This window comes from Leifsonia sp. RCC_180 (assembly GCF_058138205.1).
This window is the reverse complement of the sequence record NZ_CP200340.1, coordinates 2,192,293-2,303,173: the sequence shown is the minus strand read 5'-3', so window position 1 is coordinate 2,303,173 and position 110,881 is coordinate 2,192,293. Positions and strand designations below refer to the sequence as shown.

113 protein-coding genes, 1 tRNA gene and 1 pseudogene (2 of these 115 running past the window's edge) are annotated in these 110,881 nt (G+C 69.5%); 47 read left to right on the top strand and 68 right to left on the bottom strand.

Annotated elements, in window-relative coordinates; all coding sequences use genetic code 11:
- Positions 1 to 638 carry the 3' portion of an FAD-dependent oxidoreductase gene (locus AB7E03_RS11380; RefSeq protein ID WP_489941514.1) on the top strand. 514 nt of this gene lie to the left of the window's left edge, so 638 of the gene's 1,152 nt are visible here — the last part of the coding sequence; the start codon falls outside the window, past its left edge; it ends in the stop codon at positions 636 to 638.
- A gap of 9 nt (positions 639 to 647) precedes the next feature.
- Here the strand turns inward: AB7E03_RS11380 and AB7E03_RS11375 are convergent, their stop codons facing one another.
- Both AB7E03_RS11375 and AB7E03_RS11370 read right to left on the bottom strand, forming a co-directional pair.
- Positions 648 to 1,052 carry a DUF6855 family protein gene (locus AB7E03_RS11375; protein ID WP_489941513.1) on the bottom strand — a complete coding sequence of 135 codons (405 nt, stop codon included), beginning with the start codon at positions 1,050 to 1,052 and terminating at the stop codon, positions 648 to 650.
- Between the two features lie 73 nt (positions 1,053 to 1,125).
- On the bottom strand, positions 1,126 to 1,944 hold the full coding sequence (locus tag AB7E03_RS11370; RefSeq protein ID WP_489941512.1) for an SDR family NAD(P)-dependent oxidoreductase: 819 nt from the start codon (positions 1,942 to 1,944) through the stop codon (positions 1,126 to 1,128).
- 55 nt (positions 1,945 to 1,999) lie between these two features.
- On the opposite strand from AB7E03_RS11370, the gene AB7E03_RS11365 reads away from it, so the two are divergent.
- On the top strand, positions 2,000 to 2,485 hold the full coding sequence (locus AB7E03_RS11365) for a MarR family winged helix-turn-helix transcriptional regulator (protein ID WP_489941511.1): 486 nt from the start codon (positions 2,000 to 2,002) through the stop codon (positions 2,483 to 2,485).
- A gap of 74 nt (positions 2,486 to 2,559) precedes the next feature.
- On the top strand, positions 2,560 to 2,892 hold the full coding sequence (locus tag AB7E03_RS11360; RefSeq protein WP_489941510.1) for a hypothetical protein: 333 nt from the start codon (positions 2,560 to 2,562) through the stop codon (positions 2,890 to 2,892).
- Between the two features lie 62 nt (positions 2,893 to 2,954).
- On the opposite strand, the gene AB7E03_RS11355 is transcribed toward AB7E03_RS11360, so the two are convergent.
- Together AB7E03_RS11355 and AB7E03_RS11350 are read right to left on the bottom strand one after the other, a co-directional pair.
- Positions 2,955 to 3,028 (bottom strand) — tRNA-Gly (locus tag AB7E03_RS11355).
- A gap of 209 nt (positions 3,029 to 3,237) precedes the next feature.
- Positions 3,238 to 4,533 (bottom strand): DUF1254 domain-containing protein, encoded by a 1,296-nt coding sequence (locus AB7E03_RS11350; protein WP_489941509.1) that lies wholly within the window; start codon positions 4,531 to 4,533, stop codon positions 3,238 to 3,240.
- A gap of 97 nt (positions 4,534 to 4,630) precedes the next feature.
- Here AB7E03_RS11350 and dcd point away from each other — a divergent pair, with 97 nt between their 5' ends.
- Genes dcd through AB7E03_RS11335 form a run of 3 tightly spaced genes read left to right on the top strand, consistent with a single transcriptional unit; the run spans position 4,631 to position 6,552 of the window.
- Complete coding sequence (gene dcd, locus AB7E03_RS11345; RefSeq protein WP_441780743.1) at positions 4,631 to 5,233, top strand: dCTP deaminase; 603 nt, start codon at positions 4,631 to 4,633, stop codon at positions 5,231 to 5,233.
- A gap of 34 nt (positions 5,234 to 5,267) precedes the next feature.
- Positions 5,268 to 5,795, top strand: coding sequence for a hypothetical protein (locus AB7E03_RS11340; protein ID WP_489941508.1), 528 nt, complete (start codon positions 5,268 to 5,270; stop codon positions 5,793 to 5,795).
- A gap of 10 nt (positions 5,796 to 5,805) precedes the next feature.
- Positions 5,806 to 6,552, top strand: a complete 747-nt coding sequence (locus AB7E03_RS11335) for a glycoside hydrolase family 16 protein (RefSeq protein WP_489941507.1) — start codon at positions 5,806 to 5,808, stop codon at positions 6,550 to 6,552.
- Positions 6,553 to 6,638: 86 nt separating this feature from the next.
- On the opposite strand, the gene idi is transcribed toward AB7E03_RS11335, so the two are convergent.
- Positions 6,639 to 7,190, bottom strand: coding sequence for an isopentenyl-diphosphate Delta-isomerase (idi, locus tag AB7E03_RS11330; RefSeq protein WP_489941506.1), 552 nt, complete (start codon positions 7,188 to 7,190; stop codon positions 6,639 to 6,641).
- Positions 7,187 to 8,146 (bottom strand): hypothetical protein, encoded by a 960-nt coding sequence (locus AB7E03_RS11325; protein ID WP_489941505.1) that lies wholly within the window; start codon positions 8,144 to 8,146, stop codon positions 7,187 to 7,189. Before AB7E03_RS11325 ends, idi begins: the two co-directional genes overlap by 4 nt.
- A 55-nt stretch (positions 8,147 to 8,201) precedes the next feature.
- Between AB7E03_RS11325 and AB7E03_RS11320 the strand changes: the two genes are divergently transcribed.
- Entirely contained in the window at positions 8,202 to 8,870 is a 669-nt protein-coding gene (locus AB7E03_RS11320; protein WP_489941504.1) for a MarR family winged helix-turn-helix transcriptional regulator, read from the top strand.
- Between the two features lie 21 nt (positions 8,871 to 8,891).
- Here the strand turns inward: AB7E03_RS11320 and AB7E03_RS11315 are convergent, their stop codons facing one another.
- Positions 8,892 to 10,328, bottom strand: a complete 1,437-nt coding sequence (locus AB7E03_RS11315) for an MFS transporter (RefSeq protein WP_489941503.1) — start codon at positions 10,326 to 10,328, stop codon at positions 8,892 to 8,894.
- A gap of 149 nt (positions 10,329 to 10,477) precedes the next feature.
- Here AB7E03_RS11315 and AB7E03_RS11310 point away from each other — a divergent pair, with 149 nt between their 5' ends.
- Positions 10,478 to 11,365, top strand: coding sequence for a hypothetical protein (locus tag AB7E03_RS11310; protein WP_489941502.1), 888 nt, complete (start codon positions 10,478 to 10,480; stop codon positions 11,363 to 11,365).
- Positions 11,366 to 11,383: 18 nt separating this feature from the next.
- Here the strand turns inward: AB7E03_RS11310 and AB7E03_RS11305 are convergent, their stop codons facing one another.
- Positions 11,384 to 12,115, bottom strand: a complete 732-nt coding sequence (locus AB7E03_RS11305; RefSeq protein ID WP_441780751.1) for a GTP pyrophosphokinase — start codon at positions 12,113 to 12,115, stop codon at positions 11,384 to 11,386.
- A 120-nt stretch (positions 12,116 to 12,235) separates the two neighbouring features.
- Between AB7E03_RS11305 and AB7E03_RS11300 the strand changes: the two genes are divergently transcribed.
- The 5 genes from AB7E03_RS11300 (at position 12,236) to AB7E03_RS11280 (ending at position 18,115) form a co-directional block, all read left to right on the top strand.
- Positions 12,236 to 13,855: an MFS transporter gene (locus AB7E03_RS11300; RefSeq protein ID WP_489941501.1), complete on the top strand. Its 1,620-nt coding sequence runs from the start codon at positions 12,236 to 12,238 to the stop codon at positions 13,853 to 13,855.
- 168 nt (positions 13,856 to 14,023) lie between these two features.
- Positions 14,024 to 15,889, top strand: coding sequence for a molecular chaperone DnaK (dnaK, locus tag AB7E03_RS11295; protein WP_441780753.1), 1,866 nt, complete (start codon positions 14,024 to 14,026; stop codon positions 15,887 to 15,889).
- A gap of 2 nt (positions 15,890 to 15,891) precedes the next feature.
- Positions 15,892 to 16,584: a nucleotide exchange factor GrpE gene (locus AB7E03_RS11290; protein ID WP_489941500.1), complete on the top strand. Its 693-nt coding sequence runs from the start codon at positions 15,892 to 15,894 to the stop codon at positions 16,582 to 16,584.
- 126 nt (positions 16,585 to 16,710) lie between these two features.
- Entirely contained in the window at positions 16,711 to 17,700 is a 990-nt protein-coding gene (locus AB7E03_RS11285; protein WP_489941499.1) for a DnaJ C-terminal domain-containing protein, read from the top strand.
- Position 17,701: 1 nt separating this feature from the next.
- Positions 17,702 to 18,115 (top strand): heat shock protein transcriptional repressor HspR, encoded by a 414-nt coding sequence (locus AB7E03_RS11280; RefSeq protein WP_441780756.1) that lies wholly within the window; start codon positions 17,702 to 17,704, stop codon positions 18,113 to 18,115.
- Here AB7E03_RS11280 and AB7E03_RS11275 read toward each other — a convergent pair.
- Genes AB7E03_RS11275 through AB7E03_RS11265 form a run of 3 tightly spaced genes read right to left on the bottom strand, consistent with a single transcriptional unit; the run spans position 18,112 to position 19,818 of the window.
- On the bottom strand, positions 18,112 to 18,849 hold the full coding sequence (locus AB7E03_RS11275; protein WP_489941498.1) for a cysteine hydrolase family protein: 738 nt from the start codon (positions 18,847 to 18,849) through the stop codon (positions 18,112 to 18,114). The genes AB7E03_RS11280 and AB7E03_RS11275 overlap by 4 nt on opposite strands.
- Before the next feature lie 37 nt (positions 18,850 to 18,886).
- Positions 18,887 to 19,384 carry a DoxX family membrane protein gene (locus tag AB7E03_RS11270; protein WP_489941497.1) on the bottom strand — a complete coding sequence of 166 codons (498 nt, stop codon included), beginning with the start codon at positions 19,382 to 19,384 and terminating at the stop codon, positions 18,887 to 18,889.
- Positions 19,381 to 19,818, bottom strand: a complete 438-nt coding sequence (locus tag AB7E03_RS11265; protein WP_489941496.1) for a DM13 domain-containing protein — start codon at positions 19,816 to 19,818, stop codon at positions 19,381 to 19,383. The genes AB7E03_RS11270 and AB7E03_RS11265 overlap by 4 nt, the downstream gene beginning before the upstream one ends.
- Before the next feature lie 154 nt (positions 19,819 to 19,972).
- Here AB7E03_RS11265 and AB7E03_RS11260 point away from each other — a divergent pair, with 154 nt between their 5' ends.
- From AB7E03_RS11260 to AB7E03_RS11245, 4 genes are all read left to right on the top strand, one after another.
- Complete coding sequence (locus AB7E03_RS11260; protein ID WP_489941495.1) at positions 19,973 to 20,683, top strand: response regulator transcription factor; 711 nt, start codon at positions 19,973 to 19,975, stop codon at positions 20,681 to 20,683.
- On the top strand, positions 20,677 to 21,846 hold the full coding sequence (locus tag AB7E03_RS11255) for a sensor histidine kinase (protein ID WP_489941494.1): 1,170 nt from the start codon (positions 20,677 to 20,679) through the stop codon (positions 21,844 to 21,846). The genes AB7E03_RS11260 and AB7E03_RS11255 overlap by 7 nt, the downstream gene beginning before the upstream one ends.
- A gap of 80 nt (positions 21,847 to 21,926) precedes the next feature.
- Positions 21,927 to 22,970, top strand: a complete 1,044-nt coding sequence (gene tdh, locus AB7E03_RS11250) for an L-threonine 3-dehydrogenase (RefSeq protein ID WP_489941493.1) — start codon at positions 21,927 to 21,929, stop codon at positions 22,968 to 22,970.
- Positions 22,971 to 22,972: 2 nt separating this feature from the next.
- Positions 22,973 to 24,160 carry a glycine C-acetyltransferase gene (locus AB7E03_RS11245; protein ID WP_489941492.1) on the top strand — a complete coding sequence of 396 codons (1,188 nt, stop codon included), beginning with the start codon at positions 22,973 to 22,975 and terminating at the stop codon, positions 24,158 to 24,160.
- Positions 24,161 to 24,171: 11 nt separating this feature from the next.
- Here the strand turns inward: AB7E03_RS11245 and AB7E03_RS11240 are convergent, their stop codons facing one another.
- Positions 24,172 to 25,551 (bottom strand): alpha/beta hydrolase, encoded by a 1,380-nt coding sequence (locus tag AB7E03_RS11240; protein ID WP_489941491.1) that lies wholly within the window; start codon positions 25,549 to 25,551, stop codon positions 24,172 to 24,174.
- A 76-nt stretch (positions 25,552 to 25,627) separates the two neighbouring features.
- On the opposite strand from AB7E03_RS11240, the gene corA reads away from it, so the two are divergent.
- Together corA and AB7E03_RS11230 are read left to right on the top strand one after the other, a co-directional pair.
- Complete coding sequence (gene corA / locus AB7E03_RS11235; protein WP_489941490.1) at positions 25,628 to 26,596, top strand: magnesium/cobalt transporter CorA; 969 nt, start codon at positions 25,628 to 25,630, stop codon at positions 26,594 to 26,596.
- A gap of 35 nt (positions 26,597 to 26,631) precedes the next feature.
- A complete protein-coding gene (locus AB7E03_RS11230; RefSeq protein ID WP_489941489.1) occupies positions 26,632 to 27,777 on the top strand; it encodes a class I SAM-dependent methyltransferase in 1,146 nt (381 codons plus the stop codon).
- Positions 27,778 to 27,802: 25 nt separating this feature from the next.
- Here AB7E03_RS11230 and AB7E03_RS11225 read toward each other — a convergent pair whose 3' ends face one another.
- A complete protein-coding gene (locus AB7E03_RS11225; RefSeq protein ID WP_489941488.1) occupies positions 27,803 to 28,705 on the bottom strand; it encodes a glycerophosphodiester phosphodiesterase in 903 nt (300 codons plus the stop codon).
- A gap of 261 nt (positions 28,706 to 28,966) precedes the next feature.
- Between AB7E03_RS11225 and AB7E03_RS11220 the strand changes: the two genes are divergently transcribed.
- Positions 28,967 to 30,493 (top strand): APC family permease, encoded by a 1,527-nt coding sequence (locus tag AB7E03_RS11220; RefSeq protein ID WP_489941487.1) that lies wholly within the window; start codon positions 28,967 to 28,969, stop codon positions 30,491 to 30,493.
- 9 nt (positions 30,494 to 30,502) lie between these two features.
- On the opposite strand, the gene AB7E03_RS11215 is transcribed toward AB7E03_RS11220, so the two are convergent.
- From AB7E03_RS11215 to AB7E03_RS11205, 3 genes are read right to left on the bottom strand one after another with little or no spacing between them, the layout of a single operon-like run.
- Positions 30,503 to 31,438: a hypothetical protein gene (locus AB7E03_RS11215; RefSeq protein WP_489941486.1), complete on the bottom strand. Its 936-nt coding sequence runs from the start codon at positions 31,436 to 31,438 to the stop codon at positions 30,503 to 30,505.
- Entirely contained in the window at positions 31,435 to 32,058 is a 624-nt protein-coding gene (locus tag AB7E03_RS11210) for a MerR family transcriptional regulator (RefSeq protein WP_489941485.1), read from the bottom strand. Before AB7E03_RS11210 ends, AB7E03_RS11215 begins: the two co-directional genes overlap by 4 nt.
- A 40-nt stretch (positions 32,059 to 32,098) precedes the next feature.
- On the bottom strand, positions 32,099 to 32,443 hold the full coding sequence (locus AB7E03_RS11205; RefSeq protein WP_489941484.1) for a hypothetical protein: 345 nt from the start codon (positions 32,441 to 32,443) through the stop codon (positions 32,099 to 32,101).
- A gap of 116 nt (positions 32,444 to 32,559) precedes the next feature.
- Here AB7E03_RS11205 and AB7E03_RS11200 point away from each other — a divergent pair, with 116 nt between their 5' ends.
- Both AB7E03_RS11200 and AB7E03_RS11195 read left to right on the top strand, forming a co-directional pair.
- Positions 32,560 to 34,713, top strand: a complete 2,154-nt coding sequence (locus AB7E03_RS11200; RefSeq protein WP_489941483.1) for an ATP-dependent Clp protease ATP-binding subunit — start codon at positions 32,560 to 32,562, stop codon at positions 34,711 to 34,713.
- Between the two features lie 75 nt (positions 34,714 to 34,788).
- The gene (locus AB7E03_RS11195; RefSeq protein ID WP_489941482.1) at positions 34,789 to 35,853 is read left to right on the top strand and encodes a zinc-dependent alcohol dehydrogenase family protein; all 1,065 of its coding nucleotides are present in this window, start codon (positions 34,789 to 34,791) and stop codon (positions 35,851 to 35,853) included.
- 114 nt (positions 35,854 to 35,967) lie between these two features.
- Here AB7E03_RS11195 and AB7E03_RS11190 read toward each other — a convergent pair whose 3' ends face one another.
- The 4 genes from AB7E03_RS11190 to AB7E03_RS11175 form a co-directional block, all read right to left on the bottom strand.
- Positions 35,968 to 36,558, bottom strand: a complete 591-nt coding sequence (locus AB7E03_RS11190) for a nitroreductase family protein (protein ID WP_489941481.1) — start codon at positions 36,556 to 36,558, stop codon at positions 35,968 to 35,970.
- A 160-nt stretch (positions 36,559 to 36,718) separates the two neighbouring features.
- Positions 36,719 to 36,958, bottom strand: coding sequence for a DUF4190 domain-containing protein (locus tag AB7E03_RS11185; protein ID WP_489941480.1), 240 nt, complete (start codon positions 36,956 to 36,958; stop codon positions 36,719 to 36,721).
- A gap of 33 nt (positions 36,959 to 36,991) precedes the next feature.
- Positions 36,992 to 37,612 carry a hypothetical protein gene (locus AB7E03_RS11180; protein WP_489941479.1) on the bottom strand — a complete coding sequence of 207 codons (621 nt, stop codon included), beginning with the start codon at positions 37,610 to 37,612 and terminating at the stop codon, positions 36,992 to 36,994.
- A 49-nt stretch (positions 37,613 to 37,661) separates the two neighbouring features.
- Positions 37,662 to 38,123, bottom strand: coding sequence for a DUF3060 domain-containing protein (locus AB7E03_RS11175; protein WP_489941478.1), 462 nt, complete (start codon positions 38,121 to 38,123; stop codon positions 37,662 to 37,664).
- A gap of 487 nt (positions 38,124 to 38,610) precedes the next feature.
- On the opposite strand from AB7E03_RS11175, the gene AB7E03_RS11170 reads away from it, so the two are divergent.
- The 4 genes from AB7E03_RS11170 to galU all read left to right on the top strand — a co-directional run bounded on the left by AB7E03_RS11170 (position 38,611) and on the right by galU (position 44,238).
- Positions 38,611 to 40,167, top strand: a complete 1,557-nt coding sequence (locus tag AB7E03_RS11170; RefSeq protein ID WP_489941477.1) for a glycosyltransferase family 2 protein — start codon at positions 38,611 to 38,613, stop codon at positions 40,165 to 40,167.
- Positions 40,160 to 41,644 carry a glycoside hydrolase family 26 protein gene (locus AB7E03_RS11165; RefSeq protein ID WP_489941476.1) on the top strand — a complete coding sequence of 495 codons (1,485 nt, stop codon included), beginning with the start codon at positions 40,160 to 40,162 and terminating at the stop codon, positions 41,642 to 41,644. Before AB7E03_RS11170 ends, AB7E03_RS11165 begins: the two co-directional genes overlap by 8 nt.
- Before the next feature lie 21 nt (positions 41,645 to 41,665).
- Positions 41,666 to 43,066, top strand: a complete 1,401-nt coding sequence (locus tag AB7E03_RS11160; RefSeq protein WP_489941475.1) for a UDP-glucose dehydrogenase family protein — start codon at positions 41,666 to 41,668, stop codon at positions 43,064 to 43,066.
- Positions 43,067 to 43,164: 98 nt separating this feature from the next.
- A complete protein-coding gene (gene galU, locus AB7E03_RS11155; protein ID WP_489941474.1) occupies positions 43,165 to 44,238 on the top strand; it encodes a UTP--glucose-1-phosphate uridylyltransferase GalU in 1,074 nt (357 codons plus the stop codon).
- A gap of 81 nt (positions 44,239 to 44,319) precedes the next feature.
- Here the strand turns inward: galU and AB7E03_RS11150 are convergent, their stop codons facing one another.
- A complete protein-coding gene (locus AB7E03_RS11150; RefSeq protein ID WP_441780780.1) occupies positions 44,320 to 44,643 on the bottom strand; it encodes a hypothetical protein in 324 nt (107 codons plus the stop codon).
- Positions 44,644 to 44,680: 37 nt separating this feature from the next.
- Here AB7E03_RS11150 and AB7E03_RS11145 point away from each other — a divergent pair.
- A pseudogene (locus AB7E03_RS11145) lies at positions 44,681 to 45,340 on the top strand (GNAT family N-acetyltransferase); the annotation flags it as partial.
- 81 nt (positions 45,341 to 45,421) lie between these two features.
- Here the strand turns inward: AB7E03_RS11145 and AB7E03_RS11140 are convergent.
- The 3 genes from AB7E03_RS11140 to AB7E03_RS11130 all read right to left on the bottom strand — a co-directional run bounded on the left by AB7E03_RS11140 (position 45,422) and on the right by AB7E03_RS11130 (position 48,771).
- Entirely contained in the window at positions 45,422 to 45,847 is a 426-nt protein-coding gene (locus AB7E03_RS11140; RefSeq protein ID WP_489941473.1) for a hypothetical protein, read from the bottom strand.
- A gap of 75 nt (positions 45,848 to 45,922) precedes the next feature.
- A complete protein-coding gene (locus AB7E03_RS11135; protein ID WP_489941472.1) occupies positions 45,923 to 47,710 on the bottom strand; it encodes a glycoside hydrolase family 2 protein in 1,788 nt (595 codons plus the stop codon).
- A 50-nt stretch (positions 47,711 to 47,760) separates the two neighbouring features.
- Positions 47,761 to 48,771, bottom strand: a complete 1,011-nt coding sequence (locus tag AB7E03_RS11130) for a LacI family DNA-binding transcriptional regulator (protein WP_489941471.1) — start codon at positions 48,769 to 48,771, stop codon at positions 47,761 to 47,763.
- A gap of 204 nt (positions 48,772 to 48,975) precedes the next feature.
- On the opposite strand from AB7E03_RS11130, the gene AB7E03_RS11125 reads away from it, so the two are divergent.
- From AB7E03_RS11125 to AB7E03_RS11095, 7 genes are all read left to right on the top strand, one after another.
- Complete coding sequence (locus AB7E03_RS11125; protein ID WP_441780785.1) at positions 48,976 to 50,289, top strand: ABC transporter substrate-binding protein; 1,314 nt, start codon at positions 48,976 to 48,978, stop codon at positions 50,287 to 50,289.
- Positions 50,282 to 51,262, top strand: coding sequence for a carbohydrate ABC transporter permease (locus AB7E03_RS11120; protein ID WP_489941470.1), 981 nt, complete (start codon positions 50,282 to 50,284; stop codon positions 51,260 to 51,262). Before AB7E03_RS11125 ends, AB7E03_RS11120 begins: the two co-directional genes overlap by 8 nt.
- A complete protein-coding gene (locus AB7E03_RS11115; RefSeq protein WP_489941469.1) occupies positions 51,259 to 52,155 on the top strand; it encodes a carbohydrate ABC transporter permease in 897 nt (298 codons plus the stop codon). Before AB7E03_RS11120 ends, AB7E03_RS11115 begins: the two co-directional genes overlap by 4 nt.
- A 2-nt stretch (positions 52,156 to 52,157) precedes the next feature.
- A complete protein-coding gene (locus AB7E03_RS11110; protein WP_489941468.1) occupies positions 52,158 to 53,123 on the top strand; it encodes a glycoside hydrolase family 43 protein in 966 nt (321 codons plus the stop codon).
- Between the two features lie 11 nt (positions 53,124 to 53,134).
- Entirely contained in the window at positions 53,135 to 54,046 is a 912-nt protein-coding gene (locus AB7E03_RS11105) for a glycoside hydrolase family 43 protein (RefSeq protein WP_489941467.1), read from the top strand.
- A gap of 24 nt (positions 54,047 to 54,070) precedes the next feature.
- On the top strand, positions 54,071 to 54,934 hold the full coding sequence (locus tag AB7E03_RS11100; protein WP_489941466.1) for a phytanoyl-CoA dioxygenase family protein: 864 nt from the start codon (positions 54,071 to 54,073) through the stop codon (positions 54,932 to 54,934).
- Between the two features lie 162 nt (positions 54,935 to 55,096).
- Positions 55,097 to 56,086, top strand: coding sequence for a hypothetical protein (locus tag AB7E03_RS11095; protein ID WP_489941465.1), 990 nt, complete (start codon positions 55,097 to 55,099; stop codon positions 56,084 to 56,086).
- A gap of 809 nt (positions 56,087 to 56,895) precedes the next feature.
- Here the strand turns inward: AB7E03_RS11095 and AB7E03_RS11090 are convergent.
- The 4 genes from AB7E03_RS11090 to AB7E03_RS11075 form a co-directional block, all read right to left on the bottom strand.
- Complete coding sequence (locus AB7E03_RS11090) at positions 56,896 to 57,966, bottom strand: threonine aldolase family protein (protein WP_489941464.1); 1,071 nt, start codon at positions 57,964 to 57,966, stop codon at positions 56,896 to 56,898.
- A complete protein-coding gene (locus AB7E03_RS11085; protein WP_489941463.1) occupies positions 57,963 to 58,703 on the bottom strand; it encodes an SDR family oxidoreductase in 741 nt (246 codons plus the stop codon). Before AB7E03_RS11085 ends, AB7E03_RS11090 begins: the two co-directional genes overlap by 4 nt.
- Positions 58,700 to 60,160, bottom strand: a complete 1,461-nt coding sequence (locus tag AB7E03_RS11080; RefSeq protein ID WP_489941462.1) for a DUF6421 family protein — start codon at positions 60,158 to 60,160, stop codon at positions 58,700 to 58,702. Before AB7E03_RS11080 ends, AB7E03_RS11085 begins: the two co-directional genes overlap by 4 nt.
- Before the next feature lie 138 nt (positions 60,161 to 60,298).
- The gene (locus AB7E03_RS11075) at positions 60,299 to 60,823 is read right to left on the bottom strand and encodes a DUF488 domain-containing protein (protein ID WP_489941461.1); all 525 of its coding nucleotides are present in this window, start codon (positions 60,821 to 60,823) and stop codon (positions 60,299 to 60,301) included.
- A 61-nt stretch (positions 60,824 to 60,884) separates the two neighbouring features.
- On the opposite strand from AB7E03_RS11075, the gene AB7E03_RS11070 reads away from it, so the two are divergent.
- The 3 genes from AB7E03_RS11070 (at position 60,885) to AB7E03_RS11060 (ending at position 64,076) form a co-directional block, all read left to right on the top strand.
- On the top strand, positions 60,885 to 61,637 hold the full coding sequence (locus tag AB7E03_RS11070) for a class I SAM-dependent methyltransferase (RefSeq protein WP_489942903.1): 753 nt from the start codon (positions 60,885 to 60,887) through the stop codon (positions 61,635 to 61,637).
- Positions 61,638 to 61,673: 36 nt separating this feature from the next.
- Entirely contained in the window at positions 61,674 to 62,570 is an 897-nt protein-coding gene (locus tag AB7E03_RS11065; RefSeq protein ID WP_489941460.1) for an SDR family NAD(P)-dependent oxidoreductase, read from the top strand.
- A gap of 75 nt (positions 62,571 to 62,645) precedes the next feature.
- Positions 62,646 to 64,076, top strand: coding sequence for an APC family permease (locus tag AB7E03_RS11060; RefSeq protein ID WP_489941459.1), 1,431 nt, complete (start codon positions 62,646 to 62,648; stop codon positions 64,074 to 64,076).
- Between the two features lie 6 nt (positions 64,077 to 64,082).
- Here AB7E03_RS11060 and AB7E03_RS11055 read toward each other — a convergent pair whose 3' ends face one another.
- Positions 64,083 to 64,334, bottom strand: a complete 252-nt coding sequence (locus tag AB7E03_RS11055) for a hypothetical protein (protein WP_489941458.1) — start codon at positions 64,332 to 64,334, stop codon at positions 64,083 to 64,085.
- Between the two features lie 143 nt (positions 64,335 to 64,477).
- Between AB7E03_RS11055 and AB7E03_RS11050 the strand changes: the two genes are divergently transcribed.
- The gene (locus AB7E03_RS11050) at positions 64,478 to 65,269 is read left to right on the top strand and encodes an SDR family oxidoreductase (protein WP_489941457.1); all 792 of its coding nucleotides are present in this window, start codon (positions 64,478 to 64,480) and stop codon (positions 65,267 to 65,269) included.
- Between the two features lie 72 nt (positions 65,270 to 65,341).
- Here the strand turns inward: AB7E03_RS11050 and AB7E03_RS11045 are convergent, their stop codons facing one another.
- From AB7E03_RS11045 to AB7E03_RS11035, 3 genes are all read right to left on the bottom strand, one after another.
- On the bottom strand, positions 65,342 to 65,809 hold the full coding sequence (locus tag AB7E03_RS11045) for an SRPBCC family protein (RefSeq protein ID WP_310131811.1): 468 nt from the start codon (positions 65,807 to 65,809) through the stop codon (positions 65,342 to 65,344).
- 108 nt (positions 65,810 to 65,917) lie between these two features.
- Positions 65,918 to 67,105 carry a baeRF2 domain-containing protein gene (locus tag AB7E03_RS11040; RefSeq protein WP_489941456.1) on the bottom strand — a complete coding sequence of 396 codons (1,188 nt, stop codon included), beginning with the start codon at positions 67,103 to 67,105 and terminating at the stop codon, positions 65,918 to 65,920.
- A complete protein-coding gene (locus AB7E03_RS11035; RefSeq protein WP_489941455.1) occupies positions 67,102 to 67,437 on the bottom strand; it encodes a hypothetical protein in 336 nt (111 codons plus the stop codon). The genes AB7E03_RS11040 and AB7E03_RS11035 overlap by 4 nt, the downstream gene beginning before the upstream one ends.
- Positions 67,438 to 67,579: 142 nt before the next feature.
- On the opposite strand from AB7E03_RS11035, the gene AB7E03_RS11030 reads away from it, so the two are divergent.
- Positions 67,580 to 67,774, top strand: coding sequence for a DUF2795 domain-containing protein (locus tag AB7E03_RS11030; protein WP_489941454.1), 195 nt, complete (start codon positions 67,580 to 67,582; stop codon positions 67,772 to 67,774).
- An 18-nt stretch (positions 67,775 to 67,792) separates the two neighbouring features.
- Here the strand turns inward: AB7E03_RS11030 and AB7E03_RS11025 are convergent, their stop codons facing one another.
- The 5 genes from AB7E03_RS11025 to AB7E03_RS11005 all read right to left on the bottom strand — a co-directional run bounded on the left by AB7E03_RS11025 (position 67,793) and on the right by AB7E03_RS11005 (position 71,916).
- Positions 67,793 to 68,605, bottom strand: a complete 813-nt coding sequence (locus AB7E03_RS11025) for an ABC transporter permease (RefSeq protein ID WP_489941453.1) — start codon at positions 68,603 to 68,605, stop codon at positions 67,793 to 67,795.
- A gap of 7 nt (positions 68,606 to 68,612) precedes the next feature.
- Positions 68,613 to 69,650, bottom strand: coding sequence for an aliphatic sulfonate ABC transporter substrate-binding protein (locus AB7E03_RS11020; RefSeq protein WP_489941452.1), 1,038 nt, complete (start codon positions 69,648 to 69,650; stop codon positions 68,613 to 68,615).
- Positions 69,651 to 69,706: 56 nt separating this feature from the next.
- Complete coding sequence (locus tag AB7E03_RS11015) at positions 69,707 to 70,567, bottom strand: ABC transporter ATP-binding protein (protein WP_489941451.1); 861 nt, start codon at positions 70,565 to 70,567, stop codon at positions 69,707 to 69,709.
- 91 nt (positions 70,568 to 70,658) lie between these two features.
- Positions 70,659 to 70,976: a hypothetical protein gene (locus tag AB7E03_RS11010; RefSeq protein WP_489941450.1), complete on the bottom strand. Its 318-nt coding sequence runs from the start codon at positions 70,974 to 70,976 to the stop codon at positions 70,659 to 70,661.
- 88 nt (positions 70,977 to 71,064) lie between these two features.
- Positions 71,065 to 71,916, bottom strand: coding sequence for an exodeoxyribonuclease III (locus tag AB7E03_RS11005; RefSeq protein WP_489941449.1), 852 nt, complete (start codon positions 71,914 to 71,916; stop codon positions 71,065 to 71,067).
- Positions 71,917 to 72,041: 125 nt separating this feature from the next.
- Between AB7E03_RS11005 and pyrE the strand changes: the two genes are divergently transcribed.
- Both pyrE and AB7E03_RS10995 read left to right on the top strand, forming a co-directional pair.
- Positions 72,042 to 72,590 (top strand): orotate phosphoribosyltransferase, encoded by a 549-nt coding sequence (gene pyrE, locus AB7E03_RS11000; RefSeq protein WP_489941448.1) that lies wholly within the window; start codon positions 72,042 to 72,044, stop codon positions 72,588 to 72,590.
- Entirely contained in the window at positions 72,590 to 74,554 is a 1,965-nt protein-coding gene (locus AB7E03_RS10995) for a hypothetical protein (RefSeq protein WP_489941447.1), read from the top strand. Before pyrE ends, AB7E03_RS10995 begins: the two co-directional genes overlap by 1 nt.
- Before the next feature lie 21 nt (positions 74,555 to 74,575).
- Here AB7E03_RS10995 and AB7E03_RS10990 read toward each other — a convergent pair whose 3' ends face one another.
- The gene (locus AB7E03_RS10990) at positions 74,576 to 75,127 is read right to left on the bottom strand and encodes a DUF4303 domain-containing protein (protein ID WP_489941446.1); all 552 of its coding nucleotides are present in this window, start codon (positions 75,125 to 75,127) and stop codon (positions 74,576 to 74,578) included.
- A gap of 23 nt (positions 75,128 to 75,150) precedes the next feature.
- Complete coding sequence (locus AB7E03_RS10985; RefSeq protein WP_489941445.1) at positions 75,151 to 75,948, bottom strand: HAD-IIA family hydrolase; 798 nt, start codon at positions 75,946 to 75,948, stop codon at positions 75,151 to 75,153.
- A 94-nt stretch (positions 75,949 to 76,042) separates the two neighbouring features.
- On the opposite strand from AB7E03_RS10985, the gene AB7E03_RS10980 reads away from it, so the two are divergent.
- Complete coding sequence (locus AB7E03_RS10980) at positions 76,043 to 76,678, top strand: TrmH family RNA methyltransferase (protein WP_489941444.1); 636 nt, start codon at positions 76,043 to 76,045, stop codon at positions 76,676 to 76,678.
- A gap of 17 nt (positions 76,679 to 76,695) precedes the next feature.
- Here the strand turns inward: AB7E03_RS10980 and AB7E03_RS10975 are convergent, their stop codons facing one another.
- From AB7E03_RS10975 to AB7E03_RS10940, 8 genes are all read right to left on the bottom strand, one after another.
- Positions 76,696 to 77,121 carry a DUF3052 family protein gene (locus tag AB7E03_RS10975; protein ID WP_489941443.1) on the bottom strand — a complete coding sequence of 142 codons (426 nt, stop codon included), beginning with the start codon at positions 77,119 to 77,121 and terminating at the stop codon, positions 76,696 to 76,698.
- Positions 77,118 to 77,963: a metallophosphoesterase family protein gene (locus tag AB7E03_RS10970; RefSeq protein WP_489941442.1), complete on the bottom strand. Its 846-nt coding sequence runs from the start codon at positions 77,961 to 77,963 to the stop codon at positions 77,118 to 77,120. The genes AB7E03_RS10975 and AB7E03_RS10970 overlap by 4 nt, the downstream gene beginning before the upstream one ends.
- 29 nt (positions 77,964 to 77,992) lie before the next feature.
- A complete protein-coding gene (locus AB7E03_RS10965) occupies positions 77,993 to 78,157 on the bottom strand; it encodes a hypothetical protein (RefSeq protein WP_489941441.1) in 165 nt (54 codons plus the stop codon).
- Positions 78,158 to 78,236: 79 nt separating this feature from the next.
- A complete protein-coding gene (locus AB7E03_RS10960) occupies positions 78,237 to 80,090 on the bottom strand; it encodes a YhgE/Pip family protein (RefSeq protein WP_489941440.1) in 1,854 nt (617 codons plus the stop codon).
- Positions 80,087 to 80,794, bottom strand: a complete 708-nt coding sequence (locus AB7E03_RS10955) for a hypothetical protein (RefSeq protein ID WP_489941439.1) — start codon at positions 80,792 to 80,794, stop codon at positions 80,087 to 80,089. The genes AB7E03_RS10960 and AB7E03_RS10955 overlap by 4 nt, the downstream gene beginning before the upstream one ends.
- Positions 80,791 to 81,456: a TetR/AcrR family transcriptional regulator gene (locus AB7E03_RS10950; RefSeq protein WP_489941438.1), complete on the bottom strand. Its 666-nt coding sequence runs from the start codon at positions 81,454 to 81,456 to the stop codon at positions 80,791 to 80,793. The genes AB7E03_RS10955 and AB7E03_RS10950 overlap by 4 nt, the downstream gene beginning before the upstream one ends.
- A gap of 61 nt (positions 81,457 to 81,517) precedes the next feature.
- Positions 81,518 to 83,428, bottom strand: coding sequence for a YhgE/Pip domain-containing protein (locus AB7E03_RS10945; RefSeq protein WP_489941437.1), 1,911 nt, complete (start codon positions 83,426 to 83,428; stop codon positions 81,518 to 81,520).
- Complete coding sequence (locus AB7E03_RS10940; protein ID WP_489941436.1) at positions 83,425 to 86,196, bottom strand: MMPL family transporter; 2,772 nt, start codon at positions 86,194 to 86,196, stop codon at positions 83,425 to 83,427. The genes AB7E03_RS10945 and AB7E03_RS10940 overlap by 4 nt, the downstream gene beginning before the upstream one ends.
- A gap of 135 nt (positions 86,197 to 86,331) precedes the next feature.
- Between AB7E03_RS10940 and AB7E03_RS10935 the strand changes: the two genes are divergently transcribed.
- Positions 86,332 to 87,618: an adenylosuccinate synthase gene (locus tag AB7E03_RS10935; protein WP_489941435.1), complete on the top strand. Its 1,287-nt coding sequence runs from the start codon at positions 86,332 to 86,334 to the stop codon at positions 87,616 to 87,618.
- Between the two features lie 72 nt (positions 87,619 to 87,690).
- On the opposite strand, the gene AB7E03_RS10930 is transcribed toward AB7E03_RS10935, so the two are convergent.
- A complete protein-coding gene (locus AB7E03_RS10930; RefSeq protein WP_489941434.1) occupies positions 87,691 to 88,971 on the bottom strand; it encodes a GNAT family N-acetyltransferase in 1,281 nt (426 codons plus the stop codon).
- 63 nt (positions 88,972 to 89,034) lie between these two features.
- On the opposite strand from AB7E03_RS10930, the gene AB7E03_RS10925 reads away from it, so the two are divergent.
- Positions 89,035 to 89,328: a hypothetical protein gene (locus AB7E03_RS10925; RefSeq protein WP_489941433.1), complete on the top strand. Its 294-nt coding sequence runs from the start codon at positions 89,035 to 89,037 to the stop codon at positions 89,326 to 89,328.
- Positions 89,329 to 89,389: 61 nt separating this feature from the next.
- On the opposite strand, the gene AB7E03_RS10920 is transcribed toward AB7E03_RS10925, so the two are convergent.
- The 10 genes from AB7E03_RS10920 to AB7E03_RS10875 form a co-directional block, all read right to left on the bottom strand.
- Positions 89,390 to 90,223 (bottom strand): ABC transporter permease subunit, encoded by an 834-nt coding sequence (locus AB7E03_RS10920; RefSeq protein ID WP_489941432.1) that lies wholly within the window; start codon positions 90,221 to 90,223, stop codon positions 89,390 to 89,392.
- Positions 90,220 to 91,131, bottom strand: coding sequence for an ATP-binding cassette domain-containing protein (locus tag AB7E03_RS10915; protein WP_489941431.1), 912 nt, complete (start codon positions 91,129 to 91,131; stop codon positions 90,220 to 90,222). The genes AB7E03_RS10920 and AB7E03_RS10915 overlap by 4 nt, the downstream gene beginning before the upstream one ends.
- 114 nt (positions 91,132 to 91,245) lie before the next feature.
- Complete coding sequence (locus AB7E03_RS10910) at positions 91,246 to 92,169, bottom strand: SDR family NAD(P)-dependent oxidoreductase (RefSeq protein WP_489941430.1); 924 nt, start codon at positions 92,167 to 92,169, stop codon at positions 91,246 to 91,248.
- A gap of 1 nt (position 92,170) precedes the next feature.
- Complete coding sequence (locus tag AB7E03_RS10905) at positions 92,171 to 92,485, bottom strand: chorismate mutase (RefSeq protein WP_489941429.1); 315 nt, start codon at positions 92,483 to 92,485, stop codon at positions 92,171 to 92,173.
- A 35-nt stretch (positions 92,486 to 92,520) separates the two neighbouring features.
- Positions 92,521 to 93,852, bottom strand: a complete 1,332-nt coding sequence (locus AB7E03_RS10900) for an FtsX-like permease family protein (RefSeq protein ID WP_489941428.1) — start codon at positions 93,850 to 93,852, stop codon at positions 92,521 to 92,523.
- Positions 93,849 to 94,556, bottom strand: a complete 708-nt coding sequence (locus AB7E03_RS10895; RefSeq protein ID WP_489941427.1) for an ABC transporter ATP-binding protein — start codon at positions 94,554 to 94,556, stop codon at positions 93,849 to 93,851. Before AB7E03_RS10895 ends, AB7E03_RS10900 begins: the two co-directional genes overlap by 4 nt.
- Before the next feature lie 100 nt (positions 94,557 to 94,656).
- Positions 94,657 to 96,135 (bottom strand): glycosyltransferase, encoded by a 1,479-nt coding sequence (locus AB7E03_RS10890; protein WP_489942902.1) that lies wholly within the window; start codon positions 96,133 to 96,135, stop codon positions 94,657 to 94,659.
- Positions 96,136 to 96,263: 128 nt separating this feature from the next.
- Positions 96,264 to 96,956: a CE1759 family FMN reductase gene (locus AB7E03_RS10885; protein ID WP_489941426.1), complete on the bottom strand. Its 693-nt coding sequence runs from the start codon at positions 96,954 to 96,956 to the stop codon at positions 96,264 to 96,266.
- Between the two features lie 56 nt (positions 96,957 to 97,012).
- Complete coding sequence (locus tag AB7E03_RS10880) at positions 97,013 to 98,200, bottom strand: LLM class flavin-dependent oxidoreductase (RefSeq protein WP_441780835.1); 1,188 nt, start codon at positions 98,198 to 98,200, stop codon at positions 97,013 to 97,015.
- Positions 98,201 to 98,308: 108 nt separating this feature from the next.
- The gene (locus AB7E03_RS10875) at positions 98,309 to 99,196 is read right to left on the bottom strand and encodes a LysM domain-containing protein (protein WP_489941425.1); all 888 of its coding nucleotides are present in this window, start codon (positions 99,194 to 99,196) and stop codon (positions 98,309 to 98,311) included.
- Positions 99,197 to 99,339: 143 nt separating this feature from the next.
- On the opposite strand from AB7E03_RS10875, the gene AB7E03_RS10870 reads away from it, so the two are divergent.
- On the top strand, positions 99,340 to 100,260 hold the full coding sequence (locus AB7E03_RS10870; protein WP_441780837.1) for a DMT family transporter: 921 nt from the start codon (positions 99,340 to 99,342) through the stop codon (positions 100,258 to 100,260).
- Here the strand turns inward: AB7E03_RS10870 and AB7E03_RS10865 are convergent.
- From AB7E03_RS10865 to AB7E03_RS10850, 4 genes are all read right to left on the bottom strand, one after another.
- Positions 100,257 to 101,303 carry an alpha/beta hydrolase gene (locus tag AB7E03_RS10865; RefSeq protein ID WP_489941424.1) on the bottom strand — a complete coding sequence of 349 codons (1,047 nt, stop codon included), beginning with the start codon at positions 101,301 to 101,303 and terminating at the stop codon, positions 100,257 to 100,259. The two genes, AB7E03_RS10870 and AB7E03_RS10865, sit on opposite strands and share 4 nt — an antisense overlap.
- 109 nt (positions 101,304 to 101,412) lie before the next feature.
- Complete coding sequence (gene purL, locus AB7E03_RS10860) at positions 101,413 to 103,731, bottom strand: phosphoribosylformylglycinamidine synthase subunit PurL (protein WP_489941423.1); 2,319 nt, start codon at positions 103,729 to 103,731, stop codon at positions 101,413 to 101,415.
- 132 nt (positions 103,732 to 103,863) lie between these two features.
- On the bottom strand, positions 103,864 to 104,463 hold the full coding sequence (locus tag AB7E03_RS10855; protein ID WP_489941422.1) for a hypothetical protein: 600 nt from the start codon (positions 104,461 to 104,463) through the stop codon (positions 103,864 to 103,866).
- Positions 104,460 to 105,044, bottom strand: coding sequence for an RNA polymerase sigma factor (locus AB7E03_RS10850; RefSeq protein ID WP_489941421.1), 585 nt, complete (start codon positions 105,042 to 105,044; stop codon positions 104,460 to 104,462). Before AB7E03_RS10850 ends, AB7E03_RS10855 begins: the two co-directional genes overlap by 4 nt.
- 91 nt (positions 105,045 to 105,135) lie before the next feature.
- On the opposite strand from AB7E03_RS10850, the gene AB7E03_RS10845 reads away from it, so the two are divergent.
- Positions 105,136 to 105,507: a TfoX/Sxy family protein gene (locus tag AB7E03_RS10845; protein WP_489941420.1), complete on the top strand. Its 372-nt coding sequence runs from the start codon at positions 105,136 to 105,138 to the stop codon at positions 105,505 to 105,507.
- 7 nt (positions 105,508 to 105,514) lie between these two features.
- On the opposite strand, the gene purQ is transcribed toward AB7E03_RS10845, so the two are convergent.
- The 6 genes from purQ to kynA are packed head-to-tail and all read right to left on the bottom strand — an operon-like array spanning position 105,515 to position 110,655.
- Complete coding sequence (purQ, locus tag AB7E03_RS10840; RefSeq protein WP_489941419.1) at positions 105,515 to 106,213, bottom strand: phosphoribosylformylglycinamidine synthase subunit PurQ; 699 nt, start codon at positions 106,211 to 106,213, stop codon at positions 105,515 to 105,517.
- Positions 106,213 to 106,473 (bottom strand): phosphoribosylformylglycinamidine synthase subunit PurS, encoded by a 261-nt coding sequence (purS, locus tag AB7E03_RS10835; protein ID WP_431219132.1) that lies wholly within the window; start codon positions 106,471 to 106,473, stop codon positions 106,213 to 106,215. The genes purQ and purS overlap by 1 nt, the downstream gene beginning before the upstream one ends.
- Before the next feature lie 49 nt (positions 106,474 to 106,522).
- The gene (locus AB7E03_RS10830; protein ID WP_489941418.1) at positions 106,523 to 107,368 is read right to left on the bottom strand and encodes a PaaX family transcriptional regulator; all 846 of its coding nucleotides are present in this window, start codon (positions 107,366 to 107,368) and stop codon (positions 106,523 to 106,525) included.
- Positions 107,361 to 108,635 carry a kynureninase gene (locus AB7E03_RS10825; protein WP_489941417.1) on the bottom strand — a complete coding sequence of 425 codons (1,275 nt, stop codon included), beginning with the start codon at positions 108,633 to 108,635 and terminating at the stop codon, positions 107,361 to 107,363. Before AB7E03_RS10825 ends, AB7E03_RS10830 begins: the two co-directional genes overlap by 8 nt.
- Positions 108,632 to 109,798, bottom strand: coding sequence for an amidohydrolase family protein (locus AB7E03_RS10820; RefSeq protein WP_489941416.1), 1,167 nt, complete (start codon positions 109,796 to 109,798; stop codon positions 108,632 to 108,634). The genes AB7E03_RS10825 and AB7E03_RS10820 overlap by 4 nt, the downstream gene beginning before the upstream one ends.
- Positions 109,795 to 110,655, bottom strand: a complete 861-nt coding sequence (kynA, locus tag AB7E03_RS10815; protein ID WP_489941415.1) for a tryptophan 2,3-dioxygenase — start codon at positions 110,653 to 110,655, stop codon at positions 109,795 to 109,797. Before kynA ends, AB7E03_RS10820 begins: the two co-directional genes overlap by 4 nt.
- Positions 110,656 to 110,804: 149 nt before the next feature.
- On the opposite strand from kynA, the gene AB7E03_RS10810 reads away from it, so the two are divergent.
- Positions 110,805 to 110,881, top strand: the 5' portion of a protein-coding gene (locus AB7E03_RS10810; protein ID WP_489941414.1) for a zinc-binding dehydrogenase. 1,087 nt of this gene lie beyond the right edge of the window; 77 of the gene's 1,164 nt are visible here — the first part of the coding sequence; it begins with the start codon at positions 110,805 to 110,807; its stop codon lies beyond the right edge, outside the window.

The window sequence follows — 110,881 nt, the reverse complement described above, 5'->3', positions numbered from 1 at the left end:
CCGGGGACGGTGCCGGCGTGACCGTCACCGCCTCCGACGGCACACACACCGCGGACCGGCTGATCGTCGCAGCCGGATCCTGGACGCCCGCCCTGGCCGGCCCCTACCTCCAGGCCCACGGCGCCACCCTCCCGTCGGTCACCGTGACCGAGGAGCAGCCGGCGCACTTCCCTCTCCTCCCGGGCCGCGCGGATGACTCGAGCCTGTGGCCCAGCTTCGTTCACCATCCGACCGACCAGGAGCAGCCGAGTGCTTACGGCCTGCTGACTCCGGGCGAGGGAGTCAAGGTCGGTTTCCACGGCTCCGGACCGGTCGTCGACCCCGACGACCGCGACCGTTCGATCGACCCCGGGCGTCTGACTCGGCTCCAGGAGTACGTGGCCCATTGGGTTCCCGGCGTCGACGCCTCGCGGCCGACAGGGATCAGCTGCCTCTACGACAGCACGGAGCAGGAGGATTTCGTCCTCGACCGCGTCGGCCCGGTCGTGGTCGCCACGGGGTTCTCCGGCCACGGCTTCAAGTTCGGCCCGGCCGTCGGCGACATCCTGGCCCGGCTCGCGCTGCACGGCGAACAGGCCGTGCCGCGCTTCCAGCTCACTGTGGCATCGCCGGATACGGCGAGCCCGGCTCGGCCATAAGGTCTCCCGCTAGGCCTTCGCGCGCGCCTTGTTGTTCCGCGGATCGTGGGTGAGCTCGATGAGGCCGAGCTGCTCGAGAAGCGGCGGGAGGTACATCCCGAAGCGCCCCCGGTAGCCTTTCCGCTGCCCGTACCAGCCGCCCACCGGGTTGCCGGGGTCGCGGCCCCACGCCTCGATGCTCCCTTCGGGCGCCGTCTTGTTCTCGTCGGCGGCGCCGAGCGGCACCCAGTCGGGCTGTGTCGCCAGCCATGCCGCAAGGTCGTCGATCGCGCGCGCGTCATAACTGAGCCGCGTCGAGCCGACCTGGCAGACCAGGACCGGCGGCTCGGCGCTGTCATCGCGCCACATCTGATACTCGGACGTCCCCGGTGCCGTGGTCAGGACCCACGGGTCGTCCTTCGTCCCACTGCTCATCTCGCTCCTCCTCGTCCCCGTCCACCGCCATCTTCCGGCAGTGGGACGCGCAGGAAAATGGCGGGTTCGCTCCTCACGCCGTCGTCGTCAAGACGCCGCCGTCCGCACGCACCGCGGCGCCGTTCGTCGCCGAAGCGCCCGGGCTCGCCAGGTAGACGACGAGGCGCGCGATCTCTTCAGGCCGGATGAAGCGCTGCAGCAACGAGGTCTGGTTGGCGCCGATGATGGCGTCCTTCAGATCGCTGGCCGGAATCCCCTGCGACTGGGCGAGCTGCTCGACGGTGCGAGCGACGCCATCCGAATACGTCGGTCCTCCGAGAACCGTGTTCACCGTGACGGCCGTGCCGCGGGTGAGCTTGGCCAGCCCGTTGCCGACGGCGATCATGGCGGCCTTCGTCATGCCGTAGTGCATCATGTCTGCCGGAACGTTCACGCCGGATTCGCTGCCGATGAACAGGATGCGTCCCCAATTCCGCGAGAGCATCCCGTCGAGCACCTGGCGGGACAAGCGAACCCCGCTCATCACGTTGACCTCGAAGTAGCGCTGCCATTCGGAATCAGGGATGTCGCCGAAAGCGGTGACATCGAACAGGCCGACGTTGTTCACGAGGATGTCGAGCTCGCCGAGGGATTCCAGGAGCCGTGCGACTTCTTCCGGGCGCTCGAAGTCGGCTGCGATCCCCGAAACCGCCGAACTGGGGAACGCGCTCGTGAGGCTCGCGACGGCTGCCTCCACCGACTCTGCGCGCCGGCCGTTGATGACGACCGACACTCCCTCGGCTAGAAGGCCCTCGGCGATCGCATAACCGATGCCCTGGGTCGAACCGCTGATGAACGCCCGCTTGCCTGTCAGTTCCAACTCCATGACCACTCCGATCGCTTGCTTAGTCAAGTCATGCAAGGCTAGCGAATTGAGTTGCTCAGTCAAGTCAGCGATACTGAACGGCATGACTGACGGAGACCGCGCTGACGGCTTGACCGGCGAGACGTTGGCGACCTGGGCCTCCCTGGCGACCCTTCTGGAGTGGCTCCCGCCCGCGCTCGACGCGCCACTCCTGCGCGACGCCGGGCTGACCCACTTCGAGTACGGCATCCTCTACGCGCTGGCGGACGCCCCCGATTCCACCCTGCGGATGAGTGAACTGGCCGCCTACGCGAACAGTTCCTTGACCAGACTGTCGCGTGCCATCGCGAGACTGGAAAAGCGGGGATGGGTGCTGCGCCGACCCGATCCCACCGACGGGCGGTACACCCTCGCGGTCCTGCTCGACGCGGGACAGGACGTCTTCCGCGCGGCCACACCCGGTCACGAACGCAATGTGCGGCGGCTGGTCTTCGACCGTCTAACCCGCGATCAGCAACGCCAACTGGGCGAGATCTCCCGACAGATACTCGGGGCGATCCGGGAAGAAGAAGGATGGCAGAAACGCTGAGCCCGTGTGCGCCGGACTGCCTCTGATTGATTGGGCGCTGGACGGGGACGGCTGGCGGACCCTATCGTCGGCTCATGGACACTGCGAGCTCGGATGACGGAGCTGCCGTGGCGACTGCAGTTGCCTCTCGCCGGACGCTACTTCTCGGTCTTCTGCTCACCATCGGCTCGCTGACCGTCATCGCGGGCACCATCTGGGCTGCCTCCGCGAACGCGGCAGCCAACGTCGTGATCGCCGGTTCTTCCGCCATGCCGACTCTGCCGGTCCACACCTACGCCCAGTACACGCAACGCCTCGTGGTCCCCGACCAGTCGGGGCTGTGGATGGGTTCCGCGCTGGCCGCGCTCGGAGCGGCCGTTCTGATGGTGTGGGCCGCGGTCCTGGTCACCCGACCGCGCACCCCCTGAGGCGAGCCGATCGCGAGGAAAAGCGCGGCGGCCGGGGCCCAGACATCGAGCGGCATCCAACGTGGAGCGAGTGACGGGAATCGAACCCGCGCTATCAGCTTGGGAAGCTGAAGTTCTACCATTGAACTACACTCGCGCGGCCCCGTTTCCCAGTAAAACACTGGGATGTGAGGCTGCAGCCCAGAGTACCCGGTCGATGGTCATTGGCCAAACCGGCCCGCCATCGAAGGAGAATCGGCCCGGAATCTCCTTCACAAGGCAGTGGTGAAGGAGATACGCGCGGGGACGGTTCGAATCTCCTTCGATAGCGGGTGGAAAGCCGACGCAACGCCGCCCCGAGTCGCCTCAGTTCCGCGGCGTGATCGCGGGGAGGCGATACGTGCCGGACGCGATGGACTCGTCGCCGCCGTAGGCGCGGATGATGACGGTGAACGGTCCTTCGGGGGAGGGGAGCCAGTTCGCCCGCTCGTCCGGGTCCGTCGGCGGCCGGTGCTGCACGTACAGCGTCAGCGAGCCGTCGGCGGCGTAGTGGATGCCGGGCGTGCGGTCGCCGATCGAGTACCGGTCGATCTCGTTGGCGCTCAAGAGGCGCGCGGGGAGGGTGTAGAGCGTGGCCGACCAGAAGAAGCGCGCCTTCGGGAGCTGCTCCGCGGTGAACGTGATCGTGTAGTCGGTGGCTCCCGTGATGTGCTGGCCCGCGGTGTCCACGAGCCAGCCGCCGTACCAGGCGATTGCCGGCGGCAACCCGTACAGGCCTTTCTTGGCGCCGATGTTCCTGCTGTCGTAGCGCCCGGACATCTCCTCCCGGGTGCCGAACAGTCCTGTCGAGCTGGCGGTCTGCGACGCGACCTCGTCGAGGTGCGCGATCCCGTCGGCGAGCCCGGCTTCGAAGGCGGAGCGGTCGTCGTCACTCAGCGCTGTGGTGCTGAAAGAGCCGCTTCCGTCGAGGCCGACGGACGCCATCCGCTCCCGCACGTCCCGGTCTTCGTCGAGCACCGGGGCGAACCGGAGGAGCGCGTCGAGGGTGTCGAAGAAGCGGACGTCGGTGGCGGCCGCTTCGTCCCAAGCCGGCCAATCCACGGGCGCGATGGAGGGCGCGGCCGTACCTGCATAGGTGTGGAAAGGGACCGCCTCGTACGACTCCTGGATGCGCCGTAGCTCCGCGACATCCCCGTCGGTGAACGCGGTTCGCCCGAGGCACCCGACGAAATCGGTGGATGCCGTGATCACACCGTCGAAGCCGTCCGGCGTGCCGCCCGTCCACGACGGGCCCGCGAGCAGGTAACGGCCTGGGCCGGTGCCCGTCGTGGCCGCGCTGATGTAGCCGGCGTAGACCGTGTAGAGGTCGTGGAACGGGAGGATGTAGAACCGGTCGATTTCGGGGACGGTGATCACCCACGGCTCCGCGCGCAGGTCGAACCATCCCCACGAGTACGGAGTGTCGTTGTTGGGCGTGACGATGTCGGTGTTGGCGGGCGAGAACGGTTCGGAATAGTGCCGGTAGCGCCCGAATCCTCCCGTGTAGCGCGGATCGGCCGTGTCGACCGCCTGCTCGTAGAGCGTGCGGTAGTTCTCGATCATCGCGTACCCGAAGGTGTACGCGTCACGGGCGATGGTGCGGACATCGGTCGGCTGGCTCATGGTCAGACGCTAGCGGGGACCATTCCCCATTGATAGGGCTGGCGCATCCCTGTGGAGAAACCCTCCTGACGCTCCGAACCCCCGATAGGCTGGCCTCGTGCTTCTCTCCGATCGCGACATCAAGGCCGAGCTGGGTGCCGGGCGGATCGCCCTGGAGCCGTACCAGCCGGAAATGGTCCAACCCTCGAGCATCGATGTGCGGCTCGACCGCTTCTTCCGGCTGTTCGACAACCACAAGTACCCGTTCATCGATCCGGCCGAAGACCAGCCGGAGCTGACGAGGTTCGTCGAGGTGGACGCGAGTCAGCCGTTCATCCTGCACCCGGGCGAGTTCGTGCTCGGGTCCACGTTCGAGCTGGTCAGCCTTCCCGATGATGTGGCGGCACGGCTCGAGGGCAAGAGCTCGCTGGGGCGGCTGGGGCTGCTCACGCACTCCACCGCCGGCTTCATCGATCCCGGCTTCTCGGGGCACGTGACCCTCGAGTTGAGCAACGTCGCGACCCTTCCGATCAAGCTGTGGCCGGGCATGAAGATCGGCCAGATGTGCTTCTTCCGCCTGTCGTCCCCGGCGGAGCGGCCGTACGGGTCGGCGGAGTACTCGTCGCGGTACCAGGGGCAGCGCGGCCCGACGGCATCCCGCTCGTACCTGAACTTCCACCGCACCGACGTCTCCACCACCGAGGCGGGCAGGCCCTCCTGATCGCATCCCGTCGACCCTGACCGAGAGGGGCACCATGAGCGAGACCACCGACGCGGCCTTCGCGCGGGCCCTGATCAGTTCGGGTCCGATGCCGGAGAACCCGCAACGGATGCACCTGTTCGGCCGGCTGGTCGGCAGCTGGACCGCGGACGTCCGCCTGCTCGACGAAGCCACGGGGGTGTGGAGCGAGTCCGTCAACGAATGGATCTTCGCCTACACGCTCGGCGGCCGCGCAGTCCAGGATGTGCTGATCATCCGCGATGACAGCGACCCGGAGGGGGTCCGCGGCCGCGGTTCGACGGTGCGGGTCTATGACAGCACCCTCGGCGCCTGGCGGGTCAGCTGGTTCGGGGCCGCGAAGGGCGACTTCTGCACGCTGGTCGCGACACCGCACCGGCGCGACGGAATCCGGCAGGACGGCACGCAGACCGACGGTCGGCCCATCCGCTGGAACTTCTCCAACATCACCGATGACTCCTTCGAGTGGGACGGCTGGGTCTCCGACGACGAAGGCCGCACCTGGTGGCTCGAGCAGCACATCGACGCCACCCGCACGGGATGAGGGCACTGCGGTGTTCGACGACTTCGATGCGCCGCAGCTCGACCGCACGGTCTGGCTTCCGCACTACCTGCCCGCGTGGAGTTCGCTGGCCGAGACGCGCGCGAGCTACCTCATCCACGATTCCCGCCTGGAACTGAGCATCCCGCCCGACCAGGGCCTCTGGTGTCCGGATGAGCATCAGCCACCGCTGCGCGTCTCAGGGTTGCAGACCGGCAACTTCTCCGGGCCGGCCGGGTCGAGAATCGGGCAGCAGCCCTTCCGCGACGGGCTGGTCGTGCGTGAGGCGCAGGAGGAGTTCCGCGGCTGCCTCGTTGACCACGGCACGGTCGGGATGCGCGCCTCCCTCTACCTGAGTCCGCGCTCGATGGCCTCCCTTTGGCTGGTCGGATTCGAGGACCAGCCGGAGCGGTCCGGCGAGTTGTGCGTGATGGAGGTGTTCGGCCGGGACGTCGCCGAGGACGAGGCTTTGGTCGGGATGGGCTTTCATGCCTTCCGGGACCCCCGGTTGGCGGAGGATTTCGAGCGCGTCCCGCTGCCTATCGACGTCACCGAGCCGCACGCCTACGAGGCGCACTGGGATGGCGACGAGGCGACGTTCCGTGTCGATGGTCGCGTGGTTCGGATCCTGGATGCGCCGCCGCAGTATCCGCTTCAGCTCATGCTCGCGGTGTTCGACTTCCCGGAATGGCCGGATGACCAGGCACGGAGCACTCCATTCGTTCCCACTCTCTCGGTCGACCGGGTGTGGGCGACCTGATTCGGCCACTGACAGATACTCACTTCGGCATACGGGGAGGGAGTTATCCACAGTTCATTTCACAGGTGGAAAATAATGAGTTCGACTCACAGCTGACCTGAAGCTTCCACGCTGTGGTCGGCGTACAGCGCCGGAAGCTGCAGTGTGAGCCAGGGGCTGAAGGCCCACGGAGTCGCTTCGACGGCGCCCAGTAGCGAGCGGGGGTCCGCCCACGCCCACTCGGCCACCTCGCTCGGCGCAGGGTCCAGCTCGCCGACGATCGTGGCCGTGAAAACCGGGCACACCTCGTACTCGACGATGCCGGAGGCATCCACGGCGCGGTACCGGAAGTCCGGCAGCGCGGGCGTGAGGTTGTCCACCTCGACGCCGAGTTCGTGCGCGGCGCGGCGGCGCACCGCATCTTCCATCGCCTCGCCCGGAGCGGGGTGCCCGCAGAACGAGTTGGTCCAGACGCCCGGCCAGGTCGCCTTGCCGAGAGCGCGGCGGGTGACCAGGATGCGCCCCTCGCCGTCGAAGAGGTGGCAGGAGAAGGCGAGGTGCAGCGGGGTGGATGCCGTGTGCACCGTCGCCTTGTCCGCCGTGCCGATGGGTGTGCCGTCCTCGGCGAGCAGCACGACCTCTTCGCGGGGTGGCGTCATGCGTCCATAGTAGGCGCGTCGTCTGGGGTGTCCGTGGGAGCGGACGGGCGCCAGCCGAGATTGCGCGCCATGGTTTCGAGGGTCGCCATAGTGGTGGCGTAGTCGCCCTCCGAGATGCCGTTCGCGAGCTCGTCGCGCAGGGCCTCGACGCGACCGAACGCGGCGTCGTGTGCGGCGCGTCCCTCGTCCGTCAGCGTGGCGCGGTCGCCGTCGAACCAGACCCAGCCGCGCTCGACGAAGTCGCCCAGGATGCGGTGGATGCGGTGCCCACGACGGCCCTCGCGTCCGAACGGGTGCCGGCCACGACCGCGTTCGCCGAAGGGCGAGCCGCCGGGGAACGGTGCGCCGAAGGGTGCACCACCCGGGTACGGGCCGTAGTGCGGGTGGCCGCTGTGGCCGCCGTACGGATGACCGCCGTACGGGTGCCCGCCGAAAGGATGGCCGCCGAATCCGAACGGGAGGCCGCCGCGTACGGCGCCGAGTCCGAAGCCGCGGTCGAAACCGCGCTCGTAGCCGCGCTCGAACGCGTGCTCGAAGCCGTGGTGGGGACGGTCGTGGTCGTGGCCGTGGTGCGGTCCGCCCTCGGCGTGGTGCTGCTCCTGGCGGGCGTCGGCCGGTCGTTCGTCGCGCGGTTCCTGTCCGCGCCAACCCGGGCGGAAGCCGGGTCGGAACGCGTGCCCGTCGCCGCGGACCTTCTCGTCGGGTCGGCCGAAATGGTCGTGACCACCGTGGCGGTCATGCTCCGGACGGCCGCCGTGCGGGAGGCGGTCGGCGAGTTCGGCGGCGGTCGCCGGCCCGTCGGCGAGGGTGTGGAGGATGCGCCAGCTTCCGCGGCGCAGGCCGAGGTCGGACAGCGCTTCGCGCATCCGCTCGTGGAGTCGTGCTTCGATCACGCCGAACCAATAGCCGGGCGGCGTCTGTGCTGGGGTGTGTGCGGAGTCGTCGATGTTCGTCATCGTGGACTCTCCTTTCGATGTATGTACTGTTACAAGTGAATGTATAGTTACATGCATGAACGACGGACGTCAAGAAGATCGGCCGATTCCGCCAGAAGCGGACATCGTTGCGATGATCGAGCACGCGCTCCTGGCGGTTCGCCGCGACCAGTCCCGCCGGCGCCCGCCGTGGGCGGAGGGGACGCACGGGCACGAGGGCGGTCACTCGCACGGCCACCACGGCGGTCACTGGGGTGGCGGCCAGTTCGGCCCGGGACAATTCGCCGCCGGCCCGTTCGGGGCTGGACCCTTCGCGGGGGCGCCGTTCGGCGACTCCGCCCGGCCGGGTCCCGGCCGCCGTGGGCGGGACGGCTCGCTCGGGCGCATCGCGCGGGTGAGGATGCTGGAGGCGCTGGAGGCCGCCGACCGTGAGGGTCGCAGCCTGTCGGTGAGCGGAGTCGCGGAGGCGATCGGAGTCGATCAGCCGCGGGCGAGCCGCCTCGTGCAGGAAGGCGTGGAGCGCGGCCAGGTGCGCCGGGTGCCCGACCCATCCGACGCGCGGAGGGCGCTCATCCAGCTCACGTCGGCCGGACGCTCACAGCTGGAGGAGCTGCGCACGCACCGCCGCTCGGCGGTGGAGACCGCGCTGGCGGGCTTCACGCCCGAGGAGGCCCGCACCTTCGCCGAACTCTTCGACCGTTTCGTCCGCTCCTGGCCGCGCCCCACCCCCGACCCCGAACCCTGACCCTCGCGCACGTACGGCAGCTCAGGATGCGGGGGCGCGGCGCGGGGCACGCACCGGCAGCAGCAGGCCCAGCCCGATCGCCAGCACCAGCACGATCGCCAGGATGCCCCAGTACTGCGCCCCGCCGACCGCCACGAAGACCGCGAAGAGGGTGGGCGCCAGGAACGAGACCGCGCGACCCGTCGTCGCGTAGAGCCCGAACACCTCGCCCTCGCGGCCGGCCGGGGTCACGCGGGCCAGGAAGGTGCGGCTGGCCGACTGCGCCGGACCGACGAAGAGGCAGAGAACGAGTCCGCCGACCCAGAACGCCGCGGCGCCCAGGTCGTGGGTGAAGAAGACCGCGAGCCCCGCGATGATCAGCCCGATCAGTGAGGTCACGATGACCGCCTTCGGACCGAAGCGGTCATCCAGCCGGCCAGAGAGTAGCGTGCTCACGCCGGCGACCACGTTCGCCGCGATGGCGAAGATGATGACCTGGCCGCCGGTGAAGCCGAAGGTGCCCTGCGCGAGGATGCCGCCGAAGGTGAACACGCCCACCAGCCCGTCGCGGAACAGCGCCGACGCGATCAGGAACAGTACCGTGTTCCTGCTCTCCTTCCAGAGCCGGCCGACGTCGCGCACCAGCACGGCGTAGGAGGCGAAGAACCCGACGCGCGGCGTCCGTTCGTTCGGCGGGATCTCCGGCACCACGAAGAGGACCGGCAGCGAGAAGATCAGTGTCCACGCGGCGGCGATGAGCACGATGATCCGGATGTTGAGGCCGTCCTCTGTCGGTACGTGGAGGAGCCCGCCGTCGCCGACCACCATGCCGAAGTAGACGATCAGCAGGAGGACGATCCCGCCGAGGTATCCGGCGCCCCAGCCGAAGCCGCTCACGCGGCCGACGGTCTTCGGCGTCGACACCTGCACCAGCATCGCGTTGTAGTTGACGGTCGCGATCTCGTAGAACACGGTCCCGATGGCGACCAGCGCGACGCCGAGCAGGAAGTACGACGGCTCGCCGACGACGAAGAACATCAGCGCCGTCACGATCACGACGACACCGGTGTTGACGCCCAGCCACAGCTTGCGCCGGCCCGAGCCGTCGGTCCGCTGGCCCAGCACGGGGGCGAGGAGGGCGACGATCACGCCGGCGATGCCCACGCCCCAGGCGAGCCCGCTCGACAGCACGGCCACGGCCGCATCGTAGGCGGTGTGCGCCGGCCCGGTCGTGCCGCTCTCCGCATCCCGAGCCGCCACGACAGAGGGGGAGATGAACAGGCTGCTGGTCAGATACACCGTGAACACGAACGTGGTGATGACGGCGTTGAAAGCGGCGCCACCCCAGTCCCACGACGCCCAGGAGACAACCCAGCGGCGGGGGATGCGGCGGTCGGTCGCGCTGTCGGCGAAAAGCGGACTCGCGGTGGTCACCAGGGCGTCGCCGTCGACGCCGCCGGTGGGCTCGGCACCTGTCATACGCTCAGCGTAGGGGCTGGCGGAGAACGGCCGGTGAACGGCGCGACTGCTCCGCGCGGTCACGGTCCAGGATTCGGTGTCCGCACGGATTCAGGCCCATCCCGGGTGGCCGGTATCGTGACGAGCACCCGACTCCGTGGAGGCCCATCGTGAGCACCATCTCGTCCAGTTCGAACCCGTACGGCTGGGTGCGCCACCTGTTGCCGCGCGTCGTGATCGGCGCGCTGATTGCCGCCGCGCTGGTGGGTGTGTACGCCGTCGTGCTGGGCCGCTTCGACGAGACCTGCTGGCGACTGATGGGCACCATCGCTCTCTTCGTCTTCTTCGCCCTGATCTCCTGGTACGACGCGGATGTGTCTGCGCGCCGGGCCGCGTGGTTCGGCGCGGTCAGCGTCATCACCTCCGTGTACCTCTTCGGCATCGGGCTATGGAAAGTGTGGATGCCGGACGTGCGTCCAGCCGACGGCATCGCCGGCTACGACGTCTACAACCCGTGGTGGACGCCGTTCTCCTGGTTCCTTCTCGTGCTGGTCACACGGGTCGGACTGCTGCACATCCACCTCGTCCTGAACACGCAGCGGCGGTTCACCGGACCGGTCATGAGCAAGGTCACCGTCGCGACCCTGGTGATGGTCGGGCTGTTGATCGCGGGGCTGTCGCTGCCGCTGATCTTCACGCGCACGGACTTCGGCGACACCTACTGGCGGCTGGTGGCGGTGGTGGCGATTCTGGATGCGCTCGGCACCGTGCTCATCCCGCTCACGTACTCGCTGTTCGGGCCGAAGGCTGCGCACCAGGCGTCGGCGCCCGCCCCCGCCGTCGGCCCCACGCCCGGGACGCCCTTCGCACCTGCCACCGGCCCTTCATACGCGCCCGCGCCCGCGACCGCAGCCTCGGCTGCCGCTCCAGCAACGGCCTACCCGCGCCTCGACCCGGCCGGCGGCCTTCTCCTGGAGTGGCCGCGCTACATCAACGGTCAGCCGCTCCCCGCGCGCGCCGACGGCACCCCCGATTTCACGGGCGTCGCGGGCTACTGACGCCTCGGCCGCCGATGCCTAGATCGAGGCGGGGAGGCTGTACACCGTCCCGCGGTCGTCGCCGCGGACCTGCCGGTGCAGGTTCTCCATGGTGACGTCGAGCTGGTTGGCGGTGCCGGCCGCGGCGGTCAGGTCGCGGAGCAGCCCCTCCGGCACCTCGCCGTCGTACTTGTAGTAGATCTTGTGCTCGAGGCTCGCCCAGAAGTCCATCGCGACCGTTCGCAGCTGCACCTCCACGGGCACCATCACCGGCCCTTCGCTGAGGAACACCGGCACCTCCACGATCACGTGAAGGCTCTTGTAGCCGTTGGGCTTCGGGTGCGCGATGTAGTCCTTCACCCGCAGCACCCGCACATCCTGCTGTGCCGTGAGCAGGTCGAACACGCGGTACACGTCGGAGACGAAGCTGCACACGATCCGGATGCCCGCGATGTCGGTGATCGCTTCGCGGATCGCGTCGAAGCTGGGTTCGCAGTTCTTGCGGATGACCTTCTGCTCGATGCTCTCCGGCGACTTGAGCCGGCTGGAGATGTGCTCGATGGGGTTGTAGTCGTGGAGCTCGGAGAACTCCTCGCGGAGGATGCCGACCTTGGTCGCGATCTCGTCGATACCGAACTTGTACGGCATGATGAACCGCGCGAAGTCGTCCCGGAAAGCCTGGACCTCGCTGAGCGTCGCGGGGTCGATGCTCTGCAGCGCCTCGATCGCGCGGGACGAGAGGAGCGGGGCGGCGGCGGGGTCCGTTTCCATGCTTCCGACGCTATCGACGGCTGTTGTGCGGTCGGTGTGAGAATCCGCGGTGGTGGATAAGTCGTCCGCACGAAGAACTGGGGAGGCCCCGGAACGAGCCGGATGTGCTTATCTGACGCCATGTCGGGTGCAGGTGCAGGCGCGGGCGCGGGTGCAGACGCGGGTACAGGGGCGGTGCCGGTCAAGTTCAATGTGCGCCTGGCGCTGCTGCTGGCGATGGCGATGTTCGTCCTCGTCGTCGACACCTCTCTCATGAACGTGTCCATCTCCGCCGTGGTGCACGACCTGCACACGACGGTGAGCGGGGTGCAGAGCGCGATCGCTCTGGAGGCGCTGGTCTCGGCGGCGTTCATCCTCATCGGAGGCAAGACCGGCGACCTGATCGGCCGGAAGCTCGCGTACATCCTGGGCCTCCTCGGCTACGCGGTCGGCGCGATCGCGATGACGCTGGCCCAGAGCCTCACTGCGATCATCATCTTCTGGGCGGTGATCGGCGGAATCGGAGCCTCGCTGCTGCTGCCCGCGATGCAATCGCTCATCCACGGCAACTTCGAGGGTGCCCAGCAGAAGCGCGTCTACGCGCTGGTCGGGGCGTCGGCTGCGATCGCCGCCGCCGTCGGGCCGCTGCTCGGCGGCGTCATCACGACGTTCCTGTCGTGGCGGGTCGGCTTCCTGCTGGAGGCGGTGATCATCGCGGTCGTGCTGGCCGGGATCGGCCTGGTGAAGGACGTCCCGTACACAGGAGAACGGTCCATCGACCTGGTCGGCGCCCTGCTCTCCGTGATCGGGATGGGCGGCATCGTCACCGGCATCCTCGTGTGGCAGGAGGGCGGGGAGCGGGTGCTGCTGATCATCCTCGTCGGCGTCGCCGGGCTGCTCTCCCTGGTCATCTGGCTGCGCTCCCGCGCGCGGCGGTCGAAGCCCACGTTGCTCGACCCTGGGCTGTTCCGCTCGAAGCTGTTCCAGTCTGGGGTGTCGGGCCAGCTGCTGCAGCAGATCGCGCTGGGCGGCACGATGATCGCGCTGCCGATCTACCTGCAGATGGTGCTCGAGTACAACGCGCTCTGGTCCGGCTTGTCGATCGCGCCCCTGTCGCTGAGCATGTTCGCCGTGGCGTTGCTCGCCGGGCGCGGGGCCAAGCGCAGACCGGCGTCGCTCATCCTGTGGGGGTTCGTGCTGGTGGTCGTCGGGATCGGGGCGCTCATTCCGATCGTGCCGATCGCCACATCCGGCTGGTACCTGACGCTGCCGCTCATCGTGGCCGGTTGCGGGCTCGGACTGCTGGTCTCGCAACTGAACAACTACACGCTCTCGCCGGTGTCCGACGAGCGCGTGAGCGAGGCGGCGGGTGTCAACTCCGCGGCCGGGTCGTTCGGGCTCTCCTTCGGCCTGGCGTTCGCGGGCGCGATCATGCTGGCGACCCTGGCGTCGACGTTCGCGGCGAAGACCGACGCGAGCGTCGTGCTGCCGCCGGACGACAAGGCGCAGATCTCTCAGGTGCTGGAGACGGATGCGGAGGTCATGTCGAACACGAAACTCGCCGAACTGCTCGCCACCGAACCGCCCGAGGTGCAGGCGGAGGTCATCCGCATCAACACCGAGTCGCGGCCGATCTCCCTGCAGGTCGCACTACTGGTGCCCCTGCTGGCCGGGCTTCTCGGCGTCGGCAACGCGTTCCGGATGCGCCGGCTTCCCGACCCGGCGCCGAGCACAGCGGCGGAAGGCACCCTCTCGGGCTGATCCCGGGAATAGCAGACTTCTCCCCAAAGTTGAGTCTTGTGTACTCAAGTTTTGGGTTCGACGTCTTGACAGCATCCACTCGCGGATGACAGTCTTGAGTCGTCGAGGCTCAAGTCTTGACCACAGACTTTTACGGCCACAAGCCAGCAACAAAGGAGAGAAGCACACATGTCACGTGCAGTAGGAATCGACCTCGGAACCACCAACTCCGTCGTCTCGGTGCTCGAGGGTGGAGAGCCCACGGTCATCGCGAACGCGGAGGGCTTCCGCACCACCCCGTCGGTGGTCGCCTTCACCAAGGATGGCGAGGTTCTCGTCGGCGAGACCGCCAAGCGCCAGGCGGTGACCAACGTCGACCGCACCATCTCGTCGGTGAAGCGCCACATGGGCACCACGTGGACCACCGACATCGACGGCAAGAAGTACACGGCCCAGGAGATCTCGGCCCGCATCCTGCAGAAGCTCAAGCGCGACGCGGAGCAGTACCTCGGCGACACCGTCACCGACGCCGTCATCACCGTCCCGGCGTACTTCAACGACGCCGAGCGTCAGGCCACCAAGGAGGCCGGCGAGATCGCGGGCCTCAACGTGCTCCGCATCATCAACGAGCCCACCGCCGCGGCCCTCGCGTACGGCCTCGACAAGGGCAAGGAGGACGAGCTCATCCTCGTCTTCGACCTCGGTGGCGGAACGTTCGACGTCTCCCTGCTCGAGGTGGGCAAGGACGACGACTTCTCGACCATCCAGGTGCGTTCGACCGCCGGCGACAACCGCCTCGGCGGCGACGACTGGGACCAGCGCATCGTCGACTGGCTGATCAAGCGCTTCAAGGACAGCACGGGCGTCGACGTCTCGAAGGACAAGATCGCCCTGCAGCGCCTCAAGGAGGCTGCGGAGCAGGCCAAGAAGGAGCTGTCGTCGAGCATGTCGACCAGCATCCAGCTGCCCTACCTCTCGCTGACCGAGAACGGCCCGGCCAACCTCGACGAGTCGCTCACCCGCGCCCAGTTCGAGCAGATGACCAGCGACCTCCTCGATCGCACCAAGAAGCCCTTCCAGGACGTCATCCGCGAGGCCGGCATCAAGGTGTCCGACATCGCGCACGTCGTGCTGGTCGGCGGATCGACCCGCATGCCGGCCGTCTCCGAGCTCGTGAAGCAGGAGACCGGCGGCAAGGAGCCCAACAAGGGCGTGAACCCGGACGAGGTCGTCGCCGTCGGCGCAGCCCTCCAGGCCGGTGTCCTCAAGGGCGAGCGCAAGGACGTCCTCCTCATCGACGTCACCCCGCTGTCCCTCGGCATCGAGACCAAGGGCGGGATCATGACCAAGCTCATCGAGCGCAACACGGCCATCCCCACCAAGCGCAGCGAGACCTTCACCACGGCCGACGACAACCAGCCGTCCGTCGCGATCCAGGTCTTCCAGGGCGAGCGCGAGTTCACCCGCGACAACAAGCCGCTCGGCACCTTCGAGCTGACCGGTATCGCCCCTGCCCCCCGCGGCATCCCGCAGATCGAGGTCACCTTCGACATCGACGCCAACGGCATCGTGCACGTGTCCGCGAAGGACAAGGGCACCGGCAAGGAGCAGTCGATGACGATCACCGGCGGGTCGAGCCTGCCGAAGGACGACATCGACCGCATGGTGCGCGAGGCCGAGGAGCACGCGGCCGAGGACAAGAAGCGTCGCGAGTCCGCCGAGACCCGCAACCAGGCCGAGCAGCTCGTCTACTCGATCGAGAAGCTGATCAAGGACAACGAGGACAAGCTCCCGGAGGACGTCAAGAACGAGGTCCAGGGCGACGTGGACGGTCTGAAGGCGGCGCTCGCGGGCGACGACGACGAGGCCGTGAAGTCGGCCTTCGAGAAGCTGAACGCCAGCCAGGGCAAGCTCGGCGAGGCGATCTACTCTTCGGCTCAGGCGTCGGAGGCTCCGGCCGCTGACGCGAGTGAGGGTCAGCCCTCGGGCGAGTCGTCCTCCGACGACGAGGACGTCATCGACGCCGAGGTCGTCGAGGACGAGGAGAAGAAGTAACCATGTCGGACCAGAACGGCGGCTCCCAGGAGCCAGAACGCGAGGAGCCGATCATCCGCCCTGTACCCGATCAAGGAACGGAGCGGAGGATCGACCCCGAGACCGGGAAGGTCCGGCAGCCCGACCCCGAGCCGGCAGCCGACGACGATGAGCACGGCGACGAGCACGACCTCGCCCACGAGGAGCTCGTCGACGTCGGCCCCGCCGAGGGCGATGACGACGGGACCGTCCTCAGCGATGACGACCTCGACATCCTCTCAGGGCAGACGACCGGTGAGGCACTCGCCGCCGAACGGCTCGCCGACCTCCAGCGGGTGACCGCCGAGTACGCGAACTACCGCAAGCGCACGGAGGCGAACCGCGAGATCGAACGCGAACGCGCCGTGGGCGATGCGGTGAAGGGCCTGATCCCCGTGCTCGACGACCTCGAGCGCGCCGAGAAGCACGGCGACCTGGGCGAGGGCAGCGCGTTCACGACCATCGCGGCGAAGCTCCGCGCGGCCGTCGAGCGTCTGGGCCTCATCCCGTACGGCGAGAAGGGCGAGCCCTTCGACCCGCAGATCCACGAGGCGATCTTCCAGCAGCCGACCCCCGGCGTGACGGCGGACACCGTCGCCGAAGTGGTCGAGACCGGCTACCGGCTGGGCTCCACCACCGTGCGGGTGGCGAAGGTCGTCGTCGCGGTGCCGGCCTGATCCGGCGAAACGGCGCAGGACACGGAACGGAGCGGCGGGGAGCATTCTCGCCGCTCCGTTCGGCCCGCACCCGCAGATTTCATGCAGACTTCAGTCACGATCTACACACAGTGAGAGGAGGCGCCCGTGGCTAGCCAGGACTGGTTCGACAAGGACTTCTACAAGGTGCTTGGCGTCTCCAAGGATGTCAGCGACGCGGACCTCAAGAAGACGTACCGCAAGCTGGCACGCAAGTATCACCCGGACTCCAACCCCGGCGACGCTGCCGCGGAGGCGAAGTTCAAGGAGATCAGCGAGGCCTACTCGGTGCTCAGCGACGCCGAGGAGCGCAAGGAGTACGACCAGATCCGCGCCATGGGAACCGGCGCACGCTTCACGGCGCCCGGCTCGGGTGCGCAGGGCGGTTTCGACGACGTCTTCGGCGGGATGTTCGGCCAGGGCGCCGCGGGCGGCCAGCGGTACACCTTCCAGCAGGGCGGCGAGTTCGACGACGTCTTCGGCGGCCTGTTCGGCAACGGCCGGTTCGGTACCACTACCGGCGGCTACCGCGGGTACGGCGGCCCGACACGCGGACGCGACGTGACCGCCCACACCACCATCGACTTCGTCACGGCGACCCGCGGCGAGACCATCACGCTGCAGGCGTCCGACGGCAAGCCGATCAAGGTGAAGATCCCCGCGGGGGTCTCGGACGGCCAGAAGATCAAGCTTCGCGGCAAAGGCCAGCCGAGCCCTGACGGCGGTGAGCCCGGCGACATCGTCCTGACCGTCACCGTGCGCAAGCACCCCGTCTTCGAGCGCGACGGCCTCAACCTCCGGGTCAACGTCCCCGTCACGTTCGCAGAGGCAGCGCTCGGCGCGACCATCGAGGTCCCCACCCTCGGCGGAGACCCCGTCAAGCTCCGGGTCGCCCCCGGAACCCCGAGCGGCCGGGTCCTGCGCGTCAAGGGCCGCGGCGTCGAGACCAGCAAAGGCACCGGCGACCTCCTCGCCGTGGTGCAGGTCGCCGTGCCGTCGCACCTGTCCGGCGAGGCCAAGGAGGCGCTCGAGGCGTTCGCCGCGAGGCTGCCCGACGAGAACCCGCGCGACGACATCCTGGCCAAGGCCCGGAGCTGACATGGACGAGCACAGCCAGGTCTTCGTGATCTCGATCGCGGCAGAGCTCGCGGGCATGCACCCGCAGACGCTCCGCCAGTACGACCGGCTCGGACTCGTCAGCCCCAGCCGGACCGCCGGCAAGTCGCGCCGCTACTCGATGCGCGACATCGAGAAGCTGCAGGAGATCGCCCGCCTCGGCTCCGAGGGCGTCAGCCTGGAGGGGATCCGCCGCATCCTGGAGCTCGAAGACCAGGTCGGCGAACTGCGCGGCCGCGTCCGCGAGCTGGAGTCGGCGCTCGCCGACGAGCTCCTCAACCGCCCGGGCCGTCGCGTCTTCGCGGCCGGCTCCGAGGGCGAGGTCGTGTCGATGCGGGCCGGAACCCGCATCCGCCGGAGTAACCAGCTCGTGGTCTGGCGCCCGCTGGAGCGCTAGAGCGAGGAGACCCCCTGGCCGACGTAGAGGGTGTTCTGGATGTTGTGCGCCTCCTCCGCGGCGATGTCGCTGTCGATCCCTGAGCGCACCTCCCGCATCAGCTTGTGCAGTTCGGCGTGCTTCTCGGGCAGCCGGGCGTGGCCGGTGCTGTCCCACAGATTCGAGACGGGGAGGGTGTCGCCGGCCTCGACCGCGAGCGTCCACTCCTCGGTGGTGGCGACCGCGGCGAACTCCGACTGCATCGTCACCAGCACGCTGCGGTGCAGCGCGTCGGCGGAGATGGCACCCGCCTCGTTGACCAGGTCGAGCGTCCCGGTCGCGTCGGACAGGAACTCGACGGTGAACCCCAGCTCGGCCGCATCGCGTGCCGTGCCCGCGCAGCAGTGCTGCGTCATGTAGCCGGCGATGGTCACCGTGTCGACGCCTGCCGAGCGCAGCCACTGCTCCAGGTCGGTGCCGGGGAACGCCGACACGCTGGTCTTGCTGATCACGTGCGCGGGCGTCCGGTCGGCGATCGAGGAGTGCAGCGCCGCGCCGTCGGACCCGCGGGCGAAGACCGGAGCGCCCTCGTCCTCGATGTGCTGCACGACGACGACGGGCACGCCGTGGTCGTCGGCCGCATCCCACGCCACCTCGATGTTGGGGATGGAGGTCATCAGGTCCGGGAAGCAGATCTTCAGGTTCCCGGTCACGTACTCGTTCTGCAGGTCGACGACGATCAGCGCGCGCTTCATGGGTGAACTCTAGCCATCACTGCAAGGACCGCCCGGTTCAGAGCCAGACGACCAGCGATCGCGGCAGGGACGGCCGCCTTGGACGTCGTCGGGCGAACATCCACTCGAGGAGCGCGGAGAGGGAGAACCGACGCGCGGCGACGGGGAACGCGACCACGACGACGGAGAGGGCGACCATCACCGGGTACTCCCAGATGAGCTGGTCCGACGACCAGTAGAGCAGCAGGGTGAGGATGGACATCACGGCTGCCGCCCGGGTGAGGATGCCGAGAACGAGTGCCACGCCGAGTCCCGCCTCCAGGAGGGGGATCGCGAAACCGAAGAATCCGGAGGCCGGTTGCATCACGTTCGATGCGAACCAGTGGAAGTAGCCGGGGACACGCGTGTTGGTGGCCGCGCCGTTCGCGACGAGCAGGATGTCCGCCCCGCCGAATCCGGAGCGCACCTTGATCGCCGCTTCGTTCAGCCACAGGCCGCCGAGCGCGACCCTCGCCGCACCGACCAGGATCGGCGCGGCGAGTTCGCGAGCGGTCATGACAGGGGCGCGGCGCCGAAGACCGCCTTCGCCTTGTCGCAGTGGACGACCACGTAGGCGAAGCCGGCGGTGTCGACGCCGCCGAGCGAGATCTTCTGCGACGCGGTGTCGAACGACACGCCCTTGATCTCCTTGCCGGCCGTGACGGTCGCCTCGTCCGTGCCGTTCGCGAGGTAGACGTGCAGGTCGGGGCCTTCGTCCGACGAGAATCCGCTCAGCACCAGGTTGCCGTCCTGGAAACTGACGGTGCCGGCGACCTTCTTGCCGTTGAGCCCGGCGAAGGTGCCCGTCCGGTCGTCGGTCTTCGTGGTCGGCGCACTCGACGAGGTGGCCGCAGACGGCGAACTCGTGTCGGCCGTGGAGGGTGCGCTGCAGGCGGTCAGCGAGAGGGACAGGGCGACGATGGCCGCGCCGGCGAAGAAGGTTTTGCGCATGGGGTTCACTCCTTGGTGTTTCGATGGATGCCGAGGGGACTCACGGTCACGTCGGCGACACTGAAGTTATCGAGGGCCCGGCGCAGGGCGAGGCGGTTCTTTCCAGCCCGTAAGAAACGCCCGACCGGCGGGCCTCGCAGGAGAGGGTCATGGAGTGATCGAAGAGCGTGCGCCAGTGGCGATGATCGTCGAGGACGACCCGAACGTCCTCGGCGTGGTCGGTGACTACCTGCGGTCGGATGGCTTCGCGGTCGTCGCGCATGCCGACGGCGCGAACGCGATCCGGGCGCTCCGAGCATCCCTTCCCGATGTCCTGGTGCTCGATCGCATGCTGCCCGGCTACAGCGGCGACGAGGTCTGCCGGGAAGCGCGTGCGGTCGCGCCGGCGCTTCCGATCATCATGCTGACCGCGCTCGGCGGCACCGACGACCGCATCGACGGATTGGAGCGGGGCGCCGACGACTACCTCTCGAAACCGTTCGCACTCCGGGAACTCGTGCTGCGGGTGAACGCGCTGATCCGGCGCAGTCGCGGCGGTACCGCAGCCGCAGCCTCGGTGGTGCGCGGGCCGTTCCGGCTCGATCCCGCTCGCCGCCGGGCGTGGTCGGGAGGGCAAGAGCTGGTTCTCGCCCCGAGGGAGTACGACCTGCTGCTCTATTTCGTCCGGAACCCCGACCGGATCATCAGCCGTGAGGAGGTTCTCCGCGAAGTGTGGGACTGGAACGCCGGCGAGGCGTCGACGGTCACCGTCCACGTGCGCCGGCTCCGCGAGAAGATCGAGGAGGACCCGAACTCTCCCTGCTTCCTCCTGACCGAGTGGGGCGCCGGCTACCGTTTCGCCGCCGGGGCGGTGGAGCTGTGCTGACCTTCGCCGACCTGCAGCTCATCGCGCTCACGACCCTGTCGTGCACGGCCATCGCGAACCTGGTGGCGATCGTCGTCCTGCGGAAGTGGCGTGGCGCATCCATCGCCTCACGGTTCGCGGTGGTCGTGGTTGCCGCCGTCGCCGCGATTGCGGGATCGACGATCGCGATCGCCGCGGAGATGTACTTCTCGCACCACGACCTGACGGTGCTGCTGTGGGTCGTGAGCGTCTCGTCGGTCCTCAGCCTGCTGGCCGCCTGGATCGTCGGACGGCAGCTCCGGCACTCGGCACGTCTTCTCGGCGACTCGGCCCGCCGGGTCGGCGACGGCGAGGTGATCGAGGCCGGCGTCCACGCAGGGCGCGAACTGACGGAGGTCTCCCTGCGTCTCGCGGAGGCGTCCGAGCGGCTGGCGGCAACGCGCTCGGAGCTCGAACGGCTGGATGCGAGCCGCCGCTCCTTCTTCGCGTGGATCTCCCACGACCTGCGGACGCCGCTCACCGGCGTGCAGGCGCTGGCGGAGGCGCTGGACGATGGTCTGGCACCGGACCCGGCCGACTACATCCGGCGGATCCGCCAGGAGGCGCACTCCATGTCCCGCCTGGTGAACGACCTGTTCGAGCTCTCCAGTCTGCAGGGCGGCGGCTTGCGGCCGCGGCGCGAGGCCGTCGCGGTGATGGACCTCGTGTCCGACGCCGTGTCCGAGGTGCGTCAGACGGCGCCGGCCGGCGTCAGCGTCATCCACGGCGAGGTCGCCGGCGGTGAAGCCTGGGTCGACCCGCATCTCCTCAGCCGCGTGGTCGTGAACCTGGTGGCCAACGCCGTGCGTCATGCGCCGCAGGGGTCTGCGGTGGTCGTCTCGGCGACGAGGGACGATTCGCTGCTTCGGCTGAGCGTCCTCGACGAGGGATGCGGTGTCCCGCCGGAGGATCTCGAGCGGATGTTCGAGGTGGGCTGGCGAGGCGACGTCGCGCGGTCGCCGCGGGCACAGGCCGACGCGTGGACCGGAGCGGGCCTGGGGCTCGCCATCGTCCGCGCGATCGCCGAAGCCCACGGCGGAACGGCGCGGGCCGAGCACTCCACGTCCGGGTTCGAGGTGTCGGTGACCCTGCCTGTGGCGACCCCTCGTGAGCTGATCGGCGTCACCCCTGCGAGGACGGTCTAGGCTCTATCTCGGCCGAACCGCCCACAAGGCGAGCTGTCGGCCGCGCGATGAAGCACACCGAGTCCCACGAGGAAGCGACGATGAGAGCCCTGTTCAAGAGCGAGGCCGCACCCGGCCTCGAACTGGTCGACGTACCCGAGCCCGAGATGGGCCCCGAGGATGTCCGGATCCGCGTCTTGCGAACCGGCATCTGCGGCACCGACCTGCACATCCAGCGCTGGGACGACTGGGCGGCGTCGGCCGTGAAGGCCCCGCTCATCCCCGGCCACGAGTTCTTCGGCGAAGTCGTCGAGGTCGGCCCGCTCGTGCACGACGTGGAGGTCGGCGACCTGGTCTCCGGCGAGGGACACATCGTCTGCGGCACCTGCCGCAACTGCCGCGCCGGCCGCCGCCAGATGTGCATCCGCACGAAGGGCGTTGGCGTGCAGCGCGACGGCGCCTTCGCCGAGCAGCTCGTCCTCCCCGCCACCAACGTCTGGGTGCACCACAGCGCGATCGAGCCCGAGGTCGGCGCGCTGTTCGACCCACTCGGCAACGCCGTGCACACCGCTCTCGCGTTCCCGGTCGTCGGCGAGGATGTGCTCGTCACCGGCTGCGGACCCATCGGCCTGATGGCGATCGCCGTCGCCCGCCACGTCGGCGCGCGGTTCATCGTCGGCACCGACATCAGCGCGCAGCGACTGGAGCTCGCCCGGGGGATGGGCGCCGACTTCACCGTGGACGTCTCGACGCACGACATCCACGAAGCGCAGAGGGCGCTCGGGATGCGCGAGGGCTTCGACGTCGGCTTCGAGATGAGCGGCGCGCCGACCGCCCTGCCGTCGATGATCGAGAACATGAACCACGGCGGCCGGATCGCCATGCTGGGGCTGCCGTCGTCGCAGATCGCGGTGGACTGGGGCATCGTCGTCACCCACATGCTGACGCTGAAGGGCATCTACGGACGCGAGATGTTCGAGACGTGGAACGCGATGGGCGCCATGCTCCAGACCTCCGCCGCGCTTCACGACGCGATCGCGTCGATCGTCTCCGACCGCTTCCCCGCGCGGGAGTGGGAGAAGGGCTTCGCCGCGGCAGCGGCCGCAGGCGGCGGCAAGGTCATCCTCGACTGGACGGAGGTCTAGACATGTACGGGCAATTCCGCGACGCGCTCGCGACGCAGCTGGACGAGATCGATGCGGCCGGGCTCACGAAGCGTGAGCGCAGCATCCACGGTCCGCAGTCGGCGCTGATCACCGCCGACGGGCGCGAGGTGCTCAACTTCTGCGCCAACAACTATCTCGGCCTGGCCGACCACCCGGCCCTGCGGGACGCGGCGAAGACCGCGCTCGACGACTGGGGCTACGGGATGGCGTCGGTGCGGTTCATCTGTGGCACGCAGGAGCAGCACCTGGAGCTCGAGCGGCGGGTGTCGCGCTTCCTCGGCACGGAGGCGACCATCCTGTTCTCCTCGTGCTTCGACGCCAACGGCGGCGTCTTCGAGACGCTGTTCACGGCAGAGGACGCGATCGTCTCCGACGCCCTGAACCACGCCTCCATCATCGACGGGATCCGGCTGTCGAAGGCGCAGCGCTATCGCTACAAGAACCGCGACATGGCCGATCTGCGCGCACAGCTGGAGGCCGCCCGGGATGCGGGCGCGCGCTTCACGGTCATCGTCACCGACGGCGTCTTCTCGATGGACGGGTACATCGCCCCGCTCGCCGAGATCTGCGACCTCGCCGACGAGTTCGGTGCCCTCGTGTTCGTCGACGACTCGCACGCCGTCGGCTTCGTCGGCGAGCACGGACGGGGCACGCCGGAGTTCTGCGGTGTCGCCGACCGCGTCGACATCTACACCGGCACCTTCGGCAAGGCGCTCGGCGGGGCCTCCGGCGGCTACGTCTCCAGCCACCGCGAGGTCGTGGACCTGCTGCGCCAGCGCTCGCGGCCGTACCTGTTCTCGAACACGCTCGCGCCCTCCATCGTCGCGGGGACGCTCGCCGCACTGGACCTGCTGGAGCAGTCGGACCACCTGCGGGCGCAGCTCGTCGCCAACGCGGAGCTGTTCCGCCGGCTCATGACGGAGGCGGGCTTCGAATTGCTGCCGGGCGCGCATCCCATCGTCCCGGTCATGTTCGGGGATGCGGCGCTCACCGCCCGCATGGCGGACGAGATGCAGCGCCAGGGCGTTTATGTGACGGCGTTCTCGTACCCGGTGGTGCCGAAGGGCGGCGCGCGCATCCGGGTGCAGCTGTCGGCGGCGCACACGGAGGACGAGATCCGTCGCTGCGTGGACGCGTTCATCGCGTCGCGCGAGACCGTCGCCGCCTAGCGCAAGGAGGGCTACTCGGTGAGCGATGCGGCCCGGCGGGCCGAAGCACCGCGCCGGGCGAAGAAGAGGCCCAGCGCGATCAGCAGGAACACCGCGAGCGCGGACAGGTCGATGATCGCGAGGGTCCCGGCGACGACCGCCGCCTGCGTCGCCCCGCAGGCCCGCGCCGATTGATCCGGTGCGCACAGGAAGCGGTCGCCTGCCCCAGTGGCCCCCGAGCGCAGCCAGGAGCCGATCAGCTGGTTGTAACCCGTCGCCAACCCCTTCACCAGGGTCGGTCCCGAGTGCCCTTCGTTCGGCACCGCCCAGTACGTGACCTTCCAGCCCGCGTTCTCGGCAGCGGTGGCCGTGTCCTCGACCTGCGGACGGAACTTCGCGTCCTCCTGCCCGGCGACGAAGATTCCCACCGTCGGTTGCGGGTAGTCGCGCGACGCCAGCACATTCGCGGGCCAGGTCTTCTCGTACGCCACCTGGTCGCCGCCGAAGTACCGGTCGCGGGTCACGGTCGGCCGGTACTCGCCGGGCTTGTCCGGTCCCGACACGTCGATCACCGCACCCCACGTCTCAGGATGCTCGGCGCCGAGGTACGCGGCGCACTCGCCGCCGTGCGAGAAGCCGGCGATGACGCGCTGCGCCCGGTCGCGCGGTGCGGGGAGTGAGGCGTCGATCCAGGCGGGGACGTCCTGCGACAGGTAGGTGTCGAGGTTCCCGGCGGAGGTGTCGGCGCAGGGCGGGTTCTTGTCGTTCGCCCCGAGCTGGTCGACGACGAGCACGAACGGCGCCTGGTTGAGGCGGTCGTCTCCGAGGCTGTGCAGAGCGTCCAGCGTGGCCCCGAGAGTCGGGTTGCCGGGCTGGCCCATCATCATCTCGACGACGGGGCGCGTCCCCGACGGGTCGCGCAGCCATCCCGGGGGCACGAACAGATGGGCGTCGCGCGCCTCGAATCCGGAGGCGGCCGGCGAGATGTGCACGGCCAGCTGGTAGCCCTCGGCCAGGGTCTTCTCGGTGACCGGGATGCTGCGGCCCGCAATGGTCGCGTGCGCGAATCCCGGGACGAGCCCGACCACGATGGCGGCAATAGTCAGCACGGCTGCCACCGCCGCGACCGCGAGGCGGGCGGCCCTGCGACCACTCGACTGCAGCACGTCACCGATCGCGAGCGGCACCACGGTCGCGGCGAGGACCAGCACGAACCATCCCGGACCAACCAGGTCGGGGCGCGGGAGCGCGGCGACGCCGGCCACGACAAGAGCGAGCCCGACGACCTGACCGGCGATCACCGCGACCACGGTCGGCCCCGCGCGGAACCTCCAGGCGCGGCGAACGAAGCGGTAAGCGGGGTACGCACCCACCAGCACGAGGGCGGCGGCGAGCCAGGTGAGCGCGGGCATCGTCGTTCAGTCTACGGACGGCTCGCGCGCAGCATGCAGTCAGGGGGACTAGCGTGTTTCGCGTGAGGGAGGCGCGATGATCGTCGACAACGCTGTGTACGTGGACGGCATCCGCACCGAACCGCCGTCGCTGGAGGAGACCAGCGAGACGGTGCGCGACCGCGGAGGTTTCGCGTGGATCGGTCTGTACCGCCCGACCCGGGAGGAGCTGGGCGCCGTCGCGAAGGAGTTCGAGCTCCCGTCGCTGGCGGTGGAGGACGCGCTCGCGGGCCATCAGCGTCCGAAGGTCGAGAGATACGGCTCGATGCTGTTCGTGGTGCTGCGCCCGGCGAGCTACCTGGATGAGACCGAGAAGGTCGAATTCGGCGAGGTCCACCTGTTCCTCGGCGAGGACTTCGTGATCACGGTCCGGCACTTCGAGACGCCGGACCTCGCCCGCGTCCGGCACCGCCTCGAGGGCGACTCCCCGCTGCTCGCGCACGGCCCGGTGGCGGCGCTCTACGGCGTCCTGGACGAGATCGTCGACGAGTACGCGCCGGTGGTCGCCGGCCTCGAGAACGACATCGACGAGATCGAGGACCAGCTGTTCTCCGGCGACCGGGGCGTGTCGCGGCGCATCTTCGAGCTGTCGACCGAGGTCATGCAGTTCCAGCGCGCGGTCGACCCGCTCCGGGAGGTGATGAGCAGCCTCCGCGAGGGGCTGCTTTCGAAGGACGCCGACGAGGACCTGCGCGACGCCTTCCGCGATGTCGAGGACCACGTCATCCGCGTCACCGAGCGGGCGGACGGGTTCCGGCAGATCCTGCAGAACGCCCTCACCGTGCACAGCACCCTGGTCGGTCAGCAGCAGAACGACGAGGTGAAGAAGATCTCCGGATGGGCCGCGATCCTCTTCGCGCCGACGCTCGTCGGCACCATCTACGGCATGAACTTCCGGGTGATGCCTGAGCTGCACTGGGCATTCGGCTACCCCTTCGCGTTGCTGCTCATGGTCGCGATGGGCGTGGGGCTCTACTTCGTGTTCAAGCGCAAAGGGTGGATCTAGGTCGACGTCGCCGCGCCCTCTGGTTGACTGGAGGCGTGTCCTCCGCAGCGCCCGGCTTTCCGTATGAGCGGCTTCGTCGGTGGCCGGATGTCGAAGCGCCGAATCTGTTCGCCTCCGATGCCGCAGACCGGCTCATCGCCGACCTCGCCGGCGACGCGGTGCGGACGGCGGGGCTCGTCGTCATCGGGGATGCCTACGGTGCGCTGACCCTCGCCGCGGCGGACCGGGGAGCGGGAGGCATCCGAGTCCACCAGGATCCGCTCACCGCCGAGCGCGCCCTCGACGCCAACGCGGCCGCCCTCGAAGCCGCCACCCCCGAAGCCTTCACCCACCACCCCCTCGACGACTCCCTCGTCCGCAACGCGCACACCGTTCTCCTCCGGCTTCCCAGGAGCCTCGACGCCCTCGCAGAGATCGCGACCCTGATCGCCGAGCACGCCCACCCGGACGTCGTGGTCTACGCCGGCGGGATGCTGAAGCACATGACGACCGCCATGAACGCCGTGCTCGGTGAGGTGTTCGGCTCTGTGGAGGCGTCCCTTGCGCGGCAGAAGGCGCGCGTCCTCATCGCCCGGGAACCGCATCCCGCCGCGGCGACGGTCCTCGACCGCTGGCCCGAGCGCGCGCAGGACGCCGAGACGGGGCTGTGGGTGTGCGCGCACGGCGCCGCGTTCGCGGGCACCTCGATCGACATCGGCACGCGATTCCTGCTCGGCGTGCTCGACGAGGCGGTGCCGGATGCGCGCACCGCCGTCGACCTCGGCTGCGGGACGGGCGTGCTCGCGTCGGCGCTCGCCGTGGGCCGTCCGCACGTCCGTGTCACCGCGACCGACCAGTCGGCTGCGGCTGTGGCGTCCGCGGCCGCGACGGCTTCCGCGAACGGCGTCGCCGACCGGGTGACCGTCGTCCGCGACGACGGCCTCGCCTCCCAGACCGACGCGTCGGCCGAGCTCATCGTGCTCAACCCGCCGTTCCACATCGGCAGCGCGGTGCACACGGGCATCGCCCACCGGCTGTTCGCCGACGCGGGGCGGGTGCTGGGGCCCGGCGGTGAACTGTGGACGGTGTGGAACTCGCACCTCGGCTACCGCGCGGCCCTCGAGCGGGCCGTCGGCCCGACCCGTCAGATCGCGCGGAACCCGAAGTTCACGGTCACCGCGTCGCGCAAGCGAGCGCGCTGACAGCGACCGGCCTGACCGCGTCCCCTCACGTCCCGAGCACCTGCTGCACGCCTGAGACGACCATCCCGTCCGCTCCGAGCCGCAGAGACTTATCGGCGGCAGCCCGCGAGGGCACGATGTGTGCCAGCACCGGTTTTCCACTGTTCGTGAAGGTGCGCCAGGCGTCCTCGCCGCCGTTGTAGTCGAGTCCGAGCCAGGTCCAGCGGTCCTGGGTGGAGGGGAGCAGCGTCGGGTCGGCCGAGACCTCCGCTCCGTAGTAGTACCCCCAGGTGGCGAAGCCGCGGCCGCGCGCATCTACTGGCCAGGCCTGTGCGGTGCAGTAGCCCTTGGCGACGAACGTGTTGGTGGGATGCTCGACCTTCGCCATGAGCGCGAACAGCTCCCCGAGGTGCTCGGTGGGCACCACTTTGGGGTCGACGAAGATGGTGTGGCTGCGCGCGTACGCGGCCACGAGCTGCTCGAACCGGAGGTATGGCTGCGGCGGCTGCCGGGGGTCGTCGGTCTCCGCCGCGGTGATGCGGTACCGCTGCACCTCTTTCCAGGTGTGGTCGGCGGCGACGAACCCGGACGTCCCGGACGTGCGGTCGAGCGTCTCGTCGTGGAGCCCGAACCAGACGCCGTCGGAGGTGCGGGCCAGCGAGATCTCGAGGGCGTTCACGCCGAGGGCGACCGAATTGCGGTACGCCTCCATCGACATCTCGGGCCAGTCGCGCGAGCCGCCGCGGTGGGCGACGGTGAAGCCGGGACGCTTCAGCAGCCGGTCGACGAGAAGTCCGTCCTCCGGCCCGTCGAGCAGGCGCGGGATCAGGTAGGCGCCGCCTCCCGCGATGGCCGCGGCACCGAGCACGCCGCCGGCGATGCCGCCGATGAGCGCACGCCGAGAGATGCGACGGCCGCCGGGCGCGGCGGTGTCCTGGGGCTCGGGCATGGGCAACCCTAGTCATCCTTACCGCGTTCTTTCAAGCGACCCGGTCGGGGGGTGGACGGGATGGTGCGGTCCTGCTCGACCGACCTCTTCCGCCGCTGACTCGCCGCTACGCAACGCTTTCCGGGGCTGAACGAGCAGAATCGCAACCGAATCCGTCGTAACGTGCTTGTTCTCTGGGCCGGATGTTGCTAACGTCCCCCTGTTGCACATCGACGTCGCGCCTCGCGCCGCCGAGCCGCGACCCTCGAAGCCAGGAGAGCAATGACGCAGACAAGTTCCCGGCCGGACGCCCCGCACGGAGCCGGCGCCGAGCACCCCCGGGGAGAGCGCGACCACGCGCTCGCGGCCGACGGCGTGAGCGCCGCCGGATCCATCGTGATGGCCGTCGCGGGCAGTGCGCCCGCGTACTCGATCGCCGCGACGACGGCGACTCTCGTGGGTGCGGCCGCTCTCGGCGCCCCCGCCGCGCTGCTCTGGTGCGGCATCCCGATGCTCGGCATCGCGTGGGCGTTCCTCTACCTCGGCCGGCTGGACGTGAACGCCGGCGCCGCCTACTCGTGGGTTGCGCGGGCGCTGCATCCCATCCTCGGATTCCTCTCCGGCTGGGCGCTCGTCATCTCCGCGACGATCTTCATGGTGGCGGGAGCGCTGCCCGCCGGCGCGATGACGGTCACCCTGTTCGCGCCGGAGCAGGCGGACAACGTCCCGCTGATCACCGGCGTCGGCGCCCTCTGGTTCCTGGTGATGGCGGCCTGCGTGCTCTTCGGTGTGCACGTGACCGCCCGCGCGCAGTGGATCATGTCGGTGATCGAGGTCGGCATCCTGATCCTCTTCGCCGTGCTGATGATCGTCCGGGCGGCGACGTCCGCCCACGCCGGTCCGTCGTTCTCGTGGGACTGGCTGGGCTTCCAGCACCTCACCGGGCAGGGCGTCTTCGTCTCCGCCGCACTGATCGCCGCCTTCTACTTCTGGGGTTGGGATGTCGCGGCGAACCTCAACGAGGAGACCAAGGACGGCCACAAGAACGCAGGCTCTGCCGGCATCATCGGCGTGATCATCGTCTTCCTGCTGTTCGAGATCTTCACCATCGCGACGCTCGTCATCCTCCCGGCGAAGACGATCGAAGCGAACAGCGCCAACGTGCTCTCGGTCCTGGGCGACGCCGTGTGGCCCGGCATCGGCGGCAAGATCCTGGTCGTCGCGGTCGCGCTGTCGACGATCGCCACGCTGGAGACGACGCTCATCCAGGTCACCCGGACGCTGTTCTCGATGGGACGCGACAACACCATCCCGAAGGCGTTCGGCCGCATCCACCCGAAGTGGAAGACGCCGGCGTTCGCCACCCTGGTCGTCGTGGGCGTCTCGATCGTGCTCTTCGTCGGCTCGAACTTCATCGGCAACGTCGGCGACATCATGGGCAACGCCATCGCGTCGATCGGCATCCAGATCGCGTTCTATTACACGCTCGCCGGGCTCGCCGTCGTGGTCGCCTACCGCCGGGTGCTGCTGAAGTCGGTCAAGAACTTCATCTTGATCGGGCTGTGGCCGGCCGTCGGGGCGATCTTCATGGGCGTGATCTTCGTGGTCGGCATCGTGCAGAACTTCCAGGACGACGCCATCGTGGTCAACGTGCTGGGGCTCGGCCTGATCGTGCTGGGCATCGTGCCGATCGCCCTCTTCTACCGCAAGGCGCGCGGCTACTACACGCGCCGCCCGCTGGAACTGCCCGAGGAACTCGACGCCGAGGCCCCGGCCAACATCGACGACCGCGACCCGTCCGCCCGCTGACCCCGCGGGTCAGGCGGGGACGAGGGCAGCGCGGGAGCGTGGACGGATGCTCAGGGCGAGAGCTGCCGCCACGAGGGCGGCGACCGCGATCGTCCACCCGGCCGCGAGGAACATACCGTCGGGCCGCACGATCGACTGACCGGCCAGCGCTTGCGCGGTGACGAGCCCGACGACCGCGGCGTACGCGGCGGTGGCGATCACGACGAGACGCGTGCGCACCCGGTCGTCGGCGAGCGGACGCCAGTGGCGCCCCAGCCACCCCAGCAGCACTGCGAACAGCGGCAGGAGCTGCAGGGCGTGCATCCCGATGAAGTGAGGGATGCGCAGGTCGCCTCCGACCGTGCTCCAGCCGAGGACCGGCAGGCCCGGTCCGCCGTCGGCCAGGCCGACCGTGTGCGCGCCGGCGATGCCGCGGAAGTCGGCCAGCTGCGCGGCCGTCGGTCCGGTCATCAGGTACGCGAGCCCCATCCCGACGAGTGCGATGACCGCGCCCGCCCGGACGGCGAGCGTCGTCGAGCGCGTGCCGAGGCGGAGGAAGAACACGGCGAACGTCGTGAGGAAAGTGCACACGTAGAGCGTCGTGATGGATACCGCCATGACGCCCCAGATCGCGCTCGCAGCGGGCGTGGACACGTTGAAGTGACTCGTCGTTCCGGCCGCAGCGGCGCCGACGATGAGCACCTGCTCCACGATGAGGGCGACGGCGACCACCGTTCCTGCGGCGTGCGCCACGCGACGCCAGCGGGGGAGGTGCGCGATCAGCCACGCCCAGGTGACGCTGTAGAGCAGGATCGACAGGGAGAACTTGAGCGGTTTGGCCCAGACGTCGAGTCCGGTGACCTGTCGCGGGTCGACCACCAGACCGACGAGGCAGACGATCGTGCTGACGAGCATGAGGGCGGCCACCGTCATCAGCGGACGGTGCCAGGCGAAGACGGTCTTCATGAGCTTCTTCTTTCTTCGGTGACGACGGCCTGCGCCATGCGCCGCAGGCCGAGCGCGAGGGAGTCGCCGAGCACGGTGCCGATCACCATGAGCTCGGTCATCCGGGAGGGGTCCGGGAGCACCGCGACGGCACCGAGGTCCGCCTCCGCGTGGATGCGCGCAGCGGCCGCGTAGCGGTCGAGGTAGTCGTCGGGGAGCGGGAAGCCCGAGTTGGCGAAGGCGTCCACGACCCGTGCCGCGATCTCGCGACCGACGTTGTCCTCGCAGCCGGTCCATCCGGCTCGGGCGGCGACCGCATCCACGCGTTCGAGGGATGCGACGGTCGGGTCCGCGAGAGGAACGGCGGACCGGGAGAGCGCCTGCTGCGCGACGTCGAAGGTGTGCGCGATCGGCGCTCCTGGCTCGTCGAGCGCGTCGAGCACATTCTTGACGGACGCGATCGACAGCTTGCCGATCTCTAGCATCGCCCGGATCAGCCGCAGCCGGCGCTCGTGCTCCTCGCCGTACAACGTCCGGTTGCCTCCGACGCGCTCGCCCGCGGGCAGCAGCCCTTCGCGCACGTAGTACTTGATCGTGGCGGTCGGGGTGTCGGAGCGTTCGGCGAGTTCAGTGATGAGCACGCGGTGATAGTAGCACTACCGGTAGTGCCGCTACCAGTGCCTACATCTTCTCGTGCCCGCGCCTCGATGGCGAGTCCAACAGCGAGAGGATGAACAGCAGCGCGAGCAGGGCGAAGATGCTGAGCGCCCCGATCAGGTCACTCCAGCTGAACGGGATGAGCTCACCGTCGATCGAGAGGACGAACACTGTCTCGACCACGCCGAACGCGATGAAGAACAGGCCGAGCAGCACGCGAGTCGTGCGCACGTTCCGGCCGCGCCGGTGCACCTCCACGCGGCGCAGCTCGACCATCAGGGTCAGCAGCAGCAGCGGAAGCACCTGGGCGAGCGTCGCGGCTGTCTGGCTGTCCATGAGCACCACGCGCACGTCGGCCGGATCCACCATGGCCACAGGCTACCGCGTCCACGAATTCTGCCGAGGATCCGGGAATTCCCTCTCCCTTTTCAAAGTTGAGCCTAGTAGACTCAAGTTTGCCCACAGAGAAATGGGAAGGGAACCACATGGCGAACATGCAGGGCGCACCCTCCACGCAGGAGGAGGCGAAGAGCGCTCTCGAACAATACGGCGTGAACCTCACGGAGATCGCCAAGAGCGGCAAGCTCGACCCGGTCATCGGGCGGGATGCCGAGATCCGGCGCGTCAGCCAGGTGCTGACCCGTCGTACCAAGAACAACCCCGTGCTCATCGGCGAGCCCGGCGTCGGCAAGACGGCTGTCGTCGAAGGCCTCGCCCAGCGCATCGTCGCGGGGGACGTGGCCGACTCCCTCAAGGGGAAGCAGCTGGTCGCCCTCGACCTGTCCGCCCTGGTCGCCGGCGCCATGTACCGGGGCCAGTTCGAGGAACGGCTGAAGGCCGTCCTCAAGGAGATCAACGACGCCGAAGGCCAGATCATCACCTTCGTGGACGAGCTCCACATCCTGATGGGGGCAGGCGGCGGCGAAGGTTCGGTGGCGGCCTCCAACATGCTGAAGCCCATGCTCGCGCGTGGAGAGCTGCGCCTGATCGGTGCGACCACGCTCAACGAGTACCGCGAATTCATCGAGAAGGATGCGGCCCTCGAGCGCCGCTTCCAGCAGGTCTACGTCGGCGAGCCGTCGGTCGAGGACACCGTGGCGATCCTCCGTGGGCTCAAGGGCCGCTACGAGGCGCACCACGGCGTGACCATCGAGGACTCGGCGCTGGTCGCCGCGGCATCCCTCTCGAACCGCTACATCACCGCGCGTCAGCTTCCGGACAAGGCCATCGACCTGATCGACGAAGCCGCCTCGCGCCTCAAGATGGAGATCGACTCCGCGCCGGTCGAGATCGACACACTGCAGCGCCAGGTCGAGCGGATGAAGCTGGAGGAGTTCGCCCTCAAGAAGGAGAAGGACGAGGCCAGCAAGCAGCGCCTCGAAGAGCTGCGCCAGCGGCTGCACGAACAGGAGAGCACCCTCGAAGAGCTGCAGGAGCGGTGGCGTGCCGAGAAGGCGTCGCTGAACCGCGTCGGCGCGCTGCGCTCGCAGCTGGAGGAGGCCAAGACCCGGCGCGACCTCGCACTGCGCGACGGCCGGTACCAGGAGGCGTCCCGGATCGAGTACGAGACCATTCCGGGCATCGAGCGGGAGCTGGCGGAGGCCGAGCAGGCCGAGACCACGCACCCGCGCATGGTCAACGAGCAGGTCACGGCCGACGACATCGCCGCGGTGGTGGCGGCGTGGACGGGCATCCCCGTCGACCGCCTCACCCAGGGCGAGACCGAGAAGCTGCTGCACCTCGAGCAGGAGCTCGGGCGCCGCATCATCGGCCAGAAGAAGGCCGTGCAGGCGGTGTCGGATGCGGTCCGCCGCACCCGGGCGGGCATCTCCGACCCCGGTCGCCCGACGGGCTCGTTCCTGTTCCTCGGCCCGACCGGTGTCGGCAAGACGGAGCTCGCGAAGGCCCTCGCCGGGTTCCTGTTCGACGACGAGAAGGCCATGGTGCGCATCGACATGAGCGAGTACGGCGAGAAGTTCTCCGTCTCGCGTCTGGTCGGTGCGCCTCCCGGCTACGTCGGCTACGAGCAGGGCGGCCAGCTGACCGAGGCCGTGCGCCGGCGTCCGTACTCGGTGATCCTCCTCGACGAGGTCGAGAAGGCGCACCCGGAGGTGTTCGACGTGCTGCTGCAGGTGCTCGACGACGGACGCCTGACCGACGGCCAGGGCCGGACGGTCGACTTCCGCAACGCGATCCTCATCCTCACCTCGAACCTCGGCAGCCAGTTCCTCGTCGACCCGACGCTGAACCCGACCGAGCGCGAGGAGGCGGTGCTGCAGCAGGTGCGACAGGCGTTCAAGCCGGAGTTCGTGAACCGGCTGGATGACATCGTCGTCTTCTCGACGCTGACCCAGGAGGAACTGGGCGAGATCGTCGAGCTGGGCATCGACCGGTTGATGCAGCGGCTCACCGAGCGGCGGCTGGAGCTGGCGGTCACCCCGGATGCGCGGGCGTGGCTCGCGGAGCGCGGGTACGACCCGATCTACGGCGCCCGGCCGCTGCGCCGGCTCATGCAGCGCGAGATCGAGGACCGGCTGGCGACCGAGCTGCTCGCCGGGGAGGTGCGCGACGGCGACCTGGTGCGCGTCGACCTCGATCGCGAGGCCGACCACCTCACCGTGGAGCCCGTGCGCGACTGACGCGCGACTGACGGCAGTACGGCGAAGGGCGCCCTCCGTGACGGAGGGCGCCCTTCGTGCGCGTAGGCTCGGATCATGCGTGCTGCTGTCATCCACGGAGAGCGCGATGTGCGCCTCGAAGACGTCCCCACCCCCACCCTCTACACCGGCTCCGGCTCTGATGGTCTCGATGCCATCGTCCGCGTGGTCGCCGCCTGCGTCTGCGGCAGCGATCTGTGGCCGTACCGGGGAGTGACTCCGACGAACGAGCCGCGCCGGATCGGCCACGAGTTCGTCGGCGTTGTCGAGGAGGTCGGTGCCAACGTCACCACCATCAAGCCCGGCGACTTCGTCATCGCGCCGTTCTACGACTGCGACATGACCTGCGTGAACTGCCGCAACGGCGTCAGCACGTCGTGCCTGCACGGCGGCTGGTGGGGTGCGGACGACCGCATCGGCGGCTTCGCCGACGGCGGTCAGGGCGAGTTCGTCCGCGTGCCGCACGCCGACGGGTCGCTCGTGGCGACGCCCGAGTACCCGCGTGCGGAGCTCATCCCGAGCCTGCTGACGCTGTCGGATGTGATGGGCACCGGGCACCACGCCGCCGTCTCGGCCGGGGTGACCCAGGGCAGCACCGTGGTCGTCGTCGGTGACGGCGCGGTCGGCCTCTGCGCGGTGCTCGCCTCGGCGCGGCTGGGCGCGTCGCGCATCGTCGCGATGTCGCGCCACGAAACCCGGCAGGCGCTCGCCCGCGAGTTCGGTGCCACCGACATCGTCGCCGAGCGCGGGGATGCGGGCGTGGCCGCCGTCAAGGAACTGCTCGACGGGATCGGCGCCGACTGCGTGCTCGAAGCCGTCGGCACCAAGGAGTCGATGGACCAGGCGATCCGGTCCGCTCGCCCGGGCGGCATGGTCGGGTACGTCGGTGTGCCGAACGGCGGCCCGGAGCTCCCCGTCCGGCCCCTGTTCCAGAGCAACATCGGCGTGAACGGCGGCGTCGCCCCGGTTCGCAACTACGTCGAGGACCTGCTGCAGGATGTGTGGTCCGGCGCGATCGAGCCCGGCCGGGTCTTCGACCTGGAGGTGCCGCTGACGGACATCGCCGAGGCCTACGCCGCGATGGATGAGCGCCGCGCGATCAAGACCCTGGTGCGCCCCTGACGGTCCGCAGGCCCGTCAACGACTGAAGGAGATTCGAACAGTTTTCGTTCGAATCTCCTTCAGTACTGCCAATCGAAGGAGATTCGGGCCCGATTCTCCTTCGTTAGCGGAGCGTCAGGCGTGGACGACCGCGATCTCGTCCAGCGGGCGACGGGTGCGCGGCGCGGACTCGCGGGTGCGGAGCGGCTCGGGGAGCGCCTCCGCGTCGCCGAGCGTTCCGAGCGCGGTGACGGAGACCGGCACGTAGCGCTCGCCGAGGTCGAACGCCTCGCGCAGCGCCTCGGCGTCGAAGCCGCCCATCTGGTGGGCGTGCAGGCGGTCGTGGTGCGCCTGGATGGTGAGGTGCGCCACCGCCTGACCCAGGTCGTAGGTGGCCCAGCGGAGTTCCTTGCCCTCTTCGTCGACGACCTCGGCGGCGGCCACGATGAGGACTGCGGCGGATGCCGCCCAGACCGTGTTGAAGCCGGCCAGACGCTCCACGATGGTGTCGAACGCCTCGCTTCCGCGGCGCGCGACGATGAAGCGCCACGGCTGCGTGTTGGCCGCCGAGGGCGACCACCGGGCGGCTTCGAGCGCCGAGCGCAGCGTGAGGTCGTCGATCCCGATGCTGGGGTCGAACGCACGGGGGCTCCAGCGATCGGCCAGAGCCGGCAGCAGGGGCGCCGACGTGTCAGCGGAGCGGGTGGTGGTTTCAGCGATCGACATGAGGCTCCTTCAGCGGATGATCGAGTGAGACGCTGGCTCCATTGCCTGGCTATATCCATGTGAACACATAAGAAGGTCGAAAATTCCCGCGAGAGCGCCACCGCGACAAAGGAAAGGCCCGCCGGGCGTACTGCTGCACCGACGGGCCCTTCCTTTTACGTCACCACATGCCGAAGAACCGCCAGACAGTGACGTTGGCGATCCAGGCCGCAAGCTCGAAGAGCGAGATCACGATCGCCCAGATCGCGAGAGCGCGGCCGCGCTGAGGGATGTTCTTCAGCTGTGACAGAGCCACGAATCCGACGATGAGACCCGCCGGTGCGACGAACCACGCGAGGATGAACGCCGCGACCGCGGCGGTGTTCCAGCTGTTCGCGGGAAAGGTGGTGGTGCTGGACATGGTGTCCTGCCTTTCTGGGTAGTGGGCTAGTGGCTACTTCTTGTTGACCGTGTTGCCCACGCCGGTGATGTCGGCCGGCGTCGTCAGCTGACCGCCGTAGGTGACGGTGTTGCCCGCGCCGACGATGCTGATCGTCTGGACGGCGCCCAGGTCGATGGTGCTGGTCCCGCCGGTGATGCCGAGGTCGGTCGCGGAGGCGGCGCTCAGTTTGGTCTCGCTACCGGTCAGTTCGACTTTCTTCACCTTCGCCGCAGTCAGCGTGAGGTTGATGCCGACGATGTTCAGGTCGCCGGCGTTCCGCAGCTTCGCCGTGTAGTGCGTCCCGCCGAGCTCGACATCCCCGCAGTCCGCGTCGAACGTGACGGTTCCCTTGTCGCCGAACAGGTCGACCTTGGCGGTGGCATCCGCGCAATGGACGGTGAGCGTGGTGTCCTTCAGCTTGATCTTGGTGAGCTTGCCTGCCTCGGCTTTCACCGTGGAGCCGGACTTCAGCGTGGTCTTCACGGAGCCGACCGTGACCTCGGCGGAGTTCTTGGCGACGGAGTCCAGGTTCTTGCCGTTGACCTGAACGCCGGTGCAGCCGGCGGTCAGCCCTACGGCGACGGTGGCGACGAGGAGGGGGCCCGCGATGCGGGTTGCTGTGCGAGTGAACATGATGCTGCCTTTCGTTGGCGATGGAGGGGCACCGGGGAACCGGCCTCCGCTACCGCTGGATGATGGTGTTGTCGACGCCCGCGATCTGCGGTGTCGAGGTGCCCGTGCCGAGGTAGTCGACGAGGTTGCGCCTGCCGCCCACCGCGAGCGCCTGCACATTCATGAGGGAGACGAGGTTCGACGTGCCGCGGACGGTGGTCGTGCCGCAGTCGTTGTCGACCGTCACGTCGCCGTCGTGGCCCTCGATCGTGAGCCGGGCGGTGTCGCCCGAGCAGTGGATCGTGAGCTTGGCGGTGTTCAGACGGACAGAGGTCTGGGCGTTCTTCTCTGCTCTCACGACCGTCCCCGCTTTCACCAGGGAGACCGTGCTGCCGACCGTGACCACGGCCTGACCCTCCGCCATTGCGGTGGCGGCCGCATCCGGTGCGCCGGAGCACCCGGTCAGCGCTGCGGCTACCGACGCGGCCAGGAGCGCCGCGCCCAGGCCGCAGAGAGCTCCGCAAAAATGCATGCATAAGCCTTTCTGTCGACGGTGGTCAATGCACGGATGCACCAGGTGTTAAGACGCGGCGTGCGCAGGATCATGACGCGCCGCCGGACCCGATTCGCCGCCCCGCGTGAACGGCAGATGACGCACGTGTAAAAGTTCGTAACATTCGCCGGCCTCGGAATTGCCCCTCAACCGGGGTACATGATTCGGGCATCCCGGGCGCGTCGCCACGCCCGAGGCGGATCGCTGACAGTTTTCTCCGATTTGTCTTCCGATCAGCACATCTTCCCAAGCACGCGCCGAGAGTCGATGCCTGCCCACGGCTCTCCGCGGTTGTCCGCGTGTCTGCGGACAGGGGTCGGCGGGGGACGACGCGACACGCGGGAGCGACCCGTTCGACCCCCACTTGCGGGGTCGTCCCCATGCCACGTAGAACTGTCACCACCCGAACCCGACCAGATCCCCAGCGCTGCGGATGCCACCCACCCCCAACGTGAGAGGTCCCGCCGTGTTCATCTTCCTGTTACAGCTCCGCCACATGCTCGGCGGCCACCCAGAGTTCTACCTCTTCGCCATCTACTCCGCCCTGATCTGGGTCATCTGGATCGTCAAAGTCCTCATGTCCCGCCGCTACCGCGCCTACACCGGCGAGTTCCACGGCACGACCAGCGTCGTCGTCCCCGTCGTGGACGAACCCCTCGACCTGTTCCGGGACGTGCTCGGGCGGATGGTCGAGCAGAAGCCGGGCGAGATCATCGTCGTCATCAACGGCGCCCCCAATCCCGAGCTCGCCGAAGTGTGCGAGGAGTTCGCGCCGCTGGTGCGCTGGGTGCACACGCCCATCCCCGGCAAGCGCAACGCGGTCATGATCGGCACCAAGATGTCCACCGGTGAGATCACGGTGCTGGTCGACTCGGACACGATCTGGACCGAGGGCACCCTCCCGGAGCTCGTCAAGCCGTTCGCCGACGACCGCGTCGGCGGCGTGACGACGAAGCAGCGCATCCTGGAGCCGACCCGCAGCTGGATCACCCGCTGGGCCGACTGGCTCGAGAACTCGCGAGCCCTGTACTCGATGCCCGCGCAGAGCGTCGTCGGGCAGATCGGCTGCCTCCCGGGCCGCACGATCGCCTTCCGCCGGTCGATCCTGATGCGGGTCATGGACAAGTTCATGACCGAGAAGTTCCTCGGCGTCTTCCTCGAGGTCTCCGACGACCGCACGCTGACGAACCTCACCCTCAAGGAGGGTTACCGTACCGTCTACCAGCACACGAGCCTGGTCTACACGGATGCGCCGCTGAAGGTGAAGAAGCTCTTCAAGCAGCAGCTCCGCTGGGCGCGCGGCAGCCAGTACAACACCTTCCGGATGCTCCCGTGGATGCTCGGCCACGCACCGCTGCTGGCCTTCTTCTTCGTGATGGACATCCTGCTCCCGTTCATGCTCGCCGGGGTGATCGGCGGCTGGGTGTACCGCTCGATCACGGGCGGCGGCTACAACTTCTACGAGGGCTTCCTGAAGTCCTACGGGATCGAGGGCGGCATCCTCACGATCGTCGCCCTGATGGTCGCCTCGTCGGTGATCAGCATGTCGATCCGGCAAGTCCGCCACCTGTCGGAGAAGCCGAGCGACTTCTTCCGGCTGCCGGTCTTCATCATCGTCTCGACGTTCTTCCTCATGCCGATCCGGCTGATCGGGTTCTTCCGCATGGCTCACGCGAGTGGATGGGGCACCCGCGCCGGTGCCTACGCCGGCGGTCCCGCCGAGATCAGCTCCGAGGCGGAGATCGCCGCGCACACGTCGAGCGCCGACGAGGCAGCACCGTCCCGTCCCGCCCTGCCGGACTCCGTCGGAGGCATGACGACCGCGACCGCGCTCGCCACCCGCACGCAGCTCGCCACCCGCACCGAGGTGGCCACGCGGGCCGAAGCCAAGGCGGCTGCCGCATCCACTCCGTCCCCGACCAAGAAGACCAAGAAGGCGCGCCGTCGGCTCAACCCGCTCGCCGCCATCCCGTACCTGATCGGTATCGCGATCCTGACCCTGGAGGCTCTCTTCCTTGTCTGACCAGACCGCCCCCGCCCGGGCCGCCGTGTGGTGGTCCCAGTCCAAATCCCGTTCGCAGGCGACCGCCGCTGCCGCGATCCTCCTCACCGCTGTGCTCGTCGGCATTTCCGCTTACGTCTGGGTGTCCCCGACCGGGGCGCCACTCCGGAAGGCCGTCGACCAGGCCGCCGAGACTGTGACACCGTTCGCCGCCCAGAACGCCGAACTCAAGCGCAACCTCGACCGCGCCACCGAGACCATCGCCTCCCAGAAGGGCAAGCTCACGGCGATGCAGAAGGCGAGCCTGGCCTCCCAGGCGGCTACCGCGAAGCAGCTCGCCACCGCGCAGCAGAAGGCCGTGGCTGCCGAGAGCCAGCTCGCGAGCGTCAAGGCGCAGCTCGCCGCAGCTCAAGCGAAGGGGAGCTCCGGCTCGACCGCCTCCGGCTCGACCGCGTCGGGAACGCACGGCTCGGGGTCCGGCTCGTCCGGCGGGTCGTCGGCCGCGCCGATCACCGCGCCGGCCCGCGCCGAGCTGCTCAACCCGTCCAAGCGCTACTTCGGCATGTACACCGAGCAGGCTCCGTTCAACTGGGCCACCCTCGACGCCACCAGCGCGAAGATCGGCGTCTCGCCCAACATGGTCGGCTACTTCAGCGGCTGGGATGAGAACTTCCGCGTCAACGCCGTCACCCGCTCCTGGCAGCAGGGCCGCATGCCGCTGATGACCTGGGAGTCGCGCCCGATCGGCGACGACAACAACGTCGTCGACTCCCCGGAGTACTCCCTCCCGAACATCATCGGCGGGAAGTTCGACACCTATCTGCACCAGTACGCCAAGGACATCGTGGCCACCGGGCTGCCGCTCGCGATCCGCCTCGACCACGAGATGAACGGCAACTGGTACCCGTGGTCGGAGAGTGACGGCAACGGCGGCACCATCAACGGCAACAACCCCGGCGACTACGTGAAGATGTGGCAGCACGTCCACGACATCTTCCAGCAGGAGGGCGCCAACAACCTGGTGATCTGGGACTGGTCCCCGAACATCGTCAACAAGCTGTCGCCGTCGCTCCGGTCGGAGGCGTACCTCCGCTCGCTCTACCCGGGGGATGCGTACGTCGACTGGGTGGGCCTGTCCGGCTACCTGCGCCCGCCGTACAAGGCGGACCAGCAGTACACGTTCGATTACACCTTCAAGCCGAGCCTCGACATGCTCCGGAACATCACAAGCAAGCCCATCCTGCTGTCGGAGGTCGGCGCCTCCGAGATCGAGGGCCACAAGGCGGCGTGGGTCACGTCGTTCTTCGAGGCGCTGGGCCGGCCCGAGAACTCCGACATCATCGGGTTCGGCTGGTTCAACCTCGCCATCACGAGCTACGTCGGGGGTGAACGCGCCACCAACGACTGGCGTATCGACTCCCGCTCCGACTCGCTCTCCGCGTTCATCGCGGGCATCACCAGACCTGAGGACGACTTCGCCCTCACCCCCGCTCACTGAGCCACTGAAAGGACGATCGACATGACCGCTCCCAAGAAGTCCAAGGACCAGCCCGCTCCCCGCATCAGCGTGATCGGCACCGGCTACCTCGGCGCCACCCACGCGGCCGCCATGGCCGAACTCGGCTTCGACGTCGTCGGCGTCGACACCGACCCGCACAAGGTCGAGGAGCTGAAGGAGGGACGCGCTCCGTTCTTCGAGCCCGGCCTGTTGGAGCTCATCCGCCGGAACGTCGCCGCCGGCCGGCTGACCTTCACGACCGACCTCGCCGAGGCCGTGGCCGTGTCCGACGTGCACTTCATCTGCGTCGGGACGCCACAGCAGTCCGGCTCGTTCGCTGCCAACCTCTCCTACGTGGAGGCGGCGGCGCGGGGGATCGCCGAGAACCTCACCCACGACGGCCTGATCGTCGGCAAGTCCACCGTCCCGGTCGGGACGGGAGCGCACCTGCGTGCGATCATCGCGGACGCAGCACCGGAGGGGATCGGCGTGGAGCTCGTCTGGAACCCTGAGTTCCTGCGCGAGGGCAAGGCGGTGGATGACACCCTCTCGCCCGACCGTCTGGTCTTCGGCGGCACCTCTCCGGCAGCGGAGGCGACCCTCCGCCGCATCTACGAGAAGCCGATCGCCGAGGGCACCCCGGTGCTCGTCGCCGACCTGCCCACGGCGGAGCTCGTGAAGGTCAGCGCCAACGCCTTCCTCGCGACGAAGATCTCGTTCATCAACGCGATCGCCGAGGTGTGCGACGCGGCGGGCGCCGACGTCTCCCTGCTCGCGGACGCCCTCGGGCACGACGTGCGCATCGGCCGCCAGTTCCTGAATGCAGGACTCGGCTTCGGCGGCGGCTGCCTCCCGAAGGACATCCGGGCGCTCATGCACCGCTCGAACGAACTCGGGGCGCACGCGGCGGTCGGCCTGCTCCAGCAGGTGGACGAAATCAACATGGGCCGTCGCCAGCGCGTGATCGACCTGGCGCTGAAGGCGCTCGGCGGCTCGGTGCTCAACCGCAGGATCGGCGTGCTGGGCGCAGCGTTCAAGCCGCACACGGACGACGTCCGTGACTCGCCGGCGCTGAACGTGGCCGCCGCGCTGCACCTGCGCGGAGCCCAGGTCGTGGTCTACGACCCGCAGGCCCGCGCGACCGCCCAGAAGCTCTTCCCGACCCTCGGCTACGCGGACTCGATGGAAGAGGCGCTCACCGGCGCCGACCTCACGGTCGTGCTCACGGAGTGGGACGAGTTCACCACGGCCGACCCGGCCGAGGTCGGCGCCATCGTCCGCGGCCGCACCGTGATCGATGGCCGTAACTGCCTCGACGCCGGCACGTGGAACCGCGCCGGGTGGAACGTCCTCGCCATGGGCACCGTGCCCGAGGTCGCCCCGCTCGCCGACGACCTCGCGGCGCTCGCCGCCGTCCGCTAGCCCTAGCCCCCTCCGCCGAGGTGCTCGTAGTTGCGCCCCCGCACGGCGTGTCGGCGACCACTACGAGCACCTCGGCATCCTGAAAAGAGGAGAAGAACGTGACCAGTTATGTGACCAAGGCCGTCATCCCGGCGGCAGGGCTCGGGACCCGGTTCCTTCCGGCTACCAAGGCCATGCCCAAGGAGATGCTGCCCGTCGTCGACAAGCCGGCCATCCAGTACGTCGTCGAGGAGGCGGTGACCTCCGGCCTCCACGACGTGCTGCTGATCACCGGCCGCAACAAGAACGCGCTCGAGAACCACTTCGACCGCAACGCCGAGCTGGAGGACGCGCTCGCCAAGAAGGGCGACATGGACCGCCTGCTCAAGGTCAGCTACTCCACGTCGCTCGCCGACATGCACTACGTCCGGCAGGGCGACCCGAAGGGTCTCGGCCACGCAGTGCTCCGCGCCAAGATGCACATCGGGCACGAGCCGTTCGCGGTGCTCCTCGGCGACGACATCATCGACGCCCGCGACCCGCTTCTGGCCAGGATGCTGGAGGTGCAGCACGCGCTCAACACCACGGTCGTCGCCCTGATGGAAGTGCCGCCGGAGTCCATCCACCTGTATGGTGCCGCAGCGGTGGTGGAGACCGACGATGACGACGTGGTGCGGATCACCGGCCTCGTCGAGAAGCCGAACCGCGAGAACGCGCCGTCGAACTACGCGGTGATCGGCCGGTACGTGCTGCGTCCGGAGATCTTCGACATCCTGGAGAAGACGGAGCCGGGCAAGGGCGGCGAGATCCAGCTGACGGATGCGCTGGAGGGCCTCGCAACGGCGCCGGCGTGGACGGGTGGCGTGCACGGCGTGATCTTCCGCGGCCGGCGCTATGACACCGGAGACCGGCTGGACTACCTGAAGGCGATCGTGCAGATGGCGGTCGCCCGGGAGGATCTCGGCCCCGAGCTGCTGCCCTGGCTGAAGGAGTTTGCGACGACCGCCGGCCCTGCGGAGACCGCGCCCATCCCGACGTTCCCGGCGCTGCCGACGGTCACACCTCAGCCGGTCGCCCCCGCGGCGAAGTCCAGGCCGGCGAAATCCGAGCCGGCGAAGCCCGCCCCCGCCAAGCCCGCCCCGGCGCTCGCGGAGCCGCCCGCCCGCGAGCTGCTCCCCACCGCCGGAGCCTGACCCGCCCCGAGCTCTAGTGGTCCCGACACGCCGTTACTCCGACCCCCGTAACAGCGTGTTGGGACCACTAGACGTATGGCGTCAGTCCAGGCCGAGACGTTTCAGCGTGTGCTTGTCGTCGTGGCCGGCGTCGCTCTCGACCTCGTCGATGGCGATCGGGATGCTCGGCCCGACGGCGAGCCACACGAAACCGTCGCGGTGCACCAGCGGCACCAGGTCCGTCGTCCCGTCGCGGAGCAGCGTGCGCACGCGCTTGAGCAGCGCGTAGCCTTCGGACGGCTTGGTCACGTATGTCTTTCGGCGGTAGTGGATGACGTGGGCGAGCGTCTTCGCGCTGAGCCCGGCGACCTCCGATTCGGGGATCGCCTCCGCGCTCGGCGCGCCGGTGGTTCGGGTGTCGGTCATGGAACGCACGGTACGCCGCCTGCGCTAGCGTCGACAGGTGCATCTGCCTGACCCCGCCACCCTCGACCGCCTCGCGGACCGCGGCTGGCCGGCGCTCGAGCGCGAGCCGTTGCAGGGATGGACGCTGCGCGCCTCGTCCGGCGTCACGAACCGCGCCAACTCGGTGCTCGCGTCCGGTCCCGTCGACGACCTGGAGACGGCAGTGGATGCCGCTGAGCGCTGGTACGCCGACCGGTCGCTCCCCACAGTGTTCCAGGTGACGTCCGCGTCGCCGCCCGCCCTCCCGGAGGTGCTCCGGCGGCGCGGGTATCGCGATCACTCGCTCACCGACGTCCTGGTGGCCGAGCGCTCGACCGTCGCTGCGGAGTCTCAGGTCACAGAGTCGCCGGCTGTGCGGATCACGGATCATCCGGACGAGGGCTGGCTCGACACCTGGTGGTCCGTCGACGGTCGCGGCGGAGCCGTCGAGCGCACCGTCGCCGCGCGCATCCTCACCGGCGGACCGGCGCTCTACGCCGCCCACGGCGACCCAGCGGCTCCAGACTCGGTGGCCCGGCTGGCGCTGGTGGACGAGTGGGGCGGCCTGTTCGCCGTCGCGACACGGCCCGGCGCCCGGCGTCGCGGCCTTGCCCGCGCACTCGTGCACGCACTGAGCACGGCATCCGACGAGCACGGCATCCGCGGCCTGTGGCTGCAGGTGCTCGCCCGCAACGCCCCGGCGCACGCGCTCTACGCGTCCCTCGGCTTCCGGCCGGCGTCGCTACGCGTACTGGTCCCTCTAGGTCAGAGGCGCGGTCTCCCGCCGATACGACGCCAAGAACGTCCCGGCGTACAAGGCCGCAGCCACCAGGAAGCCCGCGGCCATGATGTACGACGCCCAGTCGCTGCCGAAGCTGATCGTGAGCACGCCCGCGAGGAAGGTGACGACGATCACGATCAGCCCCCAGAGCGCCAGCCGCTGGCCGACGTCGGCGGCGCGGGCGGCGAGGAGCACGCGGATGCTGACGACGACCAGACCGATGGCGATCAGGATGTGCAGGATCACGATGATCGTGTCGACGACGATGACGAAGGTGCTCTCCGGCTCGCCGATGAGGTTGGCTGCCATGCCGAGCAGGTACTGAACGGCGAGTGCGGCCAGCGCCTCCCGGGATCGGCGTCGGAGGTTCGCGGCAGGGGTCACCGCGGCGGCGGGTGTAGACATGAGCGCTCCTCGAGGAGAGACGGCTAGTACGTGCGCGTCAGTCTGCCCGTTCGCACTCCGCTGCAACAGTCCCGTTCACTCCCCGAAGATCGCCCGCAACTGCTCGATGGGCGCCTTCGGGCGCCGGTTCTCGAAGACGAGCCCGTTGGTCTCCTGCCCCGTGTCGGCCAGCTGCGTGTAGCAGTAGCCGGCGAGGGGAGCGGAGGAGCGCACCGCGCCGACCAGGGCGCGCAGCCGCTCCACCAGGTCCTCCTGGCTCGTCGCGGTCGAGTAGCCCCACGCGTCGGCCGGCCCGTTCTCGGTGTACGAGATGCCGCCGAACTCCGTCAGCATGATGGGTGCATCCACCCGCTGCTCCGGGTCGACGATGAGCCGTCGGCCGGGCAGGGTGAAGGGAGCGCCGAGGATCCCTTCGCGCGTCGCGTAGCGCTCCCGCACCCGCTCCGGGTCGTGGTCGTAGTCGTGGATCGAGAGGATGTCGGACGCCGCGTGCTCCCACCCGTCGTTCGAGATCACGGGCCGGCTCGGGTCCACCGTCTTCGTCAGGTGCACGAGCGCCTTCGCGTACGACACCATGCGCGGGTCGTGCGCGAGGTGCTGTACGCCCCAGCTCTCGTTGAGCGGCACCCACGTGACGATCGAGGGATGCGATCGGTCGCGGTCGAGGATGGCGGACCACTCCGCCATGCTGCGCCGCACCGCCTCGGGGCTGAAGGCGTAGGCGGCCGGCGCCTCGCCCCAGACCAGGAGGCCCAGCTTGTCGGCCCAGAACAGAAAGCGCGGGTCCTCGTACTTCTGGTGCAGCCGCGTCGCGTTGAAACCCAGGTCGAGGATGAGCTGCGCCTCGGCCCGGAGGGCGTCCGGCCCGGGGGCGGCGGAGTGCGACTCCGGCCAGTAGCCCTGGTTCAGCACCGAGCGGAGATAGAGGGGGCGGTCGTTGAGCAGGAAGCGGCCGCCTTCGACCGCTGCGGAGCGCAGACCGAAGTACGACGCGACCACGTCGTCGGCGCCCTCGGGCCGGGAAAGCGTGACCGTCGCATCCAGCAGCGTGGGGTGCGCCGGCGACCAGAGCAGTTCCTCGTAGGCCTGCCCGTTCGTCTGGCGGTGGATGCGAAAGGGCACCTCGAGCTCGCGCCCGGAGACCATCGTCTCGACGCTCGCGAGCGTCTCCGCTCCGAGCGCGACCGTGACGCGGACCGTCGTCCCGGCCGGAGCCGGGCGGCTCAGCCGGAGCTGCGCGGTGACCTCGCCGGCGGGGACGTCGGTGAGCCAGTGGAGCTGCTGGATGCGGACGTCAGCGACGGCCTCCAGCCACACCGGCTGCCAGATGCCGGTCGTCCGGTGGTACCAGATCGAGTGCGGGTGGTGGCGCCAGTCCTGCTTGCCGCGCGGCTGGGCGACGTCGGCCGGGTCGTCCTCGGCGCGGACCGTGATCGAGAAGTCGCCGTCGCCGGCGAGGTCGGTGATGTCGAGGGAGAAGGGCGTCGAGCCGCCCTCGTGCGTGCCCGCCGAACGCCCGTCGATCCACACCTCGCAAGAGTGGTCGACGGCGCCGAAGTTCAGGACCAGGCGCTCGCCGGTCGGCACCTCGTCACGGAGGACGGTGCGCTGATACCAGACGACGGAATGGAAGCCGGTGTCGCCGACGCCCGAGGCCTCCGACTCGAACGGGAACGGCACGTGGATGACACCGGTCAGCGACGCGGACCGCTCCCAGTGCTCGCGGCGGCCGCGGTCGTCGTCGTCGAACGCGAACGACCAGGGACCGGACAGGTCGAGCCAGTCGGCCCGGACGAGCTGCGGTCGCGGGTAGCGACCCTCCTGGGCGGTGGCCGCATCCACGCGGCGTTCCTCGGTGAGCATCCACTCAGCATGCACGATTCATGCAGCGCTGTAAAGTCACATCTCCGCGGTCACGGAAGGGCGGGTGCGCTCTCCCGCACGACAAGCGAGAAGGGCGCGAGCTCGTGCCGGCCCATCCCGTCGAAGCCGGAGATGCGCTCGAGCAGCATCTCGACGGCGCGAGAGGCGAGCCCGCGCATGTCCGGGGCGACGGAAGTGAGCGACGGATAGGTCACCGCCGTCATCGGCGTGTTGTCCCATCCGGTCACCGCCACGTCGTCCGGCACGTGGATGCCGCGCTCCTGCAGCGCCCGCAGCGCGCCGATCGCGGCCAGGTCGTCACGGCAGACCAGGCCGTCGAAGCGCAAGCCCGCGTCGAGCGCGGCGCCGACGGCGCGCACGGCGTTGCCTGCGGAGACGGCGACGCTCGAGATCATCAGCTCGGGCTCCGGAGTGAGGCCCGCGTCCTCCAGCGCCTGCTGGTAGCCGGCGATGCGCAGCTTCGAGGTGCGGGTCGGACGCGACGACTCGTGCCCGGCGAACGCGATGCGTCGGCGGCCCTGGGCCAGGAGGTGCTCGGTCGCGGTGCGCGCCGCCTCCACGTTGTCGATCATGATGCGATCGACGGTGAGCGGCGCGGCGTTCTCGCCCAGCACGACGAGGGGGATGTCGGTGCGCGTCTGCGCCAGCTCGGACGAGTTCATGACGCTCGGCTGGAAGATCATGCCGTCGACCAGGCCCGACTCGCCGGCGGAGATGACCGCCCGCTCGCCCTCGATGGTGCCCTCGGTCTGCTCCAGCAGTACGCGGTAGCCACGGCGCTCGGCCTCGTCGGCCACCACCCGGGCGAGCTCCGCGAAGTACGGCAGGGTCACGTCGGCGAAGGCCAGCGCGAGGAGGCCCGTACGGCCGGTCGCCAGGCGGCGGCCCATGACGTTCGGGCGGTAGCCCAGTTCGTCGATCGCGCGCTGCACGCGCTCACGCATGGCTGGGCTGACGTGCGCGTAGTTGCGGACGACGTTCGAGACGGTCTTCATCGACACGCCGGCGTGCTCCGCCACATCCTGGAGCCTGACAGCCATCGTGCCTCCTTCCGCGTCATCGAGTCGTTGCTCGCTGGGTCACTCTACAGCGAGCCCTCCAATGAAGACATTGTGAGGTTGACACACCTTGTTCAGCGCTGTAAATTCGCCAAGCATGCCGAGTGTACCGGCTCTAGCACCACCGATCACGCTGCCGCCCCGACGGATGGGCTGCGTGAAAGGCTCACTCAAGGGAGAGATCACATGAAGAAGCGATTCGCCGCACGCGCGATCGCCGTGGCGGTCACCGCGGGCCTCGGGCTCGCTCTGACGGCCTGCGGAAGCAGCGCCGGGTCGGGAGGGGCGGAAGTCTCCTCCGGCGACTACACCGGACCGAAGGTCAACATCAGCTTCTGGAACGGCTGGACGGGCGGCGCCGCCCCCGTACTCGTGCCGAAGCTCGTCGACAAGTTCAACGCCGAGCACAAGAACATCGTCGTCAAGGACGTTCCGATGGAGTGGGCGGACATCGCCCGCAAGATGCCGCTCGCGGTCAAGGCCGGTAAGGGACCGGACGTCGCGGTCGGACACGGCGACGACATCGCCACCTACGCCGCCCAGGGCCTCGTGCTCAAGGCCGACAGCATCGTGAAGTCGCTCGGCTACAAGGCCAGCGACTTCCCGGAGGGGCTGCTCGACGCCGGCAAATACAACGGCGGCCAGTACGCCGTGCCGTGGAGCGTCACCCCGCTCGGCCTGTACGTCAACAAGGACGTGCTGCAGGCGGCGGGCGTCGACCCCAGCTCCATCCCGCAGGACAAGGAGTCCTACCTCGCCGCGCTCGACAAGCTGAAGGCGGCGGGCGTCCAGGGCGAGTGGGTGGACGGCTACGTGTTCACCGGCACGTTCGAGTTCGAGAGCCTCCTCTGGCAGTACGGCGGCGACCTCTTCAACAAGGACGTCAGCAAGGCGACCTTCAACTCCGACGCCGGAGTGAAGGCGCTCACCTGGATGACGGACCTCATCAAGAAGGGCTACAGCCCGGCCGACGTCGCTCAGGACGGCAACATCAACGCCCTGATCGCCGGCAAGACGGCGTTCAACTGGAACGGTGTCTGGCAGACCACGAACACCGCCTTCGACAAGCTGAAGTGGCAGGCCGTGGCCGTGCCGCAGATCGGCGACCAGAAGGCCGTCTGGTCCAGCTCCACGCACTGGATGTTCATGAACAACAAGGGCCAGGACAAGAACAAGACCGCTGCGGCGGCCACGTTCGTGAAGTGGATGAACGACAACTCGGCCGACTGGCCGCAGACCGGTGAGCTCCCCGCCAAGAACTCGGTTCGCAACGACCCGAAGCTGGTGCAGGACTACCCGAACCTGAAGCCGTTCCTCGACGAGCTGAAGTACGCCCACTACGAGCCGATCGCGGCGGGCATCACCACGGTGGAGGCCACCATCACCACCGCGGTGAACGAGGCCATCACCGGCAAGAAGACGCCGAAGCAGGCGCTGGACGACGCAGCCGCGAAGGCCGACACGCTGCTGAAGCAGAACAAAGAGAAGTACGGTGACTGAAACCGCTTCGATCGTGGTGCCCCGGGAAGCCGGGGCACCACGCCCGCTCCGCTCCGGCCGCTCCACCAAGCGGCCGGGCGGCCGTCGGCGCACGGGAACCGCCTACATCTTCCTGGCGCCGTTCCTGGTGCTCTTCCTGGTCTTCGTGCTGGGCCCGGCCGTCTTCGGCCTGTGGATCAGCCTGACCAACTGGAGCCCGTTCCGGGTGAACCAGTCCTTCATCGGCCTGAAGAACTACATCGACCTCTTCACGCCGGGCTCGGCCACCTCGGGCGACTTCTGGCAGTCGATGGCCGCGACCGGCATCTTCACGCTGGCGAGCGTGCCGTTCCTGCTGATCATCCCGCTGCTCGTCGCCGTGCTCCTGAACCAGCGCATCCGTGCTGGATCCTTCTTCCGCGGCGTCTTCTTCGCGCCGTACGTGCTCGGCGTCGCCGTCATCGGCGTGATCTGGAAGTACCTGCTCGACACGCAGTCGGGCATCGTGAACCACGTGCTCGGGATGTTCGGCCTGCCGGACAACATCCCCTGGACCGTGGACGTGCCGTGGGCGTGGGTCACCCTCGCCGGGGTCACCGTCTGGTGGACCATGGGCTTCAACACCGTGATCATCCTCGCCGGCCTCAAGGGCATCAGCCCCGACCTCTACGAAGCGGCAGCGCTCGACGGCGCCGGCGCGGTCCGCCAGTTCACCAGCGTCACGCTGCCGGGGCTGCGTCAGGTCATGACCTTCGTGATCACCATCACGATCCTCGCGAGCGCGAACATGTTCGGGCAGTCCTTCATCATCACCAAGGGCGGGCCGGGCAACCAGACGCGCACGGCGATCATGTACATCGCCGATCAGGGCCTCTCGCAGAACAACATGGCGGCGGCGTCGGCGATGAGCTACGTGCTCTTCGCGTTCCTGGCGATCATCAGCATCATCAACTTCCGGCTCCAGCGGGAGCGGGCAGAGAAGAGCTCCTCATGACGACGACCGTCCCCGAGAAGACCGAGACGACGCGGCCCGCGCCTGTCCGCGCCCGGCGCAAGCAGACACCGCAGGCGGCACTGCGCAAGAGCGTGCTGTACGCCGTGCTGATCGTGCTGGCGCTGGTCGTCATCCTGCCGCTGCTGTGGATCCTGATGACGTCGTTCAAGACCGACGGCGATGCGATCCGCAACCCGTATTCGGCCATCCCGAATCCGTTCTCGATCGAGGCGTACACCACGTTGTCGAGCGGGCAGCAGCCGGTGTTCCGCTGGTTCCTCAACAGCCTGGCGGCCGCGGCGCTGCAGACGGTGCTCATCCTGGTCACCGCCTCCATGGCCGCGTACGCCCTCGCCCGCCTGGAGTTCTGGGGCAAGCGGATCGTCTTCGGCCTGATCGTGGCGACCCTGCTCGTCCCGCCGGTGATCTTCCTCATCCCGAACTACCTGATCGTGCAGAACCTCGGGTGGCTCGACACGATCTGGGCGATCACCATCCCCGGTGCTGCGAGCGCGTTCGGCGTGTTCTTCCTGCGCCAGTTCTTCATCGGCCTGCCGCCGGAGATCGAGGAGGCTGCGCGGATCGACGGCGCGGGGGACTGGCGGATCTTCCTGCAGCTCGTCCTGCCACTCGCGCGACCGGCGCTTGCCACGCTCGCCGTGCTGAGCTTCCTCGCGAACTGGAACGACTTCCTGTGGCCGGTCTACGTGCTGCTCAGCCCCGAGAACCTCACGCTGCAGCCCGGTCTGTCGCAGCTGCAGGGCGCGTACTCCACGCACTACGCCATCGTCATGGCCGGCGCCGTCATCGCGTCGATCCCCGTCCTCATCCTGTTCTTCTTCGCGCAGAAGCAGATCGTGGAGAGCGTGGCCACCAGCGGGGTCAAGGGGTGAGGATGCGCCGAGCCGCGGTGGTGGTGGGAGCGCTGATGCTCGCCGCCGGGCTCAGCGGATGCTCGCAGGGCTCGCCGTCGAGCACGGAGTCGTCGCCCTCAATCGCTCCGTTCCAGATCGACGGCGACTTCCCCGATCCCGGCGCGCTCGTCGTCGGCGACAGTGTCTACGCCTATGGGACGAACACTCCGTCGGTCAACGTGCAGGTCGCGACGACCGACGACATGAAGACGTGGAAGCTGAGCGATAAGGATGCGCTGCCCGAGCTCCCGTCATGGGCGGCGCCGGGCAAGACCTGGGCGCCCGGGCCGGCGAAGCTCGCCGACGGCCGGTTTGCGCTGTACTTCACCGCGTCGGACACCGCCAGCAAGCACCAGTGCATCGGCGTCGCGTTCGCGGACAAGCCGGAGGGGCCGTTCGCGTCCTCCGCCGACAAGCCGCTGGTCTGCCCGGTCGACCAGGGCGGCGCGATCGACGCCAGCGTGACGACGGACGAGAGCGGCCAGCAGTACCTCGTCTGGAAGAACGACGGCAACTGCTGCGGCTACGACACCTGGATCTACACGCAGCCCCTGGCGGCCGACGGCGCATCCCTCACCGGAGAGCCGACCCGGCTGATCAAGCAGACCGAGTCGTGGGAGGGCCACCTCGTCGAGGCGCCCGTGATCGTCCGCCATGACGACGAGTTCGTTCTGCTGTACTCGGCGAACGACTACGCGAACTCGTCCTATGTGACCGGCGTCGCCACGGCGAAGAGCCTGCTCGGTCCGTACACGAAGGCCAAGGAGCCGCTGCTGTCGACGCCCGGTTCGAAGGGGAAGTACCTCGGCCCGGGCGGCGAGGATCTGGTGAGCTTCCACGGCAAGGACTGGATGCTTTTCCACTCCTGGGACGAGGCGTTCGCGTACCGCGGCATGCACGCGGTCCCGGTGACCTGGCGCGACGGCCTCCCGGAGCTCTCGAAGTGACAGACGCCGCTGTGACCGATGCCGCAGTGCGCGTCACCCGGCACTGGGGCCCGGTGTGGCCGGGCTACTTCGCCGACCCGTTCGTCCTGCGGCTCTCCGGCGGCGGATACGTCGCCTACGGCACGCACCCCGGGAGCGACGGCGACCGCGTCTTCGACGCGCTGGTGTCGCCCGACCTCGCCGAGTGGATGAGCGCCGGCCCGGTCCTCGAGCGCGTCGCGGACACTTTCGGCGACGATTACTGGGCGCCCGAGGTCGCGGAGGCCGCCGGAGCGTTCTGGATGTACTACTCGGTCGGCCGGGGCATCGAAGGCCACCACCTGCGGGTCGCTCGCTCGGACTCACCGACCGGGCCGTTCCGCGACCTCGGCGTCGACCTTACGCCGGACGAGCTCTTCGCCATCGACGCCCATCCGTTCCGGGATGCGGACGGCCGCTGGTACCTCTTCTTCGCCCGCGACGTGCTCGACCACGAGCGGCCGGGAACACACCTGGCCGTCGCTCCGCTCGACCCGGGGATGGCGTCGCTTGCCGGACCGCCCGTGCCGGTGCTCGCCCCGAACGCGGATTGGCAACTGTACGAGCGCGACCGCCTCATCCACGGCCGGCACTTCGACTGGCACACCCTGGAGGGCCCCGCGGTGGTGCTCCGTGACGGGCGTTACTGGCTGACCTACTCGGGCGGTGCGTGGACGGGCCCCGGGTACGCGGTCGGCGTGGCGACCGCGGAGCATGTGCTCGGCCCGTGGTCGCACCTCGAGCAGCCGGCCCTTCTCCGCAGCGGAGGCGACCTGCGCGGCCCCGGCCACAACTCCCTCACCGTGGCGCCGGACGGCACCGACATCATTGCGTTCCACTCCTGGAACGCGGACACGACCGCGCGGCAGCTGCACCTGGGCGAACTGCGCATCCGACAGCCCTGAATGCTTCCCCTGAAAGGAATCAGCATGAACGACGACGTTCCCCGGGTCACCCCGGCAATGCCGGACACCACCCGTCTCGACCCCGAGATCCGGGACGCGGTGACCGCCCTCTACACCGACGGCACCCTCGGCAAGAAGGGAGCCTTCAGCACCGAGTGGGCCGACCGGCTCCGCGAGGACATCGAGGTCGCGTTCGATGAGGCGCTGCAGCGCCCAGGAGGCGCTGTCGGGCGCGGCACCAAGCGCTACTACGTCGAGATCCATCCCGAGCAGATGCGCGGCTGGCTGGAGCTCGTCGACCACCCCTGGGTGCGCGGCGTGTGCGAGGCCGTGCTCGGTCCCGACTACCAGATCATCGAACTCGGCTTCGACGTGCCCGGACCCGGCGCGAAGGACCAGCCGTGGCACCGCGACTTCCCGATGCCGGAGGAGACGAAGCAGACCGGCCGGCTCACCTCGCTCGCGTTCAATCTGACCGCGGTCGACACCGAGGAGGACATGGGCCCCTTCGAGATCGCGCCGGGCACCCAGTGGGATCTGCCCGTCGGGTTCGAGCACGAGATGTTCCCGGATGCCTCCCTCTACCCGCGATTCATCGAGCGGGCGCAGCGCAAGTACCCGAGCCGCGGCGACATCTCGGTGCGGTCCGCCCTCACGGTGCACCACGGCACGCAGAACACCTCGCAGAAGTCGCGGCCCGTCCTGGTGCTGGGTGTGGATGCGCCCGGCGCTGGAAACGCCGAGCACCACGACATGGCGGTGACCCACGAGTTCTACGAAACCCTGCCGGAGCGCGTGAAGCGCCACCTGGTCTGCCCGGTCGTGGATGAGCTCACCCCGATCACGCAGAAGCACACCATCGAGGGCCTCATGATGGGCGACGCGTAGGGCGACTCTCTCCACGTCGAGTTGCGAGTCTGCACTCAAACGCAGCCCTTGCATGGCGGGAGTGATTCCGCCCACCGGTCCGCGTCATAACCCGTAGAAGGCAGCGTCTACCTAAGCAGAGCGTCGCTTACCCGCGGCGTTCATGCAAGGGAAAGGGCTGCCGTGGAAGCAACGAAGAAGTTGAGGGCCGTGTCGGTGTGCGCGGCGGTTGTCGGCATGTGCGTTTTCGGTGGAACCCTGACGGGATTCTCTGCCGACGCGGAGACGGTAAACGCCACCGACGCTGTCGCTGCGGTGCAGCGGGTCGCGCCGGAGGCGATATCGGATCTCGCGAAGACGACCTCGGACACGGACACGGCGGCGCAGGCGTCCGTGTCGGGTGTGGATGTGTCGGTGCCGAAGGACGCATCCGACGGTGTCCAGCTATCGGGTGGGCCAGAGTTGACGATCGGGCTTCCGTTCGCAGACCAGGCCAGCAATGCGGCCGACTCGCAGAAGGCCGGCGTTGTCGTGTACGACAACAACAACGGTTCCTCGACCGTGCCGGTGACGCACTCTGACGGGACGCTGCAGATCACCACGGTGATCGAGAACGCGAACGCTCCCAAGCGGTACGACTATCCGATCAGCATTCCCGACAGCGCATCGCTGGTACAGAGCCCGGATGGCGTTGTCGCGATCGTTGCGGCCGACGGCTCACCTCTGCGCGTATTCGGAGACGCATGGGCCAAGGACGCGAATGGCGACCTCGTGCCCACCCATTACGAGGTGCATGGGAACACACTCGCGCAGGTGGTTGATTTCACCGAGCAAACCGCATTCCCCGTGGTCGCCGACCCGACGACCGGCGTCTATTCCTACAACTGCGTCAACCCTAACGGCAGCAGCTACTTCATGAAGCCGAACGAGAACCTTTCGAACTGCAAGGGGAGCTACCTCCAGAAGTACGTTAACGGCCGCATGGTTCAGTCGCTCACCCTCGTCTACCATGGCGGAGCTTACGCAAAGGTCACCTGGAGGAGCGGATGTATCCTTGCCCTCGGTGGAGCGGCGGTCGCACTGGTGTGGTTCCCGCCTGCCGGCATCACAGCCTGGGTCGTGACTAGTGCATTCGCGGCGGCGGGTATCGCCGGAAGTTGCAAAGGGTTCTAATGACGGCGCGGCCTCGGAACTCCGCGTACTCCGCGTCAACGGCTCTCGTCGTGGGAGGTACGTTGCTGGGTACCTCGTTCCTCCCGCAGCCGTGGGGCGGGATGGCGCTGACGGTGGGAGCGCTTCTGTGCGTGGCCGTTGATCGAGTCTGGAGTCGCGCCAGGGGTCCGGTCTTTCCATCACCGCTATCCCCTGCCGTTCGCGTATATCTCGCCGTGTTGGCGGTCGTCCTGCTGTCCACGCTGCTGATGGTCACAGTGCTCGCTGCCGGTAGGGGTTTGGCAACCTGGACATTCTCAATAATCGCTATGCTGGCTGTCTTTGCCGGGAGCTGGGTCCCGACAAAGAGGCCCCGGCCGCCGAGTCCTCCCCCAAGCGACGAGGGCTAGACGCAGCCACGGCTGCGATTTGCCCCCGCGCACCACAGCCCTCTGGACGCTTTGTTCGGGGGCTGTGTGGTTGCTCCACCAAGCGCGCGAGCTGGTCCCTAGTACCTCGTGGCAGTCGCCGCGCGTGACGAGTCGTTCAAGGCCGAGTTGCATGAATCGCGGAGTCGCGCAAACCACGCTGATCGGTAGGTCCGTAGACGGCCGTGCGTTCGCCGTTAAACCACGATGCCGGGCTGTGGGAAGACTAGGGTTTCTTCCTACGGCCCGGCATACGTTTCGGGGTTACGGTGGATGGATATTCGGGTTCCTCCACCGCTCTTTGAGACTACACGAAGAAGTGCTCTTGCGTAGGTCATTTGGAGGACAATTTTGTACCCCGGTCTGGCCCCAGTTTGAGGGGCACGCGGGGTACGGCGTCCGTCAGGCGTTCAGTTCCTGCACGAGCGCGGCCACGAACGCGTCGATGTCGTCCTCCGTGGTGTCGAAGGCGCACATCCAGCGCACCTCGTTGTTCGCCGCATCCCAGTCGTAGAAGCGGAAGTGCTGCCGCAGCCGGTCGGCGACTCCCGACGGAAGCGTCGCGAAGACGCCGTTCGCCTCGGTCTTCTGGCTGAAGCCGACGCCCTGGATGCTGCCGTCGGCGATCCGCTGCTCGAGAGCCGTGCGGAGGCGTGTGGCCATCGCGTTCGCGTGGGACGCCGACCGCAGGTACAGGTCGTCGGTCAGCAGCGCGATGAGCTGCGCCGAGATGAAGCGCATCTTCGAGGCGAGCTGCATGTTCAGCTTCCGCAGGAACACCAGTCCCTCCGACGCCTCCGGGTTCAGGACCACGACCGCCTCGCCGTAGAGCATCCCGTTCTTCGTGCCGCCGAAGCTGAGCACGTCGACACCGGCGTCCGTGGTGAAGGCACGCAGGGGCACGCCGAGGGTCGCCACGGCGTTCGAGATGCGCGAACCGTCCATGTGGAGCTTCATGCCCCGGGCGTGCACGTGGTCGGCGATCGCGCGGATCTCCTCCACGGTGTACGCGGTGCCGAGCTCCGTGGTCTGCGTGATCGAGACCACGAGCGGCTGCGCCCGGTGCTCGTCGCCCCAGCCCCACGCCTCGCGGTCGATCAGCTCGGGCGTCAGCTTGCCGTCCGGCGTCTCCACCTGCAGCAGCTTGATGCCGGCGACCTTCTCGGGCGCACCGGCCTCGTCGGTGTTGATGTGCGCGGTCTTGGCGCAGACCACCGCGCCCCAGCGCGGGAGCATCGACTGCAGCCCGACCACGTTGGCGCCCGTGCCGTTGAACACCGGGTAGACCTCGACGCCCTCGCCGAAGTGCTCGGCGAACACCTCGTGCAGGCGAGCGGTATAGACATCCTCGCCGTAGGCGATCTGGTGGCCGCTGTTGGCGGCCGCGATGGCGTCGAGGATCTCGGGATGCACGCCCGCGTAGTTGTCGGAGGCGAAGCCGCGGAGGTTCAGGTCGTGGAGTTGAAGCGTCACCCGTCCATCCTCTCAGGCGCAGGCCCCTCCTCAGCTGTCAGCGGGATGCGTCGGCCGTCGAGCTCGGCGGCGTCCTGCTCCCACAGGCGCACGACCTCGTCGCCGAGCCGCGACTCGAGGCCCTCCAGGGACTTCACCACGAACACCGTCGCCGCCGACTGCGGAGCCTGCTTCGTGAAGCCCTGCGCGATCGCGCGCACCCAGGCGTCGGCCGCGGCCTTCGCCGCCGCGTAGTTGGCGCCGCCCGGGTAGGGCCGGTCCACAGCGGTGGAGGAGACGATCGCCAGACGGCCGGCGGGGGAGGCGACCAGGTCGTCGTAGAAGGTGCGGCTGGTGTTGCGGAGGGTGCGGAAGCCGCGTTCGAGGAACTCCCAGTCCTCGTCGGTCTGGCCGGCGATCCCGCCGCCGCCCCGCCATCCTCCGACGAGGTGGACGAGGCCGTCGATGTGCCCGAACGTGACGTGGATGCGCATCGCCAGCTCGGTCACCGCATCCCGGTCCGCCAGGTCGCAGACGCGCGTCTCGACGCCGGGGACCGTCGCAGCGAGCGCGTCGAGCGCCTCCTGGCGGGTGCCGACGGCGAGAACCGTCGCCCCGGCCGCGACGAGGGCGCGCGCGACGGCCTCGCCTGCGGCGCTGGTCGCACCGGCGATGAGCACGAGTCGTCCGGCCGCGCCCGACGGCCCGGACTCCGAAGAGGTCCGGGCCGCCGAGTGCGCCGAGGAGGCGTCGGTCATGCCGCGTCCGCGGGCGCCGCGTCCGTGGTGCCCGTGATGCCGGCCGTCGACTCGATGACGGCAGTCATCTTCTTGTTCAGCGCCTCGTAGAACATGGACAGCGGGAACTCGTCGTCCAGCACCTGGTCGGTGTAGCCCTTCGGCGCGCCGGAGAGCACCTCGTCCGACAGTCCGCGCGCCCAGTTGGAGGCGGGGTGCGGGGTCAGCGTGCGGGTGAGCATCTCGTAGGCGGCCAGCCAGTGCGCCACCTTCGGCCGGTCGATCGAACGCCAGTACAGGTCGTTGATCTGGTCGCTGAGGGCGATGACCACCTCGGGCACGTTCTCCCAGTCGATCGTGAGCTGCGTGTCCGTCCAGTGCAGCACGTCGTGCTGGTGCATCCACGCGAACAGCAGCTGGCCGCCGAGTCCGTCGTAGTTGCGCACGCGGCTGCCGGTGATAGCGAACCGGAAGATCCGGTCGAACATCACCGCGTACTGCACCAGGTGCGCGTGGTCGCGGATGGCGCGCTGCGCCTCCGAGAGTTCCGCATCCGGCAGAGCGCTCAGCTCCCGCTCCAGCTTCACCGACTCGCGGAACGCGGTCAGGTCGCACCGCAGCTCCTCCAGTGAGTAGAGGAAGAACGGCATCCGCTGCTTGATCATGAACGGGTCGAACGGCAGGTCGCCGCGCATGTGGCTGCGGTCGTGGATGATGTCCCACATCACGAAGGTCTCCTCCGTGAGGTGCTGGTCGTCCAGCATCGCGGCCGCGTCCTCCGGCAGCTCCAGCTTGGTGATCTCCGCGGCCGCTCGGACGACGCGCCGGTAGCGCGCGGCCTCGCGGTCCTGGAAGATCGCGCCCCACGTGAACGAGGGGATCTCGCGCATCGCGACCGTCTCGGGGAAGAGCACCGCCGAGTTGGTGTCGTAGCCGGGGGTGAAGTCGACGAAGCGCAGCGCGACGAACAGCTTGTTGCCGTAGTCGCCGGCCTCCAGCTCCGCGATGAACTCCGGCCAGATGACCTCGATCAGCACCGCCTCGACGAAGCGGTTCGCGCTGCCGTTCTGCGTGTACATCGGGAAGACGACCAGGTGACCGAGCCCATCCACGCGGTGCTGCTGCGGCTGGAACTCGTTCAGGGCGTCGAGGAAGTCGGGCACGCCGAAGCCCTCGTCCGCCCAGCGGGCGAAGTCGCGCTGCAGAGCGGCGAGGTAGGACGCGTCGTGCGGGAACGCCGGTGCGAGTGCGGCGATCGAGTCGACGATGGTGCGGACGTGCTCGGCGGCCGCCGGACGGTCGGACTCCTGCTCGATCGAGCCGTCCTTGACCTGCAGCGCCTGCAGGGCGACGGCCGCGTCCTTGAGCCGGAGCCAGGCCGGGTCGTTCGCGACCTCACGGACCGGGCGGCCGTCCTCGACGACCTCGGGCTCCCCGACAATGGCGTCTGAAGTGAAGTTCTGGACGAATTGAGACATGACGAACCTCCCGTCGTTGGTCGGCCGCTCGCACGCGGCAGCTTTGTGGATGTGACGAGCCTATCCGGGGATCGCGTGCGTTTTGTTGTCCGTTCCGGCGGAAAAGCGCGCGCGATGCCCGCTGGACGCAGCGAATCGCTAGGGGGTCGTGGGGTAGACGAGGTGACCGTCCCGCACGCGGGCGTGCGGATTGAGCTCGGCCCGGCGAATGGAGTGCTCGGAGAGGATGTCGTACACCTCCACTCCGGCGACGATCAGCGCATCCGTCACGAGCCGGCGGTGACAGCGCCAGGGCACGGCCTCGCTGCACATGATCGCGGGTCGTGACCGGTCGGCGAGGGCCAGGAGCTCGCCCAGCCCGCCTGCGAACTCCTCGGTGGCCATGTAGTCGGCGTACGCCCGGAACGCCGCGACCTGCCAGTAGTCGTTGACGCTGACGACACCCGCCGGGGTGTGACGGCGGCCGCCGAGCTGCGGCAGCCACTGGTAGCCGATGTCGGGCGGCAGCGCCTCCACGATGGCGTCCTGGTTCCACTGCGGCAGACGCCGGGACGAGGGGAAATGGCGGATGTCGACAAGCAGATCGACACCGTTCTGACGCAGCATCCCGATCACCTCGTCGAGGCTGCGGGTCGAGTGGCCGATGGTGTGGACGACGCTCATCGGTCGCAGCGTACGCCGCGATAGCCTGGCCCGCGTGGATGCTGATGCACAGCGGGACGGGATGCCGCCGTTCGAGGAACTGATCGCGCTCGGCGAGCAGGTGGACGTGTCCGGATGGGACTTCTCCTGGCTCGACGGCCGTGCCACCGAGGAGCGCCCGCCGTGGGGTTACGCGCGGCAGCTTGCGGCGCGGCTGGCTGTCGCGCAGGCGTCGCTCGACGTCCAGACCGGCGGCGGCGAAGTGCTCGCCCAGGCGGAGGTGTTCCCTCCCACCGCGGTGGCCACCGAATCCTGGCCGCCCAACGTGGTGAAGGCCACGCGCCTCCTGCACCCGCGCGGTGTCGTCGTCGTTGCCGACCCGGACGAGCCGCCGCTGCCGTTCGCGGACGGCGCCTTCGACCTGGTGACGAGCCGTCATCCGGCGACGATCTGGTGGGACGAGCTGTTCCGGGTACTCCGCCCCGGCGGCACGTACTTCGCGCAGCACGTCGGGCCTGCGAGCGCCTTCGAGCTCATCGAGTTCTTCCTCGGCCCGCTTCCGGAGGCGCGGAAGGGCCGCCATCACGACGACGAGGTCGCGGCGGCCGAGCGGGCCGGCTTCGAGCTCGTCGACCTCCGGACCGCGCGCACCCGGATCGAGATCTTCGACATCGCGGCCGTGGTCTACCTCCTGCGCAAGGTCATCTGGTGGGTCCCCGGCTTCACCGTCGATGCCTACCGCGACCGCCTGCGAGACCTCGACGCCCAGCTCCGCCGCGACGGCGTCTTCGTCACCTACTCCAGCCGCCACCTCCTGGAGCTCCGCAAGCCCTGAAGTCGCTCGCTCACCCCGGCCTGCGATGATGGGGGTATGGCGAGAACGGTCCGCGGTGCGCGCGTGCTCATCACCGGTGCGGCTTCGGGGATGGGGCGGCTGTACGCCGAACGCGCGGTGCTCGAGGGCGCGCGAGCGGTCGTGCTCTGGGATCGGGATGAAGCGGCGCTTACCGAGCTGACCCACCGGCTGCGGCACGAGATCCTCGCCGGCCGCACGGCTGCCGCCTGGGGGGCGCCGCCGCGCTCGCCCAGTTCGTCGGTCGGACGGCCCTCGACGAGCGTGCATCCCTACGTCGTCGACCTGTCGGAACTGGGCGCGATCGCTCAGAGCGCGCAGGCCGTCCGCAAGGAACTCGGCGGCATCGACGTGCTGATCAACAACGCCGGGATTGTGCGCGGCAAGTTCTTCTGGGAGCACGACAACGGCGAGGACACGCGCACCACTATGCAGGTGAACGCGCTCGCGCCGATGTACGTGACACGCGAGTTCGTGTCCGGGATGCTGGAGAGCCCACGCGAGGCCCGGATCGTCAACATCGCCTCGGCCGCCGGCACGCTCTCGAACCCCCGCATGAGCGTCTATGCGGCCAGCAAGTGGGCGCTCATCGGCTGGAGCGACAGCGTCCGGCTGGAACTCGAACGGCAGGGCTTCGGCCACGTGAAGGTGACCACCGTCGCACCGAGCTACATCGACACGGGCATGTTCGAGGGCGCGCGCGGCCCGCTGCTGACGCCCGTGATGACGCCCGAGTACGTCGTCGACCGCGTGTGGCGCGCGATGCTCGCGGGCCGGCCGATGCTGATGCTGCCTTGGACGGTCGGACTGGCGCGGACGCTGCGGGGCATCCTGCCCACCCGGGCCTGGGACGTGGTTGCAGGCCGCGTGTTCGGCGTGTACGACTCGATGGACGAGTTCACCGGCAGGCAATAGCGCCGCGTGGGACTCCCATTTCTGTGAGAACTCACATACAGTGACTCCCCGAGCAAATGTTGAAGGGAGCCGATCGTGAGCGATCCGTCATGGACCCAGGTGGTCAAGACCGTGGAGCCGGAGCAGCCGGAGCTGAAACGGGCTCTCGGGCCAGGCCTCCTGCTCCTGTTCATCGTCGGCGACATCCTCGGAACGGGCATCTACGCCCTGACCGGTCAGGTCGCCGCTGAGGTCGGCGGGGCGGCCTGGCTGCCGTTCCTTCTGGCATTCGCGGTGGCGACGGTGACCGCCTTCTCCTACCTGGAGCTGGTCACGAAGTACCCGCAGGCCGCGGGGGCGGCGCTGTACACGCACAAGGCGTTCGGAATCCACTTCTTCACGTTCATCGTGTGCTTCATCGTGATGACCTCCGGGATCACCTCGGCATCGACGGCGTCCCGCGCCTTCGCGGTGAACCTCTCGGTCGGCTTCGGCCTCCCCGGCGACAACGTCTCGACGCTGCTGATCGCACTCGCGTTCATCGTGCTGATCATGCTGGTGAACCTGCGCGGGGTGGCGGAGAGTGTCTGGCTCAACGTCGTCCTCACCCTGGTCGAGCTCTCCGGCCTCCTGCTGGTCATCTTCATCGGACTGTGGGCGATCGTCGGCGGCAACGCGGACTGGTCGCGCGTCGTCGCGTTCGAGACGCCGGAGGACAAGGGAGTCATCCTCGCGGTCAGCACGGCCACCTCGCTCGCGTTCTTCGCCATGGTCGGCTTCGAGGACTCGGTCAATATGGCGGAGGAGACGAAGGAGCCCAGCCGCATCTTCCCGAAGATGATGCTCAGCGGCCTCGGGATCGCCGCGATCATCTACGTGCTCGTGTCGATCACGGTCGTAGCCCTCGTCCCGATCGGACAGCTGGCCGGCAGCGAAACACCGCTGGTCACCGCGGTCGAGGCCGCCGCACCGGGCTTCCCGATCAACGACCTGCTGCCGTTCATCTCGATGTTCGCCGTCGCCAACACGGCGCTGATCAACATGATGATGGCGAGCCGCCTGCTCTACGGCATGAGCCGGCAGAAGGTGCTGCCGCCGTTCCTCGCGAGGGTGTCGGTGAAGCGCCGGACGCCGTGGACGGCCATCCTCTTCACCTCGGCGCTCGCCGTCGCCCTGATCGGTTACGTCTCGCTCGACCCGAAGGGCTCGATCGTGGCGCTGCTCGGAGGCACGACCTCCCTGCTGCTGCTGGCGGTTTTCGCGGTCGTCAACGTCGCGGTACTCGTGCTGCGCAAGCAGCCGGTCGACCACAAGCACTTCCGGACGCCGACCGCCCTGCCGATCGTCGGCGCGATCACCTGCCTGTACCTGGTGTTCCCGTGGACGTCCGGTCGCCCGGCGGGTCAGTACACGATCGCGCTGGGGCTGCTCGCGATCGGCATCCTGCTGTGGATCGCGGAGCGCATCTACTCGCGTGCGGCGGCGCGCCGCTCGGGCGCTCCCGTGGAGGCGGATTCGCGGCGCTGACCGCCGTCAGGCGTCGCCGGCCCGGTGCCCGGGCTCGCCTCGCTCGACGATGGTCGCCGGGTCGAGGTCGTCCTCGGGTGGCACCGGGATGTCGCCCACGTCGTCGGGGCCGCCGGTGCCGGGGCGTACGGCGGTTCCGCCGGACTCATCCTGCTTCACCTCGGTCTCGCGTTCGCTCGACGGGCTGTACGAGCGGTCCTTCGCCGTCTGGGCAGCGTCGCTCTGGTGTTCGTCGGGTGCGTCCGGTGTCGCGTTCATTGGAGGGACGGTACGCGCACATCCCGGACCGCCCAAGCCCCTGACGTGCGCCCGCACCGGGTGTTGCGTGGAAGCACACGAACGGAGGTCAATGGATGTCTTTCCCTGAACAACAACAGCAACCGCCCGGAAGCACCGAGGCTATGGAACCGCGGCCCGACCACGGCGAGGAGAGCTACCGGGGCAGCGGCAAGCTGACCGGCAAGGTCGCACTCATCACCGGCGCCGACAGCGGCATCGGCAAGGCGGTCGCCATCGCCTACGCCCGTGAGGGCGCCGACGTCGCGATCTCGTACCTGAACGAGGACGAGGACGCGGAGGACACCGCGAAGTGGGTGCGGGAGGCGGGCCGCACGGCACTCCTGCTGCCCGGCGACGTCTCCGACCCGCAGCACTGCCGCGACATCGTCGCGAAGACCGTCGAGGAGCTCGGTGGCATCGACGTACTGGTCAACAACGCCGCCTTCCAGATGAACCATGAGTCGCTGGATGAGATCCCCGACGAGGAGTGGGACCACACGATCGCGACCAACCTCTCCGCGTTCTTCCACCTCGCGAAGGCGTCGGTGCCGCACATGAAGCCGGGCGCCAGCATCATCGGCTCGTCGTCGGTCAACTCCGACATGCCCTCCCCGACGCTCCTGCCGTACGCAGCGACGAAGGCGGCCATCGCCAACATGACGGCGTCGCTCGCGCAGCTGCTCGGTGAGAAGGGCATCCGCGCCAACAGCGTGGCGCCCGGACCGATCTGGACGCCGCTCATCCCCTCCACCATGCCGGAGGAGAAGGTGAGCCAGTTCGGCAGCGACACCCCGCTCGGCCGCGCCGGGCAGCCGGCGGAACTGGCGCCGGTCTACGTGCTCCTCGCCTCCGACGAGGGGTCGTACATCTCTGGCGCGCGGGTCGCGGTCACGGGAGGCCGGCCCATCCTGTAGCCACAGATACCGCACACGAAACGACGGCGCCGGTGGAACTCCACCGGCGCCGTCGTCGTGTCGTAGGACGGGTCAGACCGTCTCGCCGCGGTCCACCTCGCCGCGCCAGGCGCCGGTCTCGGTGCCCTGCGACTCGATGAACTTCTTGAAGTTCTCGAGGTCCTTCTTCACCGCGTGGTCGTCGAGACCGAACACGGAGCCGATCTTCTCGAGCGCGTCGGACGGCGCCCACTCCAGCTGGACGGTCACCTTCGTCTCGGCGTCGGAGAGCCGGTGGAACGTGACGACGCCCGCGTGCTCGGTGTCGCCGGCCACGGACTTCCACGCCACGCGCTCGTCCGGGAGCTGCTCGGTGATGACGGTGTCGAACTGACGCTCCGCGCCGCCGATCTTGACGCGCCAGTGGTTCGTGGTGTCATCCACCTGGGTGATCTCCTCGACCTCGTCGAGGAAGTGGGGGAACGACTCGAACTGGGTCCACTGGTTGTACGCCGTCGACACCGGGACGTTCACGTCGATGGACTGGGTCACTGCAGCCATTGCTGCTCCTTTCGCTGTCTTCTCGTTTCCGCGCCGACGGTAGGCCGGGCGGCGGGCGGGCTATAGGGCCTGGATTTCTCAGGTGGATCGTGCGACGGGATGCGGTCCTCAGACCGACTGCGGAGGCCCGACCGGCCAGCGCAGCAGCGCGGCCGCGGGGGCGTCGTCCGGCAGCTCTCCGGGGGAGACGACCATGACGCGAGCGTCCGTCAGGACGGCCGCTCGTGCGATCGCGACGGACGCCGGCACGATCCCGAGCTCGCCCGCACCGTAGTCCTGCTCGGGGGCGGATGCGATCCACGGCTGGGCGTCCAGGGCGATGGCCTTGCGCTCCTCGTCGTGGGTGCGCTCCGCCTCCCGCGGGACCGTCACCAGCACGGTGTCCGCCTGGCTCTGGCCGAGAGCGTCGACCACCTCGCCGATGCCGAAGGCTTCGCTGCGGCCCTCTCCCTCGGAGCGCGTGAAGACGCGCTCGAGAGCCGCCGTCTCGTCCTCCGCGGCGACGCGGGCCACGGCCTCCTCGAAGCGCCGGAACAGCTCCTGCTGATCGTCGCCCTGCGTCGCCTCCAGCTGCTCGGTGAAGAGCACATCCTTCGCGGCCTGAGGCAGTTCTTCCGTGAGCAGTTCGACGGCCCGCAGATCGCCCGCGACCATGATCAGCCGGGGCCGGAAGCGCTCGACCAGCTCGCCGATGCGCTCCGCGACCGCCCGCTCGTTCTCGCGCCAGGTGTCCTCGACGTAGTGCTGGTAGCGCAGCTGGGCCCAGCCACCGGAGGGGACCTTGTGCACGATGCCGTGGGAGGTGCCGTCCACGCGCTCGGGCTCGTCGGTCTGCTGCGCTTCCTCGCCGATGGCGGGGGCGTCCGCCTCGTGCTGGAGGTCGGGGCGCCGGTGCCAGATCGTCGCCCCGTCGCGCGCGGCCTCCACGAGCAGTGCGTCGAAGCCGAAGGCGTCGCGCGCGAGCAGGGGGAGCGGGTCGATGACAGGCGCATGCCACGCCCAGCCGTCACGCGGGATGGCGCCGATCATCACCTCGTCGACCTCCACCTGACCGCCGCGCACGGCGATGAACCGGGCGCTGGGGCTGGGGGTGCGGTAGTCCGTCAGGAGCGCGCCTTCGACGGCGTCGATGTCCGCACGTGGAGCGCCCTGCTCCTCCAGGGACTGCAGGAGTGAGCGGTGGCGCAGGTCGACCGTTCGCTGCGGGTCGTGCATGTCGCGCGAAATGTCGGCGAGCACGGTCGTCCAGGGGCCGGGCTCGGCCAGCAGACCGCCCAGAATGTCGCGGGTGCTCATCGGCTCTCCTCCGCGTCCGTGGATCCGTCTGTGGATCCGTCCGTCGGTCCGTCCGTCGGCGTCTCCGTCGTGTAGGCGATCGTGTCGGGGCCGGCGGCTGCCGGATCGGCTGCGCCCTCCGCATCCACCACTCCGTCGGCCGCCGGGGACTCGACCCCGTCGATCCCCGAGGCGGTGACCACTTCCGGGTCGTCCGTGTCGTCGGGCATCGGCTCGGTCTGCCGCCACTCCTCGACATGGCTCGGGCCGTGCCCCTGCACGAAGGATTGCGCTTCGTGCTTCAGCTCTTCATCCTGGACCGGCCCGTGCTTGGTGTTTCCGCGTTCGGCCATGAGAACTCCTTCCGCGTCGTCGGCTCCAAAAGCCGGGAACGTCACAGAAAGAACCACCGCACCGAACCGCCTGCAAGGTCTTGCCACAAGGCCAGATGGGGGTAGGCGTGGTCTCATCCGCCCGGAATGGAAGGAGAAGGACATGGCCGACCGGCCCATCCAGATCGACGTGCAGAAGTACCTGAGCGGGGTCGACTACCCCGCAGGCAAGGCCGACCTCGTCGGCACAGCGCAGGCCCAAGGCGCCCCGAAGGAGGTCATCGACGCGCTCGAAGGACTGCCCGACCGGCAGTTCGAGAGCCCGGTGCAGGTCACCGAGGGCATCAGCGGCAGCTGAGCAGAGACGGCCCGGCGCTCAGCCCCAGCGCCGGGCCGACCAGCGCTCGAACAGGCCGAGCAGGGAGTCCGTGATGATCCCCAGGATGGCCAGCAGGATGATCGCCAGGAACAGACGATCCGTGCGGCCGTTGTTCTGCGAATCGGTGAGAAGGTAGCCGAGCCCCATCGAAGAGGCGATCAACTCGGCCGCAACCAGGAACAGCCACGCCTGAGCCATCGCCAGCCGCAGCCCGGAAATCACCGACGGAAGCACCGCCGGCAGCTGGACGGTGGTGAACAGCCGGACGCCGTTCAGCCCGAACGCGCGGCCCGCCTCCACCAGCTGCCGGTCGACGTGCTTGAGCGCCGCCGAAACGGTCGTATAGACGGGGAAGAACGCGCCGATCGTGATGAGGATGATCTTGGAGTCCTCGCCGATCTTGAACCACAGGATCAGCAGCGGCACCCACGCGAGCGACGGCACGGCGCGGATCGCGGCGAGGGTCGGACTGAACAGCACGTCGGACCACCGCGACAGTCCCACCATGGCTCCGAGCAGCAGGCCGAGACCTGCCCCGCACGCGAACCCGATCAGGACGCGCTGCGTCGAGATCGCGACGTATTGACCGAGCAGGCCCCGCTGCGCGAGGTCGATCGCGGCCTCCCACACCATCGCGGGCGAGGGGAGCTGCGACGACGTGAACGCACCGGAGGTCGACGCCAACTGCCACACCACGAGGACGATGACCGGGATGAGGAAGCCTCCCGCGATCTTCACCCCGCGGCGCGCGACGAACGGCGTGCGGACGTTCGCCGTGACGACGGCCTCCGATGCGCTCTGAACGGTCATCTGCCCGTCAGCCTCCGATGGCGCTCGGGTCGGCCTTCTTCGCGAAGGTCGGGTCGAGCAGCGTGTCGAGCGCCTTGTCGATGTCGGACTGCGACTTCACGTCGTTCGACTGGACGAAGATCGGGCCGACCTTCTTCAGCACCGTGAGCTGCGCCTTGCCGGGGATGTTCGACACGTCCAGGTTGGTGCGCTCGGTGATCACGGTGGTGGCGACCGCGGGGTCGATGCCGGCGACATCCGAGAGGATCTTCGCGGTCTCGTCCTTGTGCTTCAGCGACCAGGCGCGGGCGTACTCGTAGGTGTTGACGACGGTCTGGGCCACATCCGGCTTGGAGTCGAGGAACGACTCGGTCGCGTTCAGGAAGCCGTAGGTGTTGAACTTCACGTTGCGGTAGATGAGCTTCGCGCCGGACTTCTCGGCGTTCGCCATGATCGGGTCGAGGCCGCTCCACGCATCCACCGAGCCGTTCTGCAGCGCGGCCCAGCCGTCGGCGTGCTGCAGGTTCTGGATGGTGACATCGCTCGCCGAGAGACCGTTGGCCTCCAGCGACTGCAGCAGGAAGAAGTACGGGTCGGTGCCCTTCGTTGCGGCGATCTGCTTGCCCTTGAGGTCCTTCACCGAGGTGATGGAGGATTTCGGGCCGACCACGATCGCCGACCACTCGGGCTGCGAGTAGATGTCGATCGTCTTGATCTCGGAGCCGTTCGAGCGCGCGAGCAGCGCCGCGGAGCCGGCGGTCGAGCCGACGTCGATGGCGCCGGAGCGGAGTGCTTCGTTGGCCTTGTTGGAGCCGGCGGACTGCACCCAGTTGACGGTGATGTCCTGCTTCTTCAGCGCCTTCTCGAGCCAGCCCTCCTTCTTGATGACGAGGCTCAGCGGGTTGTAGGTCGCGAAGTCGATGTTGAGCGTGCCGCCCTTCGTGACTCCCGCGCTGTTGGTCGCGCCGGCGGCGGAACCCTCGCCGGCAACGCAGCCGGTCAGCAGCAGGCCGGCGGCAGCGACGATGCCTGCGGCGGCGGTCAGGACGGTGGATCTGCGGCGCATGGGTGGCCTCTTTCGGGGTGTGGGTGCGGTGCTGTGGGCGGTGCTGTGTGGTGCGGTCAGTATGGGAAAGCCGCGACTGCTGGGGCATGCCGGTCGTCGTGGGCGCGGCCGTGGCGGTCGATGCCGAGGCCGTCGAGCAGCTCTGCGCGCAACTCGGCCAGCTCGGCGGACCCGCGGTCGCGCGGGCGGTCGCCCGGCACGGTCGTGACGCTGACGATGGTCGACCCCGCACGGCCTGGCTCGCCGCCCAGCAGAACGATGCGGTCGGCGAGCTGCAGCGCCTCATCCACGTCGTGGGTGACCAGCAGGATGGTGGTGGGCGCTGCGGCGTGGATGTCGAGCAGGAGGTCCTGCATCCGCATCCGGGTGAGCGCGTCGAGGGCGCCGAACGGCTCGTCCAGCAGCAGGACGCCCGGGTTGCGGGCGAGCGCCCGGGCCAGCGAGGTGCGCTGGGCCATCCCACCGGAGACCTCGCGGGGTCTGAGGGTGGCGGATGCGGTGAGCCCGACCAGCTCCAGAAGCTGTGCGACCCGCTCCCGTCCGGCCGTCCGGTCGAGGCCGCGCGGGAGGCCCAGGGCGACGTTGTCCTCGAGGGACCGCCAGGGAAGCAGCCGCGGCTCCTGGAAACCGACGGCGCAGCGCGCATCCACCCCGGCCACGGCTGTCCCGTTGATGAGGGCGGTTCCCCCGGTCGGGGCGTCGAGACCGCCGGCGATGCGCAGCAGCGTGGACTTGCCGCAGCCGCTCGGGCCGAGGATCGCGACCACCTCACCGGTGCGCACGCGGAGGGACACGTCTCGCAGCACCGGGCGTAGTTCGGGGGCGGCCGACCCGCGACCGCCACGCCGGTTCGGCGTCGCGAAGGTTCGCGTGACGCCCGAGAACTCGACGGGGAAGGCGGCGGACGAGGCAGTCATGGTGCTCCGACGCTACCGACGGCGGACGGGGCCCCGCTGGCCCGCTGAAACGCGACGTAACGAAAGTTGTCCGGGCGCATCCCGAGGGTGATCAGAAAGTGGCGCCCGGGACCCCGGAGATGACGAGGGCCGCGCCGCCCGCCCAGACGCCGATGGCCAGCAGGATGCCGACGATCGGCACCCAGAAGCTGATGCGGCGGAGGACCAGCAGCACGATCGCGACGATGACGGCCACCAGCGTGACGGCCGCCGGGCCGAGGAGGGCCACGAAGAAGCCGATGCTCATTCGGCCGGTGTCACAGGCGGTCGCGCCGCCGCAGGGATCGCTCGCGAACACCAGGAAGAACGCGGCGAACGTGAGCACTCCCGCGACGACGACCGCGACGACCTGGAGGACGATCGACGTCACCAGGTCCCACACGATGACCGATCGGCGTGGTGTGCGCGGTGGCGCCGGAGAGGCGGCAGGTGGGATGGCGGTCATCGTCGTGCGCGCGTCAGCCGAAGATCATCGGGCGGTCGTCGTCGTCTTCCGCGGCGGTGGCGACGGGAGCGAGCTCGACAAGGACCGGGACATGGTCGCTGGGCGCCGCGCCCTTTCGCTCGTTGCGGTGGATGCTCGCGCCGACCACCCGATCGGCGAACGCGCGGGAGCCCAGGATGAAGTCGATCCGCAGGCCCTCGTTGCGGGGGAAGCGCAGCTGCTTGTAGTCCCAGTAGGTGAAGCCGTCGGGGACGATCGGGCGGACGACGTCTGTCAGCCCCGCCTTCTCGAACGCGGCGAACGCGGTGCGCTCGGGCGGCGAGATGTGCGTGGACAACCCGGGAACGAGAGCCGGATCGCCCACATCGGAGTCGAGCGGAGCCACGTTCCAGTCGCCCATCAGCGCCAGCTGGAGGTTCGGGTCGTCGGCGAGCCAGCGCTCCGTGTCGGCGGCCAAGGCGGCCAGCCAGTCGAGCTTGTAGACGTAGTGCGGGTCGGCGAGCGCCCGCCCGTTCGGCACGTAGAGGCTCCACAGCCGCACGCTCTCCACGGTCGCGCCGATGGCGCGAGCCTCCTTGGGCAGGTCAGGGCCGTCATGGTCCTTCAGGAAGCCCGGCATGTCGGGGAAGCCGATCGTGACGTCCTCGATCGGGAGCCTGCTGGCGATCGCGACGCCGTTCCACTGGTTGAGGCCGTGGAGTACGACCTCGTACCCGGCCTCCTCGAACGCCGCATAGGGGAACTGTTCGGGCTTGCACTTGATCTCCTGCATGGCGAGGACGTCGACATCCTCACGCACCATCCAGTCGACCACCCGGCCCACACGGGTGCGGATCGAGTTCACATTCCAGGTGGCGACGCGCATGCCTCGATCGTATCGGCCGCCGCCGACGTCGCCCCGGCCCCCCGGGACCGGCGCGAGCGCGTGGAGAGCGGACAACCTGTGGAGAACTCCCGGACGAAATGGCGTTCCCCTCTAGAATCGGGGATGTGACCGACGCACGACAGCAGCTCATCGACTACATCGCCGCCGAGGCCGTTTTCCACGGCGACTTCACGCTGACGAGCGGCAAGAAGGCGACCTACTACGTCGACCTCCGCAAGGTGAGCCTCGACCACCGCGTCGCGCCACTGATCGGGCAGGTCATGATCGACCTCATCCGCGACATCCCGGACGTCGTCGCCGTCGGCGGGATGACGATGGGCGCCGACCCCGTGGCCGCCGCCATCCTGCACCAGGGCGCGGCGCAGGGCGTCTCCTACGACGCCTTCGTCGTCCGCAAGGAGCCGAAGGACCACGGTCGCGGCAAGCAGGTCGAGGGGCCGGACCTCGAAGGCAAGCGCGTGATCGTCCTGGAAGACACCTCCACCACAGGCGGTTCGCCGCTCAAGGCTGTGGAAGCGCTGAAGAAGGTCGGAGCCGAGATCGCCGCCGTGGCCGTCGTCGTCGACCGTGACACGGGCGCCCGGGAGGTCATCGAAGGCGCCGGCTACCCGTACTACGCCGCCATCGGCCTGAAGGATCTGGGGCTGGCCTAGTGTCCGACGAGCGCGGGCGGCGTGAGGAGGATGGGGGACCTCCGCGAGACCCGGACGAGTCGCAGCCGGACGAGCCGGAGTTCGGCAGCGCCGACTGGCTGTTCCAGCAGCTGTCGGGGGAGCGGGCACAGGATGCGGAAGACGAGGCCGAGGCCGAGGCCGAGGCGCACGTGGACGCCGACGCCGACCCGGAGCCTGCGCCCTTCGACGAGTTGCTCGGCCGCCCCACGCAGGAGACGGTCCGTGAGGAAGAACCTCCCGCGGAATTCCCGGTCGCTTTCAACTGGAACCTGACGCCGGGTGCAGGCGGGGACCCGCTGGTCGAGTCCGAGCCGGAGGCTGACGGTGAGTCTGAGCCCGCGACGGAGGCAGCCCTCCCCGTTACGCGGCCGGTCGAGGATACGCCTGCGCTATTCGAGCCGGTCGTTCCCGAGGAGCCCGAGCCCGAGCCCGACGATGCCGAGCCGTTCGCGCCGCCCGTGCGACGCTCCAACTACATCGAGCCGGTGACGGGGCCCGCCTCCACGGTTCCCACGCTGGAACCCATCTCACCCGCCGAGCCCGCTGAGCCCACTGAGCCCACTGAGCCTGCCGAGCCCACCGAGCCCATTGCGGCCGGCTCATGGATCATCGAACCCGCGCAGCCCGCGCCTGCCGCGCCCGAGGAGCCTCGGAGCATCTTTGACGCGCCCGCGCCGGACGAAGACCTGGAATCCGGCGACGACGGGGATGAGAGCCACGGTCTGGCGGCCCTCCTGGGATTCGGCGGTCCCACGACGGATGAGCCGTCGGGCCGCTCGGTGATCGGAGACACGACGAGCGTCATCCCGCTCGCCCCGGAGTTCCGGATGCCGGAAGCGACCCCGCCGCCGCCAGCGGAGCCGCCGAGCGCGGAGCCGCCGAGCGTTCTCCCCTCCGAGCCCGACATCCCGGCGGCCGAGGCGGAGGTCGCGCTGGGCGGCATCCCCTCGCCGGCGACCAGCCCGATCGACGCCGAGAGCATCGCTGCCGCTTCAGAGCCGGATGGGCTGGCTCGGCTGTTCGGGGAGGTGGCCGAAGAGCCAGATCGCGACGACACGTCGGCTGGCGACGGCCTGGGTGAGCCCGAGCTCGCGGCGGAGCCGGTACCCGAGCCCGAGCCCGAGGCCGAGCCCGAACCGGCGGCTGAGGCCGAAGGACCGCAGCTCGTGGCCACGACGCCGTTCACGGTGCTGCCCGCGGACGTGCACGCCGCTCGCGCCGCTCACGACGTCGACACGACCTCCACCTCCACTACCGCCAGCACCGCCTCCGCCTCCACCAGCGCGGAGGGTTCCGCCACCGCGCCGCCCATACCTCCGTCGACCCCGGGCCTCTGGGGGTCGCGCAACAACCGCATCCTCTTCACCGTCGTCGCCGCCCTGGCCGTCGTTCTCGTGCTGATCGGCCTCTTCGCCCTCGGAACGCGCATCCCCTCCTGGTTCGGCGCAGCGAAACCCGCTGCACAGCCGGCCGCGTCTGCCTCAGCGAGCGCCAAGTCCACGCCGAGCCCGACGCCGACCCCCGCCCCGACCGTCACACCCAAGCCGGCCGCTGCTGTCGGCGCGGGCACGCATCCGTGGGACAGTCTCGGTGGAGGGGAGTGCATCCAGCCCTTCACGTCCGTGTGGGCCGAGGACTTCACCGTCGTCGACTGCGCCACTCCGCACACGGCACAGCTGGTCTACACGAACCTGCTCTCCGCCGACCCCGCCGCCCCGTATCCGGGAGCGGACTCCCTCGCGCAGCAGGTCCCCGGCCTCTGCACCGCGGGCGGCGTGGTCGATCTGGGGGCGGCCGGCGCCTACCCGGACGTGCAGGTGACCGGCTCGTTCCCGGCGACGGAGCAGCAGTGGAAGGACGGCCAGCGGTCGTACTACTGCTTCGCGTCGCGGGTCAGCGGGCAGCCGCTCACGTCGTCGGTCGCCGGTCCGGGTCCGGCGTAACCAGCGTAGCCAGACCGCGGATCAGGCGTCCCCGGCGGAGCCCAGCTCCCTCGCATACCGCGCAAGGGCTCCGGGCGGATTGAGTCGCCGGGCGGACTCCAGGACCCCCGTCACGCTGTCCCGCCCCGGCAGCGTCACATTCACGACGACGGCCTCACGGGCCGCCCCGACGCCGAAGAATCCCTCGGCGTCCAGGTCGGCCAGCGCACCGATCATCGCTTCGAGCAACTCTTCGTTGACCGCCCGCGGGCGATCGTACGGGCTCCCGAACGCGTCGAAGAGCGGTTCCAGCCGGGCGAAGAGCTCGTCGCCGTACAGGTCGTACGGCGAGTCGTTCACCGACCACCGGAGGGTGTCCTCCACCACGGCGAGGCCCTCGGCTCGCGCCGCTTCCACCGCCTGACGCAACCCTTCGTACGAACACGCGGTCGGAACCGGCCGGTGCGCGAGCGGGGTCGTCCACAGCCCGAAGTAGTAGAACGTCTCCGCCGGCCGCTCCTCACGCAGGGAGGACCAGGCCTCCCGCGCGGCATCCCGGAGGGCCGAGCGGATGCGCGCGATGTCGTCCACCATGTCCCCCGGCGCCGCGGCGCGCGTCAGAGCTCGGTCTCGAACGGGTCGCGGACGACCAGCTCGTCGACGCCGCGCAGCACCTCGTCCGGCCGGAATGGGTACCGCTCGATCTCCGCAGGGTCGCTGATGCCGGTGAGGACGAGGATGGTGTGCAGCCCCGCCTCGATGCCGGCGACGACGTCGGTGTCCATCCGGTCGCCGATCATGGCCGTGTTCTCGGAGTGGGCGCCGATCCGGTTCATCGCCGAGCGGAACATCATCGGGTTCGGCTTGCCGACGACGTACGGGTCGCGGCCGGTGGCCTTCGTGATCATCGCGGTGACTGCGCCGGTCGCGGGCAGCGGACCCTCGGCGCTCGGGCCGGTGGCGTCGGGGTTGGTGGAGATGAACCGCGCGCCCTTGCCGATGAGCCGGATGGCCTTCGTGATCGCATCGAACGAGTAGCTGCGGGTCTCGCCGACGACCACGTAGTCCGGGTTGGTGTCGGTCATGATGAAGCCCGCCTCGTGCAGTGCGGTCGTGAGCCCCGCCTCGCCGATGACGTACGCGGTGCCGCCGGGCATCTGCGACTTGAGGAAGTCGGCGGTGGCGAGGGCGGAGGTCCAGATCGATTCCTCCGGCACATCGAGCCCGGAGGTGCGCAGGCGCGCCGCGAGGTCGCGCGGCGTGAAGATCGAGTTGTTGGTCAGCACAAGGAACGGAGTCCCCTGGTCGCGCCACTGCTGGATCAGTTCGGACGAACCGGGCAGCGCCTGGTTCTCGTGCACGAGGACGCCGTCCATGTCGGTGAGCCAGCATTCGATCTCGTCGCGACGCGTCACGTGGACCCCTTTCACCAGGAAGCGGATGCGTCCAGCTTAGGGGCCGTCCTCACGACGCAGTGAGGCGACGGGCGCCGGTGGATACGCTGAACGAGTGGATGAGACCCCGAACCCGACACACGAGCTGACGACGTACGGCGTGGGGCCGTGGCCGGGGGAATGGCCGGACGACCCCCGGTACGACCAGGAGCTGCTCCGGCACGGCGACACCCGCAACGTGGTCGACCGTTACCGCTACTGGACTATGGAGGCGATCGTCGCCGATCTCGACCAGCATCGCCACCCGTTCCATGTCGCCATCGAGAACTGGCAGCACGACATGAACATCGGCTCGATCGTGCGCAGCGCCAACGCGTTCGCGGCCGATACCGTCCACATCATCGGCCGGCGGCGCTGGAACAAGCGCGGCGCCATGGTGACCGACCGCTACCAGCACGTGGTGCACCACGACGACGTCGACGGCTTCGTCGCGTGGGCGCGCAGCGAGAAGCTGCCGGTGATCGCCGTCGACAACGTGCCCGGGTCCGTGCGCCTGGAGACCTTCGCGCTGCCTCTCCACTGCGTGCTGCTGTTCGGGCAGGAGGGGCCAGGGCTGTCGGAGCGGGCGCTGGAGGCGGCGGATGCGGTCGTCGAGATCTCGCAGTTCGGCTCGACCCGGTCGATCAACGCCTCAGCTGCGGCGGCGATCGCCATGCACGCGTGGGTGCGCCGGCACGTGCAGTTCTCCTAGCGGGATGCTCTGGCGCGCTACCGGTTGATGCGCCGCCAGACGAGTTTCAGCGCCGACCAGTCCGTGTCGAGCGCGGCGACCTTGACGTCGACGAGTCCGCGCGCGAGCGCGGAGTCGCGGATGAAGTTCTCGTCGATGTCGCTGACGTGCCCTCCGGCCTTGCGCGGCCAGGACACCCACAGCATCCCGTCGGGCCGGATGTCCGCGCCGAGCGCGTCGAGTTCGTCCAGGATCTCGCCGGCGCTCCGGTAGAACGCGAGGATGAGCCCCCGCGCGCCTTCGTCGGCCCAGACGACCGCCGGGCCGTCCTCCAGGGGGATGCGCCAGCCCTGATCGGCGTGGAGCACCGTCGCCCGCATCCCCGGCTTCAGGCCGAGCTTTTTCCACAGCGGGGTGCCCGAGTATCCGGCCATGCCGGACGACCCGGCTGCGGACGGCGTCATTCGCGCCACCCGGAATCGTCGGCGATGCGCTGGATCGCCTCGGGGTCCAGGTCGTAGACGAGCTCGCCGTCGTCCGGGGCCGGAGCGGTCACGAAGTGTGCCCGCATTGGTCCGTCCTCCGGCAGCTGAATCCATGCGAACCCCGCCCCGCGGACGGCCCGCTCGTGCGGCGCGGGCCACAGCACGTCGGTCGTGTTCGCGACGGCCGGTGCGACGACGACCGGGATGCCCGCAGGTCCCGCCTCCGTCACGAGGCCGTGGTGGTAGTGCCCGGCCAGGATGAGGCGCACATCCACATCCCCGTCGCTGCACACGTCGAGGAGCGGCTGCGGGTCGACCAGCCGCAGCGGCTCGAACAGCACGGTCGTCGGACTGACCGGCGGGTGGTGGAGGACCACGACGGTGCCGCGCTCGGACGGCGTCGCCAGCAGGTCGCGCAGCCGGTCGAGCTGGCTCTCGTCGACGTGCCCGTAGCCCGCGTGCGGCACGCTCGTGTCGACCGTGACGATGCGGAACCCGCGGACGGTCGTCTCGGTCTCGCGCGCGCCGAGCACCTCTTCGAAAGCGTCGGGCAGGTCGTGGTTGCCCATCGCGTAGACCAGCGCGGCGCCGCGCTCGGCCGCCCACGGTTCGAGTGTGGCCGCGAGCTTGCGGTACGACTCGGCGGTCCCGTCGTCCGACAGGTCGCCTGAGACGGCGACGAGGTCGACGCGGGGCAGCGAGCCCGCGCGGGCAAGGACCCGGTCGAGTGCGGCCAGCGTGTCCACGATCCCGTACTGCAGCCGGCCGTCTCCGTACAGGTGCGTGTCGGAGAGGTGCAGGATGCGCAGCGTTTCGGTCACGCCGCCACCCTAGCGCCGGCCACCGTCGCTCACTCCGTGTCGAGCGCCTCGATGATGGCGTCCACCGCGGTGATGAGGTTGTGCAGCGCCTGCCGTTCGATGGAGTCCTCTGACAGCTTCTGGATGTCGTAGCTCGCGGCGCTCGCCGCCTGGCGCGCCTGCGCGAGCGCCGCCTGCACTTCGAGATCGGCCATGGTCGTCCTCCTGAGAGTCGGGTGCTGGTGGCGTCACCCTAGCGCCGGTGGCGGCCCGCCCACCAGGGGTGCGCTGCGGCTACCCGATGAGCGACGGACGCAGGTCGCGCAAGGTGCGGAAGTGGGTCATCCGCGTGACGCCGATCGCCGAGATCAGCAGAGCGATGAGCATCCACAGGGCGAGCACCCCCGCGTCCGCCCAGGCCGTCGCCGGGTTGCCGCCGTACATCAGCTGACGGATGCCGTCCACCGCGTACGACATCGGCAGCGCGTGGTGCAGCGCGGCGAGCGGACCGGGCAGCGTCTGCCAGGGGAACGTGCCGCCTGCGGTCACCAGTTGCAGCACCATCAGCACCAGACCGAGGAACTGCCCGACGCTGCCCAGCCACACGTTCAGCGCAAGGATGATGGCCGCGAAGGTGATGGAGGCGAGCCCCATCAGCCCGTACATCCCGAGCGGATTGTCGATCCTGAACCCGAGCGCGCCCGCCACGATCGCGAACAGGCCGATCATCTGGATCGCGCCCAGGAGGCCGGGCGTGAGCCAGCCCGCGAGGGTGATCTTCACGGGCGAGTGCAGTGCTGTGATGGCCCGGCGGGAGACCGGCTTGACGATGAGGAACAGGGCGTAGATGCCGATCCAGGCCGCCAGCGACACGAAGAACGGAGCGAGGCCCGCGCCGTAGGTGCCGGCGGAGGTGATCGAGTCGTTCTTGAGGTTCACCGGGTCGGCGATGGTCGACGCCTGCTTGCTCTGCAGGCTGGGGGAGTTGTCCGGGATGCGGTCGACGCCCTCCTTCAGCCCGTCGCGCAGCTGGGCGGTGCCGTCGTGCAGGGTGGTGAGCCCGTCGCGCAGTTGCGCCGCGCCGGTCGCCGCCGTGGAGGCGCCGGACGCGAGCTGGGACGCTCCCGCCGCGGCCTGCTGGGAGCCGGCGGCGACCTGCGACGCGCCGCCCGCCACCTGGTCCGCGCCCGCGGAGAGCTGGTTGATCTGACCGACGGCGCCCTGGATCTGGCTGTTGCCGGACTGCACCTTCGTGTCGAGGTCTCCGAGCACCGTCTTCACCTCGGCGAGCTGGGCTTCGGTGGCTCCGGCCGCGGCCAGCCGATTCAGAAGGTCCTGCTGTGCCGCGGGTGCGGCGGCGGCGATCTGGGCTGCTGCGGCCCCCGCTTCGTCCGCCTTGGCGGCGAGCTGTTGATTGCCCGCGGCGACCTGCGCTGCGCCGTCGCTGACCTGCTGGGCGCCGGAGGCCAGCTCGCCGAGCTTGCCGGAGAGCTCTTGCGAGCCGGACGCGAGCTGCGATGTCCCGTCCGCCAGCTGTGCCGCTCCCGACTGCGCGGTGGCGCTGCCGTCGACCAGCTTGTTCGCACCGTCCACCGCGGTGACCAGGTTGGAGCGGATGTCCGCGAGGCCGATCAGGAACTGCTTCGCGGCCTGCTCGTTCACCTGCTTGACGATCGACGTGCGGATCTTCTCCGCGGCCTGCGTGCCGATGGTCGAGGCGAGGTAGCTGTTGGTGTCGTTGGTCGTCAGGGTGACGACGGCACGGTGCGGGCTCGTGCCGGACGCCGACGCGAGGGCCGACGAGAAGTCCTTCGGGAACGTGATGCTGAAGTCGTACTTCGAGTCGTCCACCCCGCTCGCCGCCGAGCTCTTCTGCACGCGGTGCCACTGGAACGAGCCGTCCTCGATGAGCTGGTCGGCGACGTCATCCCCGTAGTTCACGGTCTTCCCGTCGACGGTCGTGCCGGTGTCGTCGACGACGATGGCCGCCGGGATGCGGTCGAGGTTCGCGTACGGGTTCTGGTTCGCCCACAGGTAGAGGCCGCCATACAGCACGGGGACGCACATCAGGGCGACGAGCGCCACGATGGACATGGGGTTCGCCGTGAGGCGGCGGAACTCCGCCGCGATCATCTGCGGGATCTTCACACACCCTCCTCGAGGGGCTCGGTCACGATCAGGTCCGGGAGCTCGTCTGTGTCGTCCCGGCCGGGGTCTTCGTCGAAAGTGTCTGGCCCGGTCTCGCCGAAGCGTTCGACCAGGGACGCGGCCGCGATGGCCGCAGCGGAGGCGTCGCCGGCGATGACCAGCACGGCCTTCTCGCGCCCGGCGACCTCGCGGGCGAACCGCCACAAGTCGACCGGGTCGCCGCCGTGCCGGTCGGGCGAGACGATGACCAGCGCATCCACGCCCTTCCGGAGGAGCGCGAGCTCGGCGAGGAGGCGGATGCGGACGGTCGGCGGCACGGTGCCGATGGAGTATCGCGCCCACTCGGAGGCGCCGAGGTCGCGCAGGCAGCGGTTGACCGCGACGGGATGCGACGGGCGGCCCGCGAACATCAGTTCTTCTGCGACGATCCCGGCGACCGTGACGTCGGGAGCGGGCTCGGAGACGTCCGGCGCGTCGATGAGGGCGATCCGGCGGCGCATAGCCGCGTAGTCGGTCGCGCCGTCGATCGTGACGGTGCCGGCGTCGGGACGCATCCGCCCGGAGGCGATCAGCCCGAGCACGGTGGGTCGCTGCTCCGTCTCGGCGCGGGCGAGGGAGGCGCGGCCGGTCTCCAAGCTCGCGGAGGTGGGCGGCAGGGCGGCGCTCTTCGGCCCCTTGGCGACCTTCTGCAGTTCGACCTTCATCGGGCCTGTCCTCCGGTCTCGTCGGTGTGCCCCGCCGCTCGGAACGCCAGTTCGGGGCTGGAGGCGATCAGCTCGCCCGCCTCGCGCCAGCCCATCCCGGCAGCGCTGAGCCCGGCGAGCATGACCAGTCGGTGGCCGGCTTCGGGGCTGAGTCGCGCGCGCGAGGCCTCGTCGAGCACCGACACGGCGGCGTTCTCGATGAGGCGGGTGACGGTCTCGCGGTCGAGGTCGGTGCGGATGCGGCCGGACTCCCTGCCGCGGCGCACGGTCTCGCGCAGCCGCTCGCGCGCCGGGTCGAGCGCGGTGCCGACCATCTCGCGGTGCGGCCCGCGGACGGCGAGCGCCGCGCTCACCCGCACATGCTCGACTTCGGCCCACAGCGTGGCGCCGAACAGGGCGATCTCGACCAGGGGGTCGGGATGCGACACCGGGTCGAGCAGGACGGCGAGGCGCCGGGCGCCGCGCGTGAAGACTTCGACGAGCAGTTCGTCTCGCGTGGCGAAGTGCCCGTAGACCGCGCGGCGACTCAGTCCTGCGCGTGCGGCGATGCTCTCGAGGGACGCGTCGATGTCCACGTTCAGGGCGACGGCGGCGGCCTGGAGGATGGCCTCGCGGTTGGCGGTCGCGTCGCGCCGAGGAGCGCGTGTTGTCGGGGTGGGCATGACTTCATCGTACGCTTCTTGCACACTCGTGTGCAAGTTAGTGGAGGCCGTCACGCCTCCCTCAAGCCGGTGCGGTGCGGCCCGTCGCGATCTCCCTCAGCGGGACGTTCCGTCGCGCGGCCACGGCGGCGAAGGTCAGCGCGAGGCCGCCGACAGCCCAGACGAGGAGCAGGCCGGCCGCGCCCCACGCGGCCGGCGCATCCCCCACAGCGGCCGACCGCACCAGCTGCAGGGCGGGCGCGGTCGGCAGCACTCCGGCGAGTCCGGAAAGCGCCGGCGGGACGGTCGACGAGAACCCGGCGACCAGGGCGATGAGCCCGATGGCGAGTGCGATCAGCCGCCCGACGCCACCGAACGCCGCCGCCAGAGCCTGATTGAGGATGCCGAACACGGCCCCGACGAACGCAGCGGCCAGTGCGAACCCGAGCCAGAGGTCGGGGCGGAGTCCGAGAGCGAACTGCGCGGCGCCCGCGACGATCACGCCCTGCCCGGCCCCGATCAGCGCGACGATTCCCGCCGACCTGAGTGCGATCCCCACGGAGGGCGCGGTCGTCATCAGGAGTCGCGACGGTACGGCCCGGCGAGCGAGTGCGGTGATCAGCCCGCCCAGCCACAGCGCGAGCACCACGAACAGCGGTAGCGACGCGATGCCCGCGGACGGCGGCTTCTGCTGGGTCAGCACCGGCTGGGCGGCCACCGCCGAGAGTGTGGTGATGTCGCTGTCCGAATAGGTGGGGATCGATCCGGCCGCCTGCTGCAGCCCCGACGAGAGCTGGGCAGCGCCCGACGCCGTCTGCGCGGCGCCGGACGCGGCGGCGGCGGCTCCGTCGCTCACCTGCGCGGCCCCGGCGGCGGTCTGCGCTGCGCCCGCGGCCACCTGCGTGGCGCCCGAAGCCGAGGCGTCGATGCCGTCGACGATCTGCGGGGTCGCCGCGGCGAGGGCCGCGTTGCCGGCGGAGAGCTGATCCGTCGCGCCCGCCAGAGCGGCGGCATTCCCGTTAGCGGTCTGCAGGCGGGCGAGCGCCGCGTTGGCCCGGGAGCACAGCGCGGCCGGCCCTGTCGCGCAGAGTTCGGCCACCACTTGCGTGAACTGCGTCGTCGCGTCCGCTACCCCGGCTGCGGCCTGGTCGGCGACCGAGGCGAGGGCGGCCGACCCTGCGGCGAGGTCGGCGGTCTGGCTCGGAAGCGACTGCGTGCCTGAACTCAGGACGTCCAGTCCGGAAGACAGGGACTGCGCTCCTGCAGACAGGGCTTGCGCTCCTGAATTCAGGGAGGCCGCGCCGGTCGCGAGCGTCTGCGTCCCGCTGGCGAGCGACGTCGCGCCGGAGGACAGGCTCTCGGCGCCGGTCGCCGCCTGCCCGATCTGCTGGTCGATCGTGTTGAAGCCCGCGTAGACGTTCTGCAGGTACTGGACGGTCAGCTGCCGGTCGAGGGAGGCGGTGGCCGCCTCGGTGACGGCCGCGGTGAGCGCGGGGTCGATCAGCGAGGCGGCGGGGCTCGTGCGCACCGTGACCGTCGCGTGCTCGGCGCTCGCCGCCGGACCGCCGATGGAGGTCGCGTCGGCGGAGAACGAGGCCGGGATGGTGAGCACGGCAGCGTACGCTCCGGTGGCGAGTCCGCTGGTCGCGTCGTCGTCGTTGGTGAGCACCCAGGTGAAGTTGGAGGAGCCGTTCGCCGGCGGCGCCTCAGCTGCGGTTGAGGAGGAGCCGGAGGAATCCGTCACCGAGATCGAACCGCCCGAGATCAGCGCGCCCGCGAACTGCCGCCCGAGCGGGACGGTCTTCCCGTTGACCGTGACCGGTGTGTCGTCGTTGACCACGGCGGCCGTCACGCGGTCCAGGTGCTGGCCGGGCGCGAGCAGCCCCCAGCTGAGCGCTGCCGTCACAAGCAGGGGCGCCAGAGCGAGTCCGGCGAGGGTCAGCGCGCGCGTCCTCTCGCTCCCGGTGTGGGCGTCGAAGGGCGTGTGGGTCATGGGATGCGCTCCCGTTCGTTCGGTTCGTCCAGCGGTTCCGGGTCTGCCGAGAGCAGGTCGGCAACGGCGGCCTTCCTGCTCGCCCCGAGCACGACGGCGACCCTGTCGAGCAGCGCCCCCTGAAGCAGTGCGGCGAGCCGTTCCCGCTCCTCGCCGGTGACCGTCTGCGCCCCGTCGACGACGAGGACGGCGGGCGGCCCGCGGAGCGCGACCCGCACCGCGTCCGCGGCGTCCGTGGTGCGGTCGAGGAGCGCGACCCCGACCCGCCCTCGCACGTCGGCGCGCCGCGCAGGAAGGAGAAGACCCGCGACCTTGAGGCGCCCGGCCGCGAGGGGGATGCGCCCAGCGATCGCCAGGCACAGTGCCGTGTGCTCGCGGTCGGCGACGATCAGCGCCTCGCCCGGCATGAGGAGCGCATCCAGTGGCCCGGAGCCACCGGCGCGGACGCCCTCGGCGGCGACGGCGAACGCCTCGTCGGGCACGGGCCAGTCCGCGGCCTCCAGCTCGGAGCGCAGCCCCTCGCCCTCGATGTCGAAGTGCGGCAGAGCGCGGTCCAGCCAGCGCGGCATCCACCATGCCGCCGCGCCGAACAACACCAGAACAGCGGGGATGAGGGTCATGCGCACGACGAAGGCGTCGATCGCGACGCCCACCGCGAGGCCCAGGGCGATTGGCTGGATGGAGGCGTCGCCCTCGGGGATGAAGGCCGCGAACACGGCGAACATGATGATCGCCGCCGCCGTCACGACACGGGCGGACCCGACGAAGCCGTTGTGGATGGCATCGCGCGGAGCATCGCCGAGGATGTGGCGCTCGCGCATCCTGCTGGCCAGAAACACCTCGTAGTCCATGGCCAGGCCGAACAGCACGCCCATCAGGATGATCGGCATGAAGCTGATGATCGAGCCGAGGTGGGCGACGTGGAGGGGGCCGGCGAGGAACCCGCTCATGAAAACCAGGCTCGTGATGCCGAACGCGGCCCCGATGCTCAGCAGGTAGCCGAGCGCCGCGGTGACCGGCACGACGATCGAACGGAACACCATCGCGAGCAGTACGAGCGACAGGCCGACCACGAGCAGGGCGAACGGGAGGAGCGCGCCGGCCAGCCGCGCGGAGATGTCGATGCCCGCGGCGGTGTAGCCGGTCACCGAGAGGTCGATGCCGTACTCGCGCTCGAAGTGGTCGTGCATCGAGCGCAGGGTCGCCACGAGCTCCTGCGTGCGTTCGGAGTCCGGTGCGCCGTCCGGGATAACCTGCACGATCCCGGTGTCGCCGTCCGGGTTGGGCGTCGCCAACGGCACCGCCGCCACGCCCGGCACGGACTTCAACTCGTCCGCCACGTCGGTGATGAGCCCGACGGGGTCACTGCTGCCGATGACAGAGCCGGTGACGACGAGCGGCCCGTTGTATCCCGGACCGAAGTGCTCCGCCACCAGGTCGTAGGTGATGCGGGCCGGCTCGTCCTCGCCGAGAGATCCGGCGTCCGGAAGGGAGAGCCGGAGTTGGGCGGCGGGGAGCGCGAGGGCGCCCAGTCCCGCGATGACCACGACGATGGTGAGGACCGGGATGCGCGTCACCAGACGCACCCAGCCGCGGGCGATGGGATGCTCGGAACGGGGCCGCCGTGGCGCGCGCGGGGGACGCCGGCGGTGGCGGGACGGGGAGGCGGGGGTCGCGTCGGGCGCGGGGGTCGCCGCCGCCGCCGGCCCCGCCGCCGCCGGCCCCGCCGCCCCCCGCCGGAACCGCTTCGCCACGATCCGCACCCCCGCGAACCCGAGCAGCGCGGGCGTCAGCGTGAGCGCGACGAGCACTGCGACGGCGACCGCCAGCGCCGCCGCCACGCCCATCGTGGTCAGGAACGGGATGCGCGCCACGGCCAGCCCGAGCAGCGCGATGATGACGGTCACCGCCGCGAACACCACCGCCGAGCCCGCGGTGGCGGTCGAGCGGGCGGCGGACTCCTCCGCATCCAGCCCCTCCTTCACCTGCTCTTGATGCCTGGAGATGATGAAGAGGGCGTAGTCGATCCCGACCGCCAGCCCGAGCATCAGCGCGAGCAGCGGGGTGGTGGAGGCGACCGTGAGCCAGTGGGTCGAGATGAAGATCGCCGACAACGACAGGGCTGCGCCGAGGACCGCGGTGAGCAGCGGCATCCCGGCGGCCACGAACGAGACGAACGTCAGCACCAGCACCACGAAGGCGACCGCGAGACCCAGCAGCTCGGTCACGCTGATGCCCGCGACGGACGAGGAGAACACCTGCCCGCCGACGGCCACCTGCGACCCCGGCGGAAGCGACTTCTCCAGCGACGAACCCGCCGCCTGCAGTGCCGCGCTCGTGCTCGGGAGCACCTGCGTCGTCGGCACCGACAGCTGGATGGGCACCAGCACCGCGGAGGCATCGGCGCTGACGTTCCCCGTCGACGGTCCGGAGTACGGGGACGAAGCCGCCGTGACCTGCGGAATGGCTGCCAGCTCGGTGACCGTGTGCTCCACGGCGGACTCGAATCCGGCGTCCTCGACGCTCCCGCCCTTCGGTGCGACGGCGACCAGCTGCGCCGACGCCCCGCTGACCTGCGGGAACGTGCGAGCCAGGGCGTCCAGCGCGTTCTGCGACTCCGTGCCGGGGATCGTGAACGTGTTGTCCGTGCCATGGCTCAGCAGGCCCGCCGAGACGATCAGCAGGGCCAGCAGGATGAGCCAGCCCGCTACCACCCGCCGGCGCGCGCGGTACGCGTACCGACCCAGGCGGTACAGCAGGGACGACATCGCGCTCAATGTAGGACCGCACCGGGCCCCGCGACAATAGCGGGTGTCCGGCCGAAAATGGCCGTCACGATAGGATCGAGTGCGACGGTCGTCCGCGTGGCGCCGACGCGTTCCATCCATCGAGAGGACTCCAACGTGCCCGCGATCGTGATCATCGGCGCCCAGTGGGGCGACGAAGGCAAAGGCAAGGCGACCGACGTCCTGGGTAGCCGTATCGACTACGTCGTCAAGTTCAACGGCGGCAACAACGCAGGCCACACGGTCGTCATCGGCGACGAGAAGTACGCCCTGCACCTGCTGCCGTCCGGCATCCTCACCGAGGGCGTCACGCCGGTCATCGCGAACGGCGTGGTCGTCGATATCGAGGTGCTCTTCGAAGAGCTGGATGCGCTCATCGCGCGCGGCGTCGACGTCTCACGTCTCAAGGTCAGCTCGAACGCGCACGTCATCACCTCGTACCACCGCACCATCGACAAGGTCACCGAGCGCTTCCTCGGCAAGCGCCAGATCGGCACCACCGGCCGTGGCATCGGCCCGACGTACGCCGACAAGATCAACCGCGTCGGCATCCGCATCCAGGACCTCTTCGACGAGAACATCCTGCGCCAGAAGGTCGAGGGCGCCCTCGACCAGAAGAACCACCTGCTGGTGAAGGTCTACAACCGCCGGGCGATCACGGTCGACGAGGTCGTGGAGCAGCTGCTCGAGTACGCCGAGCGCCTGCGGCCGATGGTGGTCGACAGCTCGCTGCTGCTCAATACGGCCCTGGAGGACGGCAAGTACGTGCTGTTCGAGGGTGGTCAGGCGACCATGCTGGATGTGGACCACGGCACCTACCCGTTCGTGACGTCCTCCAACTCCACGGCCGGCGGCGCCGCGACCGGCTCCGGCATCGGGCCGAACCGCATCGACCGCGTGATCGGCATCGTGAAGGCCTACACGACGCGCGTCGGCGCCGGCCCGTTCCCGACCGAGCTGTTCGACGAGTGGGGCGAGTTCCTGCGCGAGCGCGGCTTCGAGTTCGGCACCACGACCGGCCGTCCGCGCCGCACCGGCTGGTACGACTCGCCGGTCGCCCGCTACACCGCCCGCGTGAACGGCGTGACCGACTTCGTGCTTACGAAGCTCGACACACTGACCGGCATCGAGCGCATCCCCGTGGCCGTCGCCTACGACGTCGACGGCGTGCGCCACGATGAGGTTCCGGCGTCGCAGAGCGACTTCCACCACGCGACGCCGATCTACGAGGAGTTCCCCGGCTGGACCGAGGACATCAGCGGCGCCCGCACCTTCGAGGACCTCCCGCAGAACGCGCAGGATTACGTGCTCGCTCTGGAGCGACTCTCCGGCGCCCGCATCTCGGCGATCGGCGTCGGCCCTGCCCGCGACCAGATCATCGTCCGCCACGACCTGATCGACTGATCCGAGCCCATCCAGTTGTCGCGACACGCCGTCACGCCGCCGGGCGCGACGGCGTGTCGTGTCAACTAGGCGTCAGAACCAGGTGCTGAGGCGCGGGGGGACGGCCGTGCGGAAGAGGCGGTCGAGGGCGTCGGCGTCGCCGTGGATGCGCCCGGCGACGGCCAGGCCGCGCGCGGCGTCGTGGCCGAGGTAGACGCTGCCGAGAGCGTTCACCGGCAGACTGACGTCGGCCGGGTCGTCGGTCGCGACGACGGATGCGCGTCCGTCGGTGACGGTCAGCCGAAATCGGCCCGCCGCGAGACCGAGGTCGTCCGCCACCTCGAGCACCAGGGAGCCGTCCCGGTCGTACGTCCGAGCCTCCAGGGCGGCCCGGACGTCGAGGATGCGCACCCACAGGTGGTCCTCGACGGCCGTCACCGTCGCGCCGCGGATGTCCGACACGAGAGCCGGGAGCGGCTCGTCGACCCCGCGCGTCCAGACCTGGACCCTCGCGACCAGGTCGAGCTCGAGCAGGAACCGCCAGAGCGCCGCGAGAGCCCCGTCGGTCGCCGCGGCGAGGTAGTTCACGTCGACCGTATGGCGGGTGAAGTCGTCGTCGCCTTTCACGGTGTACGAGACGAAGCCTTCCGGCTCGCCGTCGACGGAGTCGTAGCGCACGAGGCGGTACTTGTCCGCCTCCGAGTTGCCCTTCAGCGGGCCGATCAGGCGGTGCGCAAGGTACGGCTCGAGTCCGATCTCGCCGGCCCGGCCCGCCATGACGTTCTCGAGCACGCGCTCACCGGTCTCCCGGTACTCCTCGGGCTCGGCGAACGACAGCCGCCCGGTCGTCTCCGAGCCCGCCCAGCGCACCCGCTTCGTGTCGACGGACCACGCCGTCGCATACGTCGCCGGGCCGAAGCCCCAGCGTCCATAGATCACCGACTCGGAGACCGTAAGGATCGCGAGCGGGATGCCGAGCTCATGCGCCGTGCGCAGCTCGCCGCCGAGGAGTGCCCGGGCGATGCCACGACGGCGGTGCGTCGGCGCGACCGTCACGGAGCTGATCGCCCACGCGTCCACCCGCTCGCCGCCAGGGACCGTCAGAGGCGCCACCCAGGAGTTCACCGTGCCCACCGGTTCGCGGGCCGGAATCGCGTCGTCGTAGACCCCGGTCGTGCGTCGTCCACCGAGGTACCCGCGCGCCTCTTCCAGCACCTCCTCCTTCGGCCGCTCACTGTGGAAGCCGCGGAAGTCGGCGCGGATCCAACCGTCGAAGGCGGCAGCGTCGGTCGTGTCGACCAGTGTCAGGCGTAAGCCCCCGGCGGCGAGGTCGCGTTCAGAGGTGGGGTCGATGGGCTGGGTGAGGAAGTCCATCCCCTCACCGTATCGGGCGGGCTCCGGCGACGGGAGGCCCGCACGTTCCGCTAGCGTTGAAGCATGAAGGTGCACGGTCTCATCCAGAGCAGCCTCACGCAGGAGCTCACTGCGGAGGCCGATGACGCGGAGTCGGCACGGGCACTCATCGAGGAGCAGGTTCCGGAGGGATACGACCTCCTGCAGGTGCACAACGCGATGCCGCGCGGAGGCCGGGTCATCGCGAAGGCGATCATCCGCGAGTCCGCCGTCGCCGAGATCGACGCGGAGGGCGTCGACTACGCCGCCGCTCGCGAGGCCCTGCGCGCCAAGGTCCCCGCCGACCACCGTCTCCTGACCATCGTCGTCGCGGAATAGCGTGAGGCGGGCAGCGACGAGAACCGGCGGTCACCTGTGAGGCGACCGCCGGTCGTGCAGGTCAGACGTCGCGTCGTCGTACCGCGATGACGCCGCTGAGGAACGGCACCGCCGCCCACGCGAAGACGACGAGCAGGCTCTGCCATTGGCTCAGGGAGCCGTTCACGCCTGTCACCACACCGCTGGCAGCCGGGCCGAGGAGGTAGTTCTGCACCGGAGTCAGCCACGTGATCGACGCCAGACCGATCACGGTCTGGAGGACCACCGTCAGGATGAAGAGCACGCCGACCGAGATCGCGATCGCAGCCGCCGAGGAACGCACGAGCGACCCGATGCCGAGGCTGAACACCGCGGTGCAGGCGAGTGCCGCCCCCGTCCCGAACACGCACCAGAAGACGGGCGAGAGGTCGTCGAGGGGGATGGATGCTCCCCGCGCCACGAGCACGGAGTAGACGATGGCCCACGACGCGGCCGCGGCAACGGTTCCGGTGACGAAGGAGGTGAGCGCGGCGACGACGGCCTTGCCAGCCAGCAGCGATGTCCGGCCCGGGACCGCGGCCAACGATGCACGGATCATGCCGGTGCCGAACTCGGACGTGATGCTGAGGGAGCCGAGGACGACGACGATCAGCTGCACGAAGAGCAGGCTGATGCCGACGAGGAAGGCGATGCCGGGGAGAGCCGCGGTGCCGCGGAGCTCTGCGAGGTAGTCGCCGGGGGCGAGCAACGCCACCAGTGAGCCGATCGCGAGCTCGACGGCGACCACGGAGATCAGGATCCACCACGTCGAGCGAAGCGAGCGGAGCTTGATCCACTCGGAGGCGAGGATGCCGCCGAAGCTGACCGCAGAGCCCGACATCCGGCGGGTGGACGGAGTAGTGCGGATCGCGGTCATCGGGTCGCCCCCGTCCGGTATTCGACGGAATCCCTGGTCAGCTCGAGGTACGCGTCCTCCAGTGAGGCCCGGACGACGCGGAGCTCCTCGAGCGCGATGCCCGCCGAGGCCGCAGACCGGCCGACCTGGCTCGCGCCGAGACCGCGCACCTCGAGGGCGCCGTCGGCCGCGCGCGTGACGGTCACGTCGGGAGAGGCCAACGCCTCTGCCAGTGCCCCGATCCGCTCAGCACGGACGCGCACGAAATCGGTGGTCGCCCCGGCGACGAGGTCAGCGATGGGGGCGTCCGCCAGCAGGCGGCCCTGCCCGAGCACGATGACGTGGTGGGCGGTCTGCGCCATCTCGCTCATCAGGTGGGACGACAAAAGCACTGTGCGGCCCTCGTCGGCCAGGGACCGGGTGAACTCGCGGACCCAGCGCACACCCTCGGGATCGAGGCCGTTGACCGGCTCGTCGAGGATGAGGATCTCCGGGTCGCCGAGCATCGCCGTCGCGATCCCGAGGCGCTGCCCCATCCCCAGCGAGAAACCGCCGACGTGCTTGTCGGCGACGGAGTCGAGGCCCGCGAGGTCGAGCACCTCGTCGACGCGGCGGCGCGGGATGCTGTTGGTGGCCGCGAGCGCGCGCAGGTGCTGCCGGGCGGTGCGGCCCGGGTGGGCGGCCCTGGCGTCGAGGAGGGCTCCGACGGTGCGCAGCGGCGACCGGAGCTCGGAATACCTGGCGCCGGCGACGAGAGCGGTCCCGCTGTCCGGTCGATCGAATCCCATGAGCATCCTCATGGTGGTGGACTTTCCTGCCCCATTCGGGCCGAGGAAGCCGGTGACCCGACCGGGCTCGATGGTCGCTGAGACGGTGTCCACCGCCAACCGGTCCCCGTAGCGTTTCGACAATCGATCCAACGTGATCACGTGCAAATCCTTCTGTAGCGCGGCCGCGGTGTGTCCGTCGGCCCCGTCTGTTTAGACGGCGCGCAGGGCCGTTCATGACGGCTGCGGGCGCCTGCAGAAGCAGATATACGGGATTTAAGGAAGCGGAAACGGCTGCGCGGCCGCGTCCTCGAGGAGCGGCCACAGGGCGGCCCCGAGCCGCGGCGACCGAGAGGCGCGGGTCGCCGGCGTGTGGATGGGCGGACCCTTTGTCCAGCCGGCCGGCCCGAGATAGTCCCCGCCCGAGACCGTGTGGTCGAGCACGGCGCGCACCGGAACGTGCGCTCCGGAGTCCTTGCCCTGGGTCCACGCCGCCTGCAGGTTGTCGGCGAAGCGCTTCAGGCGCGACGGATGGTTGACGCCGCGGATACCCGGCGTCCTGCCCGAGGTCGAATAGCCGGGATGCACCACCACGCTCTGCACCGACGATCCGGCGGCACGCAGCCGACGGTCGAGCTCGAAGCCGAACACCTGAGCGGCGATCTTGGAGCCGGAGTAGGCCCGCCACGACGTGTAGGCGTTCTCGAGTTGCAGATCATCGAGGCGCAGCCGGCCGAGACGGGACGCCAGGGAGCCCAGCGTGACGACGCGTGCGTCAGGCGCGGCGAAGAGAGCGGGAAGCGTGCGCGCCACCAGGCGGAAATGCCCCAGGACGTTCGTCGCGAGCACGAGCTCGTTGCCGTACGCGTCGGTCTGCCGCTCGCGGGGCGGGTGCACGATCCCCGCGTTCAGCACCAGCGCATCCACTCGGCCGCGCTGCAGCAGTGCGTCGGCCGTCGCGTCGATCGAGCGCCGGTCGGTGACATCCAGCGGCATCGCCTCGACGCTCGCACGCGGCACCCGGCGGCGGATCGCCGACAGGGCCGCCTCGGCCCGCTCGGGGTCGCGGCAGGCGAGCACCACGTGGGCGCCGGCGCGGGCCAGTTGCTCCGAGGTCCAGTAGCCGACCCCGGCGTTGGCGCCGGTGACCACGACCGTGCGCCCGTGGGCGTCCGGCAGCGCCGACGGGCTCCAGGACACCCTAGCGACCGTTCTCGCCGGCGATGCGCTCGTGGTGGTGGATGACCTCGGCGACGATGAAGGTGAGGAACTTCTCGGCGAAGGCCGGATCGAGGTGGCTCTCCTCCGCGAGCGCGCGCAGGCGCTGGATCTGCTCCTTCTCGCGGTCCGGATCCGCGGGCGGCAGCCCGTGCTCCGCCTTCAGGGCACCCACCTGCTGGGTGAACTTGAAGCGTTCGGCGAGCATGTGGATGACCGCCGCGTCGATGTTGTCGATGCTCTGCCGGATGCTGTGCAGCTCAGCCAGCGCATCCTCCCGCTCCCGGTTCTCACCCATGCCTCGACCCTACTGGACGCGTAGCGCGCGGCCGCTCACAGGCTCGGCGACGGCTCCGCGAGCACGCGGTCGAGCACCGGCCGGGTCGCACGGAGCGCGGCCCAGACCAGCAGGACGCCCGCAGCCAGGCATGCGGCCACCACCACCAGGGTCAGCGGTGACAGCAGCAGGCTCATCCCGGTGAGCGGGAAGACGACCACGGCGGCGGTGACGGCGGAGCCGATCCCCACGATCCGGAGCGGCGACAGCACCGCGCGGCCGCGGGCCGCGTTCATCTCGGAGACGGGCATCCCGATCCGGTCGAGGCTGACGTAGAGGTCACGGCGGTCGAGGACGCCGGCCGCCTGGTTGACGCCGGCGGAGCACGCCACCATCAGGAAGGAGGCGACGACCGTGATGATGACGCCGGTGCGGATGTCGGCGACGAGGAGACGGGATGCCGGATCGGCGGAATCGCCCGCCACATCCATCAGGGAGACGCCGACGCCGGCGAACACGGCCGTGAAGCTCGTCATGGCGACTCCGGACACCTGTCGCCATGCAGCCTTCGGCGATTCGAGGATGCTTCGCGCTGCCAGCAGCCGCCGGACGGTCCGGGCACGCCGGGCCTGACCGGTGGCGACCAGGCGGAGGACCCACGGCCCGATCAGGTTCAGCACGGCGACGCTTCCCCCGAACCCGAGGGCGAGCACAGCGAGCACGATGCCCACGTCGGCGACGGCCTGCAGCGCCGTGAGCCCCGCGACGACGATGGCGATCACACCAACGCTCATCACTGCACGGACCCAGTGGATGCGCGGCGCCTGCTCGCGGGTGCGGACGCCGAGGGGCGACAGGATGACACCGCGGAGCCCGATGACCGCGCTGAGCGCCGCCAGCGCGCCGATCCCGGCGACCACGACGGCGGTCCATCCGGGGCTCAGGAGCACCGACATCCCCAGAGGTTCGCCGCGGAACGGGATGAGACCGACCAACGGAGAGCCGGCGAGCGAGAGGACGACGCCGGTGAGGGCGCCGGCGAGCGCCAGGACGGTCGACTCGATGACGGTGAGGCCGGTGACCGTCCGCGGGGTCGCGCCGAGCAGCCGCAGACTCGCCAACCGGTCGTCGCGTCGCCGCGCCGACAGTCGGGCGGCCGAGCCGCCCAGCGCGAGAAGGGGCACCACGAGGAGCGCGAGAGCGATCACGGCGAGAGCTTGGTACATCCCGGCCAGGTCGTCGGTCCAGGAGAAGAAGGCCTGAGCGCCGCCCGCGACGATCAGCAGCAGCGCGGTGACCACCGCGAAGGCGGTTACGGGAAGAACGACGGTGGAGCGGGCCGAGAAGCTGCGGCGGGCGAACAGCCACGCCAGACGGAGGGTCGTCATCGCGCGGTCACCTCGTCGACGATCCGTCCGTCGGCCAGCCGCAGGACGCGCGAACAGCGGGCTGCGACGGACTCGTCGTGCGTGACGACGACCAGGGAGCGGCCGCGGTCGGTGGTCGAGCGGATGAGCGCATCCATCACCTCCGCGGAGGTGGCGGAGTCCAGCGCGCCCGTCGGCTCGTCGGCGAACACGACGGATGCCCCCGTGGTCTGCGCGCGGGCGATGGCCACGCGCTGCGCCTGACCGCCGGACAGCTGGCCGATGCGCCGTGCTTCGAAACCGGCGAGGCCGAGGGCGGCGAGCCACATGGCGGCCGTCTGCTCGGCCGCGCGCCGGTCGGTGCCGGTGAGCATCAGCGGGAGGGCGACGTTCTCCACCGCCGTCAGCTCGGGCAGCAGCAGCCCTTGCTGAAAGACGAAACCGAACGACTCCCGCCGCAGCCGCGAGCGGCCCCTCTCATCGAGCGCGGTCACCTCCAGGGGTCCGTGCGCGGTGGCGAGCATCACGGAGCCGCTGTCCGGTCGGACGATCCCGGCGAGACAGTGCAGCAGGGTGGTCTTCCCCGAGCCGGACGCGCCCATGATGGCGACGGACTCCCCGGGGTCGACCCGGAAGTCGACTCCGGCGAGCGCGGTCGAGGGGCCGTAGGTCTTGACGAGCCGGGAGGCGGTGAGAGCGGCAGAAGGTGGGGGTGCAGTGGTCATACCCTCAGCGTGACGCGGCGCCGGACGGAGGGCATCGGTCGCCAGAGGCATCCCGTCGCACACGCGTCATCCTCAGGATGTGGTCCCGAGGTATGAGGGATCAGCCGGCGGCGACCCGGCCGACCTTCTCCGTCTTGTCCCACCGCGCTTCAGCGCCGGCGAGTTCCTTGAGGTAGGAGTCGAACGTGATCGCGCAGAGCAGCGACCCGTAGCCCGCGAGGTAGATGAGCGTCGGGGCAAGCCAGCGGCCGGCGCGCGTCTTCTCGGACTTCCGCGCAAGCCACGCGAAGACCATCGAGAACGGGATCCAGATGTAGATCGCGAGGGTGAGGGCGAACAGCGCCGTGCTGTCGAGCGTCACCCCGAAGAGGCCGGGCAGCCAGACCAGGGTCACCGGCGGGAAGAGCGCCGTGATCATCACGATCATGTTGATGATGCCGGGGAACAGCAGGACATGGCCCAGCTCGCGCTTCGTCGTCCTGGCGTCGGTCAGCGAACCCAGGATGAGGACGAACAGGTAGGCGAGCGAGGCCGAGATCCACAGCGCCCGGAAGATGCCCGTGGCGAGCTCGTTCTGCAGGAACAGCAGGCCGGCCAGTCCGATCGACGACATGATCATGATCAGAGGGAGCAGCCACAGGCTGAACCAGACGATCCCGAAACTGATCCCGCCCAGGTTGTGACGGCGCGATGGCCGGAACCAGACCTTGGCGTACCGGGCGGTCACCGAGACGTTGCCGCGCGCCCAGCGCAGCCGCTGCTTCCAGAGTCCGTCGATCGCTCGCGGCTCCTCCGCAAGCACGTGCGCGTGAGGCTCGAACACGACCTTCCGGCCCTGCAGCTGCGTCTCGAACGTCGTGATCGTGTCCTCGGCCAGCGTCGTCGTGTCGATCCGGCCGCCGATCGCGAGCAGGTTCTCGCGGGTGTGCAGCTGTGCGCCTCCCGCCAGGCACGCCTGCGCCCCGAGCACGTTCTGCGCCCGGCGAGCGGCGGGCTGCGACAGCACGTACTCGGTGCTGATGAACTTGGTCAGCCAGTTGCGGTCCTCGCTGCCCTCGTGGATGTAGGCGGAGACCGCGCCCACCTCGGGGTCCGCCAGGTGGCGGGTCATCCGGCGCAGCGAGTTGGGGGTGTAGATGACGTCGGCGTCCATGATGAGGAGCGCTTCCATCCAGTCGTCTTCGAGCACCTTCGCGATGCCGTGGTTGAGCGTGTGCGCCTTGCCCTGGCCACCCTGCTCGCGGCGCAGCAGGTGCACGTTTCCCGGGTAGCGGGCGGCGCGGTCGGTGACGACGTCCGGGGTGTCGTCGGTGCTCGCGTCGTCGACCACGTAGATGCGCAGTGCCTCACGCGGATAGTCGAGCTTCATGAGCCGGTCGATGGAGGCGCCGATCACCGCGCCCTCGTTCCAGGCAGGAACGACGATGGCGACCCGCGGGAGGTACGGGGCGGCCTTCTTGTAGTGGTTGATCCACGCGTGGAACGGAATGACCACGAAGGTCGCGGCAGCCGCGACCACCGGGATGAGACCGGAGAGCGCGAGGATCAGGCACACGACGACGCCGATCCACTGCAGCACGGTGAGAACGTCCAACCCCAAGACCTCCCTGTTCTACCCTGCACCCTACCGCGTGGCACGGTGCCCGAACGCGCGAACAGGCCCCGGGAAACCCGGGGCCTGTTCGCGGATGGAAGGCTTGGCGGTGGTTACCGGCGCGCGCCCGGCAGCGTCCCGCCCGCGGCGAGCCGCATGAGGTCGGAACCGAGGTCGATGCCCAGCTCGTTGCCGCCCGCTGAACCGAACTCGTGCTGGTAGCTGTCCCAGGAGGTGTCGGTGATCTTCGACTCCACCTCGGACTCCATGAGCACGACCAGCTCCCGCGCCGCCCGGTCGATGCGCTTGCCGAGCGCCTTGTCCTGCCAGTCCTCGGTGGAGGCGAAGACGGAGGTCGGCGTGGTCATCGTGCGGAGGAACGCGAACAGCGACCGCATCTCGCCGTCGACCACGAGCGCGTGGCGCGCGGTGCCGGCGGTCGCGGCGAGCACGACCGGCTTGGCGATGAGGAGGTCGTTGTCGAGCACCTGGAAGAACGACGTGAAGAGTCCGCTCGCTCCGGCCTTGTAGACCGGGGCCGCCGCGATGATCCCGTCGGACGACTTCAGCGCCTCCACCGCCTTCGTGAACTTCGGGCCGAGGTGCCCCGACGCGAGGGCCGCGCCGAGCTCCGGCAGAAGCTCGCGGAGGTCGAGGTTGAGCGTCTCCACCGTGCGGCCGTCGCGCTGGGCGGCTGCCTCCGTCCGGAGGGCGAGCCGGTCGGCGAGCATCTTGGTGGACGACGGGTCGCTGACGCCCGCGTTCACCACGACGACGCGGAACGGCCGCTTGTCGGTAGTGGTCATGGTCTGTCCTTCTCTCGGATCGAGTATCGAGTTCTCGGTGAGCGTGAGCGTCGGCGTCAGAGCGCCGGGTAGCTCGCCTCGACCTCGGCCTCGGTGTCCTGGTACGGGGATCCGCCGGTCACGTTGTCGCCGCGGTTCGCGTTGGGACGCGGCTGGCGCGGGTCGGCGTCGCCGTACTTCGCCTTCACCAGCGACTCGTGGGTGGGCGCATCCGGCGTCTCCGGGTCCTTGCGGGCCTCGGTCTCCTTGCGCAGCACCGGGATGACGTGCTCGCCCAGCAGGTCGAGCTGCTCGAGCACCGTCTTCAGCGGCAGGCCCGCGTGGTCCATGAGGAACAGCTGGCGCTGGTAGTCGCCGGCCCACTCGCGGAACGTGAGGGTCTTGTCGATGATCTCCTGCGGGCTGCCGACGCTGAGCGGCGTGGCGTCCGTGAACTCCTCCATCGTCGGGCCGTTGCCGTAGACGGGCGCCTCGTTGAAGTAGGGACGGAACTGGTTCTTGGCGTCCTGCGAGTTCTTCGCGATGAAGGCCTGGCCGCCGAGTCCGACGATCGCCTCCTTAGCGGTGCCGTGGCCGTAGTGCTCGAAGCGCTCGCGGTAGAACGCGATCAGCCGCTGGAAGTGCTCCTTCGGCCAGAAGATGTTGTTGGCGAAGAAACCGTTGCCGTAGAAGGCGGCCTGCTCGGCGACCTCCGGCGTGCGGATGCTGGCGTGCCACACGAACGGCGGAACGTCGTCGAGGGGCCGCGGAGTGGAGGTGAAGCCCTGCAGCGGGGTGCGGAAGCGTCCCTCCCAGTCCACGACGTCCTCACGCCACAGCCGGTGCAGGAGGTTGTAGTTCTCGAGCGCCAACGGCAGGCTCTGCCGGATGTCCTGACCGAACCACGGGTAGACGGGGCCGGTGTTGCCGCGGCCGACCATCAGATCCATGCGTCCCTTCGAGAGGTGCTGGAGCATCGCGTACTCTTCGGCGATGCGCACCGGGTCGTTGGTCGTGATCAGCGTGGTCGAGGTGGTGACCGTCAGCTTCTCGGTGAGGGCGGCGATGTGGGCCAGCAGGGTGGTGGGGGACGAGGAGAAGAACGGCGGGTTGTGGTGCTCGCCGATCGCGAAGACGTCCAGGCCGACCTCCTCCGCGTGGGTCGCGATCTTCACGATCGCGTCGATGCGCTCCGCCTCGCTCGGCGTCTCACCGGAGACCGGGTCCCGGGTGATGTCGCTGACGGAGAAGATTCCGTACTGCATGTCTGGCTCCTCTGGTTGTTCTCGCCGTTTCTATGCAAATGCATACAACGCGACAGGCGGTGAGGTATTCCCATCCTGCCGCGGGCGACGGTCAGCGGGTAGAGCGGCTCAGAGCGCTTCCGGATCCAGGTTCAGGGTGGTGCCCTGGTAGAGGTTCAGCCGGCCGTCGAACTGCTGCCCGTTCGCGTTGAGCCAGAGCAGTGCCTGTGACGTGATGCCGAAGCGCTCCGCCACGATGTCGAAGGTGTCGTCGCTCCCGACCACGTAGCTCGCGGGCGCGCCGGATGCGGTGGTCGCCGTGACGGCTCCCGACGCGTGCGGCCGAGTGCCCCCGTCGACAGGGTGAACGTTCGTCTGCCGGGGCGGGATCGACCAGTGGATGGTGTTCACGGCGAGGACTTTGTCGGGGCCGAGTTCGAGCGGCACACCGTCGGGAGAGGCGACGGACGAGTACGTCACCAAGGTTCCCAGGAAGGACGCGTTGCCGACGTAGCCGAGAGGCGCGGAGGACGCCGGAGCGGCGGAGGTGGTGGGTCCGCCGAGCTGGTGATCGCCGATCCCGTGATAGGTCAGCCCGTCGCCCACGCTCGGCGGAAGTTCCAACAGCGTGACGGACACGGGAACGGGAACGGTCGACGTGAAGTCGGTGTAGACCGCCGAGTACGTGTTGTCGCCGTTCGACACCATCCGGTAGTGGAAGTGGATGCTGCCCTTGGGCGACGCGACGTTGCCCTCGGCCACAACTGTCCCCTGGGCGACCGGCGTCAGTGTCGGAGGCGGCGGCGGAGGTGCGGCCACCGGTGACGGCGTGGGCGAGGCCGGCGTGCGCGTCGCACTCGGCGTCGCGTGCGGCTTCGGAGTCGAATGGTGCGTGTGCGCCGACACCGGGCGCGGCGCTGCTCCCGCGAAGAGCGCGCACCCGGTGAGCATGGCGCCGAGCGCGACGGCGGCGCCCGCGAGCGTCACGATGCGGCGCTGAGTAGTCTGACGAGTCATTGTCCCCCCGACCGGAAGGTTATCAATACAGAGCGACCGGTTTTCAACCATCTCGTGAGCGCGCCGGCGACGCTGGCCGGATCTGATGCATCCTCGTCCGATTCCCGCTGGTCCGCGTCGGTGGCGACCGATAGCGTCAGATGGTGAAGGTCGCCGTTCAGTTCATCGCCATGGGGCTCATCTGGGGCGCCAGCTTCCTGTTCATGAAAGTCGCCCTCACCGGGGTGAGCTTCGGGCAGGTCGCCTGGGCGCGACTCGTCTTCGGCGCGGTGACCTTGGGCATCATTGCCCTGATCATGCGCGTCCGGCTGCCGCGCGAGCCGATCGTGTGGGTGCACTTCTCGGTGGTCGCGGTGACGTACTGCGTCATCCCGTTCCTCCTCTTCGCCTGGGCCGAGCAGTACGTCTCGTCGAGTCTCGCGAGCATCTACAACGCGGTCACGCCGATCACGACGGCGATCCTCGCGACCGCGGCCTTCCGTGTCGAGAAGCTGAACCGCGACCAAGTGCTCGGCGTCCTCGTCGGCATCGTCGGCGTCGTCATCGTGGTGGGCCCGTGGGCAGTGGATGCGCTCGCCGGCAGTCTCTGGGGCCAGCTCGCCTGCCTCGGCGCCGTCACCTGCTACGGGTTCAGCTTCGGCTACATCCGCCGCTTCATCAGCCCGCGGGAGGTGTCGGCGACGACGAGCGCGTTCCTCAACATCGGGCTGGCGGCCGTGATCATGATCATCCTGACCCCGGTGATCGCGTGGCACCCGATCACATTCAGCTGGCCGGTGCTGCTGTCGCTGCTCGCACTCGGGGCACTCGGAACCGGTGTCGTCTACATCTGGAACATGAACGTGCTCCGCGCGTGGGGACCGACGCTCACCTCGGGCGTCACGTACGTCACGCCCGTCGTCGGCGTCGCGCTGGGCATCCTCATCCTCGGGGAGCACCTCACCTGGAACGAGCCGGTCGGCGCGCTCGTCGTGATCGCCGGCATCCTGCTCACCCAGCAGCGCGTGCGCCTGTTCACACGGCGCCAGGCGGAACTCGCCGCCGCGGAGGCCGCCGCCCGCTAGGTGTGTGCGTGGAGGAACCGGAGCGTCGCCTCCAGCGCCTGGTGCGCCTCGGCGAACTTGAGGTGGAACTGGTACTCGTGCGGGAGGGCCGGCTGGTGCTCCGCCGGCCAGAACAGCTCCGTCACGTCCACGCCCTTCGAGCGCAGTGCCTCCGCCATCGGGACCGACTGCGTCCAGGTCAGACCGTCGCCGTTGCCGCCCGAGATGTAGGTCGGCGGGAAGTCGGGCGTGATGTGCTGGATGGTCGACATGGTCGACCCGACGTAGGTCTGCGACCACTCCTTGGTGCCGCTGTACGACCACAGGGCCGTCTTGAATCCCCACCCGTCGATGCCGGTCAGGCTTGCCAGTGCACCCAGGTCGTACACACCGCAGTTCAGAACGACTCCCGAGAGCTGGCTCGGCTCCAGCGCAGGGGCGATGCCCAACAGGTTGGCGTACTCCGGGTTCGTCGTCATCACCGCGAGCTGGCTGGCGAGCTGCGAACCCGCGGAGTCGCCGGCCAGGACGATCCGGTCGGGGTCGATGCCGAGGCTGTCGGCGTGCGCGGTGAGGTAGGCGAGCGCCTCGTTGAGCTGGCGGACGGCGGTCGGATAGGTCGCCTCCGGCCCGACGGTGTAGTTCAGGCCGACCGTCGTGAACCCGTCGGCGGCGAGGATCTGCAGGTACGGGTCGACGTTCTCGCTCGCGCCCGAGATCCAGGCGCCTCCGTGGATCCACACCACCGTGGGCAACGGCTCGTCGGCGGTGTCCGGGCGGAAGACGTCGAAGGTTGTGTCCGGCGATCCCGGCGCGTACCGCAGACCGGTCTGCGCGTGGATGCCGGTCGTCGGCACGAACGGCTTCATCTCGGCGACCGTCTCGGCGGCGCCCTTCTCGAAGACGCTGCGGATCACGAGGGCCGACGGCCACGGCGACGCTGACGCCAGGCTGGCGAGGATGAGCACGCACAGCAGGACGAGAGCGGTGACGGAGACGACGCGACGTGCGCGCCGGGAGAGGAGCGGACGCACTGGCAGCTCGTCGGCGCGCGCACGGGTCATGCGCTCACCGTATCGTCGGCGCCCAACGCCTCCTCAGTAATTCGGCCCTCCGACGGCGTGTCGGGCGGAGAAAGTGAGGAGCTGTTGGCTGGGCGGGGAGTGAGGCGCGTCAGGCGACCGTCGGGCCGAAGTGCTCCGGGAGGGTGGAGCGGTGCACGCCGCGGAGCTCCTCCAGGCCGATCGTGAAGAGGTCCTGCACCTCGAGCACGGGCTGGGCGCCAACCTCGGCGTCGGTGACCCCGATGCGCAGGTTCGGGATGCCGCGGCCCTCGCACAGACCGCGGAACTTCACGTCGTCCTCGCGCGGGACGGTCACGAGGACGCGGGCGGTCGACTCCGAGAACAGGGCGGTCGCCGCATCCACGCCGTCGCGCTCCTCGATCTCGGTCAGCCAGACGCGGGCGCCGACGCCGAAGCGCATGACGCTCTCGGCGAGGGCCTGAGCGAGGCCGCCGTCGGCGAGGTCGTGCGCCGACGAAATGAGCCCCTCGACCGACGCCGCGTGCAGCGCCTCGGCGAGCGAACGCTCCGCGGCAAGGTCGACCGCCGGCGGGTGACCGCCGAGGTGGCCGTGGATGGTTCCCGCCCAGGCCGAGCCGTCGAGCTCCTCGCGGGTGGTGCCGAGGAGGTAGATGTTCTCGCCCTCGTCCTGCCAGCCGCTCGGGATGCGCCGGGCGACGTCGTCGATCACGCCGAGGACGCCGACGACCGGAGTCGGGAAGATCGGGGTGTCGCCGGTCTGGTTGTAGAAGGAGACGTTGCCGCCGGTGACGGGGATCTCCAGCTCCAGACAGGCGTCTGACAGGCCTTCGACGGCCTGCGAGAACTGCCACATGACCTCGGGGTTCTCCGGGCTGCCGAAGTTGAGGCAGTCGGTGACGGCGACCGGGGTGGCGCCGGAGGCGGCGACGTTGCGGTACGCCTCGGCGAGCGCGAGCTTGGCGCCCTGCTTCGGGTCGAGCTGGCAGTAGCGGCCGTTGGCGTCGGTCGCGATGGCGAAGCCGAGGCCCGACTCCTCGTCGACGCGGATCATGCCGGCGTCGTCCGGGAAGGCGAGGGCCGTGTTGCCGCCGACGAAGTAGTCGTACTGGTCGGTGATCCAGCCCTTATCGGCCAGGTTGGCGCTGCCGAGCAGGGCCAGCGTCTGCTCACGCAGCCCGTCGCCGGTGGTCGGGCGGGCGAGCACGGAGGCCGAGTCGTCCTGGAGGGCGTCGATCCACGTGGGATAGGCGACCGGACGCTCGTACACCGGGCCGTCGACCGCGACGGTGCGCGGGTCGACGTTGACGATCTCCTCGCCGTTCCAGTTGATGACGAGGCGGCCGGTCTCGGTGACCTCGCCCAGGACGCTGGTCTCGACATCCCACTTGGCGGTGACGGCGAGGAAGGCGTCAAGCAACTCGGGCTTGACGACGGCCATCATGCGCTCCTGGCTCTCCGACATGAGGATCTCCTCCGCCGTGAGGCTCGGGTCGCGCAGCAGCACCTTGTCGAGCTCGATGAACATCCCGCCGTCGCCATTCGAGGCGAGCTCGCTGGTCGCGCACGAGATGCCGGCGGCGCCGAGGTCCTGGATGCCCTCCACGAGCTTGTCGCGGAACAGCTCCAGGCAGCACTCGATGAGCACCTTCTCGGCGAACGGGTCGCCCACCTGAACAGCAGGACGCTTCGTCGGGCCGCCGGCGGAGAAAGTGTCGGACGCAAGGATGCTGGCCCCGCCGATCCCGTCGCCGCCGGTGCGTGCACCGAACAGGACGACCTTGTTGCCGGCGCCGGACGCGTTGGCGAGGTGCAGGTCCTCATGCCGAAGGACGCCGACGGACAGCGCATTGACCAGCGGGTTGCCCTGGTAGACGGAGTCGAAGTACGTCTCGCCGCCGATGTTCGGCAGGCCCAGGCAGTTGCCGTAGAAGGAGATGCCGGAGACGACGCCGTGCACGACGCGTGCGGTGTCGGGGTTGTCGATGGCGCCGAAACGCAGCTGGTCCATCACGGCGACCGGACGTGCGCCCATCGAGATGATGTCGCGGACGATGCCGCCGACGCCGGTCGCGGCGCCCTGGAACGGCTCGATGTAGGAGGGGTGGTTGTGCGACTCCACCTTGAAGGTGACGGCCCAGCCCTCGCCCACATCCACGACGCCGGCGTTCTCGCCGATGCCGACCATGAGGTTCTTCTTCATGGCGGGGCTGACCTTCTGCCCGAACTGCCGCAGGTAGATCTTCGACGACTTGTAGGAGCAGTGCTCCGACCACATCACCGAGTACATGGCCAGCTCGCCGCTGGTGGGCCGGCGGCCGAGGATCTCGCGGATGCGGGCGTACTCGTCCTCCTTGAGCCCGAGCGCCGCGAACGGCTGCTCCCGCTCCGGGGTCTCGGTCGCGTTCGCGACAGTGTCGACGACGTGCGTGGTGGTGGTGTCGGTCACGCGGGCACTCCAGTCGGGGCGGGGCTGGGCGGGGATGTGTCCAGTCTACCGGCAGCGGAGAGGGGTCAGGCCGGGCAGCGTTCAGGTTCCCCGCGCCGGGGAATCGGCAGGCGCCACCCTGCTCGCACGGAGTCAGCCCTGCTGCAGTGTGACGGTCACACCAAGCGGCGCACACACGGCTTGCGCCTCAGCGCCGGCGGATTCGAGCGCTTCGACGCCGGCCGGCGAATTGTTGTCCAGGTATTCGTTGAGGCGGTCCGCTGCGGCTGTCACCGCGCCCGCCAATTCGTTCCACTGCGGATCGGTGGCGCGCGCATTCCTCGCTTCTGCAACGGCCAGCGCCCCGCGCTCGCGGGCGTTCGCCCTCGTTTCCTCTTCGGAGGCTCCGTCACCCTGAAACATGTGGTTCAAGGCGGCGCACGATGCGATGGCGTGGTCTTCGCCGACACGATCTCCCTTGGGTGTCGGGGTCGGCGTGGGAGTCGGCGTCGGCGTGACCGTCGGCGTCGGTGTCGGCGTCTGCGTCACGACCGGCTTCGGGTCGAGGAGGCCGGTCCCTAGCGCGTAGGCGACCGTGCCGCCCGAGATGCTGACCGCGAGGATCACCAGCGTCGCGACGAGCGCGGTGCGCTTTTGCCCTCCGGCGCGTCCGGGATGCGCTGCCGCGTTGGCGACCACCAGGTCGCGGATCGCCGCCTTGCGACGGGGGTCGAAGGTGGGCTCGTCGTTCATCGCTCTCCTCCGTTCGTCTGAGGTGCGTCGTCGTTCAGGAGTGCGGCCAGCCGGCCCTTGGCCCGGGAGAGCCGCGATTTCACGGTGCCGGGGGCGATCCCGAGTGCTTCGGCGGCCTCGGCAGTGTTGAGCTCCTCCAGTACGCAGAGGGTCAGGATGTCCTGGTCGCGCTTGGGCAGGGTGGCGAGCGCCGTGCGCAAGGCGCTGCGGCGCGCATCCCGGTCGATCCGGTCGTCCACGACGGTGGCGTGATCGGGCGCATTCTCGGGCGGTGGGAGCTGCTGCAGGCCTTCGCGGTAGCGACGGGAGGACCGCGCATAGTTGCGGAAGACGAAGTTCGTCATGACCAGCAGCCACCCGACGACCGAGCCGTTCACGACGCGCATCGCGTCGCGACGGCGCCAGGCCTCCAGGAAGACGACGGCCGTCACATCCTCGGCGTCGTGGATGGACGACGTCAGCCGCATCGCCTGGCGGAAGACGCGGTCGTGGTGCAGATCGAACAGCGCTCCAAACGCATCCGCGTCACCGGCGTTGACGCGTTTGAGCACTGCAGGCTCGTCGAGTTGGATTCCCCTCACATCATGAAGTGTCCGGGATGGGCGTCGCGGTTCCCAAAACCGATACCCCTGGGTCGCGGCGCACGGCTAGGGTGAGCGCGAGGAGGCCGCCATGCATGTTCCGCGCCCGTCGAAGGAGACCGAGGAGCTGTTCCGGTCGGTGGTGCCCGAGGCGCCAGGCGTCCAGGTCAAGCCGATGTTCGCGAACCTCTGCGCCTTCGTGAACGGCAACATGTTCGCCGGGCTGTTCGGCGACCAACTGGGGGTTCGCCTGCCCGACGAGGACGTGCGCGCCCGACTGCTCGGAATCGAGGGCACCGGACCGTACGGCCCTCCGGCCCGCGGAATGGTCGCCTACGTCTCGCTGCCCGAGGCGTGGAAGGACGACCCGGACAGGCTGCGCGAGTGGATCGGCGTGGCGCTGGAGCAGGTCGGCCGGATGCCGCCGAAGGTCAAGAAGCCGCGGAAGTCGGCCGCGAAGTAGCGGGCGCTTACGCCTCGACGAGCGCCGAGCGGATGACGGACGTGAAGAACGTCAGGCCGTCGGTGCCCGAGCGCATGGCGTCGTGGGTGTCCGGGCCGAAGCCGGGCTCGACTGCGTGCTCGGGGTGCGGCATCAGGCCGACGACGTTGCCGCGCTCGTTGCGGACGCCCGCGATGTCGTTAAGGGAGCCGTTCGGGTTGACGCCCGCGTAACGGAAGACGACCATCCCCTCGCCCTCGAGCCGCACCAGCTCGTCGGCGGAGGCGATGAAGCCGCCCTCGCCGTTCTTGAGCGGGATGACGATCTCCTGGCCCTGCTCGAAGCCATTGGTCCAGGGCGTCTGCGCGTTCTCGACCGTCAGGTGCTGGTCGCGGCGGATGAACGTGCCGTGGTCGTTGCGGATGAGCCCGCCGGCGACGAGGTGCGCCTCAGCCAGCATCTGGAAGCCGTTGCAGATGCCGAGCACCGGCATGCCCTTGGCAGCGGCATCCACGACCTCGGTCATGATCGGCGAGAGGGAGGCGATGGCGCCGCAGCGCAGGTAGTCGCCGTAGCTGAAGCCGCCGGGGAGCACTAGGGCGTCGACGCCCTGCAGGTCGTGCTCGCCGTGCCAGAGCGAGACCGGCTCTGCGCCGGCGAGTCGGACGGCGCGGAGCGCGTCGCGGTCGTCGAGCGAGCCGGGGAACGTGATGACGCCGATGCGCATCAGGCGTCGACCTCCGCCGGGTAGTGGATGCCCACCACGTCTTCGATCACGGAGTTCGAGAGGATCTCGTCGGCGATCTCCTGCACGGTCGCGCGCAACTCGTCGTCGATCGGTCCGTCGACGGTCAGCTCGAAGCGCTTGCCGACGCGGACGCCGGTGACCCCGCCGCGGCCGGTGCGGGCGAGCGCACGGGCGACCGCCTTGCCCTGCGGGTCGAGCAGCTCGGCCTTGGGCATCACTTCAACAACGATCGTCGGCACGGGGATACTCCGCTCACTCGGGCGTCGGGGTGGGGGTTCGCTGACGATTCTACCGTGCGGCGCCGACAGTGCGGTCCGACGCTGCGACGGCGGCCGCGTAGGCGACGGCACGGCCTTCGAGGTCGGTCCGCAGCCGCTGGAAGAGCGCAGCAGACGCGGCTCCCGGCCAGCCGGCAGGGAGGGCTGCGGAGGGCAGGCCGGGATCGCGGTAGGGGATGACGCGCCACTCGTCGAGCGCGCGCATCCACAGGGCGAAGGCCTGGCCGTCGTCCGCGGGCGCGGCAACCCCCGAGAAGTGCCCCACGAACGACTCGTGGACGGCGCGGATCGCGGGAAGGTCGTACCAGCGCGCGAGGCCGGCGGCGAGGTCGCCTCGGGGAACGGTGTCGGCGAACAGCGCGACGACGCCATGGTCGTCGGAGGGGATGCCGACCGCCGCTGCGACCTCGTCCTCCAATGCGGCGGGCGCGATCCACAGACCGTCGGCGACGCTGCCGCAGCCGAGCGACGCGAGCCGGCGGCGCAGCCGGTCACGGCTCGCCCGCCGGCGCTCGGGAAAGGAGAACGACAGCAGGCACCAGGAGGAGGCTTCCGTGCGTTCGCCGAAGATGCGCGCATCCCCGCTCTCCAGCATCGAGACGGCGGCCGGCTCGAGCGCGTACCCGGGGATCCCGTCCCGGGGCTCCCGGCGGAGGACCCCCCGCGAGCACAGTCGCGCAAGGCTCGACCGCGCGGTCGTGGACGGGACCCCCAGGTCGTCCATGAGCCGCACAGCGCCCGCCGCGCTCATCCATCCTCCGATCGGGCGGAGGACGCTGCCGACGACCGTGCGCAGCAGCGCCGTCGCGCTGCCGCTCGTGGCCTCGAGGTCGTCGCGGGCGGCGGCCTCAGTCATGCGTGAGCTCGCCGAGCGCGTCGCGCACGGCCGCCATCCCGGCGCAGACCTCCTCGAACGAGGTGCTCAGCGGCGAGAGGCCGACGCGCAGACCACCGGGGTCGCGGTAGTCCGGGATGACGTCCCGCTCCCAGAGCAGCGCCGTGACCTCGCGCATGGCCGGGTGACGCAGGGTGATGTGGCCGCCACGGCGCTCCGGCTCGCGCGGTGTGGCGAGGGTGGCACCCAGCGGGGTGAGCCACTCGTCGGCGAGAGCGATGGCGAACTCCGTCAACGCCACCGACTTGGCGCGGACGGCCTCGATGCCGGCCTCCTCGATCATCCCGATGGTGTCGCGCATGGCGAGCATCCCGACGATGGGCGGCGTGCCGCTGAGGAAGCGCCGGATGCCCTCCGCGGGGCGGTACTCCGGTCCCATCAGGAAGACGTCGCTCGCGCCCATCCACCCCTGGATGGGCTGGGTCAGGTGCGGGATGAGCCGGGCGTTCACGTAGCCGAAGGCGGGGGAGCCGGGGCCGCCGTTCAGGTACTTGTAGGTGCAGCCGACCGCGAGGTCGACGTCGGCGGCATCGAGCTCGACCGGGACCGAGCCGGCGGAGTGGCAGAGGTCCCACAGCACGAGCGCGCCCGCGTCGTGCACGATCCGCGTGATGGCGTGCAGGTCGGCCAGGAAGCCGGACCTATACGCGACGTGGCTGAGCACGACCAGCGCCGTCCGCGGGCCGACGGCGGCCGCGACCTGCTCGGGCGTGACGCCCGCTTCCGTGTCCGCCTCGATCCACACCAGCGTCAGGCCGCGCTCACGCGCGATGCCGTCGAGGAGGTAGCGATCGGTGGGGAAGTTGTCGGTGTCGAGCACGATCTCGCTGCGCTCGGGGAGGCTGTCCACCGCGGCGCGTGCCAGCTTGTAGAGGAGGACCGTCGTGGAGTCGCCGACGAACGTCTGGCCGGGCGCCGCCCCGAGGGCGACCCGGCCAAGCTGGTCTCCGATCGTGAACGGCAACTCCATCCACTCCTCGTCCCACCCGCGGATCAGGCGGTCCGACCATCCATCGATCAGGAAACGCTGGATGCCGTCGAGGCTCGCGCGCGTCGGACGGCCGAGCGAATTGCCGTCGAAGTAGGCGGTGACGGCGTTGCTGCCGTCGTCGATTCCGACGAAACGGCTGCGGAAGGCGGCGAGCGGGTCGGCGGCGTCCCGCTCGCGCGCCGCGGTGAGAGCGTCGGGTGCGAGGGAGCGGGGAGGGGCGGTGTCGAAGTCGGTCATGCGAGGTCCTCGGGAGGAGTGGGGGCGGGAGCGGGAGCGGGAGCGGGAGCGGGGTGGGCCGGGGCTGCGGCGCCGGGGCCGTCGACGTGCTCGGGCGTCGTGGTCAGGGCTCGTACGGTGAGGCCGCGGGCGGAGGCGAGCCAGTCGGGAAGGGCGGCCGGATCGCTCGGAGCGGTCCCCTCGACCCACGCCAGCCGGGGGCCGATCGTCGGCGCACGTCCGTCGTCGGCGCGGCGGAGCCCGGCGATCGAGCGCAGCACGGCGTCGGGATGGACGCCCGCCTCGAGCATTCCGCGCAGCTCCCGGGCGTTGACGCCGACGGCCAGCGGTCCGTTGCCGAGGTCGGTTCCGTACAGGATCCGGCCGCCCGCACTCGCGAACCGGCCCAGGTTGTCGGAGGCGATGGCGTGCTGCTCGGTCGGGTCGCCCCAGCCGTGGATGTCGAGGGTGCTGACCCAGCCGATGCCCCGGCGGACGCTCTCGGCGATCAGGTCGTCGTCCACCTGCTCGGTGAACGGGGTGTGGGCGAGCTGGTCGGCGCCTGCGTGGACGGCGCGAGCGGTCTGGCCGTCGCCCTCGACATGGACGGTGACGGGAACGCCATGCGCGTGGGATTCGCTCACAATTCCGTGGAGGGTGCGGTCGTCCACCGTTTCGCCCGCCTCGGTATTGAGAGTGACCTTGATGCGGGAGGCTCCCACCATGATGTTCTCCCGCACCGCCAGCCGCGCTTCGCGTTCGCCCCCGACCTCCGTCGAGGAGCCCGGCGGCCCCCACCCGGCATTGACCGGGTAGCCGCCCCGGCACGTGATGAGCGAGCCCACGATGGAGACGGAGGGCCGGGCGAGATCGTCGGTGAGCCAGCCCGCAGCGATGGCCGGCATCCAGCCGAGGTCGATCGCGTGCGTGATGCCACCGGCGAAGACGGCGGGCTGGTCGGTCAGTCCGAGATGCGTGTGGTGGTCGGTGAGGCGGGGCAAGAGTGTCCCGCCGAGGTGGCGATGGGGCGCGCGCGCCGGGATGTCGTCGACAGGGTGCAGGCGCTCGCCGTCGCTTCGGAAGGTGGTCGGACCGAGGAAGCGGTGGCCGTTCCAGACGGCGTCGACCGTGAGGTAGGCGTCGGTGGCGGAGGCGTCGCCGGATCCGGGATGCGCGTCGCTCATGCGGGCGAGCCGATCTCGGTGCGGACGGCGTAGAGCTCGGGGAAGAACGTGAGGTCGAGGGCCCTCTGGAGGAAGGCCGAGCCGCTCGATCCACCGGTCCCGGTCTTCATGCCGATGGTGCGCTGGACGGTCTTGAGATGGCGGAAGCGCCAGAGCTGGAAGTTGTCCTCCAGATCGACGAACTCCTCGCACGCCTCGTATTCGCGCCAGTGGTCGTTCGCGTGCTCGTAGATGTCCCTGAAGACGGGCACCAGCTCCGGGGTGAAGGTGTGGGCCTGCGTCACGTCCCGCTCCAGCAGCGCGGACGGCACCGCGAAGCCGGCACGCGCCAGGTATCGCAGGAACTCGTCGTAGATGCTGGGCGCCTCCAGGAGTTGGGCGAGCAGGGCGTGGGCGGCCGGGTCGCTTTCGAACACGCTGAGCATGCGACGGTTCTTGTTTCCGAGCACGAACTCGACAGCGCGGTATTGGTACGACTGGAAGCCCGACGAGTTGCCGAGGAACCCGCGGAACTCGGCGTACTCGGTCGGAGTGAGGGTCGCGAGCACCGACCACTGCTCGGTCAGGGTGCGCTGGATGTGCTTGACGCGGGCGATCCGCTTGAGCGCCGGCGAGAGGTCGTCCGCTCGAAGGAGGTCACGTGCGGACTCCAGCTCGTGGAGGACCAGCTTGAGCCACAGTTCGGTCGTCTGGTGCTGGATGATGAACAGCAGTTCGTCGTGGTGCGCGGGCCGGCTCACGGGCCGTTGCGCGCTGAGCAGCGTCTCGAGGTCCAGGTACGAGCCGTACGACATCCGCTCCCGGAAGTCGGTGACGATGTCGGGATCGAACTCGCGGGTGTTGTCGCCATCGGCCATGCTGCAATTCTGCGCCGATCGGCGATGAAGTGCAATACACCCCCGTCCGGTCTCCCGTCGTTCACTCCCGCTTTACCGTCAGTTGCGCGCGCCGTCGCAACCGTCTCCTAGCCTGACGGCACGCTGCAGACCCGCCACGAGAGGATCCGATGACCATCAAGGCGGTCACCCCGCGCGTCGTCGAACCACCGGCGCGCCTCGGGATGGGGGTCAGCGTGTTCCCGTC

Coding starts and splice junctions, on each gene's coding strand:
- AB7E03_RS10920 (WP_489941432.1), bottom strand. CDS start 90,223: ATGACCGCGATCCGCACTACTCCGTCCACCCGCCGGATGTCGGGCTCT.
- AB7E03_RS11340 (WP_489941508.1), top strand. CDS start 5,268: ATGAGCGAGACCACCGACGCGGCCTTCGCGCGGGCCCTGATCAGTTCG.
- AB7E03_RS11305 (WP_441780751.1), bottom strand. CDS start 12,115: ATGGAAACGGACCCCGCCGCCGCCCCGCTCCTCTCGTCCCGCGCGATC.
- AB7E03_RS11315 (WP_489941503.1), bottom strand. CDS start 10,328: ATGACAGGTGCCGAGCCCACCGGCGGCGTCGACGGCGACGCCCTGGTG.
- AB7E03_RS11280 (WP_441780756.1), top strand. CDS start 17,702: ATGGACGAGCACAGCCAGGTCTTCGTGATCTCGATCGCGGCAGAGCTC.
- AB7E03_RS11185 (WP_489941480.1), bottom strand. CDS start 36,958: ATGTCCAGCACCACCACCTTTCCCGCGAACAGCTGGAACACCGCCGCG.
- AB7E03_RS11040 (WP_489941456.1), bottom strand. CDS start 67,105: ATGAGCACCCGCGACATTCTGGGCGGTCTGCTGGCCGAGCCCGGCCCC.
- AB7E03_RS10865 (WP_489941424.1), bottom strand. CDS start 101,303: ATGACCCGTGCGCGCGCCGACGAGCTGCCAGTGCGTCCGCTCCTCTCC.
- AB7E03_RS11180 (WP_489941479.1), bottom strand. CDS start 37,612: ATGTTCACTCGCACAGCAACCCGCATCGCGGGCCCCCTCCTCGTCGCC.
- AB7E03_RS10875 (WP_489941425.1), bottom strand. CDS start 99,196: ATGACTCGTCAGACTACTCAGCGCCGCATCGTGACGCTCGCGGGCGCC.
- AB7E03_RS10975 (WP_489941443.1), bottom strand. CDS start 77,121: ATGACGCCGTCCGCAGCCGGGTCGTCCGGCATGGCCGGATACTCGGGC.
- AB7E03_RS11325 (WP_489941505.1), bottom strand. CDS start 8,146: ATGACGAACATCGACGACTCCGCACACACCCCAGCACAGACGCCGCCC.
- AB7E03_RS11115 (WP_489941469.1), top strand. CDS start 51,259: ATGACGACGACCGTCCCCGAGAAGACCGAGACGACGCGGCCCGCGCCT.
- kynA (WP_489941415.1), bottom strand. CDS start 110,655: ATGGCCGATGGCGACAACACCCGCGAGTTCGATCCCGACATCGTCACC.
- AB7E03_RS11190 (WP_489941481.1), bottom strand. CDS start 36,558: ATGTCGATCGCTGAAACCACCACCCGCTCCGCTGACACGTCGGCGCCC.
- AB7E03_RS10820 (WP_489941416.1), bottom strand. CDS start 109,798: ATGAGCGACGCGCATCCCGGATCCGGCGACGCCTCCGCCACCGACGCC.
- AB7E03_RS10925 (WP_489941433.1), top strand. CDS start 89,035: ATGAAGGTGCACGGTCTCATCCAGAGCAGCCTCACGCAGGAGCTCACT.
- AB7E03_RS11300 (WP_489941501.1), top strand. CDS start 12,236: ATGTCGGGTGCAGGTGCAGGCGCGGGCGCGGGTGCAGACGCGGGTACA.
- AB7E03_RS11035 (WP_489941455.1), bottom strand. CDS start 67,437: ATGGCCGAACGCGGAAACACCAAGCACGGGCCGGTCCAGGATGAAGAG.
- dnaK (WP_441780753.1), top strand. CDS start 14,024: ATGTCACGTGCAGTAGGAATCGACCTCGGAACCACCAACTCCGTCGTC.
- AB7E03_RS11140 (WP_489941473.1), bottom strand. CDS start 45,847: ATGTCTACACCCGCCGCCGCGGTGACCCCTGCCGCGAACCTCCGACGC.
- AB7E03_RS11075 (WP_489941461.1), bottom strand. CDS start 60,823: ATGAGCGTCGTCCACACCATCGGCCACTCGACCCGCAGCCTCGACGAG.
- AB7E03_RS11375 (WP_489941513.1), bottom strand. CDS start 1,052: ATGAGCAGTGGGACGAAGGACGACCCGTGGGTCCTGACCACGGCACCG.
- AB7E03_RS11005 (WP_489941449.1), bottom strand. CDS start 71,916: ATGCGCGTCGCCACCTGGAATGTGAACTCGATCCGCACCCGTGTGGGC.
- AB7E03_RS10880 (WP_441780835.1), bottom strand. CDS start 98,200: ATGCAGTACGGAATCTTCTCCGTCAGCGACATCACCCGGGACCCGGTC.
- AB7E03_RS11265 (WP_489941496.1), bottom strand. CDS start 19,818: ATGCGCAAAACCTTCTTCGCCGGCGCGGCCATCGTCGCCCTGTCCCTC.
- AB7E03_RS11240 (WP_489941491.1), bottom strand. CDS start 25,551: ATGCCCGCGCTCACCTGGCTCGCCGCCGCCCTCGTGCTGGTGGGTGCG.
- AB7E03_RS11065 (WP_489941460.1), top strand. CDS start 61,674: ATGGCGAGAACGGTCCGCGGTGCGCGCGTGCTCATCACCGGTGCGGCT.
- AB7E03_RS11055 (WP_489941458.1), bottom strand. CDS start 64,334: ATGAACGCGACACCGGACGCACCCGACGAACACCAGAGCGACGCTGCC.
- AB7E03_RS10900 (WP_489941428.1), bottom strand. CDS start 93,852: ATGACGACCCTCCGTCTGGCGTGGCTGTTCGCCCGCCGCAGCTTCTCG.
- AB7E03_RS11110 (WP_489941468.1), top strand. CDS start 52,158: ATGCGCCGAGCCGCGGTGGTGGTGGGAGCGCTGATGCTCGCCGCCGGG.
- AB7E03_RS11225 (WP_489941488.1), bottom strand. CDS start 28,705: ATGCCCGAGCCCCAGGACACCGCCGCGCCCGGCGGCCGTCGCATCTCT.
- AB7E03_RS11135 (WP_489941472.1), bottom strand. CDS start 47,710: ATGCTCACCGAGGAACGCCGCGTGGATGCGGCCACCGCCCAGGAGGGT.
- AB7E03_RS11245 (WP_489941492.1), top strand. CDS start 22,973: ATGTACGGGCAATTCCGCGACGCGCTCGCGACGCAGCTGGACGAGATC.
- purQ (WP_489941419.1), bottom strand. CDS start 106,213: ATGCGCATCGGCGTCATCACGTTCCCCGGCTCGCTCGACGACCGCGAC.
- AB7E03_RS11080 (WP_489941462.1), bottom strand. CDS start 60,160: ATGTCTCAATTCGTCCAGAACTTCACTTCAGACGCCATTGTCGGGGAG.
- AB7E03_RS10895 (WP_489941427.1), bottom strand. CDS start 94,556: ATGACCACTGCACCCCCACCTTCTGCCGCTCTCACCGCCTCCCGGCTC.
- AB7E03_RS11365 (WP_489941511.1), top strand. CDS start 2,000: ATGACTGACGGAGACCGCGCTGACGGCTTGACCGGCGAGACGTTGGCG.
- AB7E03_RS11030 (WP_489941454.1), top strand. CDS start 67,580: ATGGCCGACCGGCCCATCCAGATCGACGTGCAGAAGTACCTGAGCGGG.
- AB7E03_RS11175 (WP_489941478.1), bottom strand. CDS start 38,123: ATGCATTTTTGCGGAGCTCTCTGCGGCCTGGGCGCGGCGCTCCTGGCC.
- AB7E03_RS10955 (WP_489941439.1), bottom strand. CDS start 80,794: ATGAAGGTCGAACTGCAGAAGGTCGCCAAGGGGCCGAAGAGCGCCGCC.
- AB7E03_RS11045 (WP_310131811.1), bottom strand. CDS start 65,809: ATGGCTGCAGTGACCCAGTCCATCGACGTGAACGTCCCGGTGTCGACG.
- AB7E03_RS11290 (WP_489941500.1), top strand. CDS start 15,892: ATGTCGGACCAGAACGGCGGCTCCCAGGAGCCAGAACGCGAGGAGCCG.
- AB7E03_RS10965 (WP_489941441.1), bottom strand. CDS start 78,157: ATGGCCGATCTCGAAGTGCAGGCGGCGCTCGCGCAGGCGCGCCAGGCG.
- AB7E03_RS10950 (WP_489941438.1), bottom strand. CDS start 81,456: ATGCCCACCCCGACAACACGCGCTCCTCGGCGCGACGCGACCGCCAAC.
- AB7E03_RS11215 (WP_489941486.1), bottom strand. CDS start 31,438: ATGAAGACCGTCTTCGCCTGGCACCGTCCGCTGATGACGGTGGCCGCC.
- AB7E03_RS11100 (WP_489941466.1), top strand. CDS start 54,071: ATGAACGACGACGTTCCCCGGGTCACCCCGGCAATGCCGGACACCACC.
- AB7E03_RS11195 (WP_489941482.1), top strand. CDS start 34,789: ATGCGTGCTGCTGTCATCCACGGAGAGCGCGATGTGCGCCTCGAAGAC.
- AB7E03_RS10885 (WP_489941426.1), bottom strand. CDS start 96,956: ATGACCACTACCGACAAGCGGCCGTTCCGCGTCGTCGTGGTGAACGCG.
- AB7E03_RS11220 (WP_489941487.1), top strand. CDS start 28,967: ATGACGCAGACAAGTTCCCGGCCGGACGCCCCGCACGGAGCCGGCGCC.
- AB7E03_RS10855 (WP_489941422.1), bottom strand. CDS start 104,463: ATGAACGACGAGCCCACCTTCGACCCCCGTCGCAAGGCGGCGATCCGC.
- AB7E03_RS10990 (WP_489941446.1), bottom strand. CDS start 75,127: ATGGTGGACGACATCGCGCGCATCCGCTCGGCCCTCCGGGATGCCGCG.
- AB7E03_RS10940 (WP_489941436.1), bottom strand. CDS start 86,196: ATGTCGTCCCTGCTGTACCGCCTGGGTCGGTACGCGTACCGCGCGCGC.
- AB7E03_RS11160 (WP_489941475.1), top strand. CDS start 41,666: ATGACCGCTCCCAAGAAGTCCAAGGACCAGCCCGCTCCCCGCATCAGC.
- AB7E03_RS11275 (WP_489941498.1), bottom strand. CDS start 18,849: ATGAAGCGCGCGCTGATCGTCGTCGACCTGCAGAACGAGTACGTGACC.
- AB7E03_RS10845 (WP_489941420.1), top strand. CDS start 105,136: ATGCATGTTCCGCGCCCGTCGAAGGAGACCGAGGAGCTGTTCCGGTCG.
- AB7E03_RS10905 (WP_489941429.1), bottom strand. CDS start 92,485: ATGGGTGAGAACCGGGAGCGGGAGGATGCGCTGGCTGAGCTGCACAGC.
- AB7E03_RS11085 (WP_489941463.1), bottom strand. CDS start 58,703: ATGACCGACGCCTCCTCGGCGCACTCGGCGGCCCGGACCTCTTCGGAG.
- AB7E03_RS11150 (WP_441780780.1), bottom strand. CDS start 44,643: ATGACCGACACCCGAACCACCGGCGCGCCGAGCGCGGAGGCGATCCCC.
- AB7E03_RS11200 (WP_489941483.1), top strand. CDS start 32,560: ATGGCGAACATGCAGGGCGCACCCTCCACGCAGGAGGAGGCGAAGAGC.
- AB7E03_RS11025 (WP_489941453.1), bottom strand. CDS start 68,605: ATGACCGTTCAGAGCGCATCGGAGGCCGTCGTCACGGCGAACGTCCGC.
- AB7E03_RS10830 (WP_489941418.1), bottom strand. CDS start 107,368: ATGACTGAGGCCGCCGCCCGCGACGACCTCGAGGCCACGAGCGGCAGC.
- idi (WP_489941506.1), bottom strand. CDS start 7,190: ATGACGCCACCCCGCGAAGAGGTCGTGCTGCTCGCCGAGGACGGCACA.
- AB7E03_RS11360 (WP_489941510.1), top strand. CDS start 2,560: ATGGACACTGCGAGCTCGGATGACGGAGCTGCCGTGGCGACTGCAGTT.
- AB7E03_RS11070 (WP_489942903.1), top strand. CDS start 60,885: ATGCCGCCGTTCGAGGAACTGATCGCGCTCGGCGAGCAGGTGGACGTG.
- AB7E03_RS11125 (WP_441780785.1), top strand. CDS start 48,976: ATGAAGAAGCGATTCGCCGCACGCGCGATCGCCGTGGCGGTCACCGCG.
- AB7E03_RS10945 (WP_489941437.1), bottom strand. CDS start 83,428: ATGACCCACACGCCCTTCGACGCCCACACCGGGAGCGAGAGGACGCGC.
- AB7E03_RS11350 (WP_489941509.1), bottom strand. CDS start 4,533: ATGAGCCAGCCGACCGATGTCCGCACCATCGCCCGTGACGCGTACACC.
- corA (WP_489941490.1), top strand. CDS start 25,628: ATGATCGTCGACAACGCTGTGTACGTGGACGGCATCCGCACCGAACCG.
- AB7E03_RS11020 (WP_489941452.1), bottom strand. CDS start 69,650: ATGCGCCGCAGATCCACCGTCCTGACCGCCGCCGCAGGCATCGTCGCT.
- AB7E03_RS11050 (WP_489941457.1), top strand. CDS start 64,478: ATGGAACCGCGGCCCGACCACGGCGAGGAGAGCTACCGGGGCAGCGGC.
- AB7E03_RS10930 (WP_489941434.1), bottom strand. CDS start 88,971: ATGGACTTCCTCACCCAGCCCATCGACCCCACCTCTGAACGCGACCTC.
- AB7E03_RS11205 (WP_489941484.1), bottom strand. CDS start 32,443: ATGGTGGATCCGGCCGACGTGCGCGTGGTGCTCATGGACAGCCAGACA.
- tdh (WP_489941493.1), top strand. CDS start 21,927: ATGAGAGCCCTGTTCAAGAGCGAGGCCGCACCCGGCCTCGAACTGGTC.
- AB7E03_RS10825 (WP_489941417.1), bottom strand. CDS start 108,635: ATGACCGACTTCGACACCGCCCCTCCCCGCTCCCTCGCACCCGACGCT.
- AB7E03_RS11130 (WP_489941471.1), bottom strand. CDS start 48,771: ATGGCTGTCAGGCTCCAGGATGTGGCGGAGCACGCCGGCGTGTCGATG.
- AB7E03_RS11270 (WP_489941497.1), bottom strand. CDS start 19,384: ATGACCGCTCGCGAACTCGCCGCGCCGATCCTGGTCGGTGCGGCGAGG.
- AB7E03_RS11015 (WP_489941451.1), bottom strand. CDS start 70,567: ATGACTGCCTCGTCCGCCGCCTTCCCCGTCGAGTTCTCGGGCGTCACG.
- AB7E03_RS11320 (WP_489941504.1), top strand. CDS start 8,202: ATGAACGACGGACGTCAAGAAGATCGGCCGATTCCGCCAGAAGCGGAC.